Annotated in this window: 107 protein-coding genes and 5 pseudogenes (2 of these 112 only partly in view); 69 read left to right on the top strand and 43 right to left on the bottom strand. The window is 67.1% G+C overall.

Going from position 1 to position 111,506, the window contains the following annotated elements; translation table 11 throughout:
- From fabF to nagZ, 15 genes are all read left to right on the top strand, one after another.
- Positions 1-944 carry the 3' portion of a beta-ketoacyl-ACP synthase II gene (gene fabF / locus QFZ47_RS06155; RefSeq protein ID WP_307654803.1) on the top strand. Its footprint begins 301 nt before the window's first position, so only the last 944 of its 1,245 coding nucleotides appear in the window; its start codon lies off the left edge, out of view; it ends in the stop codon at positions 942-944.
- Positions 945-1,017: 73 nt separating this feature from the next.
- Positions 1,018-1,440: a hypothetical protein gene (locus tag QFZ47_RS06150; RefSeq protein ID WP_307654802.1), complete on the top strand. Its 423-nt coding sequence runs from the start codon at positions 1,018-1,020 to the stop codon at positions 1,438-1,440.
- Between the two features lie 100 nt (positions 1,441-1,540).
- Entirely contained in the window at positions 1,541-2,125 is a 585-nt protein-coding gene (gene rpoE / locus QFZ47_RS06145; protein ID WP_307658891.1) for an RNA polymerase sigma factor RpoE, read from the top strand.
- Positions 2,126-2,142: 17 nt separating this feature from the next.
- Positions 2,143-2,805 (top strand): sigma-E factor negative regulatory protein, encoded by a 663-nt coding sequence (locus QFZ47_RS06140; RefSeq protein ID WP_307654801.1) that lies wholly within the window; start codon positions 2,143-2,145, stop codon positions 2,803-2,805.
- Between the two features lie 20 nt (positions 2,806-2,825).
- Positions 2,826-3,896, top strand: coding sequence for a MucB/RseB C-terminal domain-containing protein (locus tag QFZ47_RS06135; RefSeq protein WP_307654800.1), 1,071 nt, complete (start codon positions 2,826-2,828; stop codon positions 3,894-3,896).
- Between the two features lie 97 nt (positions 3,897-3,993).
- Positions 3,994-5,484, top strand: a complete 1,491-nt coding sequence (locus tag QFZ47_RS06130) for a DegQ family serine endoprotease (protein ID WP_307654799.1) — start codon at positions 3,994-3,996, stop codon at positions 5,482-5,484.
- 521 nt (positions 5,485-6,005) lie between these two features.
- Positions 6,006-7,817, top strand: coding sequence for a translation elongation factor 4 (gene lepA / locus QFZ47_RS06125; protein ID WP_307654798.1), 1,812 nt, complete (start codon positions 6,006-6,008; stop codon positions 7,815-7,817).
- A gap of 8 nt (positions 7,818-7,825) precedes the next feature.
- A complete protein-coding gene (gene lepB, locus QFZ47_RS06120) occupies positions 7,826-8,791 on the top strand; it encodes a signal peptidase I (RefSeq protein ID WP_307654797.1) in 966 nt (321 codons plus the stop codon).
- A 31-nt stretch (positions 8,792-8,822) separates the two neighbouring features.
- Positions 8,823-9,191: a DUF4845 domain-containing protein gene (locus tag QFZ47_RS06115; protein ID WP_307654796.1), complete on the top strand. Its 369-nt coding sequence runs from the start codon at positions 8,823-8,825 to the stop codon at positions 9,189-9,191.
- Between the two features lie 17 nt (positions 9,192-9,208).
- Positions 9,209-9,895, top strand: a complete 687-nt coding sequence (rnc, locus tag QFZ47_RS06110; protein ID WP_307654795.1) for a ribonuclease III — start codon at positions 9,209-9,211, stop codon at positions 9,893-9,895.
- A gap of 7 nt (positions 9,896-9,902) precedes the next feature.
- Complete coding sequence (gene era / locus QFZ47_RS06105; protein WP_307654794.1) at positions 9,903-10,868, top strand: GTPase Era; 966 nt, start codon at positions 9,903-9,905, stop codon at positions 10,866-10,868.
- A 1-nt stretch (position 10,869) separates the two neighbouring features.
- Positions 10,870-11,643, top strand: a complete 774-nt coding sequence (recO, locus tag QFZ47_RS06100; RefSeq protein ID WP_307654793.1) for a DNA repair protein RecO — start codon at positions 10,870-10,872, stop codon at positions 11,641-11,643.
- Complete coding sequence (locus QFZ47_RS06095) at positions 11,640-12,404, top strand: pyridoxine 5'-phosphate synthase (RefSeq protein ID WP_307654792.1); 765 nt, start codon at positions 11,640-11,642, stop codon at positions 12,402-12,404. The genes recO and QFZ47_RS06095 overlap by 4 nt, the downstream gene beginning before the upstream one ends.
- Positions 12,405-12,417: 13 nt before the next feature.
- Positions 12,418-12,810, top strand: a complete 393-nt coding sequence (acpS, locus tag QFZ47_RS06090; RefSeq protein ID WP_307654791.1) for a holo-ACP synthase — start codon at positions 12,418-12,420, stop codon at positions 12,808-12,810.
- On the top strand, positions 12,807-13,913 hold the full coding sequence (gene nagZ, locus QFZ47_RS06085) for a beta-N-acetylhexosaminidase (RefSeq protein ID WP_307654790.1): 1,107 nt from the start codon (positions 12,807-12,809) through the stop codon (positions 13,911-13,913). The genes acpS and nagZ overlap by 4 nt, the downstream gene beginning before the upstream one ends.
- Positions 13,914-13,924: 11 nt before the next feature.
- Here the strand turns inward: nagZ and QFZ47_RS06080 are convergent, their stop codons facing one another.
- The 4 genes from QFZ47_RS06080 to QFZ47_RS06065 form a co-directional block, all read right to left on the bottom strand.
- On the bottom strand, positions 13,925-14,464 hold the full coding sequence (locus QFZ47_RS06080; RefSeq protein WP_307654789.1) for a M48 family metallopeptidase: 540 nt from the start codon (positions 14,462-14,464) through the stop codon (positions 13,925-13,927).
- A complete protein-coding gene (locus QFZ47_RS06075; protein ID WP_307654788.1) occupies positions 14,461-15,723 on the bottom strand; it encodes an Hsp70 family protein in 1,263 nt (420 codons plus the stop codon). The genes QFZ47_RS06080 and QFZ47_RS06075 overlap by 4 nt, the downstream gene beginning before the upstream one ends.
- Before the next feature lie 2 nt (positions 15,724-15,725).
- A complete protein-coding gene (lysS, locus tag QFZ47_RS06070) occupies positions 15,726-17,288 on the bottom strand; it encodes a lysine--tRNA ligase (RefSeq protein ID WP_307654787.1) in 1,563 nt (520 codons plus the stop codon).
- 122 nt (positions 17,289-17,410) lie between these two features.
- Positions 17,411-18,058 (bottom strand): LON peptidase substrate-binding domain-containing protein, encoded by a 648-nt coding sequence (locus QFZ47_RS06065; protein WP_307654786.1) that lies wholly within the window; start codon positions 18,056-18,058, stop codon positions 17,411-17,413.
- 49 nt (positions 18,059-18,107) lie between these two features.
- Between QFZ47_RS06065 and QFZ47_RS06060 the strand changes: the two genes are divergently transcribed.
- Positions 18,108-18,668, top strand: a complete 561-nt coding sequence (locus QFZ47_RS06060) for a YggT family protein (protein ID WP_307654785.1) — start codon at positions 18,108-18,110, stop codon at positions 18,666-18,668.
- A 148-nt stretch (positions 18,669-18,816) separates the two neighbouring features.
- On the opposite strand, the gene accD is transcribed toward QFZ47_RS06060, so the two are convergent.
- From accD to QFZ47_RS05965, 19 genes and pseudogenes are all read right to left on the bottom strand, one after another.
- Positions 18,817-19,689 carry an acetyl-CoA carboxylase, carboxyltransferase subunit beta gene (gene accD, locus QFZ47_RS06055; protein ID WP_012746558.1) on the bottom strand — a complete coding sequence of 291 codons (873 nt, stop codon included), beginning with the start codon at positions 19,687-19,689 and terminating at the stop codon, positions 18,817-18,819.
- A 94-nt stretch (positions 19,690-19,783) separates the two neighbouring features.
- Complete coding sequence (gene trpA / locus QFZ47_RS06050) at positions 19,784-20,629, bottom strand: tryptophan synthase subunit alpha (RefSeq protein WP_307654784.1); 846 nt, start codon at positions 20,627-20,629, stop codon at positions 19,784-19,786.
- Positions 20,629-21,915, bottom strand: coding sequence for a tryptophan synthase subunit beta (gene trpB / locus QFZ47_RS06045; RefSeq protein ID WP_307654783.1), 1,287 nt, complete (start codon positions 21,913-21,915; stop codon positions 20,629-20,631). The genes trpA and trpB overlap by 1 nt, the downstream gene beginning before the upstream one ends.
- 49 nt (positions 21,916-21,964) lie before the next feature.
- A complete protein-coding gene (locus QFZ47_RS06040; protein WP_307654782.1) occupies positions 21,965-22,660 on the bottom strand; it encodes a phosphoribosylanthranilate isomerase in 696 nt (231 codons plus the stop codon).
- Positions 22,657-23,469 carry a tRNA pseudouridine(38-40) synthase TruA gene (gene truA, locus QFZ47_RS06035; RefSeq protein ID WP_307654781.1) on the bottom strand — a complete coding sequence of 271 codons (813 nt, stop codon included), beginning with the start codon at positions 23,467-23,469 and terminating at the stop codon, positions 22,657-22,659. The genes QFZ47_RS06040 and truA overlap by 4 nt, the downstream gene beginning before the upstream one ends.
- Before the next feature lie 27 nt (positions 23,470-23,496).
- A complete protein-coding gene (locus QFZ47_RS06030; protein ID WP_442480556.1) occupies positions 23,497-26,247 on the bottom strand; it encodes a FimV/HubP family polar landmark protein in 2,751 nt (916 codons plus the stop codon).
- 224 nt (positions 26,248-26,471) lie between these two features.
- A complete protein-coding gene (asd, locus tag QFZ47_RS06025) occupies positions 26,472-27,641 on the bottom strand; it encodes an aspartate-semialdehyde dehydrogenase (protein WP_307654779.1) in 1,170 nt (389 codons plus the stop codon).
- Between the two features lie 91 nt (positions 27,642-27,732).
- Positions 27,733-28,822: pseudogene (gene leuB, locus QFZ47_RS06020) on the bottom strand (3-isopropylmalate dehydrogenase).
- A 40-nt stretch (positions 28,823-28,862) separates the two neighbouring features.
- A complete protein-coding gene (leuD, locus tag QFZ47_RS06015) occupies positions 28,863-29,513 on the bottom strand; it encodes a 3-isopropylmalate dehydratase small subunit (protein ID WP_307654778.1) in 651 nt (216 codons plus the stop codon).
- A 17-nt stretch (positions 29,514-29,530) separates the two neighbouring features.
- Positions 29,531-30,952, bottom strand: coding sequence for a 3-isopropylmalate dehydratase large subunit (leuC, locus tag QFZ47_RS06010; protein WP_307654777.1), 1,422 nt, complete (start codon positions 30,950-30,952; stop codon positions 29,531-29,533).
- A gap of 43 nt (positions 30,953-30,995) precedes the next feature.
- Complete coding sequence (locus QFZ47_RS06005; RefSeq protein ID WP_307654776.1) at positions 30,996-31,958, bottom strand: LysR family transcriptional regulator; 963 nt, start codon at positions 31,956-31,958, stop codon at positions 30,996-30,998.
- A 116-nt stretch (positions 31,959-32,074) separates the two neighbouring features.
- Complete coding sequence (locus QFZ47_RS06000; protein WP_307654775.1) at positions 32,075-32,215, bottom strand: entericidin A/B family lipoprotein; 141 nt, start codon at positions 32,213-32,215, stop codon at positions 32,075-32,077.
- Between the two features lie 121 nt (positions 32,216-32,336).
- Entirely contained in the window at positions 32,337-33,647 is a 1,311-nt protein-coding gene (gltA, locus tag QFZ47_RS05995; protein ID WP_307654774.1) for a citrate synthase, read from the bottom strand.
- 24 nt (positions 33,648-33,671) lie between these two features.
- The gene (locus QFZ47_RS05990; protein ID WP_021006167.1) at positions 33,672-33,995 is read right to left on the bottom strand and encodes an FAD assembly factor SdhE; all 324 of its coding nucleotides are present in this window, start codon (positions 33,993-33,995) and stop codon (positions 33,672-33,674) included.
- A 19-nt stretch (positions 33,996-34,014) separates the two neighbouring features.
- A complete protein-coding gene (locus tag QFZ47_RS05985; RefSeq protein ID WP_055804283.1) occupies positions 34,015-34,716 on the bottom strand; it encodes a succinate dehydrogenase iron-sulfur subunit in 702 nt (233 codons plus the stop codon).
- 29 nt (positions 34,717-34,745) lie between these two features.
- Entirely contained in the window at positions 34,746-36,554 is a 1,809-nt protein-coding gene (gene sdhA / locus QFZ47_RS05980; RefSeq protein WP_307654773.1) for a succinate dehydrogenase flavoprotein subunit, read from the bottom strand.
- Positions 36,555-36,570: 16 nt separating this feature from the next.
- Positions 36,571-36,936, bottom strand: coding sequence for a succinate dehydrogenase, hydrophobic membrane anchor protein (gene sdhD, locus QFZ47_RS05975; protein ID WP_093434813.1), 366 nt, complete (start codon positions 36,934-36,936; stop codon positions 36,571-36,573).
- Positions 36,937-36,949: 13 nt separating this feature from the next.
- Positions 36,950-37,396 carry a succinate dehydrogenase, cytochrome b556 subunit gene (gene sdhC, locus QFZ47_RS05970; RefSeq protein ID WP_307654772.1) on the bottom strand — a complete coding sequence of 149 codons (447 nt, stop codon included), beginning with the start codon at positions 37,394-37,396 and terminating at the stop codon, positions 36,950-36,952.
- Positions 37,397-37,621: 225 nt separating this feature from the next.
- The gene (locus QFZ47_RS05965; RefSeq protein WP_307654771.1) at positions 37,622-38,380 is read right to left on the bottom strand and encodes a GntR family transcriptional regulator; all 759 of its coding nucleotides are present in this window, start codon (positions 38,378-38,380) and stop codon (positions 37,622-37,624) included.
- A 183-nt stretch (positions 38,381-38,563) separates the two neighbouring features.
- Here QFZ47_RS05965 and QFZ47_RS05960 point away from each other — a divergent pair, with 183 nt between their 5' ends.
- From QFZ47_RS05960 to QFZ47_RS05940, 5 genes are all read left to right on the top strand, one after another.
- Complete coding sequence (locus QFZ47_RS05960) at positions 38,564-39,550, top strand: malate dehydrogenase (protein WP_307654770.1); 987 nt, start codon at positions 38,564-38,566, stop codon at positions 39,548-39,550.
- 15 nt (positions 39,551-39,565) lie between these two features.
- The gene (gene tam / locus QFZ47_RS05955) at positions 39,566-40,342 is read left to right on the top strand and encodes a trans-aconitate 2-methyltransferase (protein WP_307654769.1); all 777 of its coding nucleotides are present in this window, start codon (positions 39,566-39,568) and stop codon (positions 40,340-40,342) included.
- Complete coding sequence (locus QFZ47_RS05950; RefSeq protein ID WP_307654768.1) at positions 40,339-41,337, top strand: HpcH/HpaI aldolase/citrate lyase family protein; 999 nt, start codon at positions 40,339-40,341, stop codon at positions 41,335-41,337. Before tam ends, QFZ47_RS05950 begins: the two co-directional genes overlap by 4 nt.
- Positions 41,338-41,371: 34 nt before the next feature.
- Entirely contained in the window at positions 41,372-41,911 is a 540-nt protein-coding gene (locus QFZ47_RS05945; RefSeq protein WP_307654767.1) for a hypothetical protein, read from the top strand.
- An 81-nt stretch (positions 41,912-41,992) separates the two neighbouring features.
- The gene (locus QFZ47_RS05940) at positions 41,993-44,581 is read left to right on the top strand and encodes a bifunctional aconitate hydratase 2/2-methylisocitrate dehydratase (protein ID WP_307654766.1); all 2,589 of its coding nucleotides are present in this window, start codon (positions 41,993-41,995) and stop codon (positions 44,579-44,581) included.
- 77 nt (positions 44,582-44,658) lie between these two features.
- Here QFZ47_RS05940 and QFZ47_RS05935 read toward each other — a convergent pair whose 3' ends face one another.
- Positions 44,659-45,504: a helix-turn-helix domain-containing protein gene (locus QFZ47_RS05935; RefSeq protein WP_307654765.1), complete on the bottom strand. Its 846-nt coding sequence runs from the start codon at positions 45,502-45,504 to the stop codon at positions 44,659-44,661.
- Between the two features lie 321 nt (positions 45,505-45,825).
- Between QFZ47_RS05935 and QFZ47_RS05930 the strand changes: the two genes are divergently transcribed.
- From QFZ47_RS05930 to QFZ47_RS05905, 6 genes are all read left to right on the top strand, one after another.
- A complete protein-coding gene (locus QFZ47_RS05930; protein WP_307654764.1) occupies positions 45,826-48,693 on the top strand; it encodes an aconitate hydratase in 2,868 nt (955 codons plus the stop codon).
- Positions 48,690-49,142 (top strand): metallophosphoesterase family protein, encoded by a 453-nt coding sequence (locus tag QFZ47_RS05925; protein ID WP_307654763.1) that lies wholly within the window; start codon positions 48,690-48,692, stop codon positions 49,140-49,142. The genes QFZ47_RS05930 and QFZ47_RS05925 overlap by 4 nt, the downstream gene beginning before the upstream one ends.
- Before the next feature lie 104 nt (positions 49,143-49,246).
- Entirely contained in the window at positions 49,247-49,558 is a 312-nt protein-coding gene (locus tag QFZ47_RS05920; protein WP_307654762.1) for a FeoA family protein, read from the top strand.
- Complete coding sequence (gene feoB / locus QFZ47_RS05915) at positions 49,551-51,449, top strand: ferrous iron transporter B (RefSeq protein ID WP_307654761.1); 1,899 nt, start codon at positions 49,551-49,553, stop codon at positions 51,447-51,449. Before QFZ47_RS05920 ends, feoB begins: the two co-directional genes overlap by 8 nt.
- 63 nt (positions 51,450-51,512) lie before the next feature.
- Positions 51,513-51,803, top strand: a complete 291-nt coding sequence (locus QFZ47_RS05910; protein ID WP_307654760.1) for a DUF6587 family protein — start codon at positions 51,513-51,515, stop codon at positions 51,801-51,803.
- Between the two features lie 5 nt (positions 51,804-51,808).
- The gene (locus tag QFZ47_RS05905; RefSeq protein ID WP_307654759.1) at positions 51,809-52,993 is read left to right on the top strand and encodes an FAD-dependent monooxygenase; all 1,185 of its coding nucleotides are present in this window, start codon (positions 51,809-51,811) and stop codon (positions 52,991-52,993) included.
- A gap of 21 nt (positions 52,994-53,014) precedes the next feature.
- Here the strand turns inward: QFZ47_RS05905 and QFZ47_RS05900 are convergent, their stop codons facing one another.
- The 7 genes from QFZ47_RS05900 to QFZ47_RS05870 all read right to left on the bottom strand — a co-directional run bounded on the left by QFZ47_RS05900 (position 53,015) and on the right by QFZ47_RS05870 (position 59,739).
- Positions 53,015-54,265 (bottom strand): SMI1/KNR4 family protein, encoded by a 1,251-nt coding sequence (locus QFZ47_RS05900; protein WP_307654758.1) that lies wholly within the window; start codon positions 54,263-54,265, stop codon positions 53,015-53,017.
- 73 nt (positions 54,266-54,338) lie between these two features.
- Positions 54,339-55,199, bottom strand: coding sequence for a tryptophan 2,3-dioxygenase (gene kynA, locus QFZ47_RS05895; protein ID WP_307654757.1), 861 nt, complete (start codon positions 55,197-55,199; stop codon positions 54,339-54,341).
- Positions 55,196-56,482 (bottom strand): kynureninase, encoded by a 1,287-nt coding sequence (gene kynU, locus QFZ47_RS05890; protein WP_307654756.1) that lies wholly within the window; start codon positions 56,480-56,482, stop codon positions 55,196-55,198. The genes kynA and kynU overlap by 4 nt, the downstream gene beginning before the upstream one ends.
- A 12-nt stretch (positions 56,483-56,494) precedes the next feature.
- Positions 56,495-57,148, bottom strand: coding sequence for an arylformamidase (kynB, locus tag QFZ47_RS05885; protein ID WP_307654755.1), 654 nt, complete (start codon positions 57,146-57,148; stop codon positions 56,495-56,497).
- Positions 57,149-57,226: 78 nt separating this feature from the next.
- Positions 57,227-57,544 carry a YkgJ family cysteine cluster protein gene (locus QFZ47_RS05880; protein ID WP_307654754.1) on the bottom strand — a complete coding sequence of 106 codons (318 nt, stop codon included), beginning with the start codon at positions 57,542-57,544 and terminating at the stop codon, positions 57,227-57,229.
- Between the two features lie 24 nt (positions 57,545-57,568).
- A complete protein-coding gene (gene argF / locus QFZ47_RS05875) occupies positions 57,569-58,534 on the bottom strand; it encodes an ornithine carbamoyltransferase (RefSeq protein WP_307654753.1) in 966 nt (321 codons plus the stop codon).
- Complete coding sequence (locus QFZ47_RS05870; RefSeq protein WP_307654752.1) at positions 58,531-59,739, bottom strand: aspartate aminotransferase family protein; 1,209 nt, start codon at positions 59,737-59,739, stop codon at positions 58,531-58,533. Before QFZ47_RS05870 ends, argF begins: the two co-directional genes overlap by 4 nt.
- Before the next feature lie 160 nt (positions 59,740-59,899).
- On the opposite strand from QFZ47_RS05870, the gene QFZ47_RS05865 reads away from it, so the two are divergent.
- Positions 59,900-60,229: a DUF3579 domain-containing protein gene (locus tag QFZ47_RS05865; protein WP_307654751.1), complete on the top strand. Its 330-nt coding sequence runs from the start codon at positions 59,900-59,902 to the stop codon at positions 60,227-60,229.
- 134 nt (positions 60,230-60,363) lie between these two features.
- On the opposite strand, the gene rpsT is transcribed toward QFZ47_RS05865, so the two are convergent.
- Positions 60,364-60,678, bottom strand: a complete 315-nt coding sequence (gene rpsT, locus QFZ47_RS05860) for a 30S ribosomal protein S20 (protein ID WP_007831346.1) — start codon at positions 60,676-60,678, stop codon at positions 60,364-60,366.
- A gap of 105 nt (positions 60,679-60,783) precedes the next feature.
- Here rpsT and murJ point away from each other — a divergent pair, with 105 nt between their 5' ends.
- The 6 genes and pseudogenes from murJ to QFZ47_RS05830 all read left to right on the top strand — a co-directional run bounded on the left by murJ (position 60,784) and on the right by QFZ47_RS05830 (position 66,028).
- A complete protein-coding gene (murJ, locus tag QFZ47_RS05855; RefSeq protein ID WP_307654750.1) occupies positions 60,784-62,337 on the top strand; it encodes a murein biosynthesis integral membrane protein MurJ in 1,554 nt (517 codons plus the stop codon).
- Positions 62,338-62,437: 100 nt separating this feature from the next.
- A pseudogene (locus QFZ47_RS05850) lies at positions 62,438-63,290 on the top strand (SirB1 family protein).
- Positions 63,290-63,718, top strand: a complete 429-nt coding sequence (locus QFZ47_RS05845) for a bleomycin resistance protein (RefSeq protein ID WP_307654749.1) — start codon at positions 63,290-63,292, stop codon at positions 63,716-63,718. Before QFZ47_RS05850 ends, QFZ47_RS05845 begins: the two are co-directional and overlap by 1 nt.
- A 129-nt stretch (positions 63,719-63,847) precedes the next feature.
- On the top strand, positions 63,848-64,270 hold the full coding sequence (locus QFZ47_RS05840; protein ID WP_307654748.1) for a YciI family protein: 423 nt from the start codon (positions 63,848-63,850) through the stop codon (positions 64,268-64,270).
- A 28-nt stretch (positions 64,271-64,298) separates the two neighbouring features.
- Positions 64,299-64,718: a YciI family protein gene (locus QFZ47_RS05835; RefSeq protein ID WP_307654747.1), complete on the top strand. Its 420-nt coding sequence runs from the start codon at positions 64,299-64,301 to the stop codon at positions 64,716-64,718.
- A gap of 2 nt (positions 64,719-64,720) precedes the next feature.
- Positions 64,721-66,028 (top strand): RNA polymerase sigma factor, encoded by a 1,308-nt coding sequence (locus tag QFZ47_RS05830; protein ID WP_307654746.1) that lies wholly within the window; start codon positions 64,721-64,723, stop codon positions 66,026-66,028.
- 28 nt (positions 66,029-66,056) lie between these two features.
- Here QFZ47_RS05830 and QFZ47_RS05825 read toward each other — a convergent pair whose 3' ends face one another.
- From QFZ47_RS05825 to purM, 5 genes are all read right to left on the bottom strand, one after another.
- On the bottom strand, positions 66,057-67,055 hold the full coding sequence (locus QFZ47_RS05825; protein WP_307654745.1) for a GlxA family transcriptional regulator: 999 nt from the start codon (positions 67,053-67,055) through the stop codon (positions 66,057-66,059).
- The gene (locus QFZ47_RS05820) at positions 67,022-67,645 is read right to left on the bottom strand and encodes a DJ-1/PfpI family protein (protein WP_307654744.1); all 624 of its coding nucleotides are present in this window, start codon (positions 67,643-67,645) and stop codon (positions 67,022-67,024) included. Before QFZ47_RS05820 ends, QFZ47_RS05825 begins: the two co-directional genes overlap by 34 nt.
- Entirely contained in the window at positions 67,642-68,226 is a 585-nt protein-coding gene (locus QFZ47_RS05815) for an isochorismatase family protein (RefSeq protein WP_307654743.1), read from the bottom strand. Before QFZ47_RS05815 ends, QFZ47_RS05820 begins: the two co-directional genes overlap by 4 nt.
- A gap of 120 nt (positions 68,227-68,346) precedes the next feature.
- Positions 68,347-69,411 (bottom strand): AI-2E family transporter, encoded by a 1,065-nt coding sequence (locus tag QFZ47_RS05810; RefSeq protein ID WP_307654742.1) that lies wholly within the window; start codon positions 69,409-69,411, stop codon positions 68,347-68,349.
- Between the two features lie 43 nt (positions 69,412-69,454).
- Positions 69,455-70,504: a phosphoribosylformylglycinamidine cyclo-ligase gene (gene purM, locus QFZ47_RS05805; RefSeq protein ID WP_307654741.1), complete on the bottom strand. Its 1,050-nt coding sequence runs from the start codon at positions 70,502-70,504 to the stop codon at positions 69,455-69,457.
- 119 nt (positions 70,505-70,623) lie between these two features.
- On the opposite strand from purM, the gene hda reads away from it, so the two are divergent.
- From hda to QFZ47_RS05780, 5 genes are all read left to right on the top strand, one after another.
- Positions 70,624-71,310, top strand: coding sequence for a DnaA regulatory inactivator Hda (gene hda / locus QFZ47_RS05800; RefSeq protein ID WP_041946042.1), 687 nt, complete (start codon positions 70,624-70,626; stop codon positions 71,308-71,310).
- 19 nt (positions 71,311-71,329) lie between these two features.
- Positions 71,330-72,967 carry a polynucleotide adenylyltransferase PcnB gene (gene pcnB, locus QFZ47_RS05795; protein ID WP_307654740.1) on the top strand — a complete coding sequence of 546 codons (1,638 nt, stop codon included), beginning with the start codon at positions 71,330-71,332 and terminating at the stop codon, positions 72,965-72,967.
- Entirely contained in the window at positions 72,964-73,614 is a 651-nt protein-coding gene (gene folK, locus QFZ47_RS05790; RefSeq protein WP_307654739.1) for a 2-amino-4-hydroxy-6-hydroxymethyldihydropteridine diphosphokinase, read from the top strand. Before pcnB ends, folK begins: the two co-directional genes overlap by 4 nt.
- Before the next feature lie 116 nt (positions 73,615-73,730).
- Complete coding sequence (locus tag QFZ47_RS05785; protein ID WP_307654738.1) at positions 73,731-74,375, top strand: DUF47 domain-containing protein; 645 nt, start codon at positions 73,731-73,733, stop codon at positions 74,373-74,375.
- Between the two features lie 13 nt (positions 74,376-74,388).
- The gene (locus QFZ47_RS05780; RefSeq protein ID WP_307654737.1) at positions 74,389-75,399 is read left to right on the top strand and encodes an inorganic phosphate transporter; all 1,011 of its coding nucleotides are present in this window, start codon (positions 74,389-74,391) and stop codon (positions 75,397-75,399) included.
- 16 nt (positions 75,400-75,415) lie between these two features.
- Here the strand turns inward: QFZ47_RS05780 and QFZ47_RS05775 are convergent, their stop codons facing one another.
- Positions 75,416-75,862 (bottom strand): NINE protein, encoded by a 447-nt coding sequence (locus QFZ47_RS05775; protein WP_307654736.1) that lies wholly within the window; start codon positions 75,860-75,862, stop codon positions 75,416-75,418.
- The gene (locus QFZ47_RS05770; RefSeq protein ID WP_307654735.1) at positions 75,859-76,383 is read right to left on the bottom strand and encodes a GNAT family N-acetyltransferase; all 525 of its coding nucleotides are present in this window, start codon (positions 76,381-76,383) and stop codon (positions 75,859-75,861) included. The genes QFZ47_RS05775 and QFZ47_RS05770 overlap by 4 nt, the downstream gene beginning before the upstream one ends.
- Positions 76,384-76,580: 197 nt before the next feature.
- On the opposite strand from QFZ47_RS05770, the gene rpsP reads away from it, so the two are divergent.
- The 7 genes from rpsP to hisC all read left to right on the top strand — a co-directional run bounded on the left by rpsP (position 76,581) and on the right by hisC (position 81,675).
- Complete coding sequence (rpsP, locus tag QFZ47_RS05765) at positions 76,581-76,844, top strand: 30S ribosomal protein S16 (RefSeq protein WP_070062321.1); 264 nt, start codon at positions 76,581-76,583, stop codon at positions 76,842-76,844.
- 16 nt (positions 76,845-76,860) lie between these two features.
- Positions 76,861-77,415, top strand: a complete 555-nt coding sequence (gene rimM / locus QFZ47_RS05760) for a ribosome maturation factor RimM (protein WP_307654734.1) — start codon at positions 76,861-76,863, stop codon at positions 77,413-77,415.
- A gap of 17 nt (positions 77,416-77,432) precedes the next feature.
- On the top strand, positions 77,433-78,179 hold the full coding sequence (trmD, locus tag QFZ47_RS05755; protein WP_307654733.1) for a tRNA (guanosine(37)-N1)-methyltransferase TrmD: 747 nt from the start codon (positions 77,433-77,435) through the stop codon (positions 78,177-78,179).
- Positions 78,180-78,266: 87 nt separating this feature from the next.
- Positions 78,267-78,641 (top strand): 50S ribosomal protein L19, encoded by a 375-nt coding sequence (rplS, locus tag QFZ47_RS05750; protein ID WP_307654732.1) that lies wholly within the window; start codon positions 78,267-78,269, stop codon positions 78,639-78,641.
- A gap of 157 nt (positions 78,642-78,798) precedes the next feature.
- Positions 78,799-79,518 (top strand): CoA pyrophosphatase, encoded by a 720-nt coding sequence (locus QFZ47_RS05745; protein ID WP_307654731.1) that lies wholly within the window; start codon positions 78,799-78,801, stop codon positions 79,516-79,518.
- A 48-nt stretch (positions 79,519-79,566) separates the two neighbouring features.
- Positions 79,567-80,568 (top strand): CobD/CbiB family protein, encoded by a 1,002-nt coding sequence (locus tag QFZ47_RS05740; RefSeq protein WP_307654730.1) that lies wholly within the window; start codon positions 79,567-79,569, stop codon positions 80,566-80,568.
- A gap of 18 nt (positions 80,569-80,586) precedes the next feature.
- The gene (hisC, locus tag QFZ47_RS05735) at positions 80,587-81,675 is read left to right on the top strand and encodes a histidinol-phosphate transaminase (RefSeq protein ID WP_307654729.1); all 1,089 of its coding nucleotides are present in this window, start codon (positions 80,587-80,589) and stop codon (positions 81,673-81,675) included.
- Here the strand turns inward: hisC and rsgA are convergent.
- The 3 genes from rsgA to QFZ47_RS05720 are packed head-to-tail and all read right to left on the bottom strand — an operon-like array spanning position 81,669 to position 84,280.
- Positions 81,669-82,625: a ribosome small subunit-dependent GTPase A gene (gene rsgA, locus QFZ47_RS05730; protein WP_307654728.1), complete on the bottom strand. Its 957-nt coding sequence runs from the start codon at positions 82,623-82,625 to the stop codon at positions 81,669-81,671. The genes hisC and rsgA overlap by 7 nt on opposite strands.
- Before the next feature lie 15 nt (positions 82,626-82,640).
- On the bottom strand, positions 82,641-82,988 hold the full coding sequence (locus tag QFZ47_RS05725; protein WP_307654727.1) for a 4a-hydroxytetrahydrobiopterin dehydratase: 348 nt from the start codon (positions 82,986-82,988) through the stop codon (positions 82,641-82,643).
- 26 nt (positions 82,989-83,014) lie between these two features.
- On the bottom strand, positions 83,015-84,280 hold the full coding sequence (locus QFZ47_RS05720; RefSeq protein ID WP_307654726.1) for a M48 family metallopeptidase: 1,266 nt from the start codon (positions 84,278-84,280) through the stop codon (positions 83,015-83,017).
- A gap of 58 nt (positions 84,281-84,338) precedes the next feature.
- On the opposite strand from QFZ47_RS05720, the gene orn reads away from it, so the two are divergent.
- From orn to QFZ47_RS05690, 6 genes and pseudogenes are all read left to right on the top strand, one after another.
- The gene (orn, locus tag QFZ47_RS05715; protein ID WP_307654725.1) at positions 84,339-84,935 is read left to right on the top strand and encodes an oligoribonuclease; all 597 of its coding nucleotides are present in this window, start codon (positions 84,339-84,341) and stop codon (positions 84,933-84,935) included.
- Between the two features lie 234 nt (positions 84,936-85,169).
- Positions 85,170-87,101, top strand: a complete 1,932-nt coding sequence (locus QFZ47_RS05710) for a DEAD/DEAH box helicase (protein WP_307654724.1) — start codon at positions 85,170-85,172, stop codon at positions 87,099-87,101.
- Positions 87,102-87,313: 212 nt separating this feature from the next.
- Positions 87,314-88,388: pseudogene (locus tag QFZ47_RS05705) on the top strand (NAD/NADP octopine/nopaline dehydrogenase family protein).
- Positions 88,378-89,385: a 3-hydroxybutyryl-CoA dehydrogenase gene (locus tag QFZ47_RS05700; RefSeq protein WP_307654723.1), complete on the top strand. Its 1,008-nt coding sequence runs from the start codon at positions 88,378-88,380 to the stop codon at positions 89,383-89,385. The pseudogene QFZ47_RS05705 and the gene QFZ47_RS05700 overlap by 11 nt, the downstream one beginning before the upstream one ends.
- The gene (locus QFZ47_RS05695; protein ID WP_307654722.1) at positions 89,382-90,185 is read left to right on the top strand and encodes an alpha/beta fold hydrolase; all 804 of its coding nucleotides are present in this window, start codon (positions 89,382-89,384) and stop codon (positions 90,183-90,185) included. The genes QFZ47_RS05700 and QFZ47_RS05695 overlap by 4 nt, the downstream gene beginning before the upstream one ends.
- Positions 90,182-91,060, top strand: coding sequence for a quinone oxidoreductase family protein (locus QFZ47_RS05690; RefSeq protein ID WP_307654721.1), 879 nt, complete (start codon positions 90,182-90,184; stop codon positions 91,058-91,060). Before QFZ47_RS05695 ends, QFZ47_RS05690 begins: the two co-directional genes overlap by 4 nt.
- Positions 91,061-91,090: 30 nt before the next feature.
- On the opposite strand, the gene QFZ47_RS05685 is transcribed toward QFZ47_RS05690, so the two are convergent.
- On the bottom strand, positions 91,091-91,567 hold the full coding sequence (locus QFZ47_RS05685) for a MarR family winged helix-turn-helix transcriptional regulator (protein ID WP_307654720.1): 477 nt from the start codon (positions 91,565-91,567) through the stop codon (positions 91,091-91,093).
- Between the two features lie 159 nt (positions 91,568-91,726).
- On the opposite strand from QFZ47_RS05685, the gene QFZ47_RS05680 reads away from it, so the two are divergent.
- The 17 genes and pseudogenes from QFZ47_RS05680 to QFZ47_RS05600 form a co-directional block, all read left to right on the top strand.
- Positions 91,727-93,919: a thiamine pyrophosphate-dependent enzyme gene (locus tag QFZ47_RS05680; RefSeq protein WP_307654719.1), complete on the top strand. Its 2,193-nt coding sequence runs from the start codon at positions 91,727-91,729 to the stop codon at positions 93,917-93,919.
- 4 nt (positions 93,920-93,923) lie between these two features.
- A complete protein-coding gene (locus QFZ47_RS05675) occupies positions 93,924-95,429 on the top strand; it encodes an indolepyruvate oxidoreductase subunit beta family protein (protein ID WP_307654718.1) in 1,506 nt (501 codons plus the stop codon).
- A 14-nt stretch (positions 95,430-95,443) separates the two neighbouring features.
- Positions 95,444-96,436, top strand: a complete 993-nt coding sequence (locus QFZ47_RS05670) for a PDR/VanB family oxidoreductase (protein ID WP_307654717.1) — start codon at positions 95,444-95,446, stop codon at positions 96,434-96,436.
- Positions 96,437-96,456: 20 nt separating this feature from the next.
- Complete coding sequence (locus QFZ47_RS05665; protein ID WP_307654716.1) at positions 96,457-97,770, top strand: aromatic ring-hydroxylating dioxygenase subunit alpha; 1,314 nt, start codon at positions 96,457-96,459, stop codon at positions 97,768-97,770.
- Positions 97,770-98,258 carry an aromatic-ring-hydroxylating dioxygenase subunit beta gene (locus tag QFZ47_RS05660; RefSeq protein ID WP_307654715.1) on the top strand — a complete coding sequence of 163 codons (489 nt, stop codon included), beginning with the start codon at positions 97,770-97,772 and terminating at the stop codon, positions 98,256-98,258. Before QFZ47_RS05665 ends, QFZ47_RS05660 begins: the two co-directional genes overlap by 1 nt.
- A gap of 7 nt (positions 98,259-98,265) precedes the next feature.
- Positions 98,266-99,912, top strand: a complete 1,647-nt coding sequence (locus QFZ47_RS05655) for an AMP-binding protein (protein WP_307654714.1) — start codon at positions 98,266-98,268, stop codon at positions 99,910-99,912.
- Positions 99,909-101,081 carry a thiolase family protein gene (locus QFZ47_RS05650; protein ID WP_307654713.1) on the top strand — a complete coding sequence of 391 codons (1,173 nt, stop codon included), beginning with the start codon at positions 99,909-99,911 and terminating at the stop codon, positions 101,079-101,081. The genes QFZ47_RS05655 and QFZ47_RS05650 overlap by 4 nt, the downstream gene beginning before the upstream one ends.
- Positions 101,078-102,392 (top strand): annotated as a pseudogene (locus QFZ47_RS05645) (SDR family NAD(P)-dependent oxidoreductase). The gene QFZ47_RS05650 and the pseudogene QFZ47_RS05645 overlap by 4 nt, the downstream one beginning before the upstream one ends.
- Positions 102,393-102,512: 120 nt before the next feature.
- On the top strand, positions 102,513-103,325 hold the full coding sequence (locus QFZ47_RS05640; RefSeq protein ID WP_307654712.1) for a cyclase family protein: 813 nt from the start codon (positions 102,513-102,515) through the stop codon (positions 103,323-103,325).
- Positions 103,326-103,470: 145 nt separating this feature from the next.
- A pseudogene (locus QFZ47_RS05635) lies at positions 103,471-104,206 on the top strand (SDR family oxidoreductase).
- A gap of 55 nt (positions 104,207-104,261) precedes the next feature.
- A complete protein-coding gene (locus tag QFZ47_RS05630; protein ID WP_307654711.1) occupies positions 104,262-105,428 on the top strand; it encodes an ABC transporter substrate-binding protein in 1,167 nt (388 codons plus the stop codon).
- Positions 105,429-105,816: 388 nt separating this feature from the next.
- Positions 105,817-106,962: an ABC transporter substrate-binding protein gene (locus QFZ47_RS05625; RefSeq protein ID WP_307654710.1), complete on the top strand. Its 1,146-nt coding sequence runs from the start codon at positions 105,817-105,819 to the stop codon at positions 106,960-106,962.
- Positions 106,963-106,983: 21 nt separating this feature from the next.
- Positions 106,984-108,309, top strand: a complete 1,326-nt coding sequence (locus QFZ47_RS05620) for an aromatic ring-hydroxylating dioxygenase subunit alpha (protein ID WP_307654709.1) — start codon at positions 106,984-106,986, stop codon at positions 108,307-108,309.
- Entirely contained in the window at positions 108,306-108,773 is a 468-nt protein-coding gene (locus QFZ47_RS05615) for an aromatic-ring-hydroxylating dioxygenase subunit beta (RefSeq protein ID WP_307654708.1), read from the top strand. Before QFZ47_RS05620 ends, QFZ47_RS05615 begins: the two co-directional genes overlap by 4 nt.
- A 40-nt stretch (positions 108,774-108,813) precedes the next feature.
- Positions 108,814-109,977 carry an ABC transporter substrate-binding protein gene (locus tag QFZ47_RS05610; RefSeq protein WP_307654707.1) on the top strand — a complete coding sequence of 388 codons (1,164 nt, stop codon included), beginning with the start codon at positions 108,814-108,816 and terminating at the stop codon, positions 109,975-109,977.
- 43 nt (positions 109,978-110,020) lie between these two features.
- Positions 110,021-111,076: a branched-chain amino acid ABC transporter permease gene (locus QFZ47_RS05605; protein ID WP_307654706.1), complete on the top strand. Its 1,056-nt coding sequence runs from the start codon at positions 110,021-110,023 to the stop codon at positions 111,074-111,076.
- On the top strand, positions 111,073-111,506 hold the 5' end (the start) of the coding sequence (locus QFZ47_RS05600; RefSeq protein ID WP_307654705.1) for a branched-chain amino acid ABC transporter ATP-binding protein/permease. 1,357 nt of this gene lie beyond the right edge of the window; only the first 434 of its 1,791 coding nucleotides appear in the window; the start codon lies at positions 111,073-111,075; its stop codon lies beyond the right edge, outside the window. Before QFZ47_RS05605 ends, QFZ47_RS05600 begins: the two co-directional genes overlap by 4 nt.

Raw genomic sequence — 111,506 nt, 5'->3', positions numbered from 1 at the left:
AAGCCGTGCGCATCGGCTGCAACATCGGCTCCGGCATCGGCGGGCTGCCGATGATCGAAGAGACGCACGGCGAATACGCGAGCCGCGGCCCCCGCCGCATTTCGCCGTTCTTCGTGCCGGCTTCCATCATCAACATGATCTCGGGCCACGTGTCGATCAAGTACGGCTTCAAGGGCCCGAACATCGCGGTCGTCACGGCCTGCACCACGGGCCTGCATGCCATCGGCACCTCGGCACGCATGATCGAATACGGCGATGCCGACGTGATGATCGCGGGCGGCGCCGAGTCGACCATTTCCCCACTGGGCATCGGCGGCTTCACTGCGCCGCGTGCACTGAGCACGCGCAATGACGATCCCGCAACGGCCTCGCGCCCGTGGGACAAGGACCGCGACGGCTTCGTGCTGGGCGAGGGCTCCGGCGTGCTGGTGCTCGAAGAGTATGAGCATGCCAAGGCGCGCGGCGCCAAGATCTACGCGGAAGTCTCGGGCTTCGGCCTGACCGGCGACGCGTACCACATGACCGCGCCCGACGTCGACGGCCCCCGTCGTTCGATGGCCATGGCGCTGGCCAATGCCGGCGTCAACGCCGATGAGGTCCAGTACCTCAACGCGCATGGCACCTCGACGCAGATCGGCGACCTCAACGAGACCAACGCGGTCAAGCTCGCCTTCGGCGATCACGCGAAGAAGCTCGTCGTGAACTCGACCAAGTCGATGACCGGCCACCTGCTGGGCGGCGCCGGCGGCATCGAATCGGTGTTCACGGTGCTTGCGCTGCATCACCAGAAGAGCCCCCCGACCATCAATATCTTCAACCAGGATCCGGAGTGCGACCTCGACTATTGCGCCAATCAGGCGCGCGATCTCAAGATCGATGTCGCGGTCAAGAACAACTTCGGCTTCGGCGGCACCAACGGCACGCTGGTGTTCAAGCGCGTTTGAACCTTGCTCTTCCATGTACAGCGCGCCATCGGTGACCTATCCGGTGGGGCGCTCGCGCGGCGCGACCCGGATCTTGCTTGCCACGTGGGCCTTGGGTGCCTGCTGCGCGGGCCTGTCGTGCTATTTGATCGATAGCGTCGGCTGGCGCCAGCTGCTGCTGGTTCTGAGCGTCCTGTTTTCAGGCATTGCGGCCGGACTCGGGCTGCGGAGCGACGGTGCCGCCATGCTGCACTTCGACGGCCTGTGCTGGACCTTGACGGGCGCCGACCCCGGCCGGGCCGTTCACGCGGCGCGCGCCGCCGTGGCGCTCGACCTGCAATCGCTGCTGCTGGTCCGGCTGACCCGGCCGGGCCGCGCCGGACGGTGGATATGGATCGAGCAGCGCGCCATGCCGGAACGCTGGCGCGATGTGCGCCGTGCGGTATATTCGCGCGCCCCGTCCGCCTCGCCTGCGGGCGAGCCGTGGCGAGCCACCGCGCCTGCCGATGCGCCCTGAACCTCCCCGATGACAACTTCTCCGCCGCCAGTGCCACCGGACTCCGGCTTGCCCGAATGGGTCCGCCGAGGCGCCGCGTCCGGGCGAGGTCGACCTCCAGCTGGTCCAGCGCACGGTCGCGGGTGACCAGAAGGCCTTCGAGCTGCTGGTCATCAAGTACCAGCGCCGGATCGAGCGCCTGATCGGGCGCATGGTGCGCGACGTCGACCTGGTCGAAGACATCGCCCAGGAAACCTTCATCCGGGCCTACCGCGCGCTCCACCAGTTCCGTGGCGATGCCCAGTTCTACACCTGGCTCTACCGGATTGCGGTCAACACCGCCAAGAAGGCGCTGGTCGACATGAAGCGCGACCCGACCATCTCCGAAAGCGCCCTGCGGCCGTCTTCTGACGAGGACGATGAAACTTACCGCCCTGGAAACGAACCAATCAGCGACGAAACTCCCGAATCAGTCTTGGCAGCGAACGAGATCGCCCAGGTGGTCCAGGCGGCCATGGAAGCATTGCCGCCCGAATTGCGCCAGGCGGTCACCCTGCGCGAGATCGAGGGCATGAGTTACGAAGAGATCGCCGAGGTCATGGATTGCCCTATCGGCACGGTGCGCTCGCGTATTTTCCGGGCGCGTGAGGCCATTTCGGCCAGGGTCAAACCGCTGCTGGACAACCAGTCCGGCAAGCGTTGGTAGGTAAGCAGGTGAATGAAATGAATCAGACGATGACGGTTCGTGAACAGGTGTCCGCGCTGGCGGACGGTCATTTGCATGGCGAGGACTTCGCGCGGGCCATCGACACCGTCTGCGCGAAAGAAGATGCGCGCGGTGCCTGGCGCGCCTATCACCTGGTGGGCGACATCCTGCGCTCGGGCGCCCATTCGCCCTGCAGCGACAGCAACGCATTCCTGGCCCGCTTCCAGCAGCGCCTGGCCGCGGAGCCCGTCATCGCGGCGCCGGCGCCGGCCGCAGCACCCGCGGTGCTGACGGCGCGACACAGGGCCGACGCAGCCAACGAGCCGGTCTTCCGCTGGAAGCTGGTGGCCGGCGCCGCGTCGCTGGTGGCGGTTGCCGCCATCAGCTGGACCCTGGTCGGCAACGGCATTGGCGCGTCGTCGCTGGGTGCCCAGATCGCAGCTGCCCAGCAGCAGCCGGCCGCCAATTCGGTGCTGGCCGCCGCGGCCGCCAACAGCCAGCTTCCGCCCACGGCCGCGCTCACGCCAACCCGTGTGATGGTCGGCAACGGCAGTCCGCAGGTCATGCTGCGCGATCCGCGGCTCGACCAATTGCTCGAAGCGCACCAGCAGGCCGGTGGCGCGTCGCAAATGCCCTCGGGCTTCCTGCGCAACGCGACCTTCGAAGGCCCTGCGCGCTGATCCGCGCCTGTCTCTCTCCAATGACCGTTCAGATGCCGATCTCCGCACGCGCGTTCGCGCTGGTGTTCGCTGCTTTTTGTCTTGCGCAGATCGCGGCCGCGCAGACCCGGCCTGGTCCGGCGAACCCCAGGGGGACGGCCTCGGCCCAGGCTGGCGATGCGCCGCCCTCGATGAGCGTCGTCGAATGGCTGCAACGCATGCATACGGGAGCCCGGCAGCGCAATTACGTTGGCACCTTCGTGGTTTCGGCCGCGGGCGGCGACCTGTCGAGCGCACGCATCTGGCATGTGCGCGACGGCGATCTGCAGATCGAGCGCATCGAGGCCCTGTCGGGACCGCCGCGCTCCACGTTCAGGCGCAACCACCATGTGATGACCTTCCTGCCCGAGGCGAAGGTCGTGAAGGTCGAGAAGCGCGAGAATCTCGACCTGTTCCCCAACTTGCCCGACAAGCCCGATTCGTCGATCGGCGACTTCTACGACGTGCGGGCCGTCGGCAAGGACCGCGTGGCAGGCTTCGATGCCGACGTGGTGCAGCTGGTGCCGCACGACGGGCTGCGCTTCGGCTATCGCATCTGGAGCGAGCGCCGCTCCGGCCTGGTGGTGAAGCTGCAGACCGTGGATGCCGAATCCCGTGTGGTGGAGCAGTCGGCGTTTTCCGAATTGCAGCTCGACGCACCGGTCAAGGCGCAGGCGCTCGCGCAGATGATGACCAACACCAGCGGCTACCGCGTCGAGAAGCTGGAGCTCGAACGCACCAGCGCGCAGGACGAAGGCTGGGTCCTCAAGGCGCCGGTGGCCGGCTTCAAGCCGCGCAGCTTCTACCGGCGTCCGGCCGGCAGCGACGACAAGGCGGGGCAGGACCGCACCGTGCAATGGACCTTCTCCGATGGCCTGGCCTCGGTGTCGCTTTTCATCGAGCGCTACGATGAAAAGCGTGCGCCTCGGGATGGTGTGCTGACGATCGGGGCAACCAACGCCATTCGCCGGCGACTGCCCGAACCGGCGAGCGACTGGTGGCTGACCGCTGTGGGCGAGGTGCCGCAGCAGACGCTCAATGCGTTCGCCCAAAGCCTCTCGCGCACGCGCTGACCTGCTGCGCATGCGCAGGACGATGGTGCTGAACCAAGTCCGTATCACCGACTCATAGCTCTTCTTTTGGCCGCTCTGTTCTTTTGAAAGAAAACCGATGATGTTCAAAGTCGAGGGACACAAGCTTCGTTCCTATCTCTTCGCATTCGGCGTGGCCTGTTCGGCAGCCGTGGGTTTCCTGCCGGCCGCGCCGGCCAGTGCACAGACGCCGCAGGCGCGCGGATTGCCCGATTTCGCCGATCTCGTGGAGCAGGTGGGGCCGGCCGTGGTCGGGATCCGTACCGTCGAGAAAGTGACCTCCAGCGGCGGCAGCGGCGAAATGGACGAGGAGATGCAGGAATTCTTCCGGCGCTTCTTCGGGCAGCCGCTGCCCGGCAACCCGCGTCCAGGCCCGCGCCCGAACCGGCCGCAGCAGCCGCAGGAGGAAGAGCGTCCGCGCGGCGTGGGCTCGGGCTTCATCCTGTCCGCCGACGGCTATGTCATGACCAATGCCCACGTGATCGAGGACGCGTCCGAAATCCTCGTCACGCTGACCGACAAGCGCGAGTTCAAGGCCAAGCTGATCGGTGCCGACAAGCGCAGCGACGTCGCCGTGGTCAAGATCGAGGCGACGAGCCTGCCGGTGGTGAAGGTTGGCGACATCTCGAAGCTGCGGGTTGGCGAATGGGTCATGGCCATCGGTTCGCCCTTCGGCCTCGAGAACACCGTGACCGCCGGCATCGTGAGCGCAAAGCAGCGCGACACCGGCGACCTGGTGCCCCTGATCCAGACCGACGTCGCCATCAACCCCGGCAACTCGGGCGGCCCGCTGATCAACCTGCGCGGCGAAGTGGTGGGCATCAACAGCCAGATCTATTCGCGCTCGGGCGGCTACATGGGCATTTCGTTCTCGATTCCGATCGACGAGGCGATCCGCGTCAGCGACCAGCTGCGCGCCACCGGGCGCGTCTCGCGCGGGCTGATCGGCGTGACCATCGGCTCGGTCTCGAAGGACGTGGCCGAATCCATCGGCTTGGGCAAGGCGCGCGGTGCGCTCGTGAGCAGCGTGGTGCCGGGTTCGGCAGCCGACAAGGCCGGCGTGCGCGAGGGCGACATCATCACCAAGTACGGCGACAAGGCCATCGAGACGCCCAGCGACCTGTCGCGCTCGGTGGCCAGCACCAAGCCCGGCGCCAAGAACACGCTGACGGTGTTCCGCAACGGCAGTACGCGCGAGCTCTCGGTCACCGTGGCCGAGGGCGATGCAGAAGCCAAGCCGGCCGGCAAGCGCCAGCCCGAGCGCGAGGAGCCGCAGGCCAAGCCGTCGGCGGCCGGCAAGGCGCTCGGCCTCGCGGTCAGCGACCTGACCGAAGCCCAGAAGAAGGAACTCAAGATGCGTGGCGGCGTGCGCATCGAGGCGGCAAGCGATGCCGCCGCGAGGGCCGGTCTGCGCGAAGGAGACGTGATCCTTGCCGTCGGCAATATCGAGGTCTCGAGCGTCAAGGAATTCGAATCCGCGGTCGCCAAGGCCGACAAGGGCAAGCCGCTGAGCGTGCTGTTCCGCCGCGGCGAATGGGCCCAATACGCCCTGATCCGACCTGCACGCTGATCCGGCCTTTCCGTCAAGTGGCCCCACCCGTCACTCGGGTTTGGGGCCTTTTTTTGAGGTGTTTGCGACGTCGGAGCGCCCGGTTTCAAAAAAAATTCTGCGCCAAAAGTGAGGTAGTTTTGTTTGTGTTCACTAACTTATAAAGAGGCTTAGGACGATTTTCGGTAGAATAGAAGCCATTGGGCGGCGAGTCCGCGCATAAGGGGAGGGCTTTCCTCCACCATGCGAGATGTCAGACAGCAGTCCACCGGCGCTCCACAGATCGCCCACAAGTTGTTCATGGAGTGCTCCACCGATCTTGTGGATAAGTTGTTTATATCTTTGATGTTGTGGACCTGCAACGACCCGTTTTGACCCTGTCCCCGGATGTACGTGCCTCCCTTTTTGCCTACAATGAAGTTCCAACTACTGCAGTTGCCATTGCTTGTTGGTTCAGGGCGCGTCTCCAGAAGACGCGCCCTTTTTTCTTGCCTGTCGCACTCTGCGCACGAGCCAATTCAAGTACTTAAGCGTTCCCGTTGATGAATCACATCAGAAATTTTTCGATCATTGCGCACATCGATCACGGCAAGTCGACGCTCGCGGACCGTTTGATCCAGCGTTGCGGCGGCCTCGCGGAACGCGAGATGCAAGCGCAGGTGCTCGACTCGATGGACATCGAAAAAGAGCGTGGGATAACCATCAAGGCGCAGACCGCTGCGCTGCACTACAAGGCGCTCGATGGACAGGTCTACAACCTCAATCTGATCGACACGCCGGGCCACGTCGACTTCTCGTATGAAGTGAGCCGCTCCCTGTCGGCGTGCGAAGGCGCGCTGCTCGTCGTCGATGCATCGCAAGGCGTCGAAGCGCAGACGGTGGCCAACTGCTACACCGCGCTCGACCTCGGCGTCGAAGTGGTGCCGGTGCTCAACAAGATGGATCTGCCCAACGCGGATCCCGACAACGCGCGCACCGAAATCGAAGACGTGATCGGCATCGACGCGACCGATGCGATTCCATGTTCCGCGAAGACGGGCCTGGGCATCGACGAGATCCTCGAAGCCGTCGTGCACAAGATGCCCGCGCCGCGCGGCAATCCCGACGGTCCGCTGCGCGCGATGATCGTCGACAGCTGGTTCGATGCGTACGTCGGCGTCGTCATGCTGGTGCGCGTGGTCGACGGCCGGCTGGTGAAGGGCGAGCGCATCAAGATGATGGCGTCCGGCGCCATGTACAACGCCGACAACATCGGCGTCTTCACGCCGGCCAACGAGCCGCGCCCTTCGCTCGAGGCGGGCGAGGTGGGCTACATCATCGCGGGCATCAAGGAGCTGCAGGCCGCCAAGGTCGGCGACACCGTGACGCTGATCAAGCCGGGCACGGGCGGCGCGGCCGCCACCGCCACCGAGGCGCTGCCGGGCTTCAAGGAAATCCAGCCGCAGGTGTTTGCCGGCCTCTACCCGACCGAGGCCAGCGAGTACGACTCGCTGCGCGACGCGCTCGAAAAACTCAAGCTCAACGATTCATCGCTGCGCTACGAACCCGAGGTGAGCCAGGCGCTGGGCTTCGGCTTCCGCTGCGGCTTTCTGGGCCTGCTGCACATGGAAATCGTGCAGGAGCGCCTGGAGCGCGAGTTCGACCAGGACCTGATCACGACCGCGCCGAGCGTGGTCTACCAGGTGGTCCGGAACGACGGCGAAGTCATCATGGTCGAGAACCCGTCCAAGATGCCCGACGTCGGCAAGATGAGCGAGATCCGCGAGCCGATCGTCACCGTGCACCTTTACATGCCGCAGGAATACGTCGGCGCGGTGATGACGCTGGCCAACCAGAAGCGCGGCGTGCAGATGAACATGGCCTACCACGGCCGCCAGGTCATGCTGACCTACGAGATGCCGCTCGGCGAGATCGTGCTCGACTTCTTCGACAAGCTGAAGTCGGTCAGCCGCGGCTATGCCTCGATGGACTACGAGTTCAAGGAATATCGCGCGTCCGACGTGGTCAAGGTCGACATCCTGCTGAACGGCGAGAAGGTCGATGCGCTTTCCATCATCGTGCACCGGAGCCAATCGCAGTACCGGGGCCGGGCAGTGGTGTCGAAGATGCGCGAGATCATTTCGCGCCAGATGTTCGACGTGGCCATCCAGGCCGCCATCGGGGTCAACATCATTGCGCGTGAGACAATCAAGGCGCTGCGCAAGAACGTTCTTGCCAAGTGCTACGGCGGCGACATCACCCGCAAGAAGAAGCTGCTCGAGAAGCAGAAAGCGGGCAAGAAAAGAATGAAGCAGATCGGCTCCGTCGAGGTCCCGCAAGAGGCCTTCCTCGCGATTCTGCAAGTCGAAGACTGATCTCAAACATGGCATTCATCACTTCCCTGGTCCTTGCGGCCTTCGCCGGCTATGTCGGTGCCTGGTACTTTGGTGCCATCGAGGGCAATTTCGCGCTCCTGCTGTTCCTGGCCACGGTGGTCACCGGCCTGTACTGGCTGGCCGAGCGCTTCTACTTCCTGCCCCGGCGCGAGCGCACCGCCGCAGCGCTCGAAAGCTCGCTGAGCGAGCGCAACGCGCGCCTGGCCGGGCAGGGGATCACGCAGGTCGACACCGCCGACGCCAAGGCCAGCGAGCGCCTGCTGATGCAGCCGTGGTGGCTCGACTGGACGGCCGGGCTGTTCCCGGTGATTCTGGTGGTGTTCCTGCTGCGCTCGTTCCTGTACGAGCCCTTCAAGATTCCGTCGGGCTCGATGATGCCGACGCTGCTCACGGGCGACCTGATCCTGGTGAACAAGTTCACCTACGGCCTGCGCCTGCCGGTCATCAATACCAAGATCACCGACGGCACCCCGCTGGCGCGCGGCGATGTGGTGGTGTTCCGCTATCCGCCCAAGCCGAGCATGGACTACATCAAGCGCGTGGTCGGCGTCCCGGGCGACGAAGTGGCCTACCTGAACAAGAAGCTCACCATCAACGGCCAGCCGGTTTCCAAGAACCCGATGCCCGACTACCTCGACAGCGAGTCGATGCGCCTGCTCAGGCAGTTCACCGAAGACCTCGGGGGCAAGCAGCACAGGCTGCTCAACGACGACGCCGGTCCGGCTTTCGTCCAGGGCGCCACCGACTTTCCGTACCGCGAGAACTGCCGCTACTCCGTCGAAGGCGTGGTGTGCAAGGTGCCGGCCGGCAACTACTTCATGATGGGCGACAACCGCGATAATTCGGCGGACTCCCGTTTCTGGGGATTCGTTCCGGACAAGAACATCGTGGGCAGGGCGTTCTTCGTCTGGATGAACTTCGGCGACCTGGGTCGCATCGGTCCATTCCAATAAGCAGTCAGCATTGTTCGAGGGGTAAGAGGGCATGAGAACAAATCGGTCCATCCGCAGCAGGGCCGCGCATCAGCGCGGCATCTCGTTCATCGGTCTGGTGTTTGTCGCCGTGGTGCTGGCTTGCGTCGGCGTCGTCGTCGCGCAGGTCATCCCGACGCTGATCGAATGGCAGGCCATCGACAAGGCCGCCAACAAGGCCAAGGAAGGCACCACCGTGCCCGAAGTGCGCGCCATCTTCGATCGGGCCCAGGCCATCGACGACTTCCAGTCGGTCTCGGGCAAGGACCTCGACATCAAGAAGGTCGGCGAGAAGGTGGTCGTGTCGTATGCCTACGAGCGCGAGATCCCCTTGTTCGGGCCGGCCTACCTGGTGCTCAAGTACAAGGGCCAGACCCGCTGAACGCGGCGACACGCAAGGTGGACGGCGGCCTCACGGCGCTGCAGGAGCGCCTCAAGCATTCGTTCTCCGATCCGCGGCTGCTTCAGCTCGCGCTCACGCACCGCAGTTTTTCGGCCGACCACAACGAGCGCCTCGAATTCCTCGGCGACTCGGTGCTCAATCTCGCGGTATCGCACCTGCTCTACATCCGTCTTTCGGCGCTGCCCGAGGGCGACCTGTCGCGCGTGCGGGCCAACCTGGTCAAGCAGGACACACTGCATCGCCTGGCGCTGGAACTGCAGCTGTCGCCATTGCTGCGCCTTGGCGAAGGCGAGGCGCGCTCCGGCGGGCCCAACCGGCCCTCGATCCTGGCCGACGCGCTCGAAGCGCTGATCGGCGCGGTCTACCTCGATGCCGGCTTTTCGGCCGCCGAGGCGCTGGTGCGGCGGCTCTACGAGTCGGTCGAAATCAATCCGCGCATGGATGCGGTGGCCAAGGATCCGAAGACCGAATTGCAGGAATGGCTGCAGGGTCACAAAATGAAGCTGCCGGCGTACCGCGTGGCGGCCACGCTCGGCGCAGCGCACAAGCAGACTTTCGATGTCGAGTGCGAGGTGCCGGAGCTGGGCCTGCGCGAACGCGGCATCGGTGGTTCGCGACGTGCCGGCGAGCAGGCTGCCGCGGCGGCCATGTTGATCCGGCTCAAGGCACGCGGGGCCGCGTGAAATCAGAATGAACGACGCTATCAATTCAGCAGCAGACTCCCAGGGCCCGGCAGGCGATACGGGCGCAAGCGGCCCTCGGCACTGCGGCCTGATCGCCATTGTCGGCAAGCCCAACGTGGGCAAATCGACGCTGCTCAATGCGCTGGTGGGCCAGAAGATCAGCATCACCTCGCGCAAGGCGCAGACCACGCGGCACCGCATCACGGGCATGCGCACGCTGGGGGCCACGCAGTTCGTGTTCGTCGATACGCCGGGTTTCCAGACCCTGCATGCCAACGCGCTGAACAAATCGCTCAACAAGACCGTGCAGGGCGCGGTCGGCGATGTGGACCTGATTCTTTTCGTGGTCGAGGCGGGCAGCTTCACGCCGGCCGACGAGCGGGTGCTCAAGCTGCTGGGCAAGGGCATTCCCACCGTGCTGCTGGCCAACAAGCTCGACAACGTGCACCGCCGCGGCGACATCGCGCCCTGGCTGCAGACCATGCAGGCGAAGCACGCCTTCGCCGAGTTCGTGCCGATGTCGGCCAAGAATGCCAAGGACGTCGAACGCCTGTTCGGCATCTGCGAGAAATACCTGCCCGAACAGCCCTGGTTCTATGCCGAGGACGAGCTCACCGACCGCAGCGAGAAATTCCTCGCGGGCGAGCTGGTGCGCGAGAAGCTGTTCCGCCTGACCGGCGACGAACTGCCCTACACCTCGACCGTGATCATCGACAAGTTCGAGGAAGAACCGCCCCAGAAGAAGGGCCAGAAGCGCCTGCTGCGCATCGCGGCCACCATCGTGGTGGAGCGCGACGGCCACAAGGCCATGGTGATCGGCGACAAGGGCGAGCGCATCAAGCGCATCGGCATGGAAACCCGGGTCGAGCTCGAAAAGCTGGCCGACGCCAAGGTGTTCCTCGAACTGTGGGTCAAGGTGCGGTCCGGCTGGGCCGACGACGAAGCCCGCGTGCGCTCGTTCGGCTACGAATGAAGTGGCAACTGCCCACCGCGTTTCGCACGAACCGGCTTATGTGCTCCATCGCTACGACTGGAGCGAGTCGAGCCTGATCCTCGAGGTGTTTACCCGCCACCACGGGCGCATCGCGCTGGTGGCCAAGGGAGCGAAGCGGCCGAGCTCCAATTTCAGGCCGGTGCTGCTGCCGTTGCAGCCCTTGCAGCTCAACTACGGCGGCGACGCCGAGATCCGCACGCTCAAGGGCGCCGAGTGGATGGGCGGCCATGTCATGCCGACCGGCGAGGCGCTGCTCTCGGGCTACTACGTCAACGAACTGCTGCTGCGCCTGCTGGCGCGGGACGATGCCCACGAGGCGCTGTTCGATGCCTATGCGGGCGTGGTGCAGGTGCTGGCGGGCGACCACGCCGGCGCCCAGGCCGCCACCCAGGCCGCGGCGCTGCGCGCCTTCGAGTTGCTGCTGCTGCGCGCAGTGGGCCTGTTGCCGTCGCTCGACGCCCAGACCCTCACGCTCGAGCCGCTCGTGGCCGATGCCCGCTACAGCCTGGTGCCCGAAGCCGGCCTGCGGCTGGCGGGCGAGGACGAGGCGGCGCTGGCCGGCGCCGACTGGCAGTCGCTGCAGGGCGTGCTCGACGACCGCGCACCCTTCACGGCCACGCTGCGCGAGATTGCCACCATGAATGCCGGCAGCAACAGCGCCCTTCGAAACCAGCTGCGCGTGCTGCTCAACTACCATTGCGGGGTGTCCACGCTGCGCACGCGGCAGATGATGAGAGATTTGCAAGCCCTATGAGCACTCCAGGCCAATCCGCTACCACCTCGCTGTCGGTCAACCTCAACAAGGTGGCCCTGGTGCGCAACACGCGTGCGCTCGGCATTCCGAGCGTGCTCACCGCCGCCAAGGCCTGCCTTGCGGCCGGAGCGCAGGGAATCACCGTGCACCCGCGGCCCGACGAGCGCCACATCCGGCCGCACGACGTGAGCGACCTCGCCGCGCTGCTGGCCACGGACTGGCCCGCGATCGAGTTCAACATCGAAGGCAACCCTTTCCACAACCTGATGGACTTCGTGCGCGCGCTGAAGCCGCACCAGGCCACCTTCGTGCCCGACAGCGAAACCCAGTCGACCAGCGACCATGGCTGGAGCTTCCCCGAAGACGCCGACCGCCTGCGCCCGCTGATTGCCGAGGCCCAAGCCCTGGGCGTGCGTGTGAGCCTCTTCATGGACCCCATTCCCGAGATGATGGCCGCGGCCAAGGCGGTGGGCGCCGATCGCGTCGAGCTCTATACCGAAGGCTATGCCGCATCGCGCGGCACGCCGGGCGAGCAGGCCGTGCTCGCGCGCTATGTCGAAGCGGCGCGCGCGGCGCAAGCGGCGGGGCTCGGCCTCAATGCAGGCCACGACCTGAGCCGCGACAACCTCACGGCGTTCCTGCGCGCGGTGCGCGGTGTCCGGGAAGTTTCCATCGGGCATGCCTTCATCGCCGATGCGCTCGAACTCGGCTATGCCGCCACCACCAAGGAATACCTGCGCTGCATCCAAGAGGCGCAGTGAGCGCGGGATCGGCATGATCTACGGCATCGGCACCGACATCTGCGACCTGCGGCGTATCGCCGCCACGTTCGAGCGCCAGGGCGAGCGCTTTGCCCACCGGGTGCTGAGCGACGCCGAATTCGCGGTCTGGAAGGCCCGCAGCGAGCGCTGGCCCAAGCGCGGCCTGAGCTATCTGGCCACGCGTTTTTCCGCCAAGGAGGCCTTCAGCAAGGCCATCGGCCTGGGCATGCGCATGCCGATGACGTGGCGCCTGTGCGAGATCGCCAACCTGCGCAGCGGCAAGCCCATCATCGTGCTGCACGGCGAACTCAAGGAATGGTTCGAGGCCAGGGGCCTCACGGCCCATGTCACCGTGACCGACGAAACCGAATATGCCGCGAGTTTCGTGGTGGTGGAGAAACTATGACCGCCGGGCCCGCCCGTTCCCACGCGCCGCTGATCATCGACGTGGCGGCCACCGGGCTGAACGACGCCGACCGCCGGCGCATCGCCAACCCCCTGGTCGGCGGCGTGATCCATTTCGCCCGCAACTGGCAGGACCGTGCGCAGATGAGCGCGCTCAATGCCGAGATCAAGGCCATCCGCCCCGACCTGCTGATCTGCGTGGACCACGAAGGCGGCCGCGTGCAGCGCTTTCGCACCGACGGCTTCACGCGGCTGCCCTCGATGCGCGCGCTGGGCGAGCTGTGGATGCGCGATGCGATGCGCGCCACACAGGCCGCAACGGCAACCGGCCAGGTGCTTGCCGCCGAACTGCGCGCCTGCGGCGTCGACTTCAGCTTTGCGCCGGTGCTCGACCTGGACTTCGGTGGCAGCAGCGTGATCGGCGACCGCAGCTTTCACCGCGACCCGCGCGTGGTGGCGCTGCTTGCCAAGAGCGCGATGCACGGCATGCTGCAGATGGGCATGCGCAACTGCGGCAAGCACTTTCCGGGGCATGGCTTCGTCAGTGCCGATTCGCACGTGGAAATTCCGGTCGACCGGCGCGGCCTCAAGGCCATCCTGGCCGACGATGCACGGCCCTACGACTGGCTCGCGGGCACCCTCACGGCGGTGATGCCGGCGCACGTGATCTATCCGAAGGTCGACAAGCGGCCCGCGGGCTTTTCGTCCAGGTGGCTGAAAGACATCCTGCGCAACCGGCTTGCCTTCGATGGCGCCATCTTCAGCGATGACCTCAGCATGGAGGCGGGGCGCTACATCGGCGGCGAACTGCTGAGCTATGCCGATGCCGCGCTGGCGGCACTCGGCGCGGGCTGCGATCTGGCGATGCTGTGCAACCAGAGCATCGGCGATGGCCGGCCCCTCGACGAACTGCTCGATGGCGTTGCCGCGGCGGCCGGGGCAGGGCGCTGGCAGCCCGATGCGAAGAGCGAGGCACGTCGCCGGGCGCTGCTGCCGCAAGCGCCGCCGCTCGGCTGGAACGCGCTGGTCGATTCGGCGGGCTATGGATACGCCCGGCAGGTGCTCGCGCAGGCCGGGCTCGCAGCGCCGCACGGCGACGGCTGAGGGGCGACTGGCTACGGCGCGGTGCCCGGGGCCGGACCCGGCAGCGCGCTCGCCCACAGGCGCTCGCCGCCCGAATCCAGGTGCGTCAGGTACAGCCGTACGTCGAATTCGAGCCGGTGATAGTCCGGTTCCATGTGCTCGCAGAGCGCATAGAAGCTCTTGTCATGGTCCCGCTCCTTCATGTGCGCGAGCTCGTGGACCACGATCATGCGCAGCCATTCCAGCGGCACTTCCCTGAACAGGCTCGCCACCCGGATTTCGCGCTTGGTCTTGAGCTTGCTGCCCTGCACGCGCGAAACGGTGGTGTGCGTGCCGAGCGCGTTACGGATCACATGCAGCTTGCTGTCGAACGCCACCTTGGACAGCGGCGGGGCCTTGCGCATGAAATCGCTCTTGAGCTCGCTCACGTAGTCGTAGAGCGCCCGGTCCGTCTGCACCTCGTGAAGGGGGCCGGGATAGCGCTTCTGCAGCAAGGGCGCGAGCCCTTCGGTGGCGACCAGCTGCTGAACCTGCGCGAGCAGTGCGGGTGGGTAGCCCGCGAGGTATTTCATGCCACCGGTCCCGCGCAGGCGAGCCCGGTCGCCACGCCGCCGAACAGATCGCCCTCGACGAGGTTCACGCCGGCGAAGCTCCTGCGCAAGGCCTGCTGGAACGGCCGCAGGGCCGAAGAGCCGCCCGTCAGGTAGATGGCGTCGAGATCGCCGCTGCGCAGCCCGGCGCGCTTGACGCAGGCATGCGCGCAGGCAATCACGTTTTCGAGCAATGGAGAAAGCTGCTGCGCCATGTCGGCGGGCGAGAGCGAGGCGGCCAGGCCCGGTTCGGCGCACGAGAGGTCGATGGTGGTGGGCGCATCGTTCACCGAGGCATCGATCTTCGCCTGCTCGACCTCGCTGGCGATGCGGTGGCCGTGGCGCTCTTCCAGCACCGCCATCAGCCGGTCGTGCAGCCGCGTGTCGCTGTAGCTCGTGCGCAAGTCCTTCGCCTGCCGCACAGCCTTGGCGGCATAGAGCCAGTTGATCAGGTGCCAGGACGAAAGCTCGAAGAACACCTTGCTCGGCACTTCGCGCCCCTGCGCACCCGTGTGGCGAAAGCCGAACGCCGGCATGACGCGGTCGAGGTTCAGGCGCTGGTCGAAGTCGGTGCCGCCGATGTGCACGCCGCTGGTGGCCAGCACGTCGCCGCTGCGGTCTTCGCGTGCGGCACGGTCCGGACCAACGCGCACGACGGTGAAGTCGGAGGTGCCGCCGCCGACGTCGACGATCAGCACCAGCGATTCCTTGGCAATGCGCTGTTCGTAGTCGAAGGCCGCTGCAATCGGCTCGAGCTGAAAGGCGACGTCGCGGAACCCGGCCGCACGCGCCGCGTGGCGCAGGCTTTCTTCCGCGCGTTCGTCCCGCTTGGAATCGTCGTCCACGAAGTGCACGGGCCGGCCGATGACCACGCGCTCCGGCACCCGGCCCAGCTCGCGGCCCGCCCGCACGGCGAGTTCGCGCAGGAAGCGCGCGATGATGTCCTCGAAGCTCACGAGGCCGTCGTAGACAGCCGTTTTCTCCTGCATCAGCGCGCTGCCGAGCAGGCTCTTGAGCGAGCGCATCAGGCGGCCTTCGACGCCCGCCAGGTAGAGCGCGACGGCTTCACGGCCGAAATGGGTCGTGCGGTCTTCGGCGTTGAAGAAGATCGCGGTCGGCAGCGTGGTGGCCGCGCCCTCGATGGGCAGCAGCCGGGCCGCGCCGTCGACCCGGCAGGCCACGGCGGAGTTGGAGGTGCCGAAGTCGATGCCGATCGTCGGCAGCGACGACGGTAACTTCACGCTCAAGATTCCCTGCGCAGCGCCGGGAACAGGATCACGTCGCGGATGCTCGGCGAATCGGTCAGCAGCATCATCAGCCGGTCGATGCCGATGCCGCAGCCGCCGGTGGGCGGCATGCCGTACTCCAGCGCGCGCACGAAGTCATGGTCGTAGAACATGGCTTCGTCGTCGCCGCTGTCCTTGGCGGCCACCTGCGCGTTGAAGCGCGCGGCCTGGTCCTCGGCGTCGTTGAGCTCGCTGAAGCCGTTGCCGAACTCGCGGCCCGTGATGTAGAGCTCGAAGCGCTCGGTGACCTCGGGCCGCTCGTCGTTGGCGCGCGCCAGCGGCGAGATCTCGGTCGGGTGCTCCATGATGAAGGTCGGCTGCCAGAGCTTCTCTTCCACCGTCTCTTCGAAGTACATCACCTGCAGGCTGGCCAGGCTGCGCTGCGAGAGCTTGTCCTTCTCCTCGCTCAGGCCGAGCTTGCGCAGGGCATTGATGAGCCAGGTGGCGTCGTCCACACCGTCACCGGCATCGGTGTGCTTGAGGATCGCTTCGCGAATCGTCAGGCGCTCGAAGGGCTGGGTCAGGTCGACAGGCTTGCCTTGGTAGCTGAGCTGCTGCGTGCCCGCGGCCTTGTCGGCGATGGTGCGGATCAGCGTCTCGGTGAAGTCCATCAGGTCGCGGTAGTTCCAGTAGGCCGCGTAGAACTCCATCATCGTGAACTCGGGGTTGTGCCGCACCGAGATGCCCTCGTTGCGATAGCTCCGGTTGATTTCGAACACGCGCTCGAAGCCGCCGACGATCAGGCGCTTGAGGTAGAGCTCGGGCGCGATGCGCAGGAACATCTCCTGGTCGAGCGCGTTGTGGTGCGTCTTGAAGGGCTTGGCGTTGGCGCCGCCGGGAATGGGGTGCAGCATCGGCGTTTCGACTTCGAGGAAGTCGTGCGCCACCATGAACTCGCGCAGCGCGCTCACGGCCTTGCTGCGCGCGGTGAAGCGCACGCGTGCGGATTCGTCGGTGATCAGGTCGACGTAGCGTTGGCGGTACTTCTGCTCTTGGTCGGCCATGCCGTGGAACTTGTCGGGCAGCGGGCGCAGGCTCTTGGTGAGCAGGCGCAGCCGGCTCACCTTGACCGACAGCTCGCCGGTCTTGGTCTTCATCAGCGTGCCTTCGGCGCCCACGATGTCGCCCAGGTCCCAGCGCTTGAAGTCGGCGTAGGCCTCTTCGCCGATGGCATCGCGCGTGACGTAGAGCTGGATGCGGCCGGTGGCGTCCTGCACCGTTGCGAAACTGGCCTTGCCCATCACACGCTTGAGCATCATGCGGCCTGCCACGCTCACGGAAATGGCCTGCGCCTCGAGCGTTTCGGCATCGGCGGCGCCATGCGCTTCCATCAGCGCAGCGGCACGGTGGCCCGGCTTGAAGTCGTTGGGGAACGCAACGCCCTTGCCCTCAGCCTGCGCGGCGCGCATCAGCTTGAGTTTTTCGCGGCGCTCCGCGATGAGCTGGTTGTCGTCGACGGCGGGCGCGGCGGCTGGAGCCGCGGCGGGCGTGGGAATGGAGGGGATCAGGTGGTCGGACATGGAGAGCGGGTGGGGCGCAACAAAAGTGAGCGCAACCGGGCATTTTAGCCGATCGGGTGCCAACGGAACCGGCCTCCAGTGCCCGCCAATCCTGCACGAAATGCTATGAAAGAAGTAGCACTCTATTCAGTGATGCCCGCACGTGCCAGCAGATCGCTGACCAGTTCGAGCCGCATCAGCGGACTGTCGAGTTCCATGAGCCGCTGCCGCAGTTCGAGTTGCATGGGCACCAGTTCGCACCAGCGGTTGGCCACCCAGCTGCAATCGTCGAACCGATAGGGCTCGCCGACGGGCAGGCGCGGGGCCTCTGCGCCCTGTGCGCGGCGTCGTTCTTCGAGGGTGTCGACAAGGCGCCGCAGCGCCGTGGCGGTGTGCTGGAGATCGCCTGGAATTTCGAGCGCGGTGTCTTCGGCCAAGGCTTCCGCCTGGGCAACCCACAAGCCGTATTTCTGCAGTTCGGCGGCGCGGACCCGGAAGCGCTGCGTGCCGACGCATTCGATCTGCAGCAGGCCGCTTTGCGGCGAATCGAATTCGCGGATGACCGCCAGCGTACCGACGGCGGCGAAGCTTTCCGCCTCGGCGCCGGCCTTGCGAACTTCGCTACCGCTCGTGAGGCTGACCACGCCGAAGGGCGCATCGGCCTTGCGGCATTTGCCGATCATGTCGAGATAACGTACCTCGAAAATACGCAGTGGAAGCACGCCCCCCGGAAACAGGACCGTGCCGAGCGGGAACAATGGCAGTGAATGCAAAAGGGGCTGTGTGGTCATCGAGGAACCTTGCATGGCTATCATCGCATTCCCCTCACGACCACGCCCCATGCTCTACCAGATCCCCTCGTTCCTTCTCGACGTGATCGTCGGCCTGCTCGGCGGCGCCTGCCTTCTGCGCCTTTACATGCAGTACCACCGCGTGCCGTTCGGCAACCCGCTCGGGCGTTTCGTCTTTGCGATCACCGACTGGATCGTGCTGCCGCTGCGCCGCATCGTGCCTTCAGTCAAGCGCTGGGATCTGGCGAGCCTGATCGCCGCATGGCTGCTGGTGCTGGCCAAATTCCTCCTGCTCTGGCTGCTGATCGGAAATCTGGGCCGGATTGCCGCCTTGCCGCTCGTTTCACTGGTGGGACTGCTGCAGCTCGCCGTTTCGGGGCTGACCGCGCTGCTGGTGGTCTATGCCGTGCTGTCGTGGATACCGGGTGCGTCGCCGATGCTGCTCGACCTCATTTCGCGGCTGGCCGAGCCGCTGGTGCGGCCGTTCCGCCGGTTCATTCCGCTGATCGGCGGCGTGGACCTGTCGCCCCTGGCCGCGATCGTAGTGCTGCAGGTGATTGCGATCGTGCTGGGCAACCTGCTGATCTGGGCCTACCGGCTGGGCGCCTGAGAAAAGCAAGTGCCGACTGGTGCTTGCTCGCGCAAGTGCGCTCTCATTCCAGAAACACCGCGGAACCGGCTTCGCCGGGCCGCAGGTGTTGCCCCCGGCAGGGGGAGGGCGAAGCGGACACGAAGTGCCGCGCAGCCTGGGGGCGAGCCTAGCTCACTGCGTCGGCCGGCTGGCGCAGCAGCATCGCGAGGGTGCTCGCAATGGTCTTGCGCAGCTCGCGGCGGTCGCTGATGAAGTCGATCGCGCCCTTGGTCTGCAGGAACTCTGCGCGCTGGAAACCTTCGGGCAGCGTCACGCGCACGGTCGATTCGATCACGCGCGGGCCGGCAAAGCCGATCAGCGCCTTGGGCTCGGCAATGACCACATCGCCCACGAAGGCGAAGCCGGCGCTCACGCCGCCCATGGTCGGGTCGGTCAGCACGCTGATGTAGGGCAGGCCCTTCTTCGCGAGCCGGGTGAGCGCCGCATTGGTCTTGGCCATCTGCATCAGCGACAGCAGGCCTTCCTGCATGCGCGCGCCGCCGGTGGCCGTGAAGCAGATGAACGGCACCTTCTGTTCGATGGCCGTTTCCACGCCGCGCACGAAGCGTTCGCCGACCACGCTGCCCATGCTGCCGCCCATGAATTCGAACTCGAAGCAGGCCACGACCACGCTGATGCTGTGGACCGAGCCGCCCATGACGACCAGTGCATCGGTCTCGCCGGTGTTCTCGAGCGCTTCCTTGAGCCGCTCGGGGTATTTGCGGCTGTCCTTGAACTTGAGTGCGTCGACAGGCAGCACTTCCTGGCCGACCTCGTAGCGGCCCTCGGCGTCGAGGAAGGCATCGAGCCGTGCGCGGGCGCCGATGCGGTGATGGTGGCTGCAGCTCGGGCAGACATTCTGGTTGTGCTCGAGGTCGGTCTTGTAGAGAACGGTCTCGCAGGCGGGGCATTTGATCCACAGGCCCTCGGGCACCTGGCGGCGCTCCGACGGGTCGGTTTGTGCGATCTTGGCGGGTAGCAGTTTTTCAAGCCAGCTCATAGGACTCCGAATTTCTCAGGAAGGATGCCTTCCTGACGATTAGCTCCCCTCTCCCGCGCGCGGGAGAGGGGCTGGGGGTGAGGGGCAGCAGCGATTATCGGCCAGCCGCGTTCTTGGGGGTAGCCGCCGGCAGCGCATCGAGCGCCTCGCGGATGCCGGCGAGGAATTCGCGCACCGCGGGAACCACTTTCTCGCGCGGCTGCCCGTCGATCAGCTGGATGATCTTCGTGCCGATCACGACCGCATCCGCGGCCGAACCCACGGCCTGCGCCGTGCGCGCGTCGCGGATGCCGAAGCCCACGCCCACCGGAATGTCCACGTGCTCGCGGATGCGCGGGATCATCTGGCCAACCGCTTCGGTGTCGAGGTGGCCGGCGCCCGTCACGCCCTTGAGCGAGACGTAGTAGACATAGCCGCTCGCGATGCGCGCGACCTGCGCCATGCGCTCGCTGGTGCTGGTGGGGGCCAAGAGGAAGATCAGGTCGATGCCTGCGGCCTTGAGATCGGCCGCGAAGTCCTCGCACTCCTCGGGCGGGTAGTCGACCACCAGCAGGCCGTCGACGCCCGCGGCCGACGCATCGCGGATGAAGGCCTTCTTGCCGTGCACGAGGTCGTAGCGTTCGACCGGATTCGCATAGCCCATCAGCACCACGGGCGTGGCCGCGTCCTTCTGGCGGAAGGCGGCCACCATGGCCAGCACCTGCTTCATGCCAATGCCCAGAGCCAGTGCCGCCTCGCCGGCCTTCTGGATCACCGGGCCATCGGCCATCGGGTCGGAAAAGGGCACGCCGAGCTCGATCACGTCGGCGCCCGCCTCGACCATGCCGTGCATCAGCTCGGGTGTGATGTCCGCGTAAGGGAATCCGGCTGTGACGTAAGGAATCAAGGCGCGGCGGCCGTCTTTTTTCAGCGCGTCGAAGGTGGCGGCAATGCGGCTCATCACTTGCCTCCCTTCACGCTCAGCCCGCGCATCGAGGGCCGGTCGTAGAAGTCGACGCCCGACAGGTCGGCCACAGTGCCGATGTCCTTGTCGCCCCGGCCCGAGAGGTTCACCAGGATCGACTGGTCCGGCCGCATGGTCTTTGCGAGTTTCATGGCGTAGGCCACGGCGTGGCTCGATTCGAGGGCCGGAATGATGCCTTCGGTGCGGCACAGGTAGTGAAAGGCTTCGAGCGCCTCGATGTCGGTGATGCCGACGTACTCGGCGCGGCCGATGTCGGCCAGGTAGGCATGCTCGGGGCCCACGCCCGGATAGTCGAGCCCGGCGCTGATGCTGTGCGTTTCGGTGATCTGGCCGTCTTCGCTCTGCAGAAGGTAGGTGCGGTTGCCGTGCAGCACGCCCGGGCTGCCGCGCAGGATCGAAGCCGAGTGCTTGCCGCTGTCGAGCCCTTCGCCCGCGGCCTCGACGCCGATCAGGCGCGTGCCCGCGAACGGAATGTAGGGATGGAAGATGCCCATCGCGTTGCTGCCGCCGCCCACGCAGGCCACCACCACGTCGGGCTGCCGGCCTTCGGCCTCGCCGGTGATGCCCTGGGCTGCCAGCATGGCGGGCATCTGGTCGATGCACTCCGTGCCGATCACGCTCTGGAAGTCGCGCACCATGGTCGGGTAGGGGTGCGGGCCGGCCACGGTGCCGATGATGTAGAAGGTGTTCTCCACGTTCGTGACCCAGTCGCGCATGGCCTCGTTGAGGGCGTCCTTCAGCGTCTTGCTGCCCGACTCCACCGGCACCACCGTGGCGCCGAGCAGGTTCATGCGGTAGACGTTGGGGCTCTGGCGCTTCACGTCCTGGCTGCCCATGTAGACCACGCATTCGAGGCCGTAGCGCGCGCAGATGGTGGCGGTGGCCACGCCGTGCTGGCCGGCGCCGGTTTCGGCGATCACGCGGGGCTTGCCCATGCGGCGCGCGAGCATCGCCTGGCCGATCACGTTGTTGATCTTGTGCGCGCCGGTGTGGTTCAGGTCTTCGCGCTTGAGGTAGATCTGCGCGCCGCCCATCTCGCGGCTGGTGCGCGCGGCGTGGTAGACCGGCGAGGGCCGGCCGACGAAGTGCTTGAGCTCGTAGTGGAATTCGGCGAGGAATGCCGGATCGTCCTTGAACCTGGCGTACGCGTCGCGCAGCTCGTTGATCGCGTGGGTGAGCGTTTCGCTCGCGAAGGTGCCGCCGTAGTTGCCGAAGTGGCCGGTGGCGTCGGGTTGCTGGTAGTCCTGGAATTGGCTTTGCATGGTTCTCGATCGTTGGGCCGCAGCCCGAAATCACGATCGGGTGCGGCGGCTAACTGGAGAAGGAGGCGTCTGCGGCCCTGACGGCGGCGACGAACTGCCGGATCTTTCCGGCATCCTTCAGGCCCTTGTTCCCGGGACCGTCGATTTCGACGCCCGAGCTCACATCAACGGACAGCGTCTTGCAGCGCGTCCGCAGGATGCGAATGCCATCGCTCACGTTTGCAGGTGTGAGCCCACCACTCAAGACGAGGTGAGCGTCGACGGCGGGTGGAAGAAGTGACCAATCGAATGCCTTGCCGCCACCGCCATAACCTTCGACATGGGCGTCGAGCAGGATGGCCTGGGCGTGGGAGTAATCGGACGCGTATTTTACGAGGTCGAAGCCGGCTCCGGCGGCACCCAGCGGAATACGGGCCGCGCGCAGGTAGCGAAAGCGGCCCGGGCCGGTGGCTTCCTCGCATTGTTCGGGCGTTTCTTCGCCGTGGAACTGCGCGATGGAGCCCTTCACGCGGGCGAGCGATGCTATGACTTCGAGAGCATCACCGTTGACGAACAGCAGCACGGGTGTCACGAAAGGAGGCAGGCGCGAGGCCAACCGGGCGGCGCGCTCGGCCGTGACGGCGCGGGGGCTCGCGGCATAGAGCACGAAGCCGACGGCATCGGCCCCGGCCTCGACCGCGGCATCCACGTCGGCCTCGCGCGTGAGGCCGCAGATCTTGATGCGGGTGCGGGGAGCGGCAGTCATGGCGGCCCATCATAAGGAGCGCCGCCGGCCTGCAGCGTGGCCTCGGCCGGCAGACCCCACTTGGCGTCGTACAACGGTCCGAGAAAATACAGCCCGTTGGCCGAGAAGGTGGGCGCCGCCACCTTGCGGCTGCGCGCCTCGAGCACCTCGGTGATCCACTCGGGCCGCTCGTCGCCGCGGCCGATGCGCACCAGGCAGCCCATCAGGTTGCGGATCATGTGGTGCAGGAAGGCATCGGCCTCGAACTCGAAATGCCAGCGGCAGCGGTCGCCGCTGCCGACGCGCGTGATCTCGATGCGCCGCAGGTCCTTGACCGGCGAGCGCGCCTGGCAGGCCGAGGCGCGGAAGGAGCTGAAGTCGTGCTTGCCCACCAGCAGGGCGGCGGCGGCGCGCATTGCATCGCCGTCGAGTGCATGCATCGACCAGCCGACCCGGCCCGCATCGAGGCTGGGCCGCACGGGCGATTGCGACAGCACGTAGAGGTAGCGCCGCGCCAGTGCGCTGGCGCGGCAGTGGAATTCGTCGGGCACCGGCTGGGCCCACTGCACGGCGATGTCGTCGGGCAGATAGCGGTTGGTGCCGCGCATCCAGGAGAAGGGTTCGCGTTCGACCGTGGTGTCGAAGTGCACCACCTGCATCAGCGCATGCACGCCGGCGTCGGTGCGGCCGGCGCACAGCGTGCCGATGGGCTGCGCCGCGAACTTGGCGAGCGCGGCTTCGAGCTTGTCCTGCACCGTGCGGCCCGAGCGCTGGCTTTGCCAGCCCTCGTACGCCTGGCCGTTGTAGCGGATGCCTAGCGCCAGCCTCACGAATTCAGGAACAGCGGAAAAAGCTGCTCAGCGCAGCTCGGCGAGCAATTGCCTCGCCTCCGACTTGAGCTCGCCAGCGCTTTCGGCCTCGACTTCCTCGACCAGCGAGCGGGCGCCTTCGACGTCGCCGATGGCCTGCAGCTCGCGCGCCAGCGACAGCTTGACCGCATGGGGGCTCTCGTCGTCGCCATCGTCGTCCTGCGCGGCCCCGGAGAACGTTGCTGCTTCGGCGGTACTGGCCACCGGGCGGGCGGGAAGGCCGGCCAGCGCACTCATGTCGAATTCGATGAATCCAGAGTCTGCGGGCAGGTTGCCGCGCAGCCCGGCCGGGCGGGTGTTGGCGTCGGATTCACCCAGTGCGCCGGGGCGGGTGATCGGAGACAGCGCGCCAGGGGCGGTGTCGAAGTCGTTTTCCAGGTCGACCGGTGCGGTGGGCGCGTGCGCATGGCCGTTGGACAGCGGTGCGCTGCTGGCGGCGGGCGCATACGCCGCCTTCGGCAGGCTCGCACTCACCGGGGCGGGGGCAGGCGCGGGTGCCGGCGGCTGGCTCAGGTCCAGATCGAAGTCCAGCGGCGCGACCGAGGGCATGAAGGCTGGCGTGGCCGCCACGACGGGGGCGGGTGCAGGCGCTGCCACCGGGGCCGGCGCGGGCTTGGCCGCAGCCGTGGCGAGGGCGCCTGCAAAGGCGGCGCTTTCGGCCGGGGTCACGCCTCGGGGCGCGCCCGATTCGTACAGCGGATTGCCTGGATCGAGGTCCTTGCCCATTTCGACCACGCGGTTCCAGTCGGCGCCGATGCCGTTGGTCAGCTTGTGCACTTCGGTCGCAAGGCCTTCATAGGCCCGGACGTCGCGGCGCTTGGCATGGATCTCGAGCAGCTTGAGGTGGATGGCCGTGCGGTCCGGATTCACGCGGAGGGCCTCGCGCAGGATTTCCTCGGCCTGCAGGTCGCGGCCATAGGCGAGGTACACGTCCGCTTCGGCCACGGGGTCGACATCTCCCGCGTCGAGCTGGCTCGGCGAGTACGACAGCGACGACACGGTGGAGTCCCCGCGGTGCTTGGTGTCGACCGATTCGCCGCCGCTGGCGCCGAAGAACGAGTCTTTCGGGATGCGGCTTTCGAGAAACACGCTTTCGCTCATTTCTTCGCGCCGGCGGCCCAGAACACGGTAGAGCAGGAAGCCGACCAGCAAGGCGATCAGCGCTGCGCCGCCGAGCATCAGCGGGTTGTCCATCAGCTCTTCGAAGAAACCGCGTTCCACCGGAGGCGCAGGAGGGGCCGCCTTGACGACCGGCTTGGGCGTCGGAGCCGGCGCGGCGGCCGCGGCACTTGCCGCCGCTGCGGGAGCGGCCGGCGCCAGTTCGGACGTTGCAGCGGGCGTCGGCTCGGCGGCTGGAGCGGTGGGAGCAGCTGCTGCCGGTACCGCTGCGGCGGGCGCGGGAATCGCTGCCGGTGCCGCTGAAGCCGAAGCGGCCGCGGGCGTTGTGGCGGGAGCGGCGGGTGCCGTGGCGGGAGCAGCAGCCGGGGCGGGCGCGGTGGCTGCAGGCGCCGGACTGGCGGGTGCCGTGGCGGCGGGGACGCCCGGATTGGGAACGGGAATGCCGGGGGCTGCCGGTGCGGGTGCCGCCGAGCCAGCGGCAGGCGCCGCCGAACCGGTGGCTGCCTTGAGCTTGGCCAGTTCGTTGATGTTCTTCGAGAGTTCGGCAACGCGGTTGCTGCTGTCCTGCGCCTGGCGGGTCTGCGCAACCTTTTCGTCGGCGGCGCGGGCCGTGGCGCTGCCTTGCGAGATCGTCAGCTTGTCGGGTGCGCTTGCCGCGGCATTGCGATCCTCGACGTTGGCCTGCAGCTTGCCCGAAGCCTTGCGGTCGGCAGCGGCCACGTTCGACGTGGGTGCATTCTCGGCAAGGCGTTGGCGGTAGGCGCCGAAGTCGCGGCTCTGCGCGGTAATGGTGCGCCGCGCTTCCGACGGCAGAATGACGCCGGCTTCGGCGGCACTCGGCAGATCGAGCACGGCGCCGGCCTTCATGCGGTTGATGTTGCCACCAATGAACGCATCGGGATTGGCAAGCAGCAGCGCCACCAGCATCTGGTCGAGCGAGATGTCGGCGGGCTTGTGGGCCCCGGCGATCTTGCCGGCGGTATCGCCGCGCTGGACCGTGACCTGTTGTTCACCACCGCCAGCCGGACGAGCCGGCGCAGCGGCGCTGGGCGCCTGCGGCGCGGCGGGCACCGGCGCTGTGGGAGCGATGGCCGGCGCGACAGGTGCGCGCTCGCGGCGTGCGCGGACCGCAGCGGCACCCGGACGTTCTGCAGGCGGCGTGCTGACCTGCGGCGCGGCGGGCGAGATGGGCGCGCTCGGCGCCGCCTGGCGGGTTGCCGGCGGATCGAGCAGCACCGTGTAGTCGCGCACCATGCGGCCCGACGAACCGTTGGCCTCGAGCAGCAGGTCGACAAAGGGATCGTTGAGCGGACGGCTGCCGGTGAGCCGGACGACGTACTGGCCGCCGGCGCGGCGCTGCAGCGTGGCCTTGACGTCGCTCAGTGCGGCGTTGTACGGGACGCCCGCGTTCTTGAAGGCGTCGGCGCTGGCCACGTTGATCTTCAGGCTTTCCGCTTCGGCGGCTGCCATCTCGGTCACGTCGATTTCCGCGCGAAGCGGTTCGCCCAGGGCCGATTGCACCTTCAACTGCCCCAGCGCGAAGGCGCTGGCGTCAGTGCTTGCAATACCCAGGACCACGGCAACGGCCGCGCCGAGAACAGAGAGGCGAAGACCGTTCAAGGGCAGGGAGGGGCGAGCGGCCGATGGGCGGGCCGCGGGCAACAGATGTCTTGTCATGCTGATAGGGGCGGCTCAGGCCCAGAATTTGTAAGAGGACGTTAGCACCATCACCGAGTACTGACAAGGCGGTGCGCCTGTTCTACCCAGTGCGCGCATACTTACGCACACATTCAGCGTTGCTGAATGGCAACACTTCTGGTCCGCGGAGAGCCTGCGCGCCCCCATCAAGCCTCGAGCAGGATGCGCAGCATGCGGCGCAGCGGTTCGGCGGCACCCCACAGCAGTTGGTCGCCGATGGTGAAGGCGCCGACGTATTCGGGGCCCATCGCCAGCTTGCGGATGCGGCCGACCGGAATGTTCATGGTGCCCGTCACCGCCACCGGCGTCAGGTCCTTCAGGGTCGCTTCGCGGGTGTTCGGCACCACGCTGGCCCAGGGGTTGTCCGCGGCGATCAGTGCTTCGATGTCGGCCACGGGCACATTCTTCTTGAGCTTGAAGGTCAGCGCCTGGCTGTGGCAGCGCATGGCGCCGATGCGCACACAGAAGCCGTCGACTGGCACGGCGGCGGTGCCGAAGCCCGCGCCCTGGCCGAGAATCTTGTTGGTTTCCGCGCCGGCCTTCCATTCTTCCTTGGACATGCCCCACTCGGCATCGTCCGAGTTCTTGCCGATACCCAGATCCTTGTCGATCCAGGGGATCAGCGAGCCGCCCAGCGGTGCGCCGAAGTTGGCGGTTTCGGAAGCGCTGAGGTTCTGCTGCCTGTGCAGCACCTTGCGGTCGATCTCGAGGATGGCCGACTTGGGGTCGTCGAGCAGTGCGCGCACCTCGGCGTTGAGCGTGCCGAACTGGGTCAGCAACTCGCGCATGTGCTGCGCGCCGCCGCCCGAAGCCGCCTGGTAGGTCATGCTGGTCATCCACTCGACCAGGCCCGCCTTGTAGAGGGCGCCCACGCCCATCAGCATGCAGCTGACGGTGCAGTTGCCGCCGATCCAGTTCTTGCCGCCCTTGGCGAGCGCGTTCTGGATCACCGGCAGGTTGACGGGGTCGAGCACGATGACCGCGTCGTCGTTCATGCGCAGGGTGGAGGCGGCATCGATCCAGTGCCCGGCCCAGCCGGCGGCGCGCAGCTTGGGGAACACCTCGCTGGTGTAGTCGCCGCCCTGGCAGGTGATGACGATGTCGCACGTCTTCAGCGCCTCGATGTCGTTCGCATCCTTGAGCGCGGTCTCGTTCCTGGCCATGGCCGGGGCCTTGCCGCCGGCGTTGGAGGTCGAGAAGAAGACCGGCTCGATGAGCCCGAAGTCGCCTTCGGCCTGCATGCGGTCCATCAGGACCGAGCCGACCATGCCGCGCCAGCCTACGAGGCCGACCAGGGGTTGGGATGCGTTCGCCATTTCAGTTTGCCCTTTTAAAAAAGAAAGAAGTTGTCTTTTCTTGCCCCCGACTCGTCGAGCCGGGGAGGGGGCGTGACGAAGCGGGCTGCGGTTAGCCGGTAATCGTCTTTTTGGTGATTGCTGCAACAACCGCGTCGCCCATTTCGCGGGTGCCGACGCGCTTCGTGCCTTCTGACCAGATGTCACCGGTGCGCAGGCCGGAGGCGAGCACGTGCTTGACTGCCGACTCGATCCGGTCGGCAGCTTCGGCTTGGTTGAGTGAAAAACGGAGCATCATGGCAGCGGACAGTATTGTAGCCAATGGATTGGCAACCCCTTTGCCGGCAATGTCGGGGGCGCTGCCGTGGCTGGGCTCGTACAGGCCCTGGTTGCTCGCATTGAGCGACGCCGAGGGCAGCATGCCGATGGAACCGGTGAGCATGGCGGCCTCGTCCGAGAGGATGTCGCCGAACATGTTGCCGGTGACGATCACGTCGAATTTCTTGGGCGCCTTCACGAGCTGCATGGCCGCGTTGTCGACGTACATGTGGTCGAGTTCGATGTCCGGATAGTCCTTGTGCACCTCGGTCACGATGTCCTTCCAGAACTGGAAGGTTTCAAGCACGTTGGCCTTGTCCACGCTGGTCACGCGCTTGCTGCGCTTGCGCGCCGCTTCGAAGGCCACGCGGGCGATGCGCTCGACCTCGGGGCGCGAATAGCGCATGGTGTCGAAAGCCTCTTCGGCACCCGGAAAATGCCCGTCGACGGCCGTGCGGCGTCCGCGCGGCTGGCCGAAGTAGATGTCGCCGGTCAGTTCGCGGATGATGAGGATGTCCAGGCCCGAAATCAGCTCGGGCTTGAGGCTCGAGGCGCCCCACCAGCTGCTCGTAGCAGATGGCGGGGCGGAAATTGGCGAACAGGCCGAGGTTCTTGCGCAGGCCGAGAATGGCCTGCTCCGGGCGCAGCGGGCGGTCGAGCTTGTCGTACTTCCAGTCGCCGACGGCACCGAACAGCACCGCGTCGGCTTCCTTGGCAAGCTTGAGCGTGGCTTCGGGCAGCGGGTGGCCGTGGGCCTCGTAGGCCGCGCCGCCGACCAGTGCCGTTTCCATCTCGAAAGAGAGGTCGAGCGCGTCGAGCACGCGAATGGCTTCGGCCACTATTTCGGTGCCGATGCCGTCACCCGGGAGAACTGCGATTTTCATGATTGGATCTGAGGTTTTTTGAAAACGGAAATGAGGCCGATCACGAGATCATCGTGTGCGCGAGCCAGGGCTTCTGCGCCAGCCGCTCGGCCTCGAAGGCCTTGATCTTGTCCTTGTGGCGCAGCGTGAGGCCAATGTCGTCCAGGCCGTTGATCAGGCAGTACTTCCGGAAGGCCTGCACGTCGAACGCGAACTCGCCGCCATCGGGCTTCACGACCACCTGGCGCTCCAGGTCGATGGTGAGCGTGTAGCCGGGGAAGGCGAAGGTCTCGTCGAACAGCTGCGCCACCTGCGCCTCGGGCAGCACGATTGGCAGCAGGCCGTTCTTGAAGCTGTTGTTGAAGAAGATGTCGGCATAGCTCGGCGCGATGATCGCGCGGAAGCCGTACTGGTCGAGCGCCCATGGTGCGTGCTCGCGCGACGAGCCGCAGCCGAAGTTCTTGCGCGCCAGCAGCACCGAGGCGCCGGCATAGCGCGGCTGGTTCAGCACGAAGTCGGGGTTCGGCTTGCGGCTGGCCGGGTCCTGGCCCGGAAAGCCCGCGTCCAGATAGCGCCACTCATCGAACAGGTTCTGGCCGAAGCCGGTCTTGCGGATCGACTTGAGGAACTGCTTCGGGATGATCGCGTCGGTGTCGACGTTCTCGCGGTCCATGGGCGCCACGAGGCCCTTGTGCACGGTGAATTTCTGCATGTGGATCTCTTGTGTGTTCAGGCAAACGTACGCACGTCGACGAAATGGCCGTGCACGGCGGCGGCGGCGGCCATGGCCGGGCTCACGAGGTGGGTGCGGCCGCCGGCGCCCTGGCGGCCTTCGAAGTTGCGGTTGCTGGTGGAGGCGCAGCGCTCGCCGGGCTCCAGGCGGTCGGCGTTCATGGCCAGGCACATCGAGCAGCCGGGTTCGCGCCATTCGAAGCCCGCGGCCTTGAAGATCAGGTCGAGGCCTTCGCGCTCGGCCTGTTCCTTCACCACGCCCGAGCCGGGCACCACCATCGCGAGCTTCACGTTCTTTGCCACTTTCTGGCCGAGCTTTTTCACCACGGCCGCGGCTTCGCGCATGTCCTCGATGCGGCTGTTGGTGCACGAGCCGATGAACACCTTGTCGACGAAGATGTCGTTCATGGCCTTGTTCGGCTCCAGGCCCATGTAGACCAGCGCGCGCTCGATGGCGCCGCGCTTGCTGGCGTCTTTTTCCTTCTCGGGATCGGGCACGCGGCCGTTGATGTCGACCACCATCTCGGGCGAGGTGCCCCAGGTCACCTGCGGCTGGATCTGCGCGGCGTCGAGCTCAACCACGGCGTCGAACTTGGCGTCGGGGTCGGACTGCAGCGTGCGCCAGTAGGCCACGGCCTGGTCCCACTCCACGCCCGTGGGCGCGAGCGGGCGGCCCTTGACATAGCTGATGGTCTTTTCGTCGACCGCCACCAGGCCCGCGCGCGCACCGGCCTCGATGGCCATGTTGCAGACCGTCATGCGGCCTTCCATGCTCAGGTCGCGGATGGCCGAGCCCGCGAATTCGATGGTGTAGCCCGTGCCGCCGGCCGTGCCGATCTTGCCGATGATCGCGAGCACGATGTCCTTGGCCGTGCAGCCGAAAGGCAGCTTGCCTTCGACCTTCACGAGCATGTTCTTCGCCTTCTTGCCGAGCAGCGTCTGCGTGGCCATCACGTGCTCGACCTCGCTGGTGCCGATGCCGTGCGCGAGCGCGCCGAAGGCGCCATGGGTGGAGGTGTGCGAGTCGCCGCAGACGACCGTCATGCCCGGCAGCGTGGCGCCGCTTTCCGGGCCGATCACATGCACGATGCCCTGGCGCTTGCTCAGGAACGGGAAGAACGCGGCGGCGCCGAATTCCGCGATGTTCTTGTCCAGCGTGGTGACCTGCTCCTTGCTGGTGGGGTCGGCAATGCCTTCGTAGCCGCGCTCCCAGCCCGTGGTCGGCGTGTTGTGGTCGGCCGTGGCCACCACCGAGCTGATGCGCCATAGCTTGCGGCCGGCGACGCGCAGGCCCTCGAAGGCCTGCGGGCTGGTGACTTCGTGCACCAGGTGGCGGTCGATGTAGAGGATCGCGGTGCCGTCTTCCTCGGTGTGGACGACGTGTTCGTCCCAGATCTTGTCGTAGAGCGTGCGTGCCATGTCGTTCTCTTGTCTTTCGTGGGGAGGTGAATTGTCTGGTGTCCTAGGCGGCGAGCGGCTCGGCGGCGTCGTGGGCGGCCGCCGGCGCGCGCAGGTGGTTGACCAGCGTGCGCGCAGCCACCGGCAGGGTGGAGAAGTCGCGCGCCACCAGGCGGATCTCGCGCCGGGACCAGGCGTCGTTCAGCGCCACGCTGCGAAGGCGGCTGCCGATGCCCGCCTGCAGCAGCTCGAAGGCGCGCTGCGGCATCACGCCGATGCCCAGCCCGTTGTCGATCATGCGGCACATGGCGTCGAGCCCGGTCACGTGGATGCGCAGCTTGACGCTGCGGCCCGCCTCGAGCGCGGCCTGGTGCATGGCCACGTAGATCGAGCTGTTGGTGTGCAGGCCGACGTGGTCGAAATCGAGCGAGGCGGCAAAGTCGATCGGCCCCTGCGTGGCCAGCGGATGCCCGGCGGGTGCGATCAGCACGAGCCGGTCATGGCGGTAAGGCAGGGTCTGCAGTTCGTTCGTGCCGTCGGGAATGTGGCAGATGCCGAGGTCTGCGGCACCTTCCTGGACCGCACGCACCACCTCGTTGCTCAGGTGCTCTTCGAGGTCGATCTTGATCGCGTCGTGCTCGCGCGTGAAGGCGCCGAGGTCTTCCGGCAGAAACTGCACGATGGCCGAGATGTTGGCATGCACCCGCACATGGCCGCGCACGCCCTCGGCGTATTCGCTGAGTTCGCCCTGCATCTTCTCGAGGCTGTAGAGCACCGAGCGCGCATGGTGCAGCAGGCTTTCGCCCGCGGGGGAAAGATCCACGCCGCGCGCGTGGCGATAGAGGAGGGTGGTGCCCAGCGTGGCTTCCAGGTCCGACAGCCGCTTGCTGATGGCCGAGGCGGCGATGAATTCGCGTTCCGCCGCCCGCCCGATGCTGCCGAGTTCGCAAACGGCCACGAACAGCTGCAACGACGTGAGGTCGATGCGCCGGGCGAAATTGCGTTCGGAAGACGGGGGAGAGGTCATACGGGTCTTGGCATCTCGGATGGAGATGGAAGCCCGTATTTTCCCCTTGTTTTCAGGTATTGGTCATCGCCATGCACGATGACATTGCTGTCGGCGCGCGATGAGCGAAAGAGGCGTCATTGGCGCTTCTTGGAGGAATCCTCCATCTTTTCCCCGGCCTTCTGCACGTCCTGGCCGGCTCCTCTCCAGGTGTTGCAACCCGACAGCGGCACGGCAAGGGTAAATGCGACGGCGAACAATGCGACAAGCGACTTCATGATGAACTCCTTCGGCTAAGTGCTTTGCAGCCTATCGCCGGCTTCCCGGCGCCGCATGTCAGCCAAGACGCAAAAAAGCTGCCCGAGGGCAGCTTTCAGGGATGAACGCCGGAAGCGACGATCAGCGCTTGCCGATGGGCTGCACGTCGCGCTTGGGCGAGCCTTCGAACAGCTGGCGCGGGCGGCCGATCTTGTACTCGGGGTCGCCGATCATTTCGTTCAGCTGGGCAATCCAGCCGACCGTGCGGGCCAGCGCGAAGATCGCGGTGAACAGCGGCACCGGGATGCCGATGGCGCGCTGCACGATGCCCGAGTAGAAGTCGACGTTCGGGTAGAGCTTGCGCGACACGAAGTACTCGTCTTCCAGCGCGATCTTTTCGAGCTCCTTGGCAAGCTTGAACAGCGGGTCCTGCTCCAAGCCCAGCTCGGTCAGTACTTCGTTGCAGGTTTCCTGCATCAGCTTGGCGCGCGGGTCGTAGTTCTTGTACACGCGGTGGCCGAAACCCATGAGCTTGACGTTCGAGTTCTTGTCCTTGACCTTCTTGATGAACTCGCCGATCTTCTCCACGCCGCCTTCCTTCTGGATGTCGTAGAGCATGTTGAGCGCCGCTTCGTTGGCGCCGCCGTGGGCCGGGCCCCAGAGGCAGGCCACGCCGGCCGCAATGGCCGCGAAGGGGTTGGTGCCCGACGAGCCGCACAGGCGCACGGTGGAGGTCGAGGCGTTCTGCTCGTGGTCCGCGTGCAGGATGAAGATGCGGTCGAGCGCGCGCTCGAGCACCGGGTTCACCTTGTACTCCTCGCACGGCGTGGCGAACATCATGTGCAGGAAGTTGCCCGCATAGCTCAGGTCGTTCTTCGGGTACATGTACGGCTGGCCGATCGTGTACTTGTAGGCCATGGCCACGAGCGTGGGCATCTTCGCGATCAGGCGGATCGCGGCGATCTCGCGGTGCTCGGGATTGTTGATGTCCGTGCTGTCGTGATAGAAGGCCGACAGCGCGCCCACCAGGCCGGTCATGATGGCCATCGGATGCGCGTCGCGGCGAAAGCCCCGCAGGAAGAACTGCATCTGCTCGTTGACCATCGTGTGGTTGGTCACGAGCTTGGTGAAGTTGGTCTTCTTGGCCTGGTCCGGCAGTTCGCCGTACAGCAGCAGGTGGCAGGTCTCCATGAAGTCGCAGTTGGTTGCGAGCTGCTCGATGGGGTAGCCGCGATACAGCAGCTCGCCCTTGTCGCCGTCGATGTACGTGATGGCCGACTGGCATGCGGCAGTCGACATGAAACCCGGGTCATAGGTGAACATGCCGGTCTGCGCATAGAGCTTGCGGATGTCGATCACGTCGGGGCCGACGGTGCCCTTGTAGATCGGCAGTTCGACGCTGTCTCCGCCGTTGCTGAACGACAGCGTGGCCTTGATATCGGAAGCTTTCATTTCGGGTTTCTTTCAGAGGAGTATTCAGGAGGGCGAAGAGGAAACGGAGGTTGCGGGACGCTGCGCGCCGTCGGTGCGCATCAGCTGCAGCAACTCGACCACCTCGGCCCCGGCCCATGCGGGCTCGGGCTCCTTTCTTCGCAGGAGAAGATCGAGGAGATCGTTGTCCGACAGGTCCATCAATGTCTCCATCGCCCCCGCCTGCCCATTGGTCATGCGGGATTCGTGCCGCTCGAAGAAGCGGGCGATGAACAGGTCGTTCTCGAGCAGGCCGCGCCGGCAGCGCCATTTCAGCTTGCTCAGCGCGCGTTCGCTGATCGGCTGTGCGAGTTCGGCAGCGGTTTGCATGGTTTCTCTCGGAAAAAGATCAGATGGCGCGGCGCACCATCAGTTCCTTGATCTTGCCGATCGCCTTGGTCGGGTTGAGGTTCTTCGGGCACACGTCGACGCAGTTCATGATCGTGTGGCAGCGGAACAGGCGGTACGGGTCTTCGAGGTTGTCCAGACGTTCGGCGGTGGCTTCGTCGCGGCTGTCGGCGATGAAGCGGTAGGCCTGCAGCAGGCCGGCCGGACCCACGAACTTGTCGGGGTTCCACCAGAAGCTCGGGCAGCTGGTGGAGCAGCTCGCGCACAGGATGCACTCGTACAGGCCATTGAGCTCGTCGCGCTCTTCGGGCGACTGCAGGCGCTCCTTCTCGGGCGGCACGTTGTCGTTCTGCAGGTACGGCTTGATCGAGTTGTACTGCTTGAAGAACTGCGTCATGTCCACGATCAGGTCGCGGATGACGGGCAGGCCCGGCAGCGGCTTCAACACGATCGTGCCCTTGAGCGTGAGCATGTTGGTCAGGCAGGCGAGGCCGTTCTTGCCGTTGATGTTCATCGCGTCGGAGCCGCAGACGCCTTCGCGGCACGAGCGGCGGAACGACAGCGTGGGATCCTGCGCCTTGAGCTTCATCAGGGCGTCGAGCAGCATGCGCTCATGGCCGTCGAGTTCGATCTCGATGGTCTGCATGTAGGGCTTGGCGTCCTTGTCCGGGTCGTAACGGTAGATCTGGAATGTGCGCTTCATCGTGAAACCTTGTGATGTTGTTCTTGCTTTTAGAACGTACGGACCTTGGGAGGAACGGAGTCGACCGTCAGCGGCTTGAGGTTGACCGGCTTGTAGGAGAGGCGGTTGTCCTGGCTGTACCAGAGCGTGTGCTTCATCCAGTTGGCGTCGTCGCGGCCGAGCGGCGCGACCGGGTCATCGGCCGGACGTTCGTAGTCTTCGACCGTGTGCGCGCCGCGGCATTCCTTGCGGGCGGCGGCCGAGACCATGGTGGCCTGCGCCACTTCGATCAGGTTGTCGACTTCGAGCGCCTCGATGCGCGCGGTGTTGAACACCTTGGACTTGTCCTGGAGGCCAATGGCGTTGACGCGCTCGCGCACGGCGGCGATCTTGACCACGCCTTCGTCCATCGAGGCTTGCTTGCGGAACACGGCGGCGTGCTGCTGCATGACGGCGCGGATTTCGCCCGCCACGTCCTGCGCGTATTCGCCGGTGGTGGCCGCTTCGAGGCGGTTCAGGCGCTCCAGCGTGCGGTCGGCAGCATCGGCCGGCAGCGGTTTGTGCTCCTTCAGCTTGTCGTTGAACTCGACGATGTGGTTGCCGGCCGCGCGGCCGAACACCAGCAGGTCGAGCAGCGAATTGGTGCCCAGGCGGTTGGCGCCGTGCACGCTCACGCAGGAGCATTCGCCCACCGCATAGAGGCCGTTCACTACGGCACTGTTCTGGTCGCCCTGCTGGATCACGACCTGGCCGTTGATGTTGGTCGGGATGCCGCCCATCTGATAGTGGATGGTCGGCACCACGGGAATCGGCTCCTTGGTGATGTCGACATTGGCGAAGTTGACGCCGATTTCGTACACCGAGGGCAGGCGCTTGTGGATGGTCTCGGCACCGAGGTGGTCGAGCTTGAGCAGCACGTAGTCCTTGTTGGGACCGCAGCCGCGGCCTTCCTTGATTTCCTGGTCCATCGAGCGCGAGACGAAGTCGCGCGGCGCCAGGTCTTTCAGCGTGGGCGCATAGCGCTCCATGAAGCGTTCGCCGTTGCTGTTGAGCAGGATGGCGCCTTCGCCGCGGCAGCCTTCGGTCAGCAGCACGCCGGCGCCGGCTACACCGGTCGGGTGGAACTGCCAGAACTCCATGTCCTGCAGCGGAATGCCCGAACGCGCGGCCATGCCCAGGCCGTCGCCGGTGTTGATGAAGGCGTTGGTCGAGGCCTGGAAGATGCGGCCCGCGCCGCCGGTGGCCAGCAGCACGGTCTTGGCCTGCAGGACGTGCAGGTCGCCGGTTTCCATTTCGAGCGCGGTCACGCCGACCACGTCGCCTTCGGCGTCGCGGATCAGGTCGAGCGCCATCCATTCGACGAAGAACTGGGTGCGGGCCTCGACGTTCTTCTGGTAGAGCGTGTGCAGCATCGCGTGGCCGGTGCGGTCGGCCGCGGCGCAGGCGCGCTGCACGGGCTTCTCGCCGTAGTTGGCCGTGTGGCCGCCGAACGGACGCTGGTAGATGGTGCCGTCGGGGTTGCGGTCGAAGGGCATGCCGAAGTGCTCGAGTTCGTACACGACCTTCGGGGCTTCGCGGCACATGAACTCGATCGCGTCCTGGTCGCCGAGCCAGTCGGAACCCTTGATCGTGTCGTAGAAGTGGTAGTGCCAGTTGTCCTCGCTCATGTTGCCGAGCGACGCGCCCACGCCGCCTTGCGCGGCAACCGTGTGCGAACGGGTGGGGAACACCTTGGAGAGCACCGCCACGTTGAGGCCCGCGCGGGCCAGTTGCAGCGAGGCCCGCATGCCGGAGCCGCCGGCGCCGACGATCACGACGTCGAACTTGCGCTTGGTGATTTGTTCTTTTGTGTAGGTCATGGTGGGGATGGGGTCCTCAGATCTTCCAAAGCACTTGAATGGCCCAACCCGCACAACCGACAAGCCAGACGATGGTGAAAATTTGCAGGGCAAGGCGAATGCCGACGGGCTGGACGTAGTCCATCCACACGTCGCGCATGCCGACCCACACGTGATAGAGCAGGGCGACGATCACCGAGAAGGTCAGCACCTTCATCCACTGCGCGGCGAAGATGCCGGCCCAGAGGTCGTAGCCGATGGGGCCGCGCGAGAAGATCAGCTGCGCGAGCAGGATGATCGTGAAGAGCGCCATCAGGCCGCCGGTGATGCGCTGGCTGAGCCAGTCGCGCAGACCGTAATGTGCACCGACGACGATGCGCTTGGAGCCGTAGTTCACAGACATGGTGGGCTCCTTCTCAGTACAGGCCGAACAGCTTGGCGCCGAGCACCACGGTGAGCAGGATGCTCAGGGCCAGCGTGACCACGGCCGAGGTGTGGCCGAACTCCTTGGTGACGGCGGCGTGGCTCACGTCCATCCAGAGGTGGCGCAGGCCGGCGATGAAGTGGTGCAGGTAGGCCCAGATCAGCGCGAGAGCCACCAGCTTGATGAACCAGCCCGGAACGAAACCAAGGCCGCTGTTGAACGCGGCCTTGAACCTGGCGAAGGAGTAATCGGACGAAAGCGAGGTGTCGAACATCCAGATGATGAACGGCAGCAGCAGGAACATGATCACGCCGCTCACGCGGTGCAGGATCGACACGATGCCGGCCGGCGGCAGCCGGTAGGTCGTGAGATCGGTGAAGGCGTTGATGTTTCGGAATTCGCGGCGCGGCGGCCGGGGAGGAGTTGCAAGCTCTGTCATTGGGGGGAGGCTTTCGTGGCTTTGTGGCTTGTTCTGAGAGCGAACGCTTTTGTTTCTTCTGGGGAATGCAAACAACGCAAAATTCTATTGCAATGCACCATTGCGTGGCGGAGGTGCCCGTGTCGGCGCAGCGCTGCAGTCGGATGCTATCGAGTTCGCAGCGTGTTGCGCCCGGGTCTTGGGTCCCGCGATGCGGTTGAGTCGTGATGCCATCTGGATGCGCGCTCAACCGAGCTGGTTGCGGTAGTGGTGTGTGTCGGTGCGATACAGGCCGCGGCGCAATTCCATCGGCATGTCGTGGTAGGTGTGAGCGAGGCGCTCCACGCTCAGCAAAGGCATCTGCAGCGGCACGTCGAGCAGCGCGGCCTGCTCCGCATCGGGCAGCACGGCGCGGATTTTTTCTTCGGCGCGCACCATGCGCACGCCGAATTCGGTTTCGAACATCGCGTACATCGGACCCGGCCAGGCCCGCAGCCGCTCGGCGGTGAGGCCCTTGAAAGGCGCACCCGGAAGCCAGAGATCCTCGAGGATGGTGGGCACGCCCGCATAGGCGAGCACGCGCCGCACCTGCAGCACCGCGTCGCCCGTGCGCAGGCCCAGCGCGCGCGCCACGTCGGCCGAGGCGCGCTGGCGGCGGCAATCAACGATGGTGCGCTCGGCCGGGCCTTCGGAGCTGGGGGTGCCGACGTCGGGCACGAGCTTGAGAAAGCGGTACTGCACATGCTGCTCGGCATGCGTGGCGACGAAGGTGCCCTTGCCCTGGCGCCGCACCACGAGGTTTTCGGCCGAGAGCTCGTCGATGGCCTTGCGCACCGTGCCCTGGCTCACGCGGTAGCGCACCGCAAGATCCATCTCGCTCGGAATCGGCTCGCCGGGCTTCCACTCGCCGGCCTGCAGGCTCTGCAGGATCAGAGTCTTGATCTGCTGGTAGAGCGGACTGAAGGAGGGCGTCGCGGAATCTTCGAGGACGGAGGAGGCATTCATGGCAGCGGTGGGTGCGCCGTGGCGGAACCTTGGAGCATATCTTATATAAGACATAAGACGAGGCTCATCGAATCGGCTTAAAATGCGGGCCGGTCCGCGCCGCGGGAAGGATTCCCGCCCTGCAGGACCATCGGCGCCCCGCGCGCCCGCCGATACCGTTTCATCATCTTCTGGAGTCTTCCCATGAGCAAAAAACCCGTCCGCGTTGCCGTCACCGGTGCCGCCGGCCAAATCGGTTACGCCCTGTTGTTCCGTATCGCGTCCGGCGAAATGCTCGGCAAAGACCAGCCGGTCATCCTGCAACTGCTCGAAATCCCCGACGAGAAAGCCCAGAAGGCGCTCAAGGGCGTGATGATGGAGCTCGACGACTGCGCCTTCCCGCTGCTGGCCGGCATGGAAGCCCACGGCGACCCGATGACCGCCTTCAAGGATGCCGACTACGCCCTCCTGGTCGGTTCGCGTCCGCGCGGCCCGGGCATGGAGCGTGCCGAACTGCTGGCCGTCAATGGCGCCATCTTCACGGCCCAGGGCAAGGCGCTGAACGCCGTGGCCAGCCGCAACGTCAAGGTGCTGGTGGTCGGCAACCCGGCCAACACCAACGCCTACATCGCGATGAAGAGCGCCCCCGACCTGCCGCGCAAGAACTTCACCGCCATGCTGCGCCTGGACCACAACCGCGCTGCCAGCCAGATCGCCGCCAAGACCGGCAAGGCCGTGGCCGACATCGAGAAGCTCGTCGTCTGGGGCAACCACTCGCCCACGATGTACGCCGACTACCGCTTTGCCACCATCAAGGGCGAAAGCGTTGCCAAGCTGATCAACGACCAGGAATGGAACGCCAACACCTTCCTGCCGACCGTCGGCAAGCGCGGCGCAGCCATCATCGAAGCGCGCGGCCTGTCGTCGGCTGCCTCGGCCGCCAACGCCGCCATCGACCACATGCGCGACTGGGCCCTGGGCACCAACGGCAAGTGGGTCACCATGGGCATTCCGTCGGACGGCCAGTACGGCATTCCGAAGGACACGATGTTCGGCTTCCCGGTCACCTGCGAAAACGGCGAGTACAAGCTGGTCGAAGGCCTGGAAATCGATGCCTTCAGCCAGGAACGCATCAACAAGACGCTCGAAGAGCTGCAAGGCGAACAAGCCGGCGTTGCGCACCTGATCTAAGCAGGACCGGCCGGCATGCTCGACTGGAACCCCGCGCTCTACCGTCGCTACGAGGACGAGCGCACCCGCCCCGCACAGGAACTCCTGGCGCGGGTGCCGTTGCCGGAGGCGGCCCGCGTGGTCGACCTCGGCTGCGGCCCGGGCAATTCCACCGAACTGCTGGCCCACCGGTTCCCGCAGGCGCAAGTCACCGGGACCGACAACTCCGAAGCCATGCTGGCCAGCGCGCGCGAGCGCCTGCCGCAGGCGCGCTTCGAGTTGAGCGACATCGCGACCTGGGCGCCGCAAGAAGCGCCCGACCTCATTTACGCCAACGCGGCCCTGCAGTGGGTGCCGGATCACCAGACGCTGATCCCGCGCCTGTTCGCTGCGCTGGCCCCGGGTGGCGTGCTTGCCCTCCAGATGCCCGACAATCGCGAGGAGCCCACGCACCGCCTGATGCGGGCCGTGGCTGCCGAGGCGCCCTGGGCCGAGCCCATCGGCAATGCCGACCGGCTGCGCACCCTGCTGCTGCCGCTCGGCGGCTATTACGACCTGCTCGCACCCGACGCGGCCAGGGTCGATGTGTGGCACACCATCTACCAGCACCCCATGGCCGATGCCGCGGCCATTGTCGAGTGGGTGCGCGGCACGGGGCTGAAGCCCTTTGTCGACCGCCTGCCGGCCGACTTGCAGGCCAGCTACCTGGCCGAATACGAGCGCCGCGTGGACCAGGCCTATCCGGCCCGTACCGACGGCAAGCGATTGCTGGCGTTCCCGCGCATGTTCATCGTGGCGCAGAGAAAAGCATGACGAAAACAATGCATCCGGGTGAAGTGCTGCTTGGCGCGCAGGCCGGCGCCGTGACGTTGCCCGTGTGCGACCACTACAGCGGCGTCGAAGCCCGCATGAAGAAGAGCCTCGCGCTGCAGGCCGAGATGGCCGACGAATTCGGCGCCTGCGTGTTCGACGTCACCCTCGACTGCGAAGACGGCGCCCCCGTGGGCGGCGAGGCGGAGCATGCCGCGCTCGTGACCGAACTCGCGCTAGCCGCCAGGCCGGGCATGCGGGTGGGCGTGCGCGTTCACCCGGTGGACCATCCCGCCTTCGCCGGCGACGTGGTCACCATAGCCGGCCGCGCCGGCCACCGGCTCAGCCACCTGATGGTGCCCAAGGTGGAATCCGTGGCCGATGTGGCCCAGGCGGTGGCGGCGCTCGAGGCGGCAGATGCCGATGCGCTGCCGCTGCATGTGCTGATCGAATCGCCGCTGGCTGTGCACAACGCGTTCGACATTGCGTCACATCCGCGCTTGCAATCGCTGAGCTTCGGCTTGATGGACTTCGTTTCTGCCCATGCGGGCGCCATTCCTGCCGAGGGCATGGGCGCGGTCGGGCAGTTCACGCATCCGCTGGTGGTGCGTGCCAAGCTGGCCATCGCATCCGCCGCGCATGCGTACGGCAAGGTGCCCTCGCACTGCGTGGTCACCGAGTTCAGCAACACCGATGCCATGCGCACGGCAGCCCGCAAGGCAGCCGCCGAATTCGGCTATACGCGCATGTGGAGCATCCATCCGAACCAGATCCGCCCCATCCTGGAGGCTTTTGCGCCGGACGAGGCCCAAATTCAAATTGCCACAAGAATCATTACAAATGCGGCCCTCGCAGATTGGGCTCCGACCCAAATTGATGGCACATTGCACGACCGCGCGAGCTATCGCCATTTCTGGCAAGTGCTGACACGTGCCCACGCAACAGGGCGCGCGCTGCCTCCAGAGGCAAAAGCCTGGTTTGCACTCGCGGCCTCCTGAAACTTCCGAATCCAGCCTCAAGGAAACACCACCCATGAAGAAAATTGCCCTGATCGCCGCCCTGGCCCTGGCGCTCCCGTTCGCCGCCACGGCGCAGACCACCCCGGCCAAGTCCGAAGCCAAGAAGGCGCCCGCCAAGAAGCAGGTCACCCGCAAGGCCGCCAAGGCCGTCGAGGAAGTCACGCCCGTTGCCGATGAAACCAACATCGTGCTGACCGACGCCGACCTGGCCGTGGCCCAGCGCGTTTCCGTCGGCAAGGCCCAGTGCGAACTCGGCGCCGACGTGACCGTGGCGCCCGACGAGAAGAAGCCCGGCTTCTTCAACGTGTCGACCAAGGGCGTGAAGTACCGCATGCACCCGGTCGAAAGCCGCACCGGCGCCATCCGCCTCGAAGACCCCCGTGCCGGCGCCATGTGGCTGCAGCTGGGCAACAAGTCGATGCTGATGAACCAGAAGGCCGGCCTGCGCATTGCCGACGAATGCCAGACGGCAGAGCAGGTCGCGTTTGCCGAAGAAATGAAGAAGAACCCGCCCAAGAGCCTGTTCGAAGGCGCCGACGCGGCCAAGAAGTAAGAGTCCACACACGGGGTGCGGCGCGGCTCTTGCTTGCCGTACCGCACGCCCGCCAGCCAGCCAGTTTCCGGAGAAAAGAAGATGTTGCAAGCCTACGTTGACCATGTTGCCGAACGCGCCGCGCTCGGCATTCCGCCGCTGCCATTGAGCGCGAAGCAAACCGCCGAAGCGATCGAGCTCCTCAAGAGCGCGAATGCCAAAGACGGTGCCTTCCTGCTCGATCTGCTCACCCATCGCGTGCCCGCCGGCGTCGATGACGCGGCCAAGGTCAAGGCGAGCTACCTGGCGGCCGTGGCCCACGGTACCGAGAAGAACGCGTTCATCTCGCGCGCCCGTGCCACCGAACTGCTCGGCACCATGCTCGGCGGCTACAACATCAGCCCGATGATCGACCTGCTCGACGACGCCGAAGTAGGCAGCACGGCGGCCGAGGGCCTGAAGAAAACCTTGTTGATGTTCGACCAGTTCCATGACGTCAAGGAAAAGGCCGACAAGGGCAACGTGCACGCCAAGGGCGTGCTGCAAAGCTGGGCCGATGCCGAATGGTTCACCAGCCGTCCCGAAGTGCCGCAAAGCATCACAGTCAGCATCTTCAAGGTGGCCGGTGAAATCAACACCGACGACCTTTCTCCCGCACCCGACGCCACCACGCGTCCCGACATTCCGATGCACGCGCTGGCGATGCACAAGAACGCCCGCCCCGGCATCGTCCCTGAAGAAGACGGCAAGCGCGGCCCGGTGAAGTTCATCGAAGACCTGCGCGCGCGCGGCCACCTCGTGGCCTATGCCGGCGACGTGGTCGGCACGGGTTCGTCGCGCAAGAGCGCCACCAACTCGGTGCTGTGGTTCACCGGCGAAGACATTCCCTTCGTGCCCAACAAGCGCTTCGGCGGCGTCTGCCTCGGCGGCAAGATCGCGCCGATCTTCTACAACACCATGGAAGACTCGGGCGCACTGCCCATCGAGCTCGACGTGAGCCAGATGAACATGGGCGACGTGGTCGAGCTGCGTCCCTATGAGGGCAAGGCGCTGAAGGAGGGCAAGGTCATCGCCGAATTCGCCGTCAAGAGCGACGTGCTGTTCGACGAAGTGCGCGCCGGCGGCCGCATTCCGCTGATCATCGGCCGCGGCCTCACGACCAAGGCGCGCGAAGCGCTGGGCCTGCCCGTGTCGACGCTGTTCCGCCTGCCGACCAGCCCGGTCGACACCAAGAAGGGCTTCTCGCTCGCGCAGAAGATGGTCGGCCGCGCCTGCGGCCTGCCCGAAGGCACCGGCGTGCGCCCGGGCACGTATTGCGAACCCAAGATGACCTCGGTCGGCTCGCAGGACACCACCGGCCCGATGACGCGCGACGAGCTCAAGGACCTGGCCTGCCTGGGCTTCTCGGCCGACCTCGTGATGCAGTCGTTCTGCCACACGGCGGCGTACCCGAAGAAGGTCGACGTCAAGATGCACCACGAACTGCCCGAGTTCATGGCCAACCGCGGCGGCGTTTCGCTGCGCCCGGGCGACGGCGTGATCCATTCCTGGCTCAACCGCCTGCTGACGCCCGACACCGTGGGCACCGGCGGCGACAGCCACACCCGCTTTCCCATCGGCATCAGCTTCCCGGCCGGCTCGGGGCTCGTGGCCTTTGCCGCAGCCACCGGCGTGATGCCGCTGGACATGCCCGAATCGGTGCTCGTGCGCTTCAAGGGCAAGATGCAGCCCGGCGTCACGCTGCGCGACCTGGTCAACGCCATTCCGCTGTACGCCATCAAGTCGGGTCTGCTGACGGTGGCCAAGCAAGGCAAGAAGAACATCTTCTCGGGCCGCATCCTCGAGATCGAAGGCCTGCCGGACCTGAAGGTGGAGCAGGCTTTCGAACTGAGCGATGCGTCCGCAGAGCGCTCGGCCGCCGGCTGCACGGTGCACCTGAACAAGGAACCGATCATCGAGTACATCAACAGCAACATCACGCTGATGAAGTGGATGATTGCCGAAGGCTATGCCGACGCCCGCACGCTGGCACGCCGCATCGCCGCGCAGGAAGCCTGGCTCGCGGACCCGCAGCTGCTCAAGGGCGATGCCGACGCCGACTACGCCGCCGTGATCGAGATCGACCTGGCCGAGATCCACGAACCCATCGTGGCCTGCCCGAACGACCCTGACGACGTGAAGACGCTCAGCGACGTGGCCGGCGCGGTCATCGACGAAGTGTTCATCGGCTCGTGCATGACCAACATCGGCCACTTCCGCGCCGCGTCGAAGCTGCTCGAAGGCAAGCGCGACATCCCCGTCAAGCTGTGGATCGCACCGCCCACCAAGATGGACGCGCAGCAGCTCACCGAGGAAGGCCACTACGGCGTGTTCGGCAACGCCGGTGCGCGCACCGAAATGCCGGGCTGCTCGCTGTGCATGGGCAACCAGGCGCAGGTGCGCGAAGGCGCCACGGTGATGTCGACCAGCACCCGCAACTTCCCGAATCGCCTGGGCAAGAACACCAACGTCTACCTCGGCTCGGCCGAGCTGGCCGCCATCTGCTCGCGCCTGGGCCGCATCCCGACGCGCGAGGAGTACATGGCCGCAACGGGCGTGCTCGACGCATCGAGCGCGCAGATCTACCAGTACCTGAACTTCGACAAGATCGACGACTACAAGACCGAGGCCGGCGCCGCAGTCGCGGCCTGATCCTCAGGCGCTTCGCGCATTGAACAAGAGCCCCGCTTCGGCGGGGCTTTTTTACGTACGGGTTCGCTTCCGAGCCCTCAACCCGCCGCCTGCTTCGCCATCTCTGCCAGCGCCGCCGCCGTCTGCGCATCGGCCGGAAAGAACGACTCCACCGCCAGTTCCTGCAAAGTGACATCCACCGGCGTGCCGAAGATGGTGGTGGTGCTGATGAAGCTCAGCACGCCGTTCGGCGTGGCCAGTTGAAAGGGCACCACGACGCCTGAGAGGTCCATGTCCGAGGCGGGTGTGTCGTGGCTCACCTGGGGCGCGGGATAGGCTTCGAGTTCGTCGTGCAGGGCCTGCAGCACCGTGTCGCCGGTGGCCGCAATCTGCTGCTGCAGCCGTTCCAGCAGATGGGTGCGCCACTGCGCGAAATTGGCGATGCGCGGAGCCAGCCCCTCGGGATGCAGGCTCAGGCGAAGCACGTTGATGGGCGGCTTCACCAGTTCGGGCGCTGCGCCCGCCATCAGCATCGGCACCAGCGCGTTGTGCGCCACCAGGTTCCAGTGCCGATCGACGGCCAGTGCAGGAAACGGTTCATGGCCCTTGAGCACCAGGTCCACCGCGCGCCGGGCCGAGGCCATGGCCGGATCGTCGAGCGAGCGCTGCCTGTACATCGGCGCGAAGCCCGCGGCCACCAGCAGCGCGTTGCGCTCGCGCAGCGGAACGTCGAGCCGCTCGGCCAGGCGCAGCACCATCTCGCGGCTGGGCGCGGCGCGGCCTGTCTCCACATAGCTCAGGTGGCGGGTCGAGACCTCGGCTTCCTGGGCCAGATCGAGCTGGCTCAGCCGGCGGCGGGTGCGCCAGTGCCGCAGGTGGGCACCGAACGGATCGCGCGCACCGGGCTGGCCGGCCTGGGTGGAGTGGGTACGGGTGGTGTTCATGGCCCGCATTCTGGCGCGGCCTCGATGCGGCGCCATGACCTCCCAGGTCATCGACGCGATGCAGGCCGCGCGGAATCATCGGCTCCAACGCGGCAGGACTGGCTTGCGGCGTACCACCCGAAGGAGATTCGCCGCACCCGCGGCGGCGCGGACATGGCCCTGGCTTGAAGGCGCGGGATGCCGGCAACGCCCATCCACCCGGCATTTTTCGCGATGAGGAACGCCGCGCCTCGAAGGCATGAGTTGGAAGACAGACTACAGCAGCAGGCATTGTTCCCCGCTATCCTTGAAGAGCTTCCACGAACAATCAGGAGTTCCTCAATGGCCAAAGCACCGGCGCACGCCTTTGCGTCCACCCTCAAGACCTTCAAGACCGCATCGGGCAAGTCCGGCAAGTACTGGTCGCTGAAGGAACTGGCCAGGCAATATCCCACCGTCGGCCGGCTGCCGGTGTCGATCCGCATCGTGCTCGAATCGGTGCTGCGCAACTGCGACGGCAAGAAGGTCTCGGCCAAGCATGTCGAAGAGCTGGCCCGCTGGGCGCCCAATGCGGACCGCACCGACGAAATTCCGTTCGTCGTCACCCGCGTGGTGCTGCAGGACTTCACCGGCGTGCCGCTCCTGGCCGACCTGGCCGCCATGCGCAGCGTGGCCGCCAAGCTCGGCAAGTCGCCCAAGACCATCGAGCCGCTGGTGCCGGTCGACCTGGTGGTCGACCACTCGGTGATGGTCGACTACTACGGCACGCCCCAGGCGCTCGACCTCAACATGAAGCTCGAGTTCCAGCGCAACAACGAGCGCTACCAGTTCATGAAGTGGGGCATGCAGGCCTTCGACACTTTCCGCGTGGTGCCGCCGGGCTTCGGCATCGTGCACCAGGTCAACCTCGAATACTTTGCGCGCGGCGTCTACAAGAGCGCGAGCGACGACGCCGAGGTGCCGGTGTACTACCCCGACTCGCTGGTGGGCACCGACAGCCACACCACCATGATCAACGGCGTGGGCGTGGTCGGCTGGGGCGTGGGCGGCATCGAGGCCGAGGCCGCCATGCTGGGCCAGCCGGTGTACATGCTGACGCCCGACGTGGTGGGCTTCGAGCTCACCGGCAAGCTGCGCGAAGGCGTCACCGCCACCGACCTGGTGCTGTACGTCACGGCCATCCTGCGGGCCGAGAAGGTGGTGGGCAAGTTCGTCGAATTCTTCGGCCCCGGCGCCGCCTCCATCACGGTGCCCGACCGGGCCACCATCGGCAACATGGCGCCCGAGTACGGCGCCACCATGGGCTTCTTCCCGGTCGACGAGATGACCGTGGCCTATTTCGAAGGCACCGGCCGCACCGCGGAAGAGGTCGAGCGCTTCGAGGCCTACTACAAGGCGCAGGGCCTGTTCGGCATGCCGGCGCCCGGCGACATCGACTACACCAAGATCGTCAAGCTCGACCTCGGCACCGTGTCGCCGAGCCTTGCGGGCCCGAAGCGGCCGCAGGACCGCATCGACCTGGGCCACCTGTCGACCAAGTTCTCCGAACTCTTCAGCAAGCCCAACGACGCCAACGGCTTCAACCAGCCGCCCGAGCGCCTGAAGCTGCGCTATCCGCTGGCCGCCAACGGCCAGGGCGATGACGAGGAAGCCACGCCGCCGCCGCCCGGCGCGCCGCGCGACGTGGTCGAGATGGTGGCCAACCGTTCGACCAAGGCGGCCGCCCATGTGAGCGCGACTGCGCCCCCGGCCCCCAAGGACGGCGTGAGCATCGGCAACGGCGACGTGCTGATCGCGGCCATCACGTCGTGCACCAACACCTCCAACCCGAGCGTGATGCTCGCGGCCGGCCTCTTGGCCAAGAAGGCGGTGGAGGCGGGCCTCACGGTCAAGCCGCACGTCAAGACCTCGCTCGCGCCGGGTTCGCGCATCGTCACCGAATACCTCGAGAAGGCGGGGCTGCTTCCGTACCTCGAGAAGCTGGGCTTCTACCTGGCCGGCTACGGCTGCACCACCTGCATCGGCAATGCGGGCGACCTGACGCCCGAGATCAACGACGCCATCATCAAGAACGACCTGGTCGGCGCGGCCGTGCTCTCGGGCAACCGCAACTTCGAGGCGCGCATCCATCCGAACCTGAAGGCCAACTTCCTGGCCTCGCCGCCGCTGGTGGTGGCCTTCGCGATCGCGGGCAACGTGATGGTCGACCTGATGACCGAGCCCGTGGGCAAGGGCAAAAACGGCCGCGACGTGTACCTGGGCGACATCTGGCCCAGCCCGAAGGAAATCGACCAGAACCTGCGCCATGCGATGAACGCCAAGTCGTTCCGCGCGAACTACGACAAGGTCAAGACCGACCCGGGCAAGTTCTGGAGCAGCATCGAGGGCACGAACGGGCAGGTCTACGACTGGCCCAAGTCGACCTACATCGCCGAGCCGCCGTTCTTCGAAGGCTTCAAGATGGAGCCGCACGCCTCGGACGCGGGCTTCAGGGGCGCGCGGGTCATGGCGCTCTTCGGCGACTCGATCACCACCGACCACATCTCGCCGGCCGGCTCCATCAAGGAAAGCTCGCCCGCGGGCATCTGGCTCAAGGCGCACGGCGTCTCCAAGGCCGACTTCAACAGCTACGGCTCGCGGCGCGGCAACCACGACGTGATGATGCGCGGCACCTTCGCCAACGTGCGCATCAAGAACCTGATGATTCCGCCCGACATCAACGGCACGCAGGAAGAGGGCGGCGTCACGCTGTTCCAGCCCGGCAACCAGAAGATGTTCATCTACGACGCCGCCATGAAGTACATGGAACAAGGCGTGCCGACGGTGGTGTTCGGCGGCGAAGAGTACGGCACCGGCTCGTCGCGCGACTGGGCCGCCAAGGGCACGCAGCTGCTGGGCATCAAGGCCGTGGTGGCGCGCAGCTTCGAGCGCATCCACCGCGCCAACCTGGTCGGCATGGGCGTGCTGCCGCTGCAGTTCCGCGGCGCGGATTCGTGGCAGGCGCTGGGCCTCACGGGCGACGAGAAAATCGACGTGGTGATCGGCGGCCAACTCAAGCCGCAGATGGACGTGAAGCTCGTCGTGCACCGCGCCGACGGCAGCCACCAGGAGGTGACGGTGCGCCTGCGCATCGACACGCCGATCGAGGTCGACTACTACAAGCACGGCGGCATCCTGCCGTTCGTGCTCCGGCAACTGCTCGCGGCTTGATCCGGGTCGGCCTCATCTCCGACACCCACGGCCTGCTGCGCCCGCAGGCCGTGGCGGCGCTGCAGGGCAGCGACTTCATCGTGCATGGCGGGGACATCGGCGATGCCGGCATCCTCGAAGCGCTCGCCGCCATCGCGCCGCTGACCGTGGTGCGGGGCAACAACGATCGCGAACCGTGGGCCGCCCACATCGCGGAGGCGGCCTTCCTGAAGGCGGGCGGGGTGCTCGTGCATGCGATACACGATCTGTCCCAACTCGCCGTCGCCCCTGCCGGGGTCCGCGTGGTGGTGTCCGGCCACTCCCACAAGCCGAAGATCGAGGAGCGCGGCGGCGTGCTCTACGTCAATCCGGGCAGTGCCGGCCCGCGCCGATTCAAATTGCCGATTGCCGTTGCCGAACTCATTGTTGTCGACGATGCGGTGACCGCCCGCATCATCGAATTGGGCTGAGCCCGCGAGGTCAAAAGGCCTTGGTCAGGTTTCTGCGATTGAGAATTGATAGCATCTAGCTTTTGCTCAATTGGCGCGTTCGGAATCCGGCGCACTTTCTTACCGTGCAAACCAACAATTTCGGCACCGCCGTGCTGGCAACTTCCGGCCTGCGGCTCGACCAGCTTCTCGACAACCAGTGGGCCACGGTGCTCGACGTGGCCCGCCCGGATGGCGCGGACGACCGCGACCTGGTCCTGCGCCTGACGGAGATCGGTTTCGTGCCGGGCGAAGCCGTGCGCATCGTGGCCAGCGGGCTTCCGGGGCGCGAGCCTCTGGCGGTGCGGCTGGGCCACACCACTTTCGCATTGCGCCGCCACGAGGCCGCGCTGATTCATGTGGCACCGGGCCTGCCGGAAGGCGCAAGCCATGGTTGAAGCCGTCATCCAGGGGCCGGGGCGCCTCGCCGCCACCGCGCAGCCAGGGCGCATTGCGCTGCTGGGCAATCCGAACTGCGGCAAGACGGCGCTGTTCAACCTGCTCACCGGCAGCCGCCAGAAGGTGGCCAACTATGCCGGCGTGACGGTCGAGCGCAAGGAAGGCCTGCTGCGCACCGCGTCGGGCCGCCGCGTGTTCGTGCTCGACCTGCCGGGCGCCTACAGCCTCAACGCGCTGAGCGCCGACGAGGCCGTGACGCGCGACGTGGTCACCGGCCAAAGCCGCGAGGCATTGCCCGACCTGCTGGTGTGCGTGACCGATGCCACCAATCTGCGGCTCAACCTGCGGCTCGTGCTCGAGGCCAAGCGCCTGGGCCTGCCGATGGTGGTGGCGCTCAATATGACCGACATGGCCAGGAAGCAGGGCATTGCGGTCGACACGGCCGTGCTGTCGCGCGAACTGGGCGTGCCGGTCATCGAGACCGTGGGCGTGCAGTCGGGCGGCGCGCAGGGCCTGCTCGAAGCCCTCGATGCGCCGGTGGCCGCCGCTGCGCCGCAACGACCCTGGCAGCCGCCGGGGCTGGACGACGTGCTGGCCACGCAACGCGAGGTGCGCCGCATCCTCGGCATGGCCGTGCGCGAGCCGGTCGGGAGCCTGGCCACCAGCGACCGCATCGACCGCGTGGTGATGCATCCGGTGTGGGGCATGCTGGTGCTCGCGGTCACGATGTTCCTGATGTTCCAGGCCGTGTTCAGCTGGGCCAACGTGCCGATGGACGCCATCAAGGCCGGCACCGAAGGCCTGGGTAACCTGCTGAAGGCCCACATGCCCGAGGGCATGCTGCAGAGCCTGCTGGTCGACGGCGTGATTGCCGGGGTGGGCGGCGTGATCGTGTTCCTGCCGCAGATCCTGATCCTGTTCCTGTTCATCCTGGCGCTGGAAGATTCGGGCTACCTGCCGCGCGCGGCCTTCCTGCTCGACCGCGTGATGGGCACCGTGGGGCTTTCGGGCCGCTCCTTCATTCCGCTGCTGTCGAGCTTTGCCTGCGCGATTCCCGGCGTGATGGCCACGCGCACCATCAGCAACTGGCGCGACCGCATCACCACCATCATGATCGCGCCGCTCATGACCTGCTCGGCGCGCCTGCCGGTCTATGCGCTGCTGATCGCGGCCTTCATTCCGGCGCGCACCGTGGGCGGCGTATTCAACCTGCAGGGCGTGGTGCTGTTCGCGCTGTATGTCTTCGGCATCGTCTCGGCCATGGCGGTGGCCTGGGTGATGAAGCGCTTCCGCGACAGCAAGCAGCATTCGCCGCTGATGATGGAGCTGCCGGCCTACCGCTGGCCGAACCTGCGCAACCTGGCGCTGGGGCTCTACGAGCGGGCGTGGATCTTCATTCAGCGCGTGGGTACGATCATCCTCACGCTCACCATCCTGCTGTGGTTCCTGTCGACCTTTCCGTCGCCGCCCGAAGGCGCCACGGGCCCGGCCATCCAGTACAGCCTGGCGGGGATGATCGGCCGCGGCCTGGAGCACATCTTTGCGCCCATCGGCTTCAACTGGCAGATCTCCATCGCGCTGGTGCCGGGCATGGCGGCGCGCGAAGTGGCGGTGGGCGCGCTCGGCACGGTGTACGCGCTCTCGGCCAGCGGCGACGACGTGGCGGGCCAGCTCGAGCCGCTGATCGCGGGCAGCTGGTCGCTGGCGACGGCGCTGTCGCTGCTGGTCTGGTACGTGTTTGCGCCGCAGTGCATCTCGACGCTGGCGGCGGTCAAGCGCGAAACCGGATCATGGAAGTACGTCTGGATCATGGCTGGCTACCTGTTCGCGTTGGCCTATCTGGCGTGCTTCATTACCTATCGCGTGGCGGTGGCGCTGGGCGCCGGATGAGCTGCCGCAAGGTTTGCGCGATGTTTCTGGGTTAGTCTCGAACGCGCGTTGGAGTAAATGGACATGACACAGCAACTGATCGTCGGATTGATCGTCGCGGCCGCCGCGTTCTACGCGGTCTGGCGCTGGATGCCTGCGGGCTGGCGGCGCAGCGCCGCGCACAAGCTCGCGGCCGGCACGCAACGTGCCGGGCTGGTCGACCCGGAGCGCGCCGAGCAGTTGGCGGCCTCGCTCGCCAAGACCTCGGGCTGCGGCTCCTGCGACAGCTGCGGCAGCTGCGGTCCCAAGACGCCCGGCCCCAAACCCGAATCCGAAAAAGCCGGCCACGGCCCGCTGCCCACGCGCAGCCGCTGAGGCCGATGCCCGCACACATCCTCGTCGTCGGGGGCGGCATCGGGGGGCTTTCTGCTGCGCTGGCACTGTCCCGCGGCCGCCACCGCGTCGATGTCTTCGAGCAGGCGCCCGTGTTCGCTGAAATTGGCGCCGGCATCCAGATGGGCCCCAACGTCACGCGGCGTCTCGCGCAGCTGGGCTTGGCCGAAGGCCTGGAGGCCATCGCCGCGCGACCTGATGCCCTGGTGGTGCGCAGCGCGGGCAGCGGCACCGAACTGGCCCGCCTGCCGCTGGGCGACGCCATGCGCGAGCGCTACGGCGCCCCTTACTTCTGCGTGCACCGCGCCGACCTGCATGCACTGCTGCTCGAAGCGGTGCGCGCCCGCGGCACCGGCACCCTGGTGACCGATGCGCGCATCGCGCAGGTCGAAACCAGCGACGATCTCGTGTGCATTTCGAGCAGCGGCGCCCGCGCCTGGGAGGGCGAGGCACTGGTCGGCGCCGACGGGCTCTGGAGCGTCGCGCGGCAACGCCTCGATGTGCCATCCGCAGCCGAGCCGCCGCACGCCACCGGCCACACGGCCTGGCGCGCGACGATCGAGCAGGCCGCGCTGCCGCAGGCCCTGCGCCGCCACGGGATCGATGTATGGCTCGGCCCGCGCCTGCATGCGGTGGCGTATCCGGTGCGCAGCGGCGCCTGGCTCAACGTGGTGGTGATCGCAGAATCCGCGCCGGCCGGCGACGCGCGCAACTGGAACCAGGCCAGCAGCCTTGCCGCGCTGCAGCAGGCCACGGGCCGCAGCGGAGGCGCCTTGCAGGCGTTGCTCGAAGCCATGCCCGGCTGGCGTGCCTGGACCCTCAGCGACCGTCCGCCGCTGGCCTCCGCGGCCGAGATGGCCCACGAGCGCGTGGCGCTGGTCGGCGATGCCGCGCATCCGATGGTCCCCTACCTGGCGCAGGGCGCAGGCATGGCCATCGAGGATTCGGTGGCACTGGCCGAGGCCTTGGGCCAAGGCAATGCGGCCGATGTGCCGGCCGCCTTCGCGCGCTACGCCGAGGCGCGCTGGCAGCGCAACGCCCTCGTGCAGGCGAAGGCCCGGCGCAACGGGCAGATCTTTCATGCGGCCGGTGCGGTGCGCATCGGCCGCGACCTGGCGATGCGCACGCTGGGCGCGCGGTTGCTGGACCAGCCTTGGCTGTACGGCGGCTGAGGGCAGCCGCGCCGAGTGCGCTCAGAGCCTGAAGGCCTGCAGGTGCTCGATGCGTTCGGCCAGGCCTTCGGCACCCAGGTAGTGGCCATGCGTGCCTTCCCGCACCTCGAGCAGCGTGGCTTCGAGTTCGGCCAGCGTCGCATCGCGCTCGATGACGAAGGCGGGCGGCACATCGATGCCGGCCTGTGCGCATGCATCGGCGATCAGGTGCGCGCTGGCGGGCGCGCCGCAGGCCGCGCATTTGACGATGGCCGCCACGCCGGGTTCCGCCCCGTTGGCGAGCAGCGCACTCGTGAGCTCCGGCGAAATCTGGCCGTCGACGTTGCCCAAGGCGTCGCGCGCCACCGGCGCGCCCGCGCGCACCAGCGCCATGGCCGCGGCGAAGGCGCCCTGGGCAATGGCCACGTCGGTGGCCAGCGCGCTGCCCTCGTGCGGGCCGTCGAAGCTCACCCCCGCGGCCGCGAGTTCGGCCACCAGTTCCGCGTTGTCGGTGCCAATGGCGTGGTGCAGCGCAGCACGCGCGATGGCCGGCAGCCGGCGCAGCGTTCCTTCGGCCAGCGGCGTGCGCCAGTCGACCACCGCGCGGCAATAGAAGGCCACCAGCTTGTCCATCAGGTCGAGGTCCAGGCCGTGGTCCTGGTGCCGGTCGTCGAGGTATTGCAGCAGCGCCTGGCCCGAGAAATAGTCGCCGGTGGGCGCCAGCGGGTCCTCGTCCAGGTGCAGCGCCGCGAAGGCGCCGCGCAGGTCGGGCGCGACGGTGCTCACGCTGTCTTCGTGCAGCGCATGCGTCCACGCCGGCGGCAGCCCGTGCTTCCACGCGACGATGCGTCCGTGCTCGGGGCCGGGCTCCACCACCGCGTAGACGCGGTCGAGGTATTCGAAGCCGCCGAAGGGCAGGTGCGTGAGCTTGCCGCTCCATGGGCGGCCTTCTTCCTTGGCGGCCTCTTCGGCCAGTTCCTGTTCATGCTCGATCCAGCCCTGCAGGTCGCGATAGCCGTCGCTGCCGTCCCAGAACAGTTCTGACCAGCTGATGGATTCCGCGTTGCCGTTCATCGGCAGCGACAGGTCGTAGTCGAGCCGGCCGCCTGCCGTTTGCCGCCACAGCGCGGCCAGCGCCTCGGGAAGCGGGCCGGCGCACAGCGCTTCGATGGCGGGGATCCGCTGCGCGGACATGGGCGGCTGGGCCTCGAAGATCACGCGGCCTGCGAACAGGACCACGCCATGCTCGCGCAAGGTAGCAAGCTCTTCGAGCGAGAACTGGACATCGTTCATGGCAGGGCCTCCGTTGTTGTTGCCAACCAATGTAGCGCTTCAGGCAGATGGGGCAAGCGGGGCAAGCGATAGCTCACAGATCGGTGCGCAGCCTCCAGATTTCGGGGAACAGCACCACATCGAGCATTTTGCGCAGGTAGCTCACGCCGCCCGTTCCGCCCGTGCCGCGCTTGAAGCCGATCACGCGCTCGACCGTGGTCACGTGGCGAAAGCGCCAGAGGCGGAAGGCGTCTTCCAGGTCGGTGAGTTTCTCGCCGAGCTGGTACAGGTCCCAGTGGTCGTGCGGGTTGCGGTACACCGTGAGCCAGGCCGCTTCCACACCGTCGCTGGCTTCATACGGCTGGGTCCAGTCGCGCTCCAGCCGGTCGGCGGGTACCGGCAGGCCGTGGCGCGCGAGCAGGCGCAGCGACTCGTCATAGAGCGAAGGCGCGCGGTAGGCCGCATCCACCTGCGCCAGCAGGTCGGCCCGATGGGCATGGGGCTTGAGCATGGCGGCGTTCTTGTTGCCGAGCGCGAACTCGATGCAGCGGTACTGCGCGCTCTGGAAGCCGCTGGAGTTGGCGAGGTAGGGGCGCATTGCCGTGTACTCGGGCGGCGTCATGGTCGAGAGCACGGTCCATGCGCTCACCAGCTGTTCCATGATGCGACTCACGCGCGCGAGCATCTTGAAGGCGTCGGCCAGCTTCTCCTCGGCGATGCAGGCGGTGGCGGCGCGCAGTTCGTGCAGCATCAGCTTCATCCAGAGTTCGCTGGTCTGGTGCTGCACGATGAACAGCATCTCGTCATGCGCGGGCGAGAGCGGATGCTGCGCGTTGAGGATCTCGTCCAGATGCAGGTAGTCGCCATAGCTCATCGACGCGCTGAAATCCAGCTGCGCCTTTTCCTCGTGGACGATCTTCTCGGGACTCTTGTCCGTGCTCTTTTCGGTGCTCATGTCACTGCATTCTTGCGGTTGAATTCAGCGCGCCGCCACTCGCCCGTCTCGAGCACCTGCACCAGATGCTCGACCGCGTTCCACACATCCTCGAAGCCGAGGTACAGCGGCGTGAAGCCGAAGCGCAGGATGTCGGGCATCTGCGAATCGCCGGCGCGGTAGTCGCCGATCACGCCGCGCGCGATCAGCGCCTGCACGATGGCGTAGGCGCCTTCGTCACGGCTCAGGCACACCTGCGAGCCGCGGCGCGCGTGCTCACGCGGCGTGACAAGCGCGAGGTCCTGGCCGGCGCAGCGCTCCTCCACCAGTGCGATGAACAGGTCGGTGAGCGCGAGCGACTTGCTGCGCAGCGCGGCCATGGCGCCGTTCGTGTCGTTGAATGATTCGGCGGCCAACACGGTGTCGAGGCCGCATTCCAGCCCCGCCAGCGCGATCACCGGCTGCGTGCCGCAGAGATAGCGGCCCACGCCCGGGGCGGGGCGATAGTGCGGCGTGAACTCGAAAGGCGCGGCGTGGCCCCACCATCCCGACAGCGGCTGCTCGAACTTGCCCGCATGCCGCGTATGCACCCAGGCGAAGGCCGGCGCACCGGGGCCGCCGTTCAGGTATTTGTAGCCGCAGCCGATCGCGTAGTCGGCGTTGCTGTCGTTGAGCGCAACCGGCACGGCGCCCGCGCTGTGCGCCAGGTCCCACACCGTGAGCGCGCCGGCGGCATGCGCGGCGGCGGTGATGGCTTTCATGTCGTGCATGGCGCCGGTGCGATAGTTGACGTGCGTGAGCATCAGCACGGCCACTTCGCCGGTCAGCACCGAATCCGGACCTTGCAGTTCGCCCGCCTCGATCAGCTTGAGCGTGAAGCCGCGCTCGCGGCACAGCGACTCCGCAATGTAGAGGTCGGTCGGGAAGTTGCTGCGCTCGCTGACCACCAGTTTCCGCCCGCTGTCTTTCTGCTGCGAAAGCGCCGCGAACAGCACCTTGTAGAGGTTGACCGAGGTGCTGTCGGTGCACACCACTTCGCCGGGCGCGGCGCCGATCAGCCGCGCCACCTTGTCGCCCAGGCGCTGCGGCAGGTCGAACCAGCTGGCGGTGTTCCACGAACGGATCAGGCCCTCGCCCCATTCCTTGGCCACCACTTCGGCGATGCGTGCGGGGGCGGCCTTGGGGAGCACGCCGAGCGAGTTGCCGTCGAGATAGATCACGCCTTCCGGCAGAGTGAATTGGTCGCGCAGGGCGCGCAGCGGGTCTTGCGCGTCGAGCGCGCGGCAATCGGCAAGGGTCGTCATGGTTTCAGGTTTTCAGCGGGGAAGCTCGCGCAGCACGGCGCGAACCGGGGAGGCATCGGCGCTGACCAGCTTGAGCGGCAGCGCGATGAGTTCGTAGTCGCCCTCGGGCACCTCGTCGAGCACGAGGTTCTCGAGCACGCGCAGGTCGAGGCGGCGGATGCGCTGGTGGCTTTCCAGCGTCTTGCTGTCGGCCGGGTCGATGCTGGCGGTGTCGATGCCGATCAGCTTCACGCCCATGGCCGCGAGCCGCTCGACCGTGGCGGGCGCGTAGGCCGCGAGCTGTGGGTCCCAGTGGCCGATGGGCATGGCGGTGTAGGTGCGCACCAGCACGCGCGGAGGCAGGGTGCTGTCGACGGCATGCGCGATGTGCTCCCACTCGATCAGCGGCCCCTTGGCAATGGCATGGATCACCCGGCACGGGCCGAGGAAGGGCGCGAGGTCGACCAGGCCGATGGCCTGGCCTTCGGCGTCGTAGTGCAGGGGCGCGTCGGCATGCGCGCCGACGTGGGGCGAGAGCTTGATCTCGCTGACGTTGACCGGGCAATCGGGCGATATGGTCGCGGCCCAGCGCTGCTGGTAGGGCGTGTCGCCGGGGAACACCGGCGTGCCTTCATGCACGGGCGGCGAGATGTCCCAGAGGCGGAGTTGGGGTTGCAGGGAACGCATGGCGCGAAGTTAGCGCCGGGCGGGGCGTCGTGGTGTCGGTTATTTCCAACACGCGGTGTGACGAGATGATCGATCGGCTCAGAGGGGCGATGCCGCCAGGCCGGGCAGCCCATGCCGCGCACGGGCCCGCTCGCAGGCGTCGCTGCCGGCCTGCAGCTCGTGGCAGGGGTTGGGGCGCCATTCATAGATGCCGCAGCTCACGGCCTGGCCGATCTTGCCGGTGAGCGCCGCGCAGCGCATCGGCGTGTGGTCGGTGCCGCGCATCCGGCAGAGGGCGTCGTTCACTTCGACCGCAAGGCCGGACGGCACGTGTCCGCCGTTCTCGTCGAGTTCGTGGACGCTGAAGTCGACGCGGTAGCTGGCGCAGCAGGCGCCGCATTGCTGGCAATGGGACACGCGGCCGGGCCTTCGGTCAGAGGCTCAGAGCCTGCCCAGCAGCAGAAATTCCATCAGCGCCTTCTGCGCATGCAGCCGGTTCTCGGCCTCGTCCCACACCACCGACTGCGGTCCGTCGATGACCTCGGCCTGCACTTCCTCGCCGCGGTGCGCGGGCAGGCAGTGCATGAAGAGGGCGTCGGGTTGGGCGATGCGCATCATGTCCTCGTCGACGCACCAGTCGGCAAAGGCCTTGCGGCGGGCCTCGTTCTCGGACTCGTAGCCCATGCTGGTCCAGACGTCGGTGGTGACGAGGTCAGCGCCGCGACAGGCTTCCATCGGGTCCTTGAAGACCTTGTAGCTGTCGCCCGAGCGGATGCCGGCAATCGACTGGTCGACCTCGTAGCCGCTGGGCGTGCTCACGTGCACCGTGAAGCCGAGGATCTCGGCCGCCTGCAGCCAGGTGTTGGCCATGTTGTTGCCGTCGCCGACCCAGGCCACGGTCTTGCCCTTGAGGCAGGAAAGTGCGTCGCCTCCGGCGGCGCCTGACCCGCGGTGCTCGATGTAGGTGAAGATGTCCGCGAGGATCTGGCAGGGGTGGAACTCGTTGGTCAGCCCGTTGATCACCGGCACGCGCGAGTGCGCGGCGAAGGTGTCGATCTTGGTCTGCTCGTAGGTGCGGATCATCACGAGGTCGACCATGCGGCTGATGACCTTGGCGCTGTCCTCGATGGGCTCGGCGCGGCCGAGCTGGCTGTCGCCGGTGGTCAGGTGCACCACGCTGCCGCCGAGCTGGTACATGCCGGCCTCGAAGCTCACGCGCGTGCGCGTGCTGGCCTTCTCGAAGATCATGGCCAGCGTGCGGTCGGTCAGCGGCTGGTGCTTCTCGTAGGTCTTGAACTTCTTCTTGATGATCGCCATGCGATCGAAGAGGTAGGCGTATTCGTCGGCCGTGAAGTCCGAGAACTGCAGGTAGTGGCGGATGGCGTTGGGTGTGGTGGCGGTCGTCATTGCGCTGCAGGCTCCGACAGGAATGTTTTGACGATGGGCGCGAGGATGGCGACGATCTCGTCGGCCTCGGCAATGCTCAGGATGAGCGGCGGCACGAGGCGGATCACCTTGTCGGCCGTCACGCTCAGCAGCAGGCCGGCGTCGCAGGCGCGGTTCAGGATGACGCCGCAGGGGCGGTCGAGCTCGATGCCCAGCATCAGGCCCTGGCCGCGGATTTCCTTCACGCCGGGCAGGCCGCCGATTTCGCGCTCGAGCGCGGCTTTCAGGTGCTCGCCCACCGTCGCGGCGTTTTCGAGCAGCTTGTGCTCTTCCATGATGCGGATGGTCTCGATGCCTGCGCGCATCGCGAGCGGGTTGCCGCCGAAGGTGGTGCCATGGTTGCCCGGGCCGAAGATGTTGGCGGCCTTGGGGCCGGCCACCACGGCGCCGATCGGCACGCCCGAGCCCAGGCCCTTGGCCAGCGGCATCACGTCGGGCAGGATGCCGGCCCACTGGTGCGCGAACCACTTGCCGGTGCGGCCCATGCCGCACTGCACTTCGTCGATCATCATGAGCCAGTCGCGCTGGTCGCACAGGGCGCGCACCTGCTTGAGGTAGTCCCAGCGCATCGGGTTGATGCCGCCTTCGCCCTGGATGGTCTCGAAGAACACGGCGACCACGTTGGGGTTGCCTTCGGTGGCCTTCTTCAGCGCCTCGATGTCGTTCAGCGGCACGCGGATGAAGCCCTCGACCAGCGGGCCGAAGCCGGCCTGCACCTTCGGGTTGCCGGTGGCCGACAAGGTGGCGATGCTGCGGCCGTGGAACGCGGCCTCGTACACCACGATCTCGGGCCGCTCGATGCCCTTGTCGTGGCCGAACTTGCGCGCGAGCTTCAGGGCGGCCTCGTTGGCCTCCAGGCCGGTGCAGCAGAAGAAGGCGTTGGTCAGGCCCGAAAGCTCGGTCAGCTTGGCGGCCAGCTGTTCCTGGCCGGGCACGTGGTAGTAGTTGGAGCTGTGGATCAGCTTGCTGATCTGGTCCTGCAGCGCGGGCACCAGCTCGGGGTGGTTGTGGCCCAGCGTGTTCACGGCAATGCCGCCAAGGCCGTCGAGGTAGGCCTTGCCCGCGGTGTCCCAGACTCGGCAGCCCTGGCCGTGCGACAGCGCGATCGGCAGGCGACCGTAGGTGTTCATGACGTGGGGCGAGGTGGGCTGGGCGGTAGCGCTCATTCGGTTCTCCAGATAGGGAACCGCGGATTCTAGGCGTGCCCCTTGACGGCTTCGTTGAGGATTCCGCATTACAGCAATGCCTCCGTTCGGGATGCAAAAAGTGCCCCGGATAGAATCGCTTGTTGCACCGCAGCACCCGCTCCGGGCGCCTCATTCAACGATGATTTCCCCCACTGCCAAAGAAATCTTCATCCAGGGCATCACCCATGATGGCCGGACTTTCCGACCCAGCGACTGGGCCGAGCGGCTGGCCGGCGTGATGTGCTCTTTCCGGCCCGGCGGCGCCTATCCGGGCAGCCACCTGAGCTATTCGCCCTGGTGCGTGCCGACCACCCTCAACGGGGTCAAGTGCGTGGTGGTGAACCGCGCCCTGCGCGATGCCGAACCCATGGCCTGGGACTTCTGCGTGAACTTCGCGCGCGACAACGACCTGCAGGTGGCGGAGGCCTGCCTGGTGCCTGACGTGCCGGGCGCGCCACCCAAGGCCTGAGCGGGCGGCTTCCTCCGGCAGGAAGCGATCGGACATGAAAAAACCGCCCGAAGGCGGTTTTTTACACTTTGCTGCAGCGCACCCCGATCAAACGGCGGACCGGAGAATTCCGGTCCGGGCTTGCCTGACAGGTGTCAGGCGGCTGCCTTTTCAGGCGCGAGGGCGAGGGCCTTGACCTTCGCCGACAGGCGGCTCTTGTCGCGAGCTGCCTTGTTCTTGTGGAAGATGCCCTTGTCGGCGACGGTGTCGACGATGCTCTGGGCCTTCGCGAAGAGTTCGCTCGCCTTGGTCTTGTCGCCGGCCAGAACGGCCTTTTCGACATTCTTCACGGCGGTGCGGTATTTGGAGCGCAGCGACGTGTTCGCAGCGTTGAGCTTGGTGTCCTGGCGGACGCGCTTACGGCCGGAGGCGAGGCGCGGGTTCTTTTTCTTGGGCTTGGCGGATGCCATGATTTAGTTCCTTAGGTGTCTGAGGATGATGCAGCAAAGCCCTCCATTATAGGCCGGGTTGCGTTTTTCGCCGAATCGGGGCTGGCCGAGCCCTACACTCGCCCCGTGTCCCTGCTCAAATCCGCTTCCACCGTATCCCTGCTGACGCTCGCTTCGCGGATCACGGGCCTCGTGCGCGACGTGCTTTTTGCCTCGGTGTTCGGCGTCAGCGCGCTGACCGACGCGTTCAACGTCGCCTTTCGCATTCCCAACCTGTTCCGCCGGGTTTTCGGCGAAGGCGCCTTCAGCCAGGCCTTCGTGCCGGTGCTCGCGGCGCGCAAGACCGAAGCCGGCCAGGAGGGCGCCAAGGCGCTGATCGACCACGTCGCCACGCTGCTCACCTGGGCGCTGGTGGTGGTCTGCGTGGCCGGCGTGGCCGGCGCGCCGCTGCTGGTATGGGCCATGGCCAGCGGGCTGGCGGGCTTCGACGCGGCCGTGGTCATGACGCGCTGGATGTTCCCCTACATCGGCTTCATGTCGTTCGTGGCGCTGGCGGGCGGCATCCTGAACACCTGGCGCAAGTTCGCGGTGCCGGCGGCCTCGCCGGTGCTGCTCAACATCGCGCTGATCCTGGCGATCGTCGTCGGGGCGCCGCTGTTCCGCCGCTACGGCATCGAGCCGATCTATGCCCAGTGCGTGGGCGTGCTGGTGGGCGGCGTGCTGCAGCTGGCCATCCAGATTCCGGCGCTGCGCGCGCTGGGGCTCACGCCGCGCATCGGCGCGAGTTTCAAGGCGCTGGGCGACGCCTGGCGCGATCCCACCACGCGCCAGGTGCTGAAGCTGATGCTGCCCGCCTTGCTGGGGGTCAGCGTGGCGCAGATCTCGCTGCTCATCAATACGCAGATCGCCTCGCATCTCGCGGTCGGCAGCGTGACCTGGGTGAGCAATGCCGACCGGCTGATGGAATTCCCGACCGCGATGCTCGGCGTGGCGCTGGGCGTGGTGCTGATGCCGCAGCTGGCCGGTGCCCGCGCCGCCAAGGACGATGCGCGCTATTCGTCGCTGCTCGACCTGGGCCTGCGGCTGGTGGTGCTGCTGTCGGCGCCGTGCGCCATCGCGCTGCTGCTCTTTGCGAAGCCGCTGGTGGCCGTGCTGTTCCACAACGGCGCCTACCAGGGCGAGGACGTGCAGCGCACCACCGTGGCGCTGATGGGCTACGGCGTCGGGCTGATCGGCCTCGTGGCCATCAAGGTGCTCGCGCCCGGCTACTACGCCAGGCAGGACACGCGCACGCCCATGCTGATCGCCGTGGGCGTGCTGGTGCTGACCCAGGTTCTCAATTTCTTCCTCGTGCCGGTGCTGCAGCATGCGGCGCTCACGCTGACCATCGCCATCGGCGCGCTGGTCAATGCGATCTGGCTGCTGGTCGGCCTGATCCGCCGCGGCAGCTACAAGCCTGAACCCGGCTGGGGCAAATTCGCGCTGCAGGTGCTGGCGGGGGTGCTGGTGCTGGCGGCCCTGCTGGCCTGGGGTTCGCGCCACTTCGACTGGATCGGCCTGCGCGACCAGCGCTTCTTGCGCATCGGCCTGCTGGCCGCGCTGATCGCCGGCGGGGCGCTGCTTTATTTTGCGGTGCTCACGGCGGTGGGCGTGCGGCTGCGCAGTTTCATGCGCCGATGAGAGGCCTCGCGCTGCGGCTTTCCGCAACGCAGCCGGTTTCGAATTGCGCAAGCTGAAAACACCGCCTTGACGCTCCCCGAATGCTCCTCTACAAAGACACATGACGTTCAGCTTTCAGGTTCCCACGGCCCTGGCGTATTTCGAATCGCTGGTGCAGAGCGACGACCATTTTCCGCTGCTCGAGGCTGCCGCCAGCCTGGCGCAGGACGAATACCCCGACCTCGACGTGCAGCAGGTGCTGGGCGATGTCGACCAGCTGCTCGCCCGCCTCAAGCGCCGGCTGCCGGCCGATGCCGCACCGCTTGCCCGGCTTCGGGCGCTCAACCAGTTCTTCTTCAACGACCTGAATTTCGGCGGCAACGTCAACGACTACTACGACCCCGACAACAGCTACCTGAACGCCGTGCTGCGCACGCGCCGCGGCATTCCCATTTCGCTGGCGGTGCTGTGGATGGAACTGGCGCAGGGGCTGGGCCTGCAGGCGCGCGGCATCGGCTTTCCGGGCCACTTCATGCTCAAGGTCACGCTGCCGAAGGGGCAGGTGGTGATCGACCCATTCACCGGCAGATCGCTCTCGCGCGAAGAGCTGGGCGAGCGGCTCGAACCGTACAAGCGCAGCAACGGGCTGGTCGGCGATTTCGACGTGCCGCTGGGCCTATTACCTGCAGCCCGCCAGCCCGCGCGAGATCATCGGGCGCATGCTGCGCAACCTGAAGGAAGTGCACCGGGCGCAGGAAGACTGGCAGCGTGCCATCGCCGTGCAGGACCGCCTGATCGCACTGCTGCCCAATGCCTGGGGCGAGTACCGCGACCGCGGCATCGCGCATGCCGAGCAGGGCAACACGGCAGCCGCCGTGCGCGACCTGGAAACCTACCTCGAGCATGCGGAAGACGCGCTCGACGTCGATGTCATTGCCGAGCGCGTGGCGGCGCTGCGGCGCGAATCCAGCTGATGGCCGCCAGCACCGGCGTGGCCGACGCACCCGATCTCGGCACCTTGCATGAATTCCACGGCGTGCAGCCGGTGCTGCCGGTGTCCGACGCCGCGCGCGCCGCGCGCTGGTTTCGCGACGTGCTGGGCTTCGAGATCGACTTCATCGCTGGCGAGCCGCCCAGTTATGCGCGGGTCAAGAAGGGCGACCGCACCTATGGCGACCCGGTCTACCTGCGCCTGTGGCAGTGCAACACCCGCGGGGTGCCGCCCTGGCGCGGCGAAATCGTGATCCACGTGGGCAAGGACATCGATGGCCTGCATGCCGCCTATGCGAAGCGTGGCGTCACGGTGATCGAGCCGCCCACCTCGCAGCCCTGGGGGCTGCGCGAATTCGCCATCCGCGAGCCCGACGGTCATGTGCTGCGCTTCTGCGGCTATCTGCCCTGAAGTTCTGATACACAAAATTACAAATAGATCGAGGCGGGCGTGTCGATCCGGCTTCCGCTCGTGCGACGTGTGAACAGGAGCGCGCGGTTTCAGTGGCTCCCGATTTCATCAACCTTCAGGAGAAACGACATGCGATTCATGGTTCTGGTCAAGGCCAACAAGGCATCCGAAGCGGGCGTGATGCCGAGCACCGAAGTGCTCACCGCCATGGGCAAGTTCAACGAAGAACTGGTCAAGGCCGGCGTGCTGCTGGCGGGCGAAGGGCTGCATCCGTCGTCCAGGGGAGCGCGCGTGCGCTGCGAAGGCCTGAAGCGCACCGTCATCGACGGTCCTTTTGCCGAGACGAAGGAACTGCTCGCGGGCTTCTGGCTGCTTCAGGTCAAGTCGAAGGAAGAAGCCATCGAATGGATCAAGCGCAGCCCGTTCCAGGAGGGCGAGATCGAGATCCGCCAGGTGTTCGAAGCCTCCGATTTTGGCGATTCGATGACGCCCGAGCTGCTGGCGCAGGAAGAGCGCCTGCGCGCCGAGGCCCTGGCCAAGGCCGGCAGCTGACAAGACCCTTGACGAGAAGGAGACCACCATGCGATTCATGCTGCTGATGATTCCCCACGGCTACGAAACCGCCGCGCCCGGCACCATTCCCGACGACGTCGATGCGGTGGCGGCCATGATGGCCTACAACGAGTCGATGCAGAAGGCCGGCGTGCTGATCAGCTGCGACGGCCTGCATCCGCCCTCGATGGGCGCGCGCGTGAGCTTTCCGGGCCGCAAGCCCAAGGTGGTCGACGGCCCCTTCGCCGAGGCCAAGGAAGTGCTCGGCGGCTACTGGATCATCGACGTGCCCTCGCGCGCCGACGCCATCGAATGGGCCACGCGCTGCCCCGGCAGCGAGAACGAGGTCATCGAGGTCCGCCAGATCCAGGAGATTGCCGACTACCCGCCTGACGTGCAGGCGCTGACCACCGAATTCGCGTCGATGCAGGCGGTCAAGAAGACGTAGCCGTGGGCGCCTCCGAGGGCCGCGGCGACGGCGAGGCCGCCATCCACCGCACCATCGAGGCGGTGTGGCGCATCGAGTCCGCGAAGATCATCGCCACCATCGCGCGCATGGTGCGCGACGTGGGCCTGGCCGAGGAACTGGCGCAGGACGCGCTGGTGTCGGCGCTCGAGCAATGGCCCGAAAAAGGAGTGCCCGACAACCCCGCCGCCTGGCTCACCGCCGTGGCCAAGCGCCGCGCGCTCGACCGGTTGCGCCACCGGCAGCTGGCCGAGCACAAGGCGTCCGAGATCGGCCGTGAACTCGATGCGCAGCACGAGATGGCGCAGGCCGATTTCGCCGAGGCGGTCGATACGGCGCTCGACGACGACATCGGCGACGACCTGCTGCGGCTGGTGTTCACCGCCTGCCATCCGGTGCTGTCGACCGAGGCGCGCGTGGCGCTCACGCTGCGCCTGGTGGGCGGCCTCGGCACCGACGAAATCGCGCGCGCTTTTCTCGTGCCCGAAGCCACCGTGGCGCAGCGCATCGTGCGCGCCAAGCGCACGCTGCTCGAGGCGCGCGTGCCCTTCGAGGTGCCGCGCCGGCATGAACTCGAGGCGCGGCTCGCCTCGGTGCTCGAGGTGCTCTACCTGGTCTTCAACGAAGGCTATTCGGCCACCGCCGGCGACGACTGGATGCGTCCCGCGCTGTGCGAGGAAGCCATGCGTCTGGGCCGCATCGTGGCCGAGCTCATGCCCGATGCCTCGGAAGTGCATGGCCTGGTGGCGCTGATGGAAATCCAGGCCTCGCGCACGGCCGCGCGCGTGGGCGCTTCGGGCGAGCCGGTGCTGCTGCTCGAGCAGAACCGCGCGCGCTGGGACCACATGCTGATCCGCCGCGGCCTCGCGGCACTGGCGCGCGCCGAGGCGCTTGGCGGCGCCTTCGGCCCCTATGCCCTGCAAGCGGCCATCGCCGCCTGCCATGGCCGTGCGCGCACCGCCGAGGAGACCGACTGGCCGCGCATCGCCGCGCTGTACGACGCGCTGGCCGAGCTGTCGCCGTCGCCCATCGTCGAATTGAACCGCGCCGTGGCGCTCTCGATGGCTTTCGGGCCGGCCGCGGGGCTCGAGGTGGTGGATGCGCTCATGGGCGAGCCGGCCTTGCAGGGCTATCACCTGCTGCCGGCGGTGCGCGGCGATCTGCTTTTCAAGCTCGGCCGCCGCGACGAGGCGCAGAGGGAGTTCGACCGCGCCGCCGCGCTCACGCGCAACACGCGCGAGCGGACCCTGCTGCTGGCGCGCGCGCGGGCCTGTGCGGCTGCGCAGGGCTGATGAAACTCCTCGCGGGAGCCGGCGGCCGCTACGCCTTCGATGCCGACGCCGATGCCGAAGGCGAGCCAGGCAAGCCGAACTGATGCCAGGCGCGCCGCAGCTGCGTGTCCGATCCGAAGCCCGAGATCTCCGCCGCCCGCGTCACGCTCGCACCCGAGGCCAGCGCCAGCTGCGCGGCCGCCAGCCGCAGCCGGCGCAGATAGGCCAGCGGCGCCACGCCCGCATGCTCGACGAACAGCCGCGTCAGGTGCCGCGCCGAGGTGTGGGCCACCTGCGCCATCCGCGGCACGCTCCAGTCGGCCTGCGGCTGCTCGCTGACGGCATCCTGCACGCGATGCAGCGCGGCATGCAGGTGGTTGCGGTAAGCCAGGAAGGGCGACAGCTCCGGGTCGTGCGGACCGCGCCGCTGCGCCACCACCATCGTCTGCGCCACCTGGGCGGCCAGCGCTTCGCCGCACACGTCGGCGATGCGATGCAGCACCAGGTCGATCCCCGTGGTGACGCCCGCACTGCTGTACACCGGTGGATCGATCACGAACACCCGGTTGGCGATCACCTCGCAGCGCGGCTCCGCCGAACGCAGTTCGTCGAGGTGATGGTGGTGCGTGGTGACCCGGCGACCCGAAAGCGCTCCGGCATGCGCGGCCAGCAGCGCGCCGGCGCAGACCGTGACCAGTTCGAGCCGGTCGCGCTCGAAGCGCTGCCCGCGCAGCCAGTGCAGCAGCTCCTGCGTCTCGGCGTTGTCGATGGGAATGGAATCGCCAGGCAGCCCCACCAGCACGATCCAGGCGGGGCCATTCCATTGCGTCGGCAGCGGTGCAAGGTCGGCGAGTGCAACGCCCACGGAGCCGATCGACGTCGGCCGCGGGCTGGTGAATTCGATTTCGAAGCGCTCGGGCTGGCCGGCCGCGCGCAGCCGCTGGTTCGCAATGCGCAGCGCCTCGGCGGGCCCGGCCCAGTCGAGCACCAGGCTGCCCGGCAGCAGCACGAACACTACGCGGATGGGCTGCTGCTGCCGGAGATCCATGCGTAATCCATCTGGCGGGCGGTGCGTTCGGCCAGCGTGCGGCCGGCCAGCCGTTCGACCAGGTACAGGCTCATGTCGATGCCGGCGCTGATGCCCGCGGAACTGACGATGCGGCCGCTGTCGACCCAGCGCTCGCCCTCGCGCACGTCGAGCGACGGGAACTGCTCGCGCAAGTCTGAAATATCTTCCCAATGCGTGGTGACGGCTTCGCGCGTGGCCACGCCGCTTTTCGCGAGCAGGAAGACGCCGGTGCAGACCGAGGCGACGAGCTGCGCATCGGCCGCGCAGCCGGCGATCCAGCGCAGGGTGGCTGGGCTTGCCATGGGGGCATCGACCACGCCACCGGGCACGATCAGCAGATCGGCCTTCGGGTTCGTGGCCAGGTCATGGTCGGCCAGCAGGCGCAGGCCGGCGCGTGCCTGCACGGGCTGGTTGGCGCCCAGTGCCACCGAGGCGACCTCGAACGGGGCTTGCGCGCCGGGATTCATGCGGCGGTTCACGCGGCTCGCGGTGGTGAACACCTCGAACGGTCCCGCGAAGTCGAGCGCCTCCACGCCGTCGTAGGCGAGGATCCGTACGCGCAACGTCATGCCGCCACGCTTTCGCCGGCCTCGATGCCGGCACGCTGCAGCGCCTGCGCGACGCTGCACACGGTGGCGAACCGGCCGTCCAGCACGGCCGCCGTGCGCGCCTTGATGTCGGCCGCGGCAAGCGGCCGGCCGTCGGGCTGCAGCATGTCGAATGTCAGCGTGGCCTCGGTCACGTAGTCGACTTCCCAGCCCAGGTCGGAAGCGTGGCGCGTGGTGGTTTCGCAGCATTGCTCGGTGCGGATGCCGCTCACGATCAGCCGGCCGATGCCGTGCTGCGTGAGCCAGATGTCGAGCCCGCTGTTGACCAGCGCGCTGTGGCGGTGCTTGGTGAAGGTGGCCGCTGCCTCGAAAGCCGCCAGGCCTTCGATCGGCCGCACGAAGCCCGACTCGACCGCGAAGGGATGGCTTGCGGCAGCGGGACCATCGACGTGGAAGATGCGCACGATCGGAATGCCGGCGGCCAGGCAGCCTTCGATCAGCGCGTTCTGGGCGGCGAAATAGGGCTGCGCGACGTTTTCGGACCAGTACGGCCGCTGGCGGAACGATTCCTGCGCATCGATCACAATCAGACAGGATTTCATGGCGTTGGCTCGAAGGGCGGAGTGAATGATGCCGCCTATTCTTCTATGCTGCCAGCCCACGGTCCGCGCCGAAGCGGACCAGAACCGATCAAATCAGGACACAGAGTCTGCCTGCGGGCCCTAGACCAGTCCGGCCGCCTGCAGCTCTTTCTTGAGATACGCATAGAAAAGCGGCGCCGCCACCAGTCCGGCCGGGCCGAACACCGCCTCGGCCACGAACATCACCGCCAGCAGCTCCCACACCCGCATCTGCGTGCGGCTGCCGACCACCTTGGCGTTGATCACGTATTCGGCCTTGTGGATGATGATCAGGAACACCAGGCATGCCAGCGCCGTCACGGGCGATACCGACAGCGCCACCAGCGTGATCACCGAATTGCAGACCAGGTTGCCGACGATGGGTACCAGGCCCGCCACGAAGGTCAGCGTGATGAGTGCCGGCGTGTAGGGCAGGTGAGGGCCCCAGAGCGGCATCAGGAACAGCAGGAAGACGGCGGTCAGCAGCGTGTTGAAGGCGGCGATCCAGAACTGCGCGGCGACGATCTGGCCGAAGGCCTCGCCGAAGATGGCGATGCGCCGGTGCAGCTGTGCGGCAAGCGGCCGGCGCTGCAGCGGCGAGGGCGCGATGGCGGCCAGCCCGCCCACGATCAGGCCCACATAGGCAAACAGCAGGCCGCCGAGCCATGCCCGTCCGGCCAGCGCCAGCGAGCCGGCCTGCGCGCGCAGGTAGTTGGCCACCACGCGCTGCACTTCGGCCGCGCCTTCGGGCAGGTAGACCGCAATTTCGGGTGGCAGCTTGAGCCGCAGTTCGAGCACGGTGCGCGCCGTGTAGTCGAGCAGGTCGCGGTACTGGTCGGGCGCGTCGAGGATGTACTCGCGCGCCTGCGACAGGCCCAGGGAGATCAGCGCGATGGGCGCCAGCAGCACCAGCGTGACAGCCAGCACCCGGGCCAGGACGTCGGCACCCTCGTACGGCAGCCTCAGCCGCGCCAGCCCGGTGCCGATCAGGCGCGCGAACCGGCGCGTGGCCAGAAAGCCGATGCACACACACAGCAGGCCGGGCAGCAGGTGCTCCCACATCACCAGCAGCAGGGCGGCCGGCATCAGCAGGTAGCTGGCCAGCACCACGTTGCGCGAAGCGGGCTGGGGCTTGGTGTCGATGGTGGCGAGGGAGGGTTTGGCCATCAGGGTCCGGGTGCTTGCCGCGCTTGCGAGCCTCGGAGGGAGATCAGCCAACCACTACGGCGGCGCCCGTGCCGCGATCGGCGATGGTGCCGATCTCGAACACCGACTCGCCGGCCGTGCGCAGCGTGGCGGCGCAGGCTGCGGCTTCGGCCGCCTCGATCACCACCACCATGCCGATGCCGTTGTTGAAGGTGCGGTTCATCTCGATGTCGTCGATGCCCGCCACCTTCTGCAGCCAGGCGAAGAGCTCGGTCTGCGGCCAGCTGCCCTTCCTGAGGTGGGCCGCCGTGCCTTCGGGCAGCACGCGCGGAATGTTCTCGAGCAGGCCGCCGCCCGTGATGTGGGCCAGCGCCTTGATCGGGTGCCTGGCCAGCGCCTCGAGCACCGGCTTCACGTAGAGGTGGGTGGGTTCCATCACGGCTTGGCGGAAGGGCTTGCCGTCGAGCGTGGCGGGCAGATCGGCCCCGCCTTGTTGGGCGCGTTCGATCACCTTGCGCACCAGGCTGAAGCCGTTGGAATGCACGCCGGCCGAGGCCAGGCCCAGCACCACATCGCCGGGCTTCACGTTCTGGCCCGTGAGGATCTTCGACTTTTCGACCGCGCCGACCGCGAAGCCCGCCAGGTCGTACTCGCCGGCCGGGTACATGCCGGGCATTTCGGCGGTTTCGCCGCCGATCAGCGCGCAGCCCGAGAGTTCGCAGCCGCGGGCGATGCCGCCGATCACGGCCGCGGCCGTGTCCACGTCGAGCTTGCCGCAGGCGAAATAGTCGAGAAAGAAGAGGGGCTCGGCGCCCTGCACCAGCACGTCGTTGACGCTCATGGCCACCAGGTCGATGCCGACCGTGTCGTGCATGTTCCATTCGAAGGCCAGCTTGAGCTTGGTGCCCACCCCGTCGGTGCCGCTCACCAGCACCGGCTCCTTGTAGCGCTTGGGCACCTCGAACAGCGCGCCGAAGCCGCCGATGCCGGCCAGCACGCCTTCGCGCAGGGTCTTCTTGGCGAGCGGCTTGATGCGGTCGATCAGGGCGTCGCCGGCATCGATATCGACACCTGCATCCTTGTAGCTGAGCGGGGTGGGCGTGGGGGAAGTCATGGTCGGACGGTGTCGGGAAGGGCGGGAAGGTGGAGGCGCCGGCGACCGAAGCGGCCGGACCGATAGAATTCCTCACGATTTTAAGGGCCCTCCGGGCCCCCTCCATGAACCTTCCCGGGATGAAACAGCTCGCGCTCGATATCGGCATTGCGACGGGCCCCAGCTTCGACGCTTTTTTTGCCGGCCCGAACGAGGCGGCGCTGCGGCACCTGCAACTGTGGGTGGGCGGCGCCGGCAACGCCGTGCCTCACTCTCCCGTGCCCACCTACCTGTGGGGCGAAAGCGGCAGCGGCAAGACCCATCTGCTCGAATCGGTGCGTGTCGCACTGCGCGAGCAGGGCGCGAGCGTGGGCTGGCTGCATGCCGGCCTGCTGGAGCCGCCCGAGTTCGACGAGCGCTGGGGCGCCGTGCTGCTCGACGACGTGCATCTCTACACCGCCGTGCAACAGCACGCGGCCTTCAACTGGTTCGTCAACGCGCAGACACTGCAGCGCGGCGTGGTGGCCGCGGGCGCGCTGCCGCCGGCCGACCTGCCGCTGCGCGAAGACCTCCGTACCCGCCTGGGCTGGGGCCATGTGTTCCACCTTCAGGTGCTGAGCGAAAGCGAACGCCGCGCGGTGCTGCGCCAGGCCGCCGATACGCGCGGCGTGATGCTGTCGGACGAGGTGCTCGACTACATGCTGCACCGCTTCAGCCGCGACCTGGGCAGCCTGATGGAGCTGCTCACGCAGCTCGACGGCTACGCCCTCCAGACACAGCGCGCGATCACGATCCCGCTGATCCGATCCATGCTCGAAAACGAATAGAGAAGAGCTTCAACCAACAATGATCAAGAAATTCATCGACAAGCTGCTCGGCAAATCGGCCGGCGGCACACAGGGCAAGAGCCGCTTCGGCAAGCGCCAGGAGGTGCCGGCAGAGGTTCACAAGATCGATCCGGCCCTGGTCGACGAACGCGCCCGGAACGTGCTCACCACGCTCCAGCAGGCGGGCTACGAAGCCTACGTGGTGGGTGGCGCGGTGCGCGACCTGCTGCTGGGCCTGCGCCCCAAGGACTTCGACGTGGCCACCAATGCCACGCCCGAGCAGGTGAAGTCGCTGTTCCGCCGCGCCTTCATCATCGGGCGGCGCTTTCGCATCGTGCACGTGGTGTACGGGCGCGGCCGCGAACACGAGGTGATCGAGGTTTCGACCTTCCGCGCCTACATGGACAACGCCGCCGCCGAGCAGGTGGCCGGCAACGAGCGCACCAGCAAGGGCGAGCTCGCGAGCATGAAGCACGCGGTGGACGCCAGCGGCCGCGTGCTGCGCGACAACGTCTGGGGCCCGCAGGAGGAAGACGCGGCGCGCCGCGACTTCACCGTGAACGCCATGTACTACGACCCGGCCAACCAGATCGTGGTCGACTATCACAACGGCATCAAGGACGCCCAGAAGCTCACGCTGCGCATGATCGGCGACCCCGCCACGCGCTACCGCGAAGACCCGGTGCGCATCATTCGCGCGATCCGCTTCTCGGCCAAGCTCGCGGCGCTCGGCTTCAAGATGGAAACCAAGACGGCCGCGCCGCTGGTCGAATCGAGCAAGCTGCTGGCCGACGTGCCGCAGAGCCGCCTGTTCGACGAAATGCTCAAGCTGCTGCAGACCGGCCATGCCATTGCCACGGTCGAGCAACTGCGCAAGCTGGGCCTCGCCACGGGCATCTATCCGCTGCTCGACGTGGTGGTGGAGCGCGCCGACTCGCCGTTCGTGAAGGCGGCGCTGCAGGACACCGACCGCCGCGTCGGCGAAGGCAAGCCCGTGGCGCCGAGCTTCCTCCTGGCCTGTGTGCTGTGGGCCGACGTGCGCGACGGCTGGGCCCAGCGCGTCCAGGGCCAGCGCGGCCAGCGCCCGCAGCCGCCGTTCCCGGCGCTGCAGGACGCGATCGACGACGTGTTCAACGCCCGCATCGGCGATGTCTCGGGCCGCGGCAAGCTCGCAGCCGACATGCGCGAGATCTGGATGATGCAGCCGCGCTTCGACAAGCGCACCGGCTCCACGCCCTACAGCCTGGTCGACCAGGCGCGGTTCCGCGCCGCCTTCGACTTCATGCGGCTGCGCGCCGACGTGGGCGAGGTCAGCGAGGCCATCGCCGAGTGGTGGCAGGAGTTCAGCACCGCCGACGACCTGCGCCAGCAAGACCTGCTGGAGCAGGTGCGCGACGAGCAGAAGACCCGCCAGCGCGTGCGAACGCGCGACCCGGTGGCGCCGAAGCCGCGCGGCGAGCCGGCAGTGCGCCAGGCCGAGTCCGAACCGCGGCAGCGGGACGGCGATGGAGATGGCGATGATGAAGCCGGAATCGAAGTCGATGCCGGCGCCGTGCCGCCCGATGGCGAAGCGGCCGCGCCGCGCAAGCGCCGCCGTCGCCGCAAGCCGCGCGCGGGTGGTGGCGGCGAGGGCGGCGCAAGCGCCGCAGCCGAATGAGCGCACCAAACCGGCCGAAGGACGGCAAGAGCGGCGGCGGCCAGGGCCGGCCGCCATCGCGCGGCGGTCCTTCGTCGAAGCCCAAGAGCAGCGGGCCGGCGCCCGCGCGGCGCGCGTCCAGCCGGCCCTCCGGCCAGGCGGGGTCTGCGGGTGCGCCCCCGCGCCGCACGCGCGAGGACTATCCGACCGTGCAGGCCTTCGTCGCCATCGGCGCCAACCTGGGCGACGCCCAGGCCGCCGTGAAGGCGGCCATGGACGCCATCGGCGCCATCGAGCGCACCGTGGTGACGGCGCGCTCGTCGCTCTACCGCAGTGCACCGGTCGATGCGGCGGGGCCCGATTTCATCAACGCCGTGGTGGCCGTGCGGACCGGGCTCACGGCCGAGGCGTTCCTGTCCGAGCTGCACCTGCTCGAGGAGCAGGCCGGCCGCGAACGGCCCTTTCCCAATGCGCCGCGCGCGCTCGACCTCGACCTGCTGCTGCACGGCAACGCGGTCAAGGACACGCCCGCGCTGAGCTTGCCGCACCCGCGCATGCGCGACCGTGCCTTCGTGCTGAAGCCCCTCGCGGAGATTGCGCCCGACAAGGTGCCGCGCGCGGCGCTTGCCCGCGTTTCCTCGCAGGTCATCGAGCGAATCCGCGACTGAGTGGGCGGGGGCGCGGAACCCCCTTGGCCGGGCGGCTTTGCTCCGCCCATTACACTTGCGCGGTTTTTCATGACGTTGTCACGCATTTGTGGCAGCCGCGAACCCAGGAGAGCGCCATGTTCGGCAAGCTGCTGCCCCGCGAGGGGAATTTTTTCGAGATGTTCAACCAGCACGCCGAGCGCATCGTCGAAGCGGCGCGGGCGTTCGAGCAACTCGTGGCCAACTACAACGACGTGCATCTGCGCGAGCAGTACAACCGCGATGTCGACAATGCCGAGCGTGCGGCTGACCGCGTCACGCACGACGTCAACCGGCTGATCCACAAGACCTTCATCACGCCGATCGACCGCGAGCAGATCCACAAGCTCATCAACACGATGGACGACGTGGCCGACCTGATCCAGGACTCGGCCGAGACCATGGCGCTGTACGACGTGCGCCACATGACCGACGAGATCGTGCGCCTCACCGCGCTCAGCGTGAAGTGCTGCGACCGCCTGAAGGACGCCGTCAAGTACCTCGGCAAGATCGCCGATCCGGCGGTGGCCGAGGCCACGCTCAAGACCTGCGAGGAAATCGACCGCCTCGAGTCGGACGCCGACCGCGTGATGCGCAGCGCCATGAGCAAGCTGTTCCGCGAGGAGCCCGATGTGCGCGAAGTGATCAAGCTCAAGGCAATCTACGAATTGCTCGAGACCATCACCGACAAGTGCGAGGACGTGGCCAACGTCATCGAGGGCATCGTCCTCGAGAATTCCTGAGCGGTAACCATCGATGGCAACGGTTCAGGTCGCCCTGTGGGTGGTGATGATTCTGGTCGCGCTGGCGATCCTGTTCGACTTCATGAACGGCTTCCACGACGCGGCGAACTCGATCGCCACCGTGGTGTCCACCGGCGTGCTCAAGCCGGGGCACGCCGTGCTGTTCGCGGCCTTCTTCAACCTGATCGCGATCTTCATCTTCCACCTGAGCGTGGCGGCCACGGTCGGCAAGGGCATTGCCCAGCCCGGTGTGGTCGATGTGCATGTGGTCTTCGGCGCGCTGGTGGGCGCCATCAGCTGGAATCTCGTCACCTGGTACTACGGCATTCCAAGCAGCTCGTCGCATGCGCTGATCGGCGGCATCGTGGGCGCGGTGATTTCCAAGACCGGCACCAGCGGGCTGGTGGCCTCGGGCATCTGGAAGACGGTGGCGTTCATCTTCGTTTCGCCGTTCCTCGGTTTTCTGCTGGGCTCGATGATGATGGTGCTGGTGGCCTGGGGTTTCCGGCGCGCCACGCCTTCGCGCATCGACCGCTGGTTCCGGCGGCTGCAGCTGGTGTCCGCCGGGGCCTACAGCCTGGGCCACGGCGGCAATGACGCGCAGAAGACCATCGGCATCATCTGGATGCTGCTGATCGCCACCGGCTACGCCTCGGCCACGGATGCGAGCCCACCGACCTGGACCATCGTGAGCTGCTACACCGCGATTGCGCTGGGCACCATGTTCGGCGGCTGGCGCATCGTGAAGACCATGGGCCAGAAGATCACCAAGCTCAAGCCCGTGGGCGGCTTCTGCGCAGAGACCGGCGGCGCGCTCACGCTGTTCCTGGCCACCGCGCTGGGCATCCCCGTGTCGACCACCCACACCATCACCGGCGCGATCGTCGGCGTGGGCTCCGCGCAGCGCGCGAGCGCCGTGCGCTGGGGCGTGGCGGGCAACATCGTCTGGGCCTGGATCTTCACGATTCCCGCCTCGGCCTTCGTGGCCGCCATTGCGTACTGGCTCAGCCTGCAGATTTTCTGAGGCGCGGCCGCCGCAGCTACTGCGAGATCTTCCGGCCTTCCTCGACCTGGTGTTCGAAGTAGCGCTGGAAGCTGAACACGATGCTGGACATCAGCACCGTGGTGCCGAACAGGAGTGCCAGCACCACGGCGCCGATCGTGGCCCAGTTGGTGCGGCCCGGTTCGGCGTCCGAAGGCGCGCCGGCGTTGAAGCGGGCGTTCCACTTCTCGGGCGTCATGAGGCCGTAGACGATGGCCATCAGCGCGCATCCCGCGATGGTGAAGCCCAGCATCGGAATCAGCACCCAGCTCCAGCCGTCGTCCAGGCCGTACATGCGCGCGCGCTCGATGCCGTAGAGGCCCAGCGCCGTCGGAATGGGCAGCAGCCAGCCGAGCCAGTCGCCCATGCCGCGCAGGTAGAAGCGGTGCAGGCCCAGCGGGCCGCCCAGGAAGGAGAGCCAGGCGGCAATGGTCTTGTTTTTCATTCGGGTTGGGTGGTGCTGCCTTCGCCGAGCACTTTTTCCATCAGGATGACGTCGCGCCATTGGCCGAACTTCCAGCCGCAGTCTTTCAGCACACCCACGTGCGTGAAGCCCTGGCTGCGATGCACGCCGACCGAGCCGGCATTGGCCGAATCGCCGATGACGGCGATCAGCTTGCGCACGCCCGCCGCCTCGGCGGCCTGCGAGAGGGCTGCCAGCAGTTGGGCACCAAGGCCCTTGCCGCGTGCGGCTTCGGACATGTAGATCGAGTCTTCGGCCGAAAAGCGGTAGGCCGGGCGCGGCTTGAACCAGTTGCAGTAGGCAAAACCCAACAGTTCGCCGTTTTCTTCGGCAACCAGGTACGGCAGGTTCTTGGCGAGCACGTCGGCGCGCCGCGCGGCCATGTCGGCAGCAGAGGGAGGCTCGGTCTCGAAAGTGCCGGTGCCGTTCAGCACGTGGTGGGCATAGATGGCCGTGATGGCCGCGATGTCTTCGTCGCGGCCGGGGCGGATGGTGAGGGTCATGCAGGTGGCAAACGGTGCGCGCAAAGCGCTGGAATTCGGAGAAAACGCGGGTCGGGCTATAATCGCAGGCTTTTCAGCGTGTCGCTGGCCGGGTGGCCATGTCGCGTGTCTCGACGTTGAAAGAACACTGTGAGCGGGCTTCCTTGTTGAACATCTTGTTCAACATACGGGCTTGCTGCACCACCCAAGGATAAATCATGGTCGTCATTCGACTTTCCCGCGGCGGCTCCAAAGGCCGTCCGTTCTTCAACATCGTCGTGTCGGACAAGCGCGTTCGCCGCGATGGCCGTTTCATCGAGCGCCTGGGTTTCTACAACCCGACCGCCAAGGAAAACGAAGAAAGCATCCGTATTGCCCAGGACCGCCTGGCCTACTGGAAGAGCGTCGGCGCACAAGCTTCGCCCACGGTCCTGCGCCTGATCAAGCAAGCTGCAGCCGCAGCCCCCGCTGCAGCTGCCTAAGCTGCCCGGCACGGCGATGTTGCCCGCACTCGAAGCCGCCGAATTGCCGGCGGATGCGATCGAGGTAGGACGCATCGCCGATGCATGGGGCATCAAGGGCTGGTTCAAGGTCCTGCCCCACAGCGCCAAACCCGAGGCGCTTTTTTCTTCCAAGCGCTGGTTCCTGCAGGCTCCCGGAGCCTCGGCAACCGCAGCCTTCCGGCTCGCGATCCGCGAAGCCAAAGAACATTCCGACTGCATCGTCGCTTCGTCCGAAGATGTGCCTGACCGCAATGCGGCCGAGGCGCTTCGTGGCGCGCGCGTGTTCGTGCCGCGTTCGAGCTTTCCGACGGCCGGCGACGACGAGTACTACTGGGTCGACCTGATCGGCCTCGCGGTCATCAACCGCGAAGGCGTGGCGCTCGGCACGGTGCGCGAACTGCTCGCCACCGGCCCGCAGACCACGTTGGTGCTCACGGCCGAGGAAGACGGCAAGACCGTCGAGCGCATGGTGCCCTTCGTCTCGGTCTTCGTCGACAAGGTCGACCTGGCCGGCCGGCTCATCACGGTCGACTGGCAGCCTGAATACTGACCCCAGGTCTCGCGCGCATGCGCTTCGACGTCCTCACGCTGTTTCCCGAACTGTTCGCGCCTTTCATGGCCAGCGGCGTGACGCGCCGCGCCTACGAGTCGAAGCAGGTCGAGGTCGTGCTCTGGAACCCGCGCGACTTCGCGCAGGGTAACTACAAGCGCGTGGATGACCGGCCCTTCGGCGGCGGCCCCGGCATGGTGATGATGGCCGAGCCGCTTTCGGCCTGCCTCGATGCGGCGCTGGCCGCGCGCGGCTCACCGGCGCCGGTCGTGCTGTTTTCGCCCATCGGCGAGGCATTGCGCCATGAAGCGGTCGAGCGCTGGTCTGCCAGCCAAGGCGCGGTGCTGGTCTGCGGCCGCTACGAGGGCATCGACCAGCGCTTCATCGACACGCGCGTGACGCACCAGATCAGCCTGGGCGACTTCGTTCTCTCGGGCGGCGAGATCGCGGCCATGGCGCTGCTCGATGCCGTGGCCCGGCTGCAGCCCGGCGTGCTGGGCGACGAGGCCAGCCATGTGCAGGACAGCTTCAATCCTTCGCTCGACGGCCTGCTCGACTGCCCGCACTACACCCGGCCGGAGCAATGGAACGGGCAGGGCGTGCCGGCGCCGCTGCTGTCGGGCCATCATGTGCAGATCGAGCGCTGGCGCCGCGACCAGCGGCTGGCCATCACCGCCGCCCGCCGGCCCGACCTGATAGCCGCCGCGCGTGCCGCCGGCCGCCTGGGCAAGGCCGATGAGGCGGTGCTGAAAAAAAAGCTATAATCTTGGGTTCCCCGATCCTCTGCCCGGCCGCGCCCAAACCGAAGGCGCCTTTTGTGTAGCGCGAGCACGATCGAATATCAGGAAATCATGAACCTCATCGAAACCCTCGAGCAGGAAGAAATCGCCCGCCTCGGCAAGAAGATCCCCGATTTCATGCCCGGTGACACGGTCATCGTCAGCGTGAGCGTCGTCGAAGGCACCCGCAAGCGCGTGCAGGCCTACGAAGGCGTCGTGATCGCCAAGCGCAATCGCGGCCTCAACAGCGGCTTCACGGTGCGCAAGATCTCCAGCGGCGAAGGCGTGGAGCGTACGTTCCAGACCTACAGCCCGCTGATCGCCGGCATCGAAGTCAAGCGCCGTGGCGATGTCCGCCGCGCCAAGCTGTACTACCTGCGCGAGCGCAGCGGCCGTTCGGCACGCATCAAGGAAAAGCTGCCGGGCAAGTCGCAGGCTGCCAAGTAAGCTTGCCTCCTGCCATGCAAAAAGCCGCCGCTCTGGCGGCTTTTTGCGTTGTGCGCCGTGCACGCTTCTTGCAGAAAGGCAGCACGGAGACAGCGCGGCTTTTTTACGCTCTACTCCTTCACTGAAACTCTCTCACTTGACCCACTCCGCCGCCCCCATGCAATTCGCTCCCGTCGAACCCGTCAATGCCGTGGTGCCCCCCACGCTGCTGCCGATCGACCCGCGCGAGGCGCCCGTGGTCGGCGGCCCTGACGGCCTGCCTGCCGTTGCACTCGCACAGTTGACCACCGAGGCCTTGCGCAGCCGCTTTGCCGCGCCGCCCGAGTGGACGCCCGAGTTGCGGCGCGAACCGCGCCTGACCGATCGCGCCCCGGCGCAGGCGGCCGTGCTGGTGCCCATCGTGCAGCGTCCGCAAGGCGCCACCGTGCTGCTGACCGAGCGCACGGCGCACCTGTCCAACCATTCGGGCCAGGTGGCGTTTCCGGGCGGGCGCGTCGACCCCGAGGACGCGAACATCGCAGCGGCTGCGCTGCGCGAGGCCTGGGAAGAAGTGGGCCTGTCGGCCCGGTTCATCGAAGTGCTCGGAAGCCTTCCGACCTACACCACGGTCACCTCGTTCATCGTGACGCCGGTGGTTGCGCTGGTGAAGCCGGAGTTCGAACTCACCATCAATCCCTACGAAGTGGCGCTGGCCTTCGAGGTGCCGCTGGCCTGGCTCATGGACCCGGCCAATCACCGCCGCCATACCGTGCCCGCGCCCGACGGCACGCGGCGCGAGTGGTATTCGATGCCCTACCAGGACGGCACCGAAGAGCGCTTCGTCTGGGGCGCCACCGCGGGCATGCTGCGCAATCTCTATCGCTTCCTCAGCGCCTGAGCCCGGCCCGCGCCGCGCCTGTGCAGGCGCTCTCGCTATCATCGAAGGATGAGCTTCTTTGCCATCCTGTGTGCGTTGCTGATCGAGCAGGTGCGGCCGCTCGCCCCTCACAACCCGGTGTACGGCGGCGTGCTGGCCTGGACGCGCTGGACCAGCCGCAATTTCGACGCCGGCAAGCCGCACCACGGATGGGTCGCATGGGGCCTTGCGGTGCTCATGCCCACGCTGATGACGCTGGGCATTCACCTGCTGCTGGTGTTCACGCTGGGACTGCCCTTCGCGGTGCTCTGGAGCATTGCGGTGCTCTACGTCACGCTCGGTTTCCGGCAGTTCAGCCACCACTTCACGGACATCCGCGATGCGCTCGACGAAGGCGACGAGCCGCTCGCGCGCTCGCTGCTGGCGCACTGGCAGGGCGTCGATGCGGCCGAGCTGCCGCGCAGCGAAATCGTTCGCCACGTGATCGAACATTCGGTGATTGCGGCGCACCGCCATGTGTTCGGCGTGCTGGCCTGGTTCTCGGTGCTGGCCGCCCTGGGCCTGGGGCCGGCCGGCGCCGTGTTCTATCGCATGAGCGAGTTCGTCTCGCGCTACTGGAAGCACAAGAATGGCGCGGCGGTGCAGCCTTCGAGCGTCTCGGTGCAGCGGGCTGCGGAGAGCGCCTGGCACGCGATCGACTGGCTGCCCGCGCGCATCACCGCACTCGGTTTCGCCGTCGTCGGCAGCTTCGAAGAGGCGATCGACTGCTGGCGCAACGACGCGCGGCGCTTTCCGAGCGAGAACGACGGCGTGATCCTCGCGGCGACCTCGGGCGCTGTCAACGTGCGCCTGGGCGGCGGCGCGCTGAGCCCGATTCCCGTCACCGATCCGCTGCCGCGCGCGCAGGCCGGCGATTCGATGGCCGATGGCCACCGGCCCGACAGCGGCAGCACGCCGGGCCGCGAACCCGAACCCGGCCATCTGCGCAGCGTGGTGGGCCTGGTGTGGCGCTCGGTGGTGATGTGGATGGTGCTGCTGGCCTTGCTCACGCTGGCGCGCCTGCTCGGTTGAGCGGCCCCCCAAAAAATCATGACCATCCCGGCACCGGCCTTCTGGAGTCCGCGCATCGGCGCGCTCGAACCCTATGTGCCCGGCGAGCAGCCGCGCATCGAAAACCTCGTCAAGCTCAACACCAACGAGAACCCGTACCCGCCATCGCCACTCGCCATCGACGCGATCCAGCAGGCGGCAGCGAGCGGACTGGAGCGCTACCCGGACCCCACCTCGCTCGCATTGCGCGAAGCGGTGGCGCGGCGGCACGGCCTGCAGGCGGACCAGGTCTTTGCGGGCAATGGCTCGGACGAGGTGCTGGCGCACGCCTTCTTCGCGTTCTTCCAGCAGGCAGAACCCTTGCTGATGCCCGACGTGAGCTACAGCTTCTACCGCGTCTACGCGCAGCTCTACGGTATCGACTGCGAACTGCTGCCGGTCGACGAAGGCCTGCGCATCGATGTCGATGCCATGGCAGTCCGCGCCCGCAGCAGCGGCTGCGCGGGCCTGGTGATCGCCAACCCGAACGCGCCCACGGGCATCGGGCTGCCGCTCGCGCGCATCGAGCAATTGCTCGCGGCGTGCCCTGCGCGCGTGGTGCTGGTCGACGAGGCGTATGTCGATTTCGGCGGCGAGAGCGCGCTGCCGCTCATCGGCAAATATCCGAACCTGCTGGTGGTGCAGACCTTGTCCAAATCGCGTTCGCTCGCGGGCTTGCGGGTCGGCTTTGCCTGCGGCCAGGCGCATCTGATCGAGGCCCTGGTGCGGGTCAAGGACAGTTTCAATTCCTATCCGCTCGACCGGCTTGCCACGGCGGGCGCGGTGGCGGCGCTCGAAGACGAGGGCTGGTTCAACACCACGCGCGACAAGGTCGTCGATACCCGCGAGGGGCTCAGCCTGCAGCTCGAAGACCTGGGCTTCGACGTGCTGCCCTCGCAGGCCAACTTCGTGTTCGTGCGCCATCCAGAGCGCGACGCGGCCGAACTGGCGTCAGGGCTGCGCGAGCGCGCGGTGCTGGTGCGGCACTTCAGGCAGCCGCGCATTGCGCAGTACCTTCGCATCAGCATCGGCACGCGGGAGCAGTGCGGAGCGCTGGTGCAGGCGCTCGAATCGATCCTCGATCAGTAACGCGACTGGCTCAGTTCGGCGAAGAGTTCGCCGTAGATTCTGTAGCGCGTGGCGCTGATCGGCCCGGGCTTGGCCGGCGCATCCACATTCGCGATCACGCCGCAGCCCGGCTCGTGCAGATGGGTGCAGTTGTAGAACTTGCAGTCGTTCGCATGCTCGGCAATGTCGGGCATCAGGCTCGCGAGCTGCATCGGCGCGATGTGGTTCAGGCCGAATTCCTGGAAGCCCGGCGAATCGATCAGGCTGGTGGTGCGTGCTTCGTCGACCCAGTACCAGGTGGTGCTGGTGGTGGTGTGCTTGCCCGAATTCAGCGCCTGCGAAATTTCGCCGGTCAGCGCGGCGGCACCGGGCACCAGCAGGTTGATCAGCGTGCTCTTGCCGGCCCCCGAGGGGCCCAGCACCAGCGTGCTCTTGCCTGCGAGCAGTTTCATCAATGAGGCGTGGTCGGCCTCGCCCGATGCCTTGAGCGAGAGCGGCAGCACGCCATGGTGCATGCGGCGATAGGGCGCGAGCTTGTTCCATGCGCGCTCGAAGGGCCCGACCAGGTCGCTCTTGTTGAGCGCGATGATCGGCGTGATGCGTTCGGCTTCGGCGGCAATGAGCGCGCGCGCCAGCTGATGCTCCGAGAACTCCGGCTCGGCCGCGATCAGGATCAGCACATGGTCGAGATTGGCCGCGAACGACTTGGTGCGGATCTCGTCCTGCCGGTAGAAGAGATTGCGCCGCGGCACCACCTCTTCGATGGTGCCTTCGTCTTCGCTGGCCTGCCAGCGCACGCGGTCGCCAACCACGGACTGGCTCTTCTTGCCGCGCGGATGGCAGATCAGGCGCTCGCCCGCGGGCGTTTCGACCAGGCAATGGCGGCCATGGCTCGCGATGACCAGGCCGTCGTGAAGAACGCGCGCGGAGGTGCCGGCCCCCTTGGCGGGAGTGCGGGCCGGCTTAGCCAACGGTGGGTTTCCTCATCACGGCGCCGGGCTGGCCACCAGCGCATTGGCCTGGCGTGCGCATTCGAAGTCGGTGATCGAGAGCCCGCCCACGTCGTGCGTGTTGAAGCGCACCACGCAGCGGTTGTAGTGCACCGACAGGTCCGGATGATGGTCTTGCGTATGGGCGATGAACGCCAGCGCATTCACGAACGCGATGGTCTCGAAGTAGTTGGCGAAGCTGAAGGTCTTCTCGATGGCGACGCTGGCGCCGTCGCCATCGAGCTTCCAGCCGTCGAGCTTGGCGAGGCCGGACACGATCTCGGTGGCGCTCAGTGCGTGGCGGGAAATGTTCTTCCAGTCTTTGGGCTTGAACATGCTGCTCATGGTCTGGTCTTCCGGGAAATTTCTTTTCAAGCCGCCGTCATGCGCGCAAGGCGCTCGGAGGCCGGAGGGTGGGAGTAGTAGAACTTGACGAACACCGGGTCGGGCGTGAGCGTCGACGCGTTGTCCTGGTAGAGCTTGAGCAAGGCGGCCGACAGATCGGCGCCGCTGGTTTGCGCCACCGCGTAGGCATCGGCCTCGAACTCGTGCTTGCGGGACAGGCGTGCCGGCAGCGGCGCGACGAAGAAGCCGAACACCGGCACCGCGAGCATGAAGAGCAGCAGCGCGAGCGCATCGTTCGGCGCCGTTGCCGCCATGTTGGGCTGCACGCCGAGCCCCGTGTAGAACCAGGCCTGGGTCGACACCCAGCCCAGCAATGCAAAGCCCGCCAGGCTCAGCGCGAACATCGCTGCCAGCCGCTTCACGATGTGGCGGTGCTTGAAGTGGCCGAGCTCGTGCGCGAGCACGGCCTCGACTTCGGCCGCGTCGAGCTGGCGCAGCAGCGTGTCGTAGAACACCACGCGCTTGCTGGCACCAAAGCCCGTGAAGTAGGCATTGGCATGGGCGCTGCGGGTGCTGCCGTCCATCACGAACAGGCCCTTGGCGGCAAAGCCGCAGCGCTTCATCAGCGCCGTGACGCGTTCCTTGAGCGTGGGGTCGTCGAGCGGCTTGAACTTGTTGAACAGCGGCGCGATGAAGGTGGGATACACCAGCATCCCCAGCAGGTTGAACCCCATCCACACGGCCCAGGCCCAGAGCCACCATGTGGCGCCGGCCGCGCCCATGAGCCACAGGATCAGCGCCACGATCGGCAGGCCGATTGCCGCACCGAGCGCCGTGGACTTGAGCGTGTCGGCCAGCCAGAGGCGAAAGCTCATCTTGTTGAAGCCGAAACGCGCCTCGAGCCTGAAGATCTGCCAGAGCGTGAAGGGCAGTTCGAGCAGGCCGCCGATGGCCGCGAAGGCCGCCAGCAGCGCCAGTTGCTGCACCATGCCGCCGCCGAGCCAGCCCAGCAGCAGCCGGTTGAGCGCATCGAGCCCGCCCAGCAGCGTCCAGCCCAGCAGCAGCGCGGTGCTCCAGGCCATTTCGACGAGGCCGAAGCGCACCTTGGCAATGGTGTAGTCGGCCGCCTTCTGGTGGGCAGCGAGGCTGATGGTGTGTTCGAAAGCCGCCGGCACCGTGCCGCGATGCCGCGCCACGTGGCGCACCTGCCGCGAGGCGAGCCAGAACTTCACGAGCAGGCCCGCGACCAGTGCAACGGCGAAGGCAGTGGTGAAGATGAGCGAATAGGACATGACCGGCGAGTTTAGCCCTCGGGTCCGGCCGGCGCAGACCTTCGACGACAATCCAGCAATGCCCGAATCCCTTGACCCCACGACCGTCGCAACCCTGCCTGTCCTCAAGAAAAGCGACCAGAACCTGGTCTGGCTCGACTGCGAAATGAGCGGCCTCGATCCCGAAAAAGAGCGCCTGCTCGAGATCGCCGTGGTCGTCACCGGCCCCGACCTGACCCCCCGAATCGACGGCCCCGTGCTGGTCATCCACCAGAGCGACGAGGTGCTCGACGCCATGGACGCCTGGAACAAGGGCACCCACGGGCGCAGCGGCCTGATCGACAAGGTGAAGGCCTCCACGCTGGACGAAGCGGCGGCCGAGCAGCAGTTGCTGGAATTCGTGGCGCGCTACATTCCCAAGAGCGGTTCGCCGATGTGCGGCAACACCATCGGGCAGGACCGGCGTTTCCTGGTGAAGTTCATGCCCAAGCTCGAGGCCTATTTTCACTACCGCAACCTCGACGTCAGCACCCTGAAGGAACTGGCCAAGCGCTGGAAGCCCGCTGCCTACAGCGCCTTCAAGAAGCAGCAGGCGCACACCGCGCTGGCCGACGTGCACGAATCCATCGAGGAGCTCGCGCACTACCGGGAAACCTTTCTGCGATTGACGGATTAGGTAAAAACCCCGAGTCATGCCATAATCGCAGGCTTCGCTGATCTGGAGGATTTTCCGGTCAGCGTCTCTTGCATCTCCCTATCTTGCACACCGCGCCCGATCGCATCCGCTGATCAAAAAAGGGCCGCAGCCTCCGGCGTAAGCCAGAAGTTGAACGTCGTTGGATGGTTGATGTTTTTAACCACCAACGGGGCGCCGCCTACGGCAGCGCTCGCGTTTGAGATTGATATTCACATGACCGACGCTTTTGAAGCGCAGGGCGAGTTCGCGCCTGTGCAATCCACCAACAACAACGAATTCATCGCCGCCGCGGACACCATGTCCGAAGCGCCGATCCTCGAGGCGCTCGACGCCGCAGCCCCCGCCGAAGCGGCCGTGGCCGAAGAAGCCCGCCTGCCCAACGGCTTCATCAAGCTCGGCCTCGCACCCGAACTGATCGCCGCCGTGGCCGACCTGGGCTTCACCCAGCCCACCACCGTGCAAGACAAGGTGATTCCGCTCGCCATGGGCGGTGAAGTCGGCCAGGACGGCAAGGCCCGCTTCGTCGACCTGATGGTCTCGAGCCAGACCGGCTCCGGCAAGACCGCCGCCTTCCTGCTGCCCGTGCTGCACACGCTCCTGAAGCGCCAGGCCGAAGCCGAAGAGGCCGCCAAGGCCGAATTCCAGCGCCTGGCCGCCGAAGCCGCCGCCCGGGGCGAAACCGTGCCGAAGAAGCCCAAGCGCAAGGACCCGACCAACGCGCGCCATTTCAAGGCCGCCACGCCCGGCGCCCTGATCCTGTGCCCGACGCGCGAACTCGCGCAGCAGGTGGCGCACGACGCCATCGAGCTGGTTCGCCACTGCCGCGGCCTGCGCGTTGCCAACGTGGTGGGCGGCATGCCCTACCAGCTGCAGATCGCCAAGCTGCAGAACGCCGACCTCGTGGTTGCCACGCCCGGCCGTCTGCTCGACCTGCAGCGCTCGCAGCAACTCAAGCTCGACCAGGTCAAGTTCCTGGTAGTCGACGAGGCCGACCGCATGCTCGACCTCGGCTTCTCCGACGACCTGGCCGAAGTCAACCAGCTCACCATCGAGCGCCAGCAGACGATGATGTTCAGCGCCACCTTCGCGCCGCGCATCCAGCAGCTGGCCCAGCGCGTCATGCGCGAGCCGCAGCGCATCACCATCGACAGCCCGCAAGAGAAGCACGCCAACATCAAGCAGTCGCTGTACTGGGCCGACAACAGCCAGCACAAGCGCAAGCTGCTCGACCACTGGCTGCGCGACACCAGCATCAACCAGGCGATCGTGTTCGCCAGCACGCAGGTCGAGTGCGACGGCCTCGCCGCCGACCTGCAGCAAGAAGGCTTCAGCGCCGTGGCGCTGCACGGCGCCCTGAGCCAGGGCCTGCGCAACCGCCGCCTGATGGCGCTGCGCCAGGGCCAGGTGCAGATCCTGGTGGCCACCGACGTTGCCGCCCGCGGCATCGACGTGCCGACCATCACCCACGTCTTCAACTTCGGCCTGCCGATGAAGGCCGAGGACTACACCCACCGCATCGGCCGCACCGGCCGTGCAGGCCGCGACGGCCTGGCCATCACTTTTGCCGAGTTCCGCGATCGCCGCAAGATCATGGACATCGAGCAATACAGCCGCCAGCAGTTCAAGGCCGAAGTGGTTGCCGGCCTCGAGCCGCAGCAGCGCATGCCGCAATCGCGTCCGCCGATGGGCGAGTACCGCGGCGGCCGTGGCGACAACCAGTCGCGCGACCGCAAGTTCGGCAATGGCGGTGCAGGCGGCGGCGGTGGCTACCGCGGCGGCAACAGCAACGGTGGCGGCTATGCCGGTGCCAGCGGCTTCAACGACCGCAATGCACGCGGTCCGGCTCCGAGCCAGGGCCAAGGCCCGCGTGGCTTCCAGGGCGGCAACAACGCCGGCTTCGGCGGCGGCCGTGACGATGGCGGCAATGGCGGCGGCGCCGGTTTTGGCCGCAAGCCGGGCTGGGGCGACAGCGCCCCGCGCGGCGGCCACGGCGGTGGCCGTGGCGACGGCGGCTTCGCGCCCCGTGAAGGCTTCGCTCCGCGCGAAGGTTTCGCACCGCGCGGCAATGGCGCAGGCCATGGCGGCCCGGGCAAGGTGTTCGTGCCGCGCGACGCACAAAAGCGTGCGTTCAAGCCCACGCGCTGATCCATCTTGCAGCGGCCGGCTGGCCGCTTCGCTCCAAAAAAGCCCGCGCTTCGCAAGAAGCGCGGGCTTTTTCATTGCGGGTTTCCGCGGGGGACACAGGCACAGAATTTGATTGACACATGAATCGATGAAAAGTAATGTAATGAGGCATTGCTTTCCCGGTCCGTACCGCGGCTGCCGGTTCATCGACGTCTGCCTTTCAAATTTCGAACATGAAAATTGCGATTCTTGGTGGTGGTCACGGCGCCTACGCGGCTGCCGCGGACCTGTCCGAAGCCGGCCATGAGGTGCGCCTGTGGCGCCGCGATGCGGCGGCGCTCGAACCGGTGGTGCAAGCCGGCGCCATCACGCTGAAGGATGCCGACGGCGCGCGCGAGGTGCCGCTGGCGCTGGCCCACCGCCGACATCGGCGCGGCGCTTCGAGGCGCCGAACTCATCGTCATTCCCACGCCCGCCATCGCCCAGCACGACATCGCGCTGGCCATGGCACCGCACCTGGCCGACGGCCAGGTCGTCTTCCTGCCGCCGGGCACCTTCGGCAGCTACGTGATGGCGAAGGCAGTGAAGCAAGCCGGCAGCCGTGCCGACGTAGCATGGGCCGAAACCGGCACCCTGCCGTACCTTGCGCGCAAGCACGGCGAGCGCGAGGTGAACGTCACGATCCGCGCCATCCGCCTGCCGACCGGCGTCTACCCGGCGCGCAAGGAGGCCGAGGCCATCGAGGTGATCCGCCGCGCCTACCCGGCGGTGCATGGCTGCGGCAACGCGCTCTCGGGCGCGCTCATGAACGCCGGCCCGGTGATCCACCCGCCGCTGATGGTGATGAACGCCGCCCCGCTGCAGCACTTCGAGCGCTGGGACATCCACAACGAAGGCACGCAGCGCGCCGTGCGCGACGTGACCGACCGGCTCGACCGCGAGCGCATGGCCGTGCGCGAGGCCTTCGGTCAGGGCGCGCCGCACTATCCGCTGGCCGACCACTACAACAACGACCAGTGGATGTACGGCGACGCGCACAAGCAGCTCGTCAAGTCGGGCGACTGGCGCGAGAACATCGACCTGCACACGCACCGCTACATCACCGAGGACACCGAGCTCGGCCTCGCCTTCCTGGCCTCGGCGGCGCGCCATGCGGGTGTGGACGCGCCCATCGCGCACGGGTTGCTGGCCATCGTCGGCGGCTTTCTCGGCCGCGACCTGCGCCACGGTTCGCGCACTTTCGAGCGCCTGGGCTTCGCCGGCCTGAGCGCGGCGCAGCTCGAGCGGAGGCTGCACGATGGCGAATGAGCGCGCGTCGCCGCCCCGCTTCGCGGCCGTCGGCGCGGGACGCATGGGGCGCGGCATCGCCATCGCGTTCGCCTACGCGGGCCATCGCATCTCGCTGGTCGACCTGCGCCAGCGCAGCGACGAGGCCTGGCAGCGGCTGCAAGGTGAAGCGCAGGCCGAGATCGAAGCCAGCCTCGCGGGCCTGGCGCAGCTCGGCGTGATCGATGCGGCGCAGATCCAACCCATTGCCGCGCGCGTGGACTTCGTGAGCGCCGCCGACGCGCCGCGGGCACTGGCCGCCGCTGAGCTGGTGTTCGAAGGCGTGCCCGAAACCCTGGAGGCCAAGCGCGAGGCCTTCGAGCAGCTCAACCGCCATTGCCGCGACGACGCCATCCTCACTTCCACCACCAGCAGCATCCTCGTGACGCAGCTCGCGGCGCTGGTGCGCCTGCCCGAGCGCTTCCTGAACATGCACTGGCTCAATCCGGCCTACGTGATTCCGGTGGTGGAGCTGAGCTGCCATCCCGGCACCGACGCCGCCGTGCTCGTGCGCACCAAGGCGCTGATGGAAGCCATCGGCAAGCTGCCCGTGGTCTGCGGCGCATCGCCAGGCTACATCGTGCCGCGGCTGCAGGCGCTGGTGATGAACGAGGCGGCCCGCATGATCGAGGAGGGCGCCGCCACCGCCGAAGAGATCGACAAGGCCACGCGCTACGGCCTCGGCCTGCGCTTTGCCGCGCTGGGCGTGGTCGAGTTCATCGACTTCGGCGGCTGCGACATCCTGCACCATGCGAGCCGCGAGATGTCGGCCTCGATCGACAGGGGGCGCTACACCGCGCCGGCCATCGTCGATCGCATGGTCGAGGAGGGGCGGCTCGGCCTCAAGAGCGGCAGCGGCTTCTACGACTACGAGGGCCGCGACATCGCTGCCTACCGGCGCGACGTGCTGTCGCGCACGCTCGGCGAACTGAAGCATGCGGGCCTGTGGCGCGCGCCGGCCGGCGAGACGCTGTCGTGACGATCCGCCGCGCCTTTGCCGACCTGTCGGTGGGCCAGGTGCACTACGCGGCATGCGGCGATGCGGATGCGCCGCCCGTGCTGCTGCTGCACCAGTCGCCGCGCAGCTGGGCCGAATACCGCGAGGTGCTGCCGCTGATCGGCGAACGGTATCGCGCCATTGCCATGGACACCGCGGGCTTCGGCGATTCATCGGACGGTGGCATGCCGGCGAGCATCGCGCAATGGGCGCGTGTGGCGTGCGAACTGCTCGATGCACTGGGCATTGCGCGGGCCGACGTGGTGGGCCATCACACGGGCGGCGTCGTGGCGATCGAACTGGCGGCCGAGTTTCCCGATCGTGTGCGAGGCCTGGTGCTGTCGTCCACGCCATACACCGACGAAGTCTTTCGCGTCGCGCGAGCTCAGCGGCCGCTCATCGACGAAGTGGAAGCCAGTGAGGACGGAAGCCACCTCGCCGCACTCTGGCAAAAGCGCCAGGGCTTCTATCCGCCGGGTCGGCCCGATCTGCTCGAAGCCTTCGTGCGCGATGCATTGAAGGTCGGCCATCGCGTGGAGGAGGGGCATCGCGCCGTTGCTTCCTATCGCATGGAAGATCGCATCGGCCGCGTGACACAGCCCGCGCTGATCATCCGCGCCACGGCCGATCCGTTTGCCGCGCCGCACGCGGCAGAGCTGCTGCATCAGCTGCCTCAGGCGCGCATCGTCGATATCGAAGGCGGCATGGTTCCGCTACCCGACCAGATGCCCGAGGCCTTCGCGCAGGCGGTGCTCGACTTTCTTTCGGCGCTGCCCTCATGAAAGCCATCCGCATCCACGGCTTCGACGCGGTGCCGGTGCTCGAAGAAATGCCCGACCCGGTGCAGAGGCCGGGCCGCACCATCGTTCGCATGCACGCCGCCACCGTCGGCCACATCGACCGCACCGTGTGGCGCGGCAGCTTCCTGCGCCATCCGCCGCTGCCTTACACGCCGGGCGTGGAGGCCGCAGGCGTTGTCATTGCAAGCGAGCGCTTTGCCGTTGGGCAGCGCGTGTGGCTGCGCGGCAGCGGCCTGGGCACGCTGTTCGACGGCACCTGGTGCGAGCGGATCGATGCACCCGATGAGGCGCTTGGCCTGCTGCCCGACGCACTGCCGATGACGCTCGGTGCGGCGTTCTTCTCGCCCACCACGTCGGCATGGGTGGCGCTGCATGAAGTCGCGAAGCTGCAGGCTGGCGAGCAGGTGCTGGTCACAGGTGCGAGCGGCGCCGTGGGCTCGCTCGCCGTGCAGCTGGTGCGCGAACTGGGCTGCACCGTGAAGGCAGTCGATCCGGACGCCGAAGCCCCGTCGCCCGCGAGTGCCGACCTGCTGATCGATACGGTCGGTGGCGGCGTTCTTTCGGCGGTCCTGCCGGCCCTGCGGCCCAGCGGGCGTGCCGTGCTCATCGGCTATACCGCAGGCCCCACGCTGCAGCTGGACATTGCGCACTTCCTGCAGCGCGACGTGGCGCTGCTGCCGCTCAACATGTTCAGGCGCGAAGCCGCCGGCCGGGCCGCAGCGCCCGAACTGCTCGCGCGATTGGCTGATGGCCGCCTGCATCTGGACGTGCAGAGCTTTGCACTCGCCGATGCCGCCATGGCGCTCGAATGGATCGCACAGCGCGGCCATCGCGGCCGCGCGGTGCTGGTGCCTTAGCCGCGCCCCGTACTCAGGGGGCAGGGCGCTTCAGTCTTCTTCCGGCTCCTCGACCGGCACATGCACGTGCAGCTCGATCATCTTGCGCAGGGTCTGCTTCAGTTCCTCGGCGCGCCGCAGGCCGAAGGGTTCGAGCACGCGCCGCTCATGGTCGCGCGCGAGTTCCATCAGGTGCTCCACCGCCTTCAAGCCCTTGCGCGTGATGCGCACCAGCGTGATGCGGCGATCACTCTCATGGGGCAGCCGCTCGACCTGTCCGCGTGCTTCCATGCGGTCGAGCAGGCGCGTGACGGTCGGCTGCTTGGTCACCGTCACCTGCGCGAGCTGGCCGATGCTGATCGGCTCGCTGCCCGCGAGCGAGGCCATCACGCGCCACTCGGACACCGAGAAGCCTTGCTGCCGCGCCACCTCGTGGAACTCCGAGGAGATCAGCTGGCTGGCCTGCGCCAGCAGAGCCGGCAGATAGTCATCGACGAAGCGATGCGTTTCAGGAGAGGGCTCGGCCATGAAGGCACCTCACGGCCAAGCGCCTCGAACCAGCCGCGGGCACGCTGTTTGCATGTGTAGGGTAATTCATGATTGTGGATACATTCATTTGTCAACATTATAGAAGGCATGGTGCGGCAGCTTGCACGCATCGTCCCACGAGAGAGAACAAGGACCGACATGGCTGAGCGTTCGTTCGTCGAAGAAGTCAAGAAGCTGCGGCTTTCCGGCGGAGATGTATTTCGCGGTGAAGGCATTCTGGCGGTCACCAAGGCCTTGCTCGAATCGGGAGTTTCCTATGTGGCCGGGTACCAAGGGGCACCCATCTCGCACCTGATGGATGTGCTGGCCGACGCGCAGGACATCCTGGCCGAGCAGGGCATCCGCTTCGAGAACAGCGCGAGCGAAGCCACGGCCGCCGCTACGCTGGCCGCTTCCGTCAACTATCCATTGCGCGGCGCCGTGACCTTCAAGGCGACCGTGGGCACCAACGTGGCGTCCGACGCGCTGGCCAACCTGGCCTCGGGCGGCGTCACCGGCGGCGCGCTCATCATCGTGGGCGAGGACTACGGCGAGGGCTCCTCGATCATGCAGGAGCGCAGCCATGCCTTCGCGATGAAGTCGCAGATCTGGCTGCTCGATCCGCGGCCCAACCTGCCGAGCATCGTCGATGCGGTGAAGCAGGGCTTCGATCTTTCGGAGGCGAGCAACACGCCCGTGATGCTGCAGCTGCGCATCCGCGCCTGCCATGTGCATGGCCATTTCATCGCGGGCGACAACAAGCGCGCGAAGTTCACGCTGAAGGACGCGCTCGAGAATCCGCGGCGCGACGTCGGCCGCATCGTGCTGCCGCCCGCGAGCTTTGCGCACGAGCAGGAGAAGGTGAAGGACCGCTGGCCCGCCGCCGTGCGCTTCATCGAGGAGCGCAAGCTCAACGAGTTCTTCTCGGAAGACGCTGACGACATCGGCATCATCGTGCAGGGCGGCAGCTACAACACGCTGCTGCGCGCGCTGGAGCGGCTCGGCCTGGCCGACGTGTACGGCAATACGCAGGTGCCGCTCTACGTGATGAACGTGGCCTACCCTGTCATCGAGAACGAAGTGATCCGCTTCTGCGAAGGCAAGCGCGCCGTGCTGATCGTGGAGGAGGGCCAGCCCAACTTCGTCGAGCAGAACCTCGCGACCATCCTGCGCCACGCGGGCTCGGCCACTGCACTTCACGGCAAGGACATGCTGCCCGTGGCCGGCGAGTACACCTCATCCGAGCTTCTGAAGGGTGCGCGCGCCTTCTGCGAACGCTATGAACGCCTCGCGCCGCTGCCGGTGCCCGTGGCTGTGCGCAAGGTGATTCCGCTCAAGGAAGTGGCAGCCATCGGCGTCGATGCCGCGCCCGAGCCGGTGCAACCTTCCACGGCGCTTGGCGATGTGGTTCACGCCCGCCCGCCGGGCTTCTGCACCGGCTGCCCCGAGCGCCCGATCTTCAGCGCGATGAAGCTGGTGGAACGCGAGCTCGGTGCACACCACGTCAGCGCAGACATTGGCTGCCACCTGTTCTCGATCCTGCCGCCCTTCAATATCGGCAACACCACCATGGGCTACGGCCTTGGCGGCGCCGGCGCCTCGGCGCTCAATGCGCCGGCAGGCAAGCGCGCGATCTCGATGATGGGCGACGGCGGCTTCTGGCACAACGGCCTGACCAGCGGAGTGGCGAACGCGGTCTTCAACAAGAGCGACAACCTCACCATCGTGGTCGACAACAACTACACCTCGGCCACGGGCGGGCAGGACATCCTCTCGTCGAACGCCGTCAACAAGACGCGCAGCACCGGCCACGAGATCGAGCGCGCCGTGCGCGGTGTGGGCGTGGAATGGGTGAAGACGTTGCGCCGCACCTACGACGTCGCCGGCATGCGCGACGCTCTCAAGGACGCGCTCACCACGACGAAGAAGGGCCCCAAGGTCCTGATCGCGCAATCGGAGTGCATGCTCAACAAGCAGCGCCGCGAGAAGCCGCTGGTGCGCAAGGCCATTGCCGATGGCAAGCGCATGGTGCGCGAGAAATTCGGCGTCGATTCCGACACCTGCACCGGCGACCACTCGTGCATTCGCCTGTCGGGCTGCCCGTCGCTGTCGATCAAGCCCAACCCCGATCCGCTGCGCACCGACCCGGTCGCGACCGTGCTCGAAAGCTGCGTGGGCTGCGGGGTCTGCGGCGAGGTCTCGCATGCCGCGGTGCTGTGCCCGTCCTTCTACAAGGCGCAGATCGTGAGCAACCCGAGCCGCTGGGATGTGCTGCGCGAGCGCGTGCGCGCCGCCGTGATCGGTTGGCTGCAGCGCGGCGAAGCACGCCGCCGCGAAGCCTATGCGTTCTGAAGCGATGAGCACCCCGCGACCCTTGAAGATCGCAATCCTCGCCATGGGCGGCGAGGGCGGCGGCGTGCTGGCCGACTGGATCGTCGACATGGGCGAGGCCAATGGCTACGTCGCGCAGACCACCTCCGTGCCGGGCGTGGCGCAGCGCACCGGCGCCACCATCTACTACGTCGAGCTGTATCCGACCGCGCAGGCCGAGGCAGACGGCGGCCGGCCGGTGCTGGCGTTGATGCCGCTGCCGGGCGATGTCGACGTGGTGCTGGCGTCGGAACTCATGGAAGCGGGCCGCGCGGTGCAGCGCGGGCTGGTCACGGCCGACCGCACCACGCTGATCGCCTCCACGCACCGCGTGTTCTCGATCGCGGAGAAGAGCGCGCTGGGTGACGGGCGGGTCGACAGCGTCCAGTTGCTCGCGCACACAGCCAAGGCTGCCAAGCGCTTCATCCGCTTCGACATGGCGCAGGCGGCCGAGGCTTCGGGCAGCGTGATCAGTGCCGTGCTGTTCGGTGCGCTGGCGGGCTCGGGCGTGCTGCCGTTCAGCCGCGCGCAGTTCGAGGCGACTATCGAGCGAGGTGGCGTGGGCGTGAAGCCCAGCCTCAAGGCCTTCGGCGCCGCATTCGGGCGTGCGCAGGCTGGCGACGATGGCGAAGCACCGCCGGAAGTGGCGGGCGCCACGCCGGCGCCGCAGCCGCGCCATCCGGCGGTGCGCGCGCTGGTCGAGCGTGTGCAGCACGACTTCCCGCCCGCCGCCCAGGACTTTCTGCTCGAAGGCGTGCGCCGCCTCATCGACTACCAGGACACGGCCTATGCTGGCCTGTATCTCGACCGCATGGCCGCCATCGCAGCGCTGCCGGATCATGGCGGCCACCGCCTGCTGCGCGAGACCGCGCGCCATCTCGCGCTCTGGATGTCGTACGAAGACACGGCTCGCGTCGCGGCCCTCAAGACCCGCGCCACCCGCTTCGAGCGTGTGCGCGGCGAGGCCCGCGTGCAGCCGGGCCAGGTGCTCGCCATCCACGAGTACATGCATCCGCGCCTGCAGGAGATCTGCGAGACGCTGCCCGGCAGTATCGGCCGCTGGCTCATGAACTCCACGCTGCCGAAGAAGATCGTCGAGCGCTTCACGCAGCAGGGCCGCGTGATCCAGACCAGTTCGCTGCACGGCTACCTGATGCTGCGCACCGTCGCGGCCATGAAGCGCTGGCGCCGTTCGACGATGCGCTATGCGGAGGAAAACCGCCGCATCGAGGAATGGCTGCAGCGCATCGCTGCCACCGCGCAGCGCAACCCTGAACTCGCCGTCGAACTGGCGCAGTGCCAGCGCCTGGTCAAGGGCTACAGCGACACGCACGAGCGCGGCATTCGCAACTACGACACCGTGATGCGCGCGGTCGAGCGTGCCGGCGCGCAGCTTGCACCCGCCACCTTGCGCGAACTGCGCGATGCAGCGCTCGCCGACGAACACGGCCACAAGCTGCAGGCGGCGCTGGCGCAGCACGCGCTGGCCTGAAGAGACAACGCACCATGACTGCTCCCATTGCCACGCTCCAGCTTCGCGTCGCCGAAGCGCGCCAACTCAATCCGCTGATCCGCATGCTGCGCCTGCGCGCCGAAGACGGCCGCGCCTTGCCCGGTTTTGCGGCCGGCGCCCACATCCGCGTGCAGGTGGCGCTGCCCGACGGCAAAGCGGATTGGCGCCATTACTCGCTCATCAACTTCGCGACCGCGCGCAACGCCACCAATGCACCGACCGAATATGTGATTGCCGTGCGCAAGGAGGCCGAGGGCCGCGGCGGTTCGCGCTTCATGCACGAAGCACTGAACGAAGGCGACATGCTCGCCATCGAAGCGCCGAAGAACGACTTTCCGCTGCACACCGGTCCCGGCGGGACGGTGCTCGTCGCGGGCGGCATCGGCGTCACGCCGCTCGCGAGCATGGCCGCACGCCGCCGCGCCGAGGGCGCCCCGGTCCGCATGCATTACGCCGGCCGCAGCCGCGAGCTGATGGGCTTCCTGCCCGAGCTTCAGGCGCTGCTCGGCGACGACCTGCGCGTGCATGCCGATGCCGAGGCTGGCGCGCCGCTCGACATCGACGCGCTGCTCGACGGGGTGCCGGCCGGCGACCGCCTCTACGTCTGCGGCCCCAAGGTCATGCTCGACGCGGTGCTCGCCCGCACCCAGGCGCGCGGCTGGGAGCACGACCGCGTGCACTTCGAACTTTTCACCGAGCCGGTTATGGAAGAAGGCGACCAGTCCTTCGAGGTGGAGCTCGCGCAATCGGGCCGGCGCTTCACCGTCGCGGCCGACCAGAGCATCCTCGACTGCCTCATCGACAACGGCTGCGACCCGATGTTCGATTGCAAGCGCGGCGAATGCGGCGTGTGTGCCACGCCCGTGCTCGAAGGCGAGATCGACCACCGCGACTACGTGCTCACCGCCCGCGAGAAGGCGGAGGGCAATGTCATGCAGATCTGCATCTCGCGCGTCAAGGGTGCGCGCCTGGTGCTCGACATCTGAAGCAAGGAGCCACGAGAACCATGACCTCGTACCGAGACAACCCCGATGCCATTCGCGCGCTGGTGCAGAACGATCGCGTGCACCGCGACCTGTACACCAGCCAGGAACTGTTCGAGCTGGAACAGGAGCACTTCTTCGCCAACACCTGGAACTACGTCGGCCACGAGAGCCAGCTGCCGAACCCGGGCGACTGGATCAGCAACGAGATCGCGGGCCGCCCGCTGATCGTCGTGCGCCACACCGACGGTAGCGTGCGCGCGATGATGAACCGCTGCGCCCACAAGGGTTCGCGGCTGGTGAACGGGCCTTGCGGCAATACCGGCAAGTTCTTCCGCTGCCCGTACCACGCCTGGACCTTCAAGACCGACGGTTCGCTGCTCGCGATTCCGCTGAAGACCGGCTACGAGAACACCACGCTGCACGCGTGCGAATCGGCCAAGGGGCTCACCACGCTCAAGCATTTGCGCAGCTACCGCGGCTTCATCTTCGTGAAGATCAACGATGCGGGGCCCGGTTTCGACGAGTACTTCGGCGATTCGCTGAGCTCCATCGACAACATGGCCGATCGCTCGCCCGAGGGCGAACTCGAGATCGCGGGCGGCTGCCTGCGTTTCATGCACCAGTGCAACTGGAAGATGTTCGTCGAGAACCTCAACGACACCATGCATCCGATGGTGGCGCACGAATCGTCGGCCGGCACCGCCAAGCGCATGTGGGCCGACAAGCCAGAGGACGAACCCAAGCCCATGGCGGTCGAGCAGTTCGTGCCCTTCATGTCCGACTACAAGTTCTTCGAAGACATGGGCATCCGCACCTACGACCACGGCCACAGCTTCACGGGCGTGCACTTCAGCATCCACAGCAAGTACAAGGCGATTCCCGCCTACGACGACGCCATGAAGGCGCGCTACGGCGAGGAAAAGACTGCACAGATCCTCGGCATGGCGCGGCACAACACGGTGTACTACCCGAACCTCACGATCAAGGGCGCGATCCAGGCGATTCGCGTGGTCAAGCCGATCTCTGCCGACAGGACGCTGATCGAGAGCTGGACCTTTCGCCTGAAGGGTGCGCCGCCCGAGCTGCTGCAGCGCACCACCATGTACAACCGGCTCATCAACTCGCCATTCTCGGTGGTGGGGCACGACGACCTGCAGGCCTACCGCGGCATGCAGGCCGGCCTGCACGCGAGCGGCAACGAGTGGGTGAGCCTGCACCGCAACTACGACCCATTGGAGCTCAAGGGCGGGGAGATCACCACCGGCGGCACCAACGAGCTGCCGATGCGCAACCAGTACCGCAGTTGGGTCGAACGCATGACGGAGTCGATGTGATGACAGGCACCGAAGTCACGCGCCAGGACCTGATCGACTTCGTCGTGAACGAAGCGCATCTGCTCGACACGCGCCGTTACGAGGAGTGGAACGCACTCTTCACCGACGACGCCTTCTACTGGGTGCCGCTGGTGCCCGACCAGGAAGACGGCATCAACCATACCTCGCACCTTTACGAGGACAAGCTGCTGCGCGACCTGCGCATCGAGCGGCTCAAGAGCCCGCGTGCGTTTTCGCAGCAGCCGCCGAGCCGCTGCCATCACCTGCTGCAGCTGCCCGTGGTCGAGACCTTCGATACCGATGGCAACCGCTTCGTGGTGCGCACCGGATTCCACTACACCGAATCGCAGGGCGACGAACTGCAGTTCTATGTGGGCACGTTCTTTCACCACCTCACGGTGCAGGACGGCGCGCTGCGCATGACGCTCAAGCGCGTCAACCTGCTCAACTGCGACGCGGCCCTGCCGGCCGTGCAACTCTTCATCTAGGGACGCAATGCAAGACGCCACAGTCCAGGCCACCGTCCACCAGGTCTTCGCGGCGACTGCCGAGCGCACGCCGCATGCCGAGTTCCTGTTCACCGAATCGGTGACCGCGGCTGCTTACGGCATTGCGGCCGGCGCCATTCGCTGGGGCGAGGCCGCGGCCGAGGTCGAGCGCCTGCGCACGGCCTATGCGCAAGCGGGGTACGGGCATGGCCACCGCGTCGGCCTGCTGCTGGAGAACCGGCCGGCCTTTCTGTTCCACTGGTTCGCGCTCAATGCGCTGGGCGCGAGCGCGGTGCCGATCAATGCCGAGATGCGTTCGGCCGAGCTGGTCTACCTGATCGGCCACAGCGAGATCGGCCTGGCCGTGACGCTGCCGGAGCGCGCTGCCGATCTGCGCGCGGCGGCCGCGCTGGCCGGTGTGGCCTTCGAGACGATGGGGCCGGAAGATGCGGTGCCGAAGGCGAAGACGGCCGCACCGCGCGGCGGCGAAGCGATTGGCGTCGATACGGAATGCGGCCTGCTCTACACCTCCGGCACCACCGGCCGCCCCAAGGGCTGCATCCTGAGCAACGCCTACTTCCTGCGTGCCGGCGAGTGGTATGCCGCGCTCGACGGCGTCTGCAGCATCCGCCCCGACACCGAGCGCGTCATCACGCCGCTGCCGCTCAACCACATGAACGCGATGGCGTTCTCCACCATGGTGGTGCTCATCGCGGGCGGCTGCCTGGTGCAACTCGACCGCTTTCATCCGAAGACCTGGCTGGCGAGTGCGCGCGAAAGCGGCGCGACCATCGCCCACTACCTCGGCGTGATGCCGGCGATGTTGCTGTCCGCACCGGCATCGGCTGCCGATCGGGACCACCTGATCCGCTGGGGCTTCGGCGCCGGCGTCGACCGCAAGAACCACGCGCCCTTCGAGGAGCGCTTCGGCTTTCCGCTGGTCGAGGCCTGGGCCATGACCGAGACCGGTGCGGCCGCCTGCATCATGGCCAACCGCGAGCCGCGGCTCGTGGGCACGAGCTGCTTCGGGCGGCAGGAAGACTTCGTGCAGATCCGCCTCGTCGGCGAGGACGGCAGCGACGCCGCCGTCGGCGCACCGGGCGAACTGCTGGTCCGCTCTGCGGACGATGACCCGAAGCGCTACTTCTTCTCGGGTTACCTGAAAGACGAGGAAGCCACGCGCGAAGCCTGGGCCGACGGCTGGTTCCACACCGGTGACCTGGTGCGGCGCGATGCCGAGGGCAACTTCTTTTTTGTCGATCGCAAGAAGAACGTGATCCGCCGCAGTGGCGAAAACATCTCGGCCGTCGAAGTGGAAAGCGTGCTCAACCAGCATCCGGCCGTGAAGGCTTCGGCCGTGGCCGCCACGCCCGACGAAGTGCGCGGCGATGAAGTGCTGGCCTGCATCGTGGTGCGCGAAGGCACCGATGCATCGCAACACGAGCAGCTCGCCGCGAGCATCGTCGAGCATGCGCTCGCGCAGCTGGCCTACTACAAGGCGCCGGGCTACGTCGCTTTCGTCGATGCGTTGCCGCTCACGCCGTCGCAGAAGATCCAGCGCGGGCAGCTGCGCGAGATTGCGCAGTCGCTGCCCGGGCAGGGCCATTGCATCGACACCCGTTCGATGAAGAAAAGACAGGTGAGGCAGGCATGACGAAGCGACGACTCTCCTACGAAGGCGTCGCGGTGGCGGTGCCCATCACCGTGCCCTACGTGCGCTATTCCACGCGCACCGCGCACTGGTTCATCGGGCAGGCTGTCGAGGCGCTGGTCAAAACCAGCGGCGTGGCCAAGGAGCAGATCGACGGCCTGTGCCTCAGCAGCTTCTCGCTCGCGCCCGACACGGCCGTGGGCGTCACGCAGCACCTGGGCCTGTCGCCGCGCTGGCTCGACCACGTGCCCACCGGCGGCGCCTCGGGCGTGATGTGCCTGCGCCGTGCCGCGCGCGCTGTGCAGGCGGGCGATGCCGATATCGTGGCCTGCGTGGGCGCCGACACCAACCATGTCGACTCCTTCCGGCAGACGCTCGGCAGCTTCAGCAACTTCGCGCGCGATGCGAGCTACCCCTACGGCTCGGGTGGGCCGAACTCGATCTTTGCGTTCATCACGGCCAACTACATGCGCACCTACGGCGCGAAGCGCGAAGACTTCGGCCGCATCTGCGTGGACCAGCGCACCAATGCGCTGGGCAACCCCAACGCGATGTTCAAGAAGGCGCTGACGCTCGACGAGTACATGGCCGCGCGCCCCATCTCCGACCCGATCCACCTGTTCGACTGCGTGATGCCCTGCGCCGGCGCCGATGCGTTCCTGGTGATGAGCGAGGAGCGCGCACGCGACCTGGACCTGGCGCACGTGGTGATCCGCGGCGCCATCGAGCGCCACAACGCCTATGCCGACGATCCGGTGATGGTGCAGGGCGGCTGGCGCATGGACCGCGACGACCTCTACGCGCAGGCCGGCGTGCAGCCCGCCGCGCTCGACTTCGTGCAGACCTACGACGACTACCCGGTGATCGTGATGATGCAGTTCGAGGATCTGGGCTTCTGCGAGAAGGGCGAGGGCCCGGCCTTCGTGCAGTCCCACACCCTGACCTTCGATGGCAGCTTTCCGAACAACACGAGTGGCGGGCAGCTCTCGGCCGGGCAGGCCGGTGCGGCGGGCGGCTTTCTCGGCATGGTCGAGGCGATTCGCCAACTGACCGGTCAAGCAGGACCACGCACCGTGCCCGACGCACAACTGGGCCTGGTCGCTGGCTTCGGCATGGTGACTTACGACCGCTGCCTGTGCACAGGCGCCGTCATCCTCGGGAGATCGGCATGACGATGCCTCTGATGCGCCCCCCCCGCAAGAACCCGGTGCTGCGCACCCGGCAGATGAACCTGCCGCCCGGTGCGCGCGGCCGCGTGGCGCTCGGCCTCACGGCGGCCGCCGCCGAAGGCCGCTTCGAGCTGCAGGCCTGCGAGCAATGCGGCACGGTGCAGTACCCGCCGCGTGAGGTCTGCCACAAGTGCCTTTCAGCTTCCCTGCGCTGGCGCGAACAGAGCGGCGAGGGCGAACTGCTCGGCAGCACCACGCTGCACCACAGCAACGACCTGTTCTTCCGCGAGCGGCTGCCCTGGCGGCTGGGCCTGGTGCATCTGGATGCCGGACCGACGCTCATGGTCCACCTGCATGGCGAGGTCGGCGATGCGCCCCCGCGCGGGCAACCGGGCGGCGACGCGCTGCCGCGCGGGCAAACCGGGCGGCGACGCGCTGCCGCGCGTGCGTGTCGGCGCCCGGCTCGACCGTGCCGGCCAAGCCGTTCTCATTGCTTTTCCGATTGAAGGGAGTCCCCACATGGCCGACGACAAGATGCTGCGTGAAATGACCAGCGACCCCAAGTTCCGCAAGGTGCTGGTGACCGATGGCAAGACCGAGGTCGGCCAGGCCATCGTGCGCGCGCTGGTGAAGGCCGGCGCCGACATCGTCTGGGTCGGCCATGCCGAGCCCTGGAAGAAGATGGGCGATGGGCTTGACGACATCTCTGCGCTGCCGCAGGTCACGCTGGTGCCGCTGGACCTCACCAACGGCCGCCAGGTGACCGAGCTCGCGGGCTCCATCGGCGGCAAGGTCGACATCGTCATCAACAACGCCGAGGTGCACCGAACCTTCGGCATCGGCGCGCGCCGCGGCACCGACGTGGCCAAGGCCGAGATGGACATCAACTACTTCGGCCTGCTGCGCCTCGCGCAGGAGTTCGGCCCCGCGCTCAAGGGCCGCTCGGCCGATGGCGAGACGGGTGCCACGGCCTGGGTCAACCTGCTGTCGATCTACGCGCTCAGCAACTTTCCGCCGCACGGCACCTTCAGCGCCTCGAAGGCCGCGGCGCATTCGCTCGCGCAGTGCCTGCGCGCCGAGATGCGGCCGGCCGGCATCCGCGTGATCAACGTGTTCCCCGGCCCCGTCGACGACGAATGGAACCAGCACACGCCGCCGCCGAAGCTGGCGCCATCAGCGCTGGCCAACGCCATCGTGAAGGCGCTGCGCGATGGCGTGGAAGACGTCTATCCGGGCGACGTGGCGCAGGAGTGGCTGGAGCGCTGGCGCGACAACCCGAAGGTGCTCGAACGCGAACTCGCGGCGGGATCATGAGGCACACCCCCAGTCTTCGCGCACTTCGTGTCGCTTCGCCAACCCCCTTGCAGGGGGCAACACCAGCGGCCCGGCAAAGCCGGTTCCGCGGTGTTCCTGGAACAGAGATCGGAGAATGAAATGACGAAAACCACCGAATCGATGTCCGCCGCCGAAATCCTCGGCGGCCTCGTGACCGCCATGGCCAGCGGCCGCATCCGCGTGATCGATCTCACGCAGACGCTCACGCCCGAGTTTCCGCAGATCGCGCTGCCGCCCGAGATGGGCCAGTGCTGGCCTTTCCGCATCGAGGAAGTGTCGAAGTACGACGAGCGCGGCCCGGGCTGGTACTGGAACAATTTTTCCTGCGGCGAGCACACCGGCACACACTTCGACGCGCCGATCCACTGGATCTCGGGACGCGACCTGCCGAACAACTCGGTCGACACCATTCCGGTGCAGAACTTCGTCGCGCCGGCCTGCGTGATCGACTGCTCGGCCGACGTGCAGGCCAACGACGACTACCTGCTGAGCGTGGCCGACATCGAGCGCTACGAAGCCGCGCACGGCCGCATCCCGAAGGACGCGTGGGTGCTGATGCGCACCGACTGGTCCAAGCGCAGCGATCCCGAGGCCTACCAGAACTTCGACGAGACCGGCCAGCACACGCCCGGCCCGAGCACCGAGGCCGTGCGCTTCCTGGTCGAGCAGCGCGATGTGCTGGGCTTCGGCTCCGAGGCCATCGGCACCGATGCCGGGCAGGGCTATCACCTGCGCCCGCCGTATCCATGCCACTACTACATGCACGGCGCGGGGCGCTATGGGTTGCAGTGCCTGAGCAACCTCGACCTGCTGCCGCCGGCCGGCGCCGTGCTGATCTGCCCGCCGCTCAAGATCGAGAAGGGCAGCGGCAGCCCGCTGCGGGTGCTGGCGCTGGTGGGGGCGTCGCTATGACTCGCCGTGGTCGCATTGGCTTTGGCTCCTTCTCCCGCGTGCGGGAGAAGGCGGGGGATGAGGGGGCTTGCGAAGGTCGCAGGGGTCACCCTCACCCCAACCCTCTCCCGCGAGCGGGAGAGGGGGCAAGACAAGGGGAATGCGCATGAACGGCGCAGCGTCCAGGGTTGCGGCCGTCACTGGTGGCAGCGCCGGCATCGGCAAGGCGATCTGCGAAGACCTGCTTGCACAGGGCTACGAGGTGGTCTCGCTCGCGCGCCGCAAGGCCGGGATCGACCATCCGAAGCTGCACAGCATCGAGGTCGACCTGAGCGACCGCGCCGCGACCGGCGAGGCGGTGCGCGAACTGGCCGAGCGTTTTTCGCCGACGACCATCGTGCACAACGCGGGCGTGATTCGCGCGGCCCTGCTGCCTGAAGTGAAGCTCGACGACCTCGACGCACTGGTCGACCTGCACCTGGGCTGCGCGATCCAGCTGGTGCAGGGCGCGTTGCCCGCCATGCGTGCGCAGTGCTTCGGCCGCATCGTGCTGCTGTCGTCGCGCGCCGCGCTGGGCCTGGCCACACGCACCAGTTATTCGGCCACCAAGGCCGGCATGCTGGGCATGGCGCGCACCTGGGCGCTCGAACTCGCCGCGGACGGCATCACGGTCAACGTGGTGGCGCCGGGCCCCGATCCGCACCGACATGTTCTACGACGTGGTCGAGGCCGGCAGCGAGAAGGAACGCGCGCTGGCGGCTTCTGTGCCCGTCAAGCGCCTCGGCGAATCGGCCGACGTGGCACGCGCCGTGCGTTTCTTCGCCGACGCGGGCAGCAGCTTCATCACCGGGCAGGTGCTCTACGTCTGCGGCGGCACCAGCGTCGGCAGCCTGGCGCTCTAGTTTTCAGCGTTCGTTTCGTTCCGTTCAAAAACATCACTTCCCCTGGAGCATCGCCATGAAAGTCCTGAACCGATTCCGTGCCATCGCGGGCATTGCCGCGGCCTTCGCTGCGCTGAGCACCGCGGGCGCATGGGCGGCCGACCTCAAGGTCGGCTTCATCACGTCGCTGTCGGGGCCTGTGTCGTCGCTCGGCATTCCCTACGAAAAGGGCATGAAGGCCGCGATCGCCTACAAGGCCGACATCGGCGGCCGCAAGATCCAGCTGGTGCAGCTCGACGACGCCTCCGACCCGTCCACGGCCGCGCGCAATGCTCGCAAGATGATCGACGAGGACAAGGTCGACGTGATCATCGGCACGGCTGGTTCGCCCGGCGCGCTGGCCATTGCCGGCGTGGCGCGCGAGACGAAGACGCCGCTGATCTCGATTGCCAACGCCAATCTGCCGGGCGAAGAGGGCGCATGGATGGTGACGCTGCCGCAGCCCGCACCGTTGATGGTGAGCGCGGTGGTCGAGCGCATGAAGAAGTCGGGCGTGAAGACGGTCGGCTACATCGGTTTCTCCGACGCCTGGGGCGACCTGGTGTACGACGCGCTGCAGAAGAGCGCGGAGCCGGCGGGCATCAAGATCGTGTCGAACGAGCGCTATGCGCGCGCCGATTCGTCGGTGACCGGCCAGGTGCTGAAGATCGTGGCGCTGCGTCCCGACGCGGTGATCACCGGCACCTCGGGCACGCCGGGTGCGCTGCCTTACCTGGCGCTCGCGGAGCGTGGCTACAAGGGCCAGATCTACGGCATGCATGCGCTGATCAACCCGGACTTCGTGCGTGTGGGCGGTGCGTCGGTCGAAGGCCTGCTGGCGCCCACCGGCCCGGTGATCGTGGCCGAGCAGCTGCCGAGCGAAAACCCGATCCGCAAGGTGTCGATGGACTTCCGCGCGGCCTACCAGAAGGCCAATGGCGCGCCGCCGACCGATGCGTTCTCGGCCTACACCTTCGACGCCTGGCTGCTGTACCTCGATGCGGCCCAGCGCGCGCTCGCCACCAAGGCCGAGCCGGGCACGCCGCAGTTCCGGCTCGCGTTGCGCGACGCCATCGTGAGCACCAAGGAGCTGGTGGGCACGCACTCGGTCTACAACTTCAAGCCGACGGACCGCTACGGTTCCGATGAACGGTCGCGCGTTGTCGTGAAGCTCGAGAAGGGGCAGTGGAAGCTGGTTCCCTGAAATGACGGCTTGTCTTTTTGTTCGTCGCGTTGTGTTTGAAGTGCGCTGCTGTTCAGGGCGCGCTCCCGCCCGACGGGGTACCTTGCTCCGCGAATGTCCTCCGGCCTGCGGCCTCCCCCTTGATTTCGCTGCGCAAGGCACCCCATCGACGGGAGCGTTGGACAGAGCCGTCGTTGATCAGCAGTACACCAGCAGCGTGTCCAGGTGCACAGGGCATCGGGTGCTCCCCGCAGCGAAATAAAGGAGGAGGCCGCAGGCCGGGGGACATTCGCGGAGGGGAGTACCCGGTGGCCTGTGCACACGCCCTGAATAACAGCACCCCGAACAGCAGCGCTCCGAACAAGAACGCAAGCACCTCAACGCAACACCACAAGCCGGAGCCGCAACAATGAAACAGAACCTCATCCGAATCCTGAGCCTCACCGCAGTAGCACTGGCGGCCGCACAAGCGACGGCGGCCGACCTCAAGATCGGCTTCATCAGCTCGCTCTCCGGCCCGGTCGCTGCATTGGGTGTGCCGTATGAAAAGGGCATTCGCGCCGCCATTGCCGAGCATCCGGAAATCGGCGGCCGCAAGGTCCAGCTGATCGTGCTCGACGACGCCTCCGACCCCACCACCGCCGGCCGCAACGCGCGCAAGCTGGTGGTGGAAGACAAGGTCGACGTGCTGATCGGCACATCGGGCGTGCCGGGGGCGATGGCCATTGCCTCGGTGGCGCGCGAACTCAACACGCCGCTGATCTCGCCCACGCCGGTCACCATCCCCGGCCCCGAAGGCGCATGGACCGTGACCGTGTCGCAGCCATTCCCGCTCATGGTCGCGGGCGTGGTCGAGCGCATGCAGAAGTCCGGCGTGAAGACGGTGGCCTTCATCGGCTTTTCCGATGCGCTGGGCGACCTGGCCTACGACTCGCTCGTGAAGAGCGCCGAGAAGGCCGGCATCAAGGTGGTGGCGAACGAGCGCTATGCGCGCAGCGATTCGTCGGTGGCAGGGCAGGTGCTCAAGATCGTGGCGCAGCGGCCCGATGCGGTGTTCGCCGGCAACTCGGGCACGCCGGGAGCGCTGCCCTACATCGCGCTCGCCGAGCGCGGCTACAAGGGCAGGATCTACGGCACGCACGGCCTCATCAATGCCGACTTCGTGCGCGTGGGCGGTGCCTCCATCGAAGGCCTGCAGGTTCCGAGCGGTCCCGTGCTGGTGGCCGACCAGCTGCCCGACAGCAACCCGATCAAGAAGGTATCGATGGGCTTTCGCAACGCCTACCAGAAGGTCAACGGCGCGGTGCCGACCGACGCCTTCTCGTCCTACACCTACGACGCCTACTTGCTGCTGGCCGATGCGGCCTCGCGCACTAAGGGCGAGCCCGGCACGCCGCAGTACCGCACGGCGCTGCGCGACGCCATCGTGGCCACCCGCGAGCTGGTGGGCACGCATGGCATCTACAGCTTCAAGCCCGACGACCGCTACGGCTCCGACCAGCGCGGCGTGGTGATCGTGCAGATGAACAAGGGCCAGTGGAAGCTGGTTCCCTGACAACTGTCTGAGCCCACGCCGATGAGCAGCTACCTCCATCATCCGGACCGCGTCGCCGCGCTCGTGCAGGACGACCGCGTGCACCGCGACCTGTACCTGAGCGAGGAAATCTTCGCGCTCGAACAGGAGCATCTGTTCGCGAACATCTGGATCTATCTCGGCCATGCGAGCCAGGTGCCGGAGCCGGGCGACTTCGTGGCGCAGGACATCGCGGGCCGGCCGCTCCTGATGGTGCGGCAGCCCGACGGCGCGGTGCATGTCATGTACAACCGCTGCGCCCACAAGGGCACGCAGCTGGTGACGGACGAGTGCGGCAACGCCGGCCGCTTCTTCCGCTGCCCCTACCACGCCTGGACCTACAAGCTCGATGGTGCGCCGCTCGGCGTGCCGCTGAAGAGCGGCTACGAAGGCACGCAGCTCAGGGCCTGCGATTCGGGCCAGGGGCTCTCGGTGGTGAAGCATGTGAAGGTCTACCGCGACTTCGTGTTCGTGCGGCTCGCGGACAGCGGACCCTCGTTCGAGGACTACTTCGGCGAAGTGCTCGGCGCCATCGACAACATGGTCGACCGTTCGCCCGAGGGCAAGCTCACTGTCGGTGGCGGCGTGCTGCGCAACATCGTCCACTGCAACTGGAAGATGTACTTGGAGAACATCAACGACACGGTGCACCCGATGTCGACGCACGAATCGGCCACCAAGGCGGCCGAGGCGCTGTGGGAAGGTCACGCGCCTTCCGATCCCAAGCCGATGGCAATGGAGCAGATCCTGCCCTTCGGCTCGGGCTACGAGTTCTTCGACAAGATGGGCGGGCGGGTGTTCGCCAACGGGCACAGCGTGCTCGGCGTGAACTTCAGCATCCATTCCAACTATGCGCAGCTGCCCGAGTACGAGGCCGCGATGCGCTCCGCGCATGGTGAGGAGCGCGCAGCCGAGATCCTGCAGCGATCGCCGCAGAACTCGGTCTTCTATCCGAGCCTCTCGGTCAAGGGCTCGCCGCAGGCGATCCGCGTGATCCGCCCGCTGGCCGCGAACCGCACGCTGATCGAGGCCTGGAGCTTCCGTGCGGCCGGTGCGCCGGCGCTGCTGTTCGAGCGCGCGATGAGCTACAACCGGCTCGTGTTCTCGCCGATGTCGGTGGTCGCGCACGACGATGTGCATCTGTTCGAGAGCATCCAGCAGGGCCTGCGCGCGGGCGGCAACGAATGGGTGAGCCTGCACCGCAACTACGATCCGGCCGAACTCACGCAACCCACCCTCACCACCAACGGCACCAACGAATTGCTCATGCGCAACCAGTTCCGCGCCTGGGCGAAGTCGATGGTGGCGGGCATGGAGGCCGCGGCATGAACCGCGACCCGCGCGATTTCGTGGCCCATGAGGCCGCGCTGCTCGACGAGCGGCGCTTCGACGACTGGCTGGCCCTCTTTGCCGGCGACGGCCACTACTGGGTGCCGCTGCTCGGTGTCGCTCAGGCCGACCCGTTCTCGCACAACTCGCTGGCGTATGAAGACCGGTTGCTGCTGCAGCTGCGCGTCGATCGCCTGAAAAACCCGCGCGCGCATTCGCAGCACCCTGCGAGCCACTGCCAGCACGTGCTGCAGCCTTTGCGCATCGAGGAAGAGACGAGCGATGCAGTGCGCCTGCGCACGCCGTTCCTTTACATCGAAGCGCGTGGCGAAAGCCAGGTCCTTCTGACCGGCACCGCCCGCCACCACCTCGTGCGCACGTCCACGGGCTGGGCCATCCGCGAAAAGCGTATCGACCTGCTCAATGCTGCACGCGCGCTGCCGGCGATCCAGTTGTTCATCTGAGTTTCCCGTTCATTCCATCCATCCTCACCGGAGCTACGACATGAAGAGCCTGATGCTGACCTTGACGCGCGGCGCACTCGCCGCGGCGCTGACCGCCTGTGGTGTTGCGAGCGCGTTCGCGGCCGACCTCAAGGTCGGGCTGAGCGTGTCGCTCTCGGGGCCGAACTCCTCGCTGGGCGTGCCCTACGCCAAGGGCATGCAGGCCGCGCTGGCCTACAAGCCGGAAGTCAACGGCCGCAAGGTACAGCTCATCGTGCTGGACGACGGCTCCGATCCGACCACCGCCGGGCGCAATGCGCGCAAGCTGATCGAGGAGGACAAGGTCGATGTGCTGATGGGCACTTCGGGCGTGCCGGCCGCCATTGCCATGGCGCAGGTGGGCAAGGAAGCCAAGGTGCCGATGATCGGCCTCACCCCCATCCTGCTCGACGCGAGCGAGAACCCGTGGGTCATGACGGTGGCGCAGCCCACGCAGCTGATGATCGACGCGGTGGTCGAGCGCATGAAGCGCAACAATGTCAAGACCGTGGGCTACATCGGCTTCACCGATGCGTGGGGCGACCTGGTCTACAACGCACTGATGAAGGCCGCGCCCGAGGCCGGCATCAAGGTGGTGAGCAACGAGCGCTATGCGCGCGCCGATGCTTCGGTGACGGGGCAGGTGCTGAAGATCGTCGCGCTCAGGCCCGACGCGGTCATGACCGGCGGCGCCGGCACGCCGGGCGCGCTGCCGTTCCTTGCGCTGCAGGAGCGCGGCTACAAGGGCGGCGTGTACGGCCAGCACGGGCTGATCAATCCGGACTTCGTGCGCGTGGTCGCCGCCTCGGGGCAGAACGCGCTGATGCCCACCGGCCCGGTGATCGTGGCCGAGCAGCTGCCGGACGATCATCCGACGAAGAAGATCGCGACCGATTTCCGCGCCGTATTCCAGAAGGTCAACAACGCACCCACCGGCGATGCGTTCTCGGCCTATTCCTTCGACGGCTGGCTGGTGTTTGCCGATGCCGCCTCGCGCGCAATGAAGAAGGCCGAGCCAGGCACGGCGGAATTCCGCGTCGCGCTGCGCGATGCCATCTTCAGCACGAAGGAAGTGGTGGGCACGCACGGCGTCTACAGCTTCAAGCCCGGCAGCCTCTACGGCGTGGACGAGCGCGCCCGCGTGATCGTCAAGCTCGACAACGGCCAATGGAAGCTCGCACCTTGAACCGCCTCATGCCGATGACGATGATTCCCCGAGAGGCTTTTCTATGACATGGGACGTGGCGCTGATTCTCGTCACCGATGGCCTGGCCAACGGTGCCGTCTATCTGCTGGCCGGGCTCGGGCTGGTCTTGATTTTTTCCGTCACGCGGGTGGTGTTCGTGCCGTTCGGCGACATCGCGGCCTTCGCGGCGCTGTCGCTCGCGGCCTTCGAGACCGGCCGCGTGCCGCCGACCATCGGCATGGTCGCGGTGCTCGCGGCGCTCGCCCTGGCGACGGAAATCGGCAGCCTGCTGCGGCGCGGCGAGTCCGCACGTGTTCCCAAGGCGCTGCTGATGTGGGGCGTGCTGCCCGCCATCCCATGCCTGCTGGCATGGCTGGCGGCGCGGCCCGGCGTGCCGGTGGCGGTGCACATTGCCGTAGCGGTGCTGCTGGTGGTGCCCATTGCGCCGTTGCTCGCGCGGGTGGTGTTCCAGCCGATCGCGGATGCCTCGGTGCTGGTGCTGCTGATCGTGTCGCTGGCGCTGCACTTCCTGCTGTCGGGCCTGGGCCTCCTGTTCTTCGGCCCCGAAGGCTCGCGCACCACGCCGCTCACCAGCGCCGTGTTCACGCTGGGCGACGGCTTCACGGTCAGTGGCCAGGTGGTGCTGATGGTGGGCGCGGCCATCGTGCTGAGCGGCCTGTTCTTCCTGGTGTTCGAGCGCACGGTGGCGGGCAAGGCGTTGCGCGCCACGGCCGTGAACCGGGTGGGCGCGCGGCTGGTCGGCATCCGGCCGGTGCGCACGGCGCTGCTGGCCTATGGCTGCGCCTCGCTGCTGGCCGGGCTCATCGGCGTGCTGATCGCGCCGGTGACCACCATGTATTACGACTCGGGCTTCATCATTGGCCTGAAGGCCTTCGTGGCCGCGATCATCGGCGGGCTCGTGAGCTACCCGATGACAGCCGTGGGCGCGCTCGCGGTCGGCGTGGTGGAGAGCTTTGCCTCGTTCTGGAGCGGAGCGCTGAAGGACGTGATCGTGTTCAGCCTGCTGATCCCGGTGCTCATGCTGCGGTCGTTCATGGCCGCGCACTCCGAAGAGGAAGAAGACGAGGTGGAGCAATGAACGGCAGCCGCAAACGCATGATGTGGATCGCCGCGGTGGTCGCCGTGCTGGCCTTGGTGCCGGCGGTGGCGGGCAGCTTCACGGTCTCGCTGCTCAACGACATCGGCATCGGTGCGCTGGTGGCGCTCGGGCTGGTGCTGCTCACCGGCGTGGGCGGCGCCACGTCTTTCGGGCAGGCGGCCTTCGTGGGCATCGCGGCGTATGCCACGGCCTGGCTCACCACCACGCAGGGCCTGTCGCCATGGATCGGCCTCTTGTTCGCGCTGCTGCTCACGGGGCTGTCGGCGCTGGCCATCGGCATGCTCACGCTGCGGCTGGGCGGGCACTTCCTGCCGCTGAGCACCATCGCCTGGGGCCTGTCGATTGCGATGCTGTTCGGCAACGTCGATGCGCTCGGGCGCCACACGGGCCTGTCGAACATTCCGGCGCT

Source organism: Variovorax paradoxus (assembly GCF_030815975.1).
GTDB classification, from domain to species: Bacteria; Pseudomonadota; Gammaproteobacteria; order Burkholderiales; family Burkholderiaceae_C; genus Variovorax; species Variovorax paradoxus_N.
The sequence above is the reverse complement of the archived record's forward strand: the minus strand, read 5'-3'. Positions and strand labels throughout refer to the sequence as shown.

What these genes read in the sequence shown, in the direction of transcription:
- lepB (WP_307654797.1), top strand. Translation starts at nt 7,826, where the DNA reads ATGGCATTCATCACTTCCCTGGTCCTTGCGGCCTTCGCCGGCTATGTC.
- QFZ47_RS05605 (WP_307654706.1), top strand. Translation starts at nt 110,021, where the DNA reads ATGACATGGGACGTGGCGCTGATTCTCGTCACCGATGGCCTGGCCAAC.
- QFZ47_RS05710 (WP_307654724.1), top strand. Translation starts at nt 85,170, where the DNA reads ATGACCGACGCTTTTGAAGCGCAGGGCGAGTTCGCGCCTGTGCAATCC.
- QFZ47_RS05770 (WP_307654735.1), bottom strand. Translation starts at nt 76,383, where the DNA reads ATGACCCTCACCATCCGCCCCGGCCGCGACGAAGACATCGCGGCCATC.
- QFZ47_RS05745 (WP_307654731.1), top strand. Translation starts at nt 78,799, where the DNA reads ATGCAATTCGCTCCCGTCGAACCCGTCAATGCCGTGGTGCCCCCCACG.
- orn (WP_307654725.1), top strand. Translation starts at nt 84,339, where the DNA reads ATGCCCGAATCCCTTGACCCCACGACCGTCGCAACCCTGCCTGTCCTC.
- QFZ47_RS05655 (WP_307654714.1), top strand. Translation starts at nt 98,266, where the DNA reads ATGCAAGACGCCACAGTCCAGGCCACCGTCCACCAGGTCTTCGCGGCG.
- QFZ47_RS06115 (WP_307654796.1), top strand. Translation starts at nt 8,823, where the DNA reads ATGAGAACAAATCGGTCCATCCGCAGCAGGGCCGCGCATCAGCGCGGC.
- QFZ47_RS05700 (WP_307654723.1), top strand. Translation starts at nt 88,378, where the DNA reads ATGGCGAATGAGCGCGCGTCGCCGCCCCGCTTCGCGGCCGTCGGCGCG.
- sdhC (WP_307654772.1), bottom strand. Translation starts at nt 37,396, where the DNA reads ATGACAGAGCTTGCAACTCCTCCCCGGCCGCCGCGCCGCGAATTCCGA.
- feoB (WP_307654761.1), top strand. Translation starts at nt 49,551, where the DNA reads ATGGTTGAAGCCGTCATCCAGGGGCCGGGGCGCCTCGCCGCCACCGCG.
- QFZ47_RS05780 (WP_307654737.1), top strand. Translation starts at nt 74,389, where the DNA reads ATGGCAACGGTTCAGGTCGCCCTGTGGGTGGTGATGATTCTGGTCGCG.
- QFZ47_RS05960 (WP_307654770.1), top strand. Translation starts at nt 38,564, where the DNA reads ATGAGCAAAAAACCCGTCCGCGTTGCCGTCACCGGTGCCGCCGGCCAA.
- QFZ47_RS05660 (WP_307654715.1), top strand. Translation starts at nt 97,770, where the DNA reads ATGACAGGCACCGAAGTCACGCGCCAGGACCTGATCGACTTCGTCGTG.
- trmD (WP_307654733.1), top strand. Translation starts at nt 77,433, where the DNA reads ATGCGCTTCGACGTCCTCACGCTGTTTCCCGAACTGTTCGCGCCTTTC.
- QFZ47_RS05840 (WP_307654748.1), top strand. Translation starts at nt 63,848, where the DNA reads ATGCGATTCATGGTTCTGGTCAAGGCCAACAAGGCATCCGAAGCGGGC.
- QFZ47_RS05615 (WP_307654708.1), top strand. Translation starts at nt 108,306, where the DNA reads ATGAACCGCGACCCGCGCGATTTCGTGGCCCATGAGGCCGCGCTGCTC.
- rpsP (WP_070062321.1), top strand. Translation starts at nt 76,581, where the DNA reads ATGGTCGTCATTCGACTTTCCCGCGGCGGCTCCAAAGGCCGTCCGTTC.
- QFZ47_RS05670 (WP_307654717.1), top strand. Translation starts at nt 95,444, where the DNA reads ATGACTGCTCCCATTGCCACGCTCCAGCTTCGCGTCGCCGAAGCGCGC.
- kynB (WP_307654755.1), bottom strand. Translation starts at nt 57,148, where the DNA reads ATGCGTTCCCTGCAACCCCAACTCCGCCTCTGGGACATCTCGCCGCCC.
- QFZ47_RS05990 (WP_021006167.1), bottom strand. Translation starts at nt 33,995, where the DNA reads ATGCAAACCGCTGCCGAACTCGCACAGCCGATCAGCGAACGCGCGCTG.
- QFZ47_RS05665 (WP_307654716.1), top strand. Translation starts at nt 96,457, where the DNA reads ATGACCTCGTACCGAGACAACCCCGATGCCATTCGCGCGCTGGTGCAG.
- sdhA (WP_307654773.1), bottom strand. Translation starts at nt 36,554, where the DNA reads ATGACCTACACAAAAGAACAAATCACCAAGCGCAAGTTCGACGTCGTG.
- QFZ47_RS05965 (WP_307654771.1), bottom strand. Translation starts at nt 38,380, where the DNA reads ATGAATGCCTCCTCCGTCCTCGAAGATTCCGCGACGCCCTCCTTCAGT.
- leuD (WP_307654778.1), bottom strand. Translation starts at nt 29,513, where the DNA reads ATGCAGAAATTCACCGTGCACAAGGGCCTCGTGGCGCCCATGGACCGC.
- QFZ47_RS05940 (WP_307654766.1), top strand. Translation starts at nt 41,993, where the DNA reads ATGTTGCAAGCCTACGTTGACCATGTTGCCGAACGCGCCGCGCTCGGC.
- QFZ47_RS05785 (WP_307654738.1), top strand. Translation starts at nt 73,731, where the DNA reads ATGTTCGGCAAGCTGCTGCCCCGCGAGGGGAATTTTTTCGAGATGTTC.
- QFZ47_RS06095 (WP_307654792.1), top strand. Translation starts at nt 11,640, where the DNA reads ATGAGCACTCCAGGCCAATCCGCTACCACCTCGCTGTCGGTCAACCTC.
- QFZ47_RS05685 (WP_307654720.1), bottom strand. Translation starts at nt 91,567, where the DNA reads ATGGCCGAGCCCTCTCCTGAAACGCATCGCTTCGTCGATGACTATCTG.
- QFZ47_RS06000 (WP_307654775.1), bottom strand. Translation starts at nt 32,215, where the DNA reads ATGAAGTCGCTTGTCGCATTGTTCGCCGTCGCATTTACCCTTGCCGTG.
- QFZ47_RS05820 (WP_307654744.1), bottom strand. Translation starts at nt 67,645, where the DNA reads ATGACGTTGCGCGTACGGATCCTCGCCTACGACGGCGTGGAGGCGCTC.
- nagZ (WP_307654790.1), top strand. Translation starts at nt 12,807, where the DNA reads ATGACCGCCGGGCCCGCCCGTTCCCACGCGCCGCTGATCATCGACGTG.
- QFZ47_RS05610 (WP_307654707.1), top strand. Translation starts at nt 108,814, where the DNA reads ATGAAGAGCCTGATGCTGACCTTGACGCGCGGCGCACTCGCCGCGGCG.
- QFZ47_RS06065 (WP_307654786.1), bottom strand. Translation starts at nt 18,058, where the DNA reads ATGACCACACAGCCCCTTTTGCATTCACTGCCATTGTTCCCGCTCGGC.
- QFZ47_RS05835 (WP_307654747.1), top strand. Translation starts at nt 64,299, where the DNA reads ATGCGATTCATGCTGCTGATGATTCCCCACGGCTACGAAACCGCCGCG.
- QFZ47_RS05825 (WP_307654745.1), bottom strand. Translation starts at nt 67,055, where the DNA reads ATGGATCTCCGGCAGCAGCAGCCCATCCGCGTAGTGTTCGTGCTGCTG.
- pcnB (WP_307654740.1), top strand. Translation starts at nt 71,330, where the DNA reads ATGATCAAGAAATTCATCGACAAGCTGCTCGGCAAATCGGCCGGCGGC.
- QFZ47_RS06140 (WP_307654801.1), top strand. Translation starts at nt 2,143, where the DNA reads ATGAATCAGACGATGACGGTTCGTGAACAGGTGTCCGCGCTGGCGGAC.
- QFZ47_RS05690 (WP_307654721.1), top strand. Translation starts at nt 90,182, where the DNA reads ATGAAAGCCATCCGCATCCACGGCTTCGACGCGGTGCCGGTGCTCGAA.
- kynU (WP_307654756.1), bottom strand. Translation starts at nt 56,482, where the DNA reads ATGACGACCCTTGCCGATTGCCGCGCGCTCGACGCGCAAGACCCGCTG.
- QFZ47_RS05945 (WP_307654767.1), top strand. Translation starts at nt 41,372, where the DNA reads ATGAAGAAAATTGCCCTGATCGCCGCCCTGGCCCTGGCGCTCCCGTTC.
- QFZ47_RS05625 (WP_307654710.1), top strand. Translation starts at nt 105,817, where the DNA reads ATGAAACAGAACCTCATCCGAATCCTGAGCCTCACCGCAGTAGCACTG.
- QFZ47_RS05900 (WP_307654758.1), bottom strand. Translation starts at nt 54,265, where the DNA reads ATGAACGATGTCCAGTTCTCGCTCGAAGAGCTTGCTACCTTGCGCGAG.
- QFZ47_RS05985 (WP_055804283.1), bottom strand. Translation starts at nt 34,716, where the DNA reads ATGAAGCGCACATTCCAGATCTACCGTTACGACCCGGACAAGGACGCC.
- gltA (WP_307654774.1), bottom strand. Translation starts at nt 33,647, where the DNA reads ATGAAAGCTTCCGATATCAAGGCCACGCTGTCGTTCAGCAACGGCGGA.
- rpsT (WP_007831346.1), bottom strand. Translation starts at nt 60,678, where the DNA reads ATGGCATCCGCCAAGCCCAAGAAAAAGAACCCGCGCCTCGCCTCCGGC.
- lepA (WP_307654798.1), top strand. Translation starts at nt 6,006, where the DNA reads ATGAATCACATCAGAAATTTTTCGATCATTGCGCACATCGATCACGGC.
- QFZ47_RS05865 (WP_307654751.1), top strand. Translation starts at nt 59,900, where the DNA reads ATGATTTCCCCCACTGCCAAAGAAATCTTCATCCAGGGCATCACCCAT.
- QFZ47_RS05640 (WP_307654712.1), top strand. Translation starts at nt 102,513, where the DNA reads ATGACGAAAACCACCGAATCGATGTCCGCCGCCGAAATCCTCGGCGGC.
- trpB (WP_307654783.1), bottom strand. Translation starts at nt 21,915, where the DNA reads ATGCAAAGCCAATTCCAGGACTACCAGCAACCCGACGCCACCGGCCAC.
- QFZ47_RS06040 (WP_307654782.1), bottom strand. Translation starts at nt 22,660, where the DNA reads ATGACTGCCGCTCCCCGCACCCGCATCAAGATCTGCGGCCTCACGCGC.
- QFZ47_RS05630 (WP_307654711.1), top strand. Translation starts at nt 104,262, where the DNA reads ATGAAAGTCCTGAACCGATTCCGTGCCATCGCGGGCATTGCCGCGGCC.
- QFZ47_RS05810 (WP_307654742.1), bottom strand. Translation starts at nt 69,411, where the DNA reads ATGGCCAAACCCTCCCTCGCCACCATCGACACCAAGCCCCAGCCCGCT.
- QFZ47_RS05930 (WP_307654764.1), top strand. Translation starts at nt 45,826, where the DNA reads ATGGCCAAAGCACCGGCGCACGCCTTTGCGTCCACCCTCAAGACCTTC.
- QFZ47_RS05845 (WP_307654749.1), top strand. Translation starts at nt 63,290, where the DNA reads ATGGCCGCCAGCACCGGCGTGGCCGACGCACCCGATCTCGGCACCTTG.
- QFZ47_RS06060 (WP_307654785.1), top strand. Translation starts at nt 18,108, where the DNA reads ATGCTCTACCAGATCCCCTCGTTCCTTCTCGACGTGATCGTCGGCCTG.
- acpS (WP_307654791.1), top strand. Translation starts at nt 12,418, where the DNA reads ATGATCTACGGCATCGGCACCGACATCTGCGACCTGCGGCGTATCGCC.
- argF (WP_307654753.1), bottom strand. Translation starts at nt 58,534, where the DNA reads ATGACGACCGCCACCACACCCAACGCCATCCGCCACTACCTGCAGTTC.
- hda (WP_041946042.1), top strand. Translation starts at nt 70,624, where the DNA reads ATGAAACAGCTCGCGCTCGATATCGGCATTGCGACGGGCCCCAGCTTC.
- QFZ47_RS05675 (WP_307654718.1), top strand. Translation starts at nt 93,924, where the DNA reads ATGAGCACCCCGCGACCCTTGAAGATCGCAATCCTCGCCATGGGCGGC.
- trpA (WP_307654784.1), bottom strand. Translation starts at nt 20,629, where the DNA reads ATGAGCCGCATTGCCGCCACCTTCGACGCGCTGAAAAAAGACGGCCGC.
- QFZ47_RS05650 (WP_307654713.1), top strand. Translation starts at nt 99,909, where the DNA reads ATGACGAAGCGACGACTCTCCTACGAAGGCGTCGCGGTGGCGGTGCCC.
- QFZ47_RS05740 (WP_307654730.1), top strand. Translation starts at nt 79,567, where the DNA reads ATGAGCTTCTTTGCCATCCTGTGTGCGTTGCTGATCGAGCAGGTGCGG.
- tam (WP_307654769.1), top strand. Translation starts at nt 39,566, where the DNA reads ATGCTCGACTGGAACCCCGCGCTCTACCGTCGCTACGAGGACGAGCGC.
- QFZ47_RS05775 (WP_307654736.1), bottom strand. Translation starts at nt 75,862, where the DNA reads ATGAAAAACAAGACCATTGCCGCCTGGCTCTCCTTCCTGGGCGGCCCG.
- lysS (WP_307654787.1), bottom strand. Translation starts at nt 17,288, where the DNA reads ATGTCCGACCACCTGATCCCCTCCATTCCCACGCCCGCCGCGGCTCCA.
- QFZ47_RS05725 (WP_307654727.1), bottom strand. Translation starts at nt 82,988, where the DNA reads ATGAGCAGCATGTTCAAGCCCAAAGACTGGAAGAACATTTCCCGCCAC.
- QFZ47_RS05720 (WP_307654726.1), bottom strand. Translation starts at nt 84,280, where the DNA reads ATGTCCTATTCGCTCATCTTCACCACTGCCTTCGCCGTTGCACTGGTC.
- QFZ47_RS05910 (WP_307654760.1), top strand. Translation starts at nt 51,513, where the DNA reads ATGACACAGCAACTGATCGTCGGATTGATCGTCGCGGCCGCCGCGTTC.
- QFZ47_RS05870 (WP_307654752.1), bottom strand. Translation starts at nt 59,739, where the DNA reads ATGAGCGCTACCGCCCAGCCCACCTCGCCCCACGTCATGAACACCTAC.
- QFZ47_RS06080 (WP_307654789.1), bottom strand. Translation starts at nt 14,464, where the DNA reads ATGAAATACCTCGCGGGCTACCCACCCGCACTGCTCGCGCAGGTTCAG.
- QFZ47_RS06135 (WP_307654800.1), top strand. Translation starts at nt 2,826, where the DNA reads ATGACCGTTCAGATGCCGATCTCCGCACGCGCGTTCGCGCTGGTGTTC.
- kynA (WP_307654757.1), bottom strand. Translation starts at nt 55,199, where the DNA reads ATGAGCACCGAAAAGAGCACGGACAAGAGTCCCGAGAAGATCGTCCAC.
- QFZ47_RS06130 (WP_307654799.1), top strand. Translation starts at nt 3,994, where the DNA reads ATGATGTTCAAAGTCGAGGGACACAAGCTTCGTTCCTATCTCTTCGCA.
- QFZ47_RS05935 (WP_307654765.1), bottom strand. Translation starts at nt 45,504, where the DNA reads ATGAACACCACCCGTACCCACTCCACCCAGGCCGGCCAGCCCGGTGCG.
- rplS (WP_307654732.1), top strand. Translation starts at nt 78,267, where the DNA reads ATGAACCTCATCGAAACCCTCGAGCAGGAAGAAATCGCCCGCCTCGGC.
- QFZ47_RS05620 (WP_307654709.1), top strand. Translation starts at nt 106,984, where the DNA reads ATGAGCAGCTACCTCCATCATCCGGACCGCGTCGCCGCGCTCGTGCAG.
- QFZ47_RS06005 (WP_307654776.1), bottom strand. Translation starts at nt 31,958, where the DNA reads ATGACCTCTCCCCCGTCTTCCGAACGCAATTTCGCCCGGCGCATCGAC.
- purM (WP_307654741.1), bottom strand. Translation starts at nt 70,504, where the DNA reads ATGACTTCCCCCACGCCCACCCCGCTCAGCTACAAGGATGCAGGTGTC.
- sdhD (WP_093434813.1), bottom strand. Translation starts at nt 36,936, where the DNA reads ATGTCTGTGAACTACGGCTCCAAGCGCATCGTCGTCGGTGCACATTAC.
- folK (WP_307654739.1), top strand. Translation starts at nt 72,964, where the DNA reads ATGAGCGCACCAAACCGGCCGAAGGACGGCAAGAGCGGCGGCGGCCAG.
- rimM (WP_307654734.1), top strand. Translation starts at nt 76,861, where the DNA reads ATGTTGCCCGCACTCGAAGCCGCCGAATTGCCGGCGGATGCGATCGAG.
- accD (WP_012746558.1), bottom strand. Translation starts at nt 19,689, where the DNA reads ATGAGCTGGCTTGAAAAACTGCTACCCGCCAAGATCGCACAAACCGAC.
- leuC (WP_307654777.1), bottom strand. Translation starts at nt 30,952, where the DNA reads ATGGCACGCACGCTCTACGACAAGATCTGGGACGAACACGTCGTCCAC.
- QFZ47_RS05905 (WP_307654759.1), top strand. Translation starts at nt 51,809, where the DNA reads ATGCCCGCACACATCCTCGTCGTCGGGGGCGGCATCGGGGGGCTTTCT.
- QFZ47_RS05815 (WP_307654743.1), bottom strand. Translation starts at nt 68,226, where the DNA reads ATGAAATCCTGTCTGATTGTGATCGATGCGCAGGAATCGTTCCGCCAG.
- hisC (WP_307654729.1), top strand. Translation starts at nt 80,587, where the DNA reads ATGACCATCCCGGCACCGGCCTTCTGGAGTCCGCGCATCGGCGCGCTC.
- era (WP_307654794.1), top strand. Translation starts at nt 9,903, where the DNA reads ATGAACGACGCTATCAATTCAGCAGCAGACTCCCAGGGCCCGGCAGGC.
- QFZ47_RS05950 (WP_307654768.1), top strand. Translation starts at nt 40,339, where the DNA reads ATGACGAAAACAATGCATCCGGGTGAAGTGCTGCTTGGCGCGCAGGCC.
- QFZ47_RS05680 (WP_307654719.1), top strand. Translation starts at nt 91,727, where the DNA reads ATGGCTGAGCGTTCGTTCGTCGAAGAAGTCAAGAAGCTGCGGCTTTCC.
- asd (WP_307654779.1), bottom strand. Translation starts at nt 27,641, where the DNA reads ATGGCGAACGCATCCCAACCCCTGGTCGGCCTCGTAGGCTGGCGCGGC.